General features: G+C 72.9%; 111 protein-coding genes (1 of these 111 running past the window's edge). 32 read left to right on the top strand and 79 right to left on the bottom strand.

The window, feature by feature from the left end:
• From ACFY4B_RS27005 to ACFY4B_RS26990, 4 genes are all read right to left on the bottom strand, one after another.
• Positions 1–187: the 5' portion of a hypothetical protein gene (locus ACFY4B_RS27005; protein WP_387971989.1), read on the bottom strand. The gene continues 662 nt to the left of window position 1, outside the view; 187 of the gene's 849 nt are visible here — the first part of the coding sequence; the start codon lies at positions 185–187; its stop codon lies beyond the left edge, outside the window.
• A 222-nt stretch (positions 188–409) separates the two neighbouring features.
• Positions 410–880, bottom strand: a complete 471-nt coding sequence (locus tag ACFY4B_RS27000; RefSeq protein ID WP_387971986.1) for a hypothetical protein — start codon at positions 878–880, stop codon at positions 410–412.
• 53 nt (positions 881–933) lie between these two features.
• Positions 934–1,197: a hypothetical protein gene (locus ACFY4B_RS26995; protein WP_387971983.1), complete on the bottom strand. Its 264-nt coding sequence runs from the start codon at positions 1,195–1,197 to the stop codon at positions 934–936.
• A gap of 47 nt (positions 1,198–1,244) precedes the next feature.
• Positions 1,245–2,498, bottom strand: coding sequence for a hypothetical protein (locus tag ACFY4B_RS26990; protein WP_387971980.1), 1,254 nt, complete (start codon positions 2,496–2,498; stop codon positions 1,245–1,247).
• Between the two features lie 165 nt (positions 2,499–2,663).
• On the opposite strand from ACFY4B_RS26990, the gene ACFY4B_RS26985 reads away from it, so the two are divergent.
• Positions 2,664–3,806, top strand: coding sequence for a hypothetical protein (locus ACFY4B_RS26985; RefSeq protein WP_387971977.1), 1,143 nt, complete (start codon positions 2,664–2,666; stop codon positions 3,804–3,806).
• Positions 3,807–3,898: 92 nt separating this feature from the next.
• On the opposite strand, the gene ACFY4B_RS26980 is transcribed toward ACFY4B_RS26985, so the two are convergent.
• Positions 3,899–5,221, bottom strand: a complete 1,323-nt coding sequence (locus ACFY4B_RS26980) for a hypothetical protein (protein WP_387971974.1) — start codon at positions 5,219–5,221, stop codon at positions 3,899–3,901.
• Between the two features lie 270 nt (positions 5,222–5,491).
• Here ACFY4B_RS26980 and ACFY4B_RS26975 point away from each other — a divergent pair, with 270 nt between their 5' ends.
• Together ACFY4B_RS26975 and ACFY4B_RS26970 are read left to right on the top strand one after the other, a co-directional pair.
• Positions 5,492–8,011 carry a DEAD/DEAH box helicase gene (locus ACFY4B_RS26975; protein ID WP_387971971.1) on the top strand — a complete coding sequence of 840 codons (2,520 nt, stop codon included), beginning with the start codon at positions 5,492–5,494 and terminating at the stop codon, positions 8,009–8,011.
• A 56-nt stretch (positions 8,012–8,067) separates the two neighbouring features.
• Positions 8,068–8,958, top strand: a complete 891-nt coding sequence (locus ACFY4B_RS26970) for an aminoglycoside phosphotransferase family protein (RefSeq protein WP_387971968.1) — start codon at positions 8,068–8,070, stop codon at positions 8,956–8,958.
• Positions 8,959–9,026: 68 nt separating this feature from the next.
• On the opposite strand, the gene ACFY4B_RS26965 is transcribed toward ACFY4B_RS26970, so the two are convergent.
• The 33 genes from ACFY4B_RS26965 to ACFY4B_RS26805 all read right to left on the bottom strand — a co-directional run bounded on the left by ACFY4B_RS26965 (position 9,027) and on the right by ACFY4B_RS26805 (position 39,629).
• Complete coding sequence (locus ACFY4B_RS26965; protein WP_387971965.1) at positions 9,027–11,540, bottom strand: hypothetical protein; 2,514 nt, start codon at positions 11,538–11,540, stop codon at positions 9,027–9,029.
• Between the two features lie 319 nt (positions 11,541–11,859).
• A complete protein-coding gene (locus ACFY4B_RS26960) occupies positions 11,860–12,204 on the bottom strand; it encodes a hypothetical protein (RefSeq protein WP_387971962.1) in 345 nt (114 codons plus the stop codon).
• Positions 12,191–12,868, bottom strand: a complete 678-nt coding sequence (locus ACFY4B_RS26955) for a DUF6884 domain-containing protein (RefSeq protein WP_387971959.1) — start codon at positions 12,866–12,868, stop codon at positions 12,191–12,193. Before ACFY4B_RS26955 ends, ACFY4B_RS26960 begins: the two co-directional genes overlap by 14 nt.
• Entirely contained in the window at positions 12,865–13,761 is an 897-nt protein-coding gene (locus ACFY4B_RS26950) for a hypothetical protein (protein WP_387971956.1), read from the bottom strand. The genes ACFY4B_RS26955 and ACFY4B_RS26950 overlap by 4 nt, the downstream gene beginning before the upstream one ends.
• A gap of 17 nt (positions 13,762–13,778) precedes the next feature.
• Positions 13,779–14,057 carry a hypothetical protein gene (locus ACFY4B_RS26945; RefSeq protein ID WP_387971953.1) on the bottom strand — a complete coding sequence of 93 codons (279 nt, stop codon included), beginning with the start codon at positions 14,055–14,057 and terminating at the stop codon, positions 13,779–13,781.
• Positions 14,058–14,068: 11 nt separating this feature from the next.
• Entirely contained in the window at positions 14,069–14,869 is an 801-nt protein-coding gene (locus ACFY4B_RS26940) for a hypothetical protein (RefSeq protein WP_387971950.1), read from the bottom strand.
• Positions 14,870–14,964: 95 nt separating this feature from the next.
• Positions 14,965–15,417 carry a hypothetical protein gene (locus ACFY4B_RS26935; protein WP_380436125.1) on the bottom strand — a complete coding sequence of 151 codons (453 nt, stop codon included), beginning with the start codon at positions 15,415–15,417 and terminating at the stop codon, positions 14,965–14,967.
• Positions 15,418–15,628: 211 nt separating this feature from the next.
• The gene (locus ACFY4B_RS26930) at positions 15,629–16,159 is read right to left on the bottom strand and encodes a hypothetical protein (RefSeq protein ID WP_387971947.1); all 531 of its coding nucleotides are present in this window, start codon (positions 16,157–16,159) and stop codon (positions 15,629–15,631) included.
• 149 nt (positions 16,160–16,308) lie between these two features.
• A complete protein-coding gene (locus tag ACFY4B_RS26925; RefSeq protein ID WP_387971944.1) occupies positions 16,309–17,913 on the bottom strand; it encodes a ParB/RepB/Spo0J family partition protein in 1,605 nt (534 codons plus the stop codon).
• 142 nt (positions 17,914–18,055) lie between these two features.
• Positions 18,056–18,697: a hypothetical protein gene (locus ACFY4B_RS26920; RefSeq protein WP_387971941.1), complete on the bottom strand. Its 642-nt coding sequence runs from the start codon at positions 18,695–18,697 to the stop codon at positions 18,056–18,058.
• A 66-nt stretch (positions 18,698–18,763) separates the two neighbouring features.
• Complete coding sequence (locus ACFY4B_RS26915) at positions 18,764–19,012, bottom strand: hypothetical protein (protein WP_387971938.1); 249 nt, start codon at positions 19,010–19,012, stop codon at positions 18,764–18,766.
• Positions 19,013–19,574: 562 nt separating this feature from the next.
• Positions 19,575–20,270, bottom strand: coding sequence for a hypothetical protein (locus tag ACFY4B_RS26910; protein ID WP_387971935.1), 696 nt, complete (start codon positions 20,268–20,270; stop codon positions 19,575–19,577).
• Positions 20,270–22,678, bottom strand: coding sequence for a methyltransferase, FxLD system (fxlM, locus tag ACFY4B_RS26905; protein ID WP_387971932.1), 2,409 nt, complete (start codon positions 22,676–22,678; stop codon positions 20,270–20,272). The genes ACFY4B_RS26910 and fxlM overlap by 1 nt, the downstream gene beginning before the upstream one ends.
• Before the next feature lie 28 nt (positions 22,679–22,706).
• Entirely contained in the window at positions 22,707–23,573 is an 867-nt protein-coding gene (locus tag ACFY4B_RS26900; RefSeq protein WP_387971929.1) for a protein phosphatase 2C domain-containing protein, read from the bottom strand.
• 86 nt (positions 23,574–23,659) lie between these two features.
• Positions 23,660–23,905, bottom strand: a complete 246-nt coding sequence (locus ACFY4B_RS26895) for a hypothetical protein (protein WP_387971926.1) — start codon at positions 23,903–23,905, stop codon at positions 23,660–23,662.
• 82 nt (positions 23,906–23,987) lie between these two features.
• A complete protein-coding gene (locus ACFY4B_RS26890; RefSeq protein WP_387971923.1) occupies positions 23,988–24,497 on the bottom strand; it encodes a GNAT family N-acetyltransferase in 510 nt (169 codons plus the stop codon).
• Between the two features lie 81 nt (positions 24,498–24,578).
• The gene (locus ACFY4B_RS26885; RefSeq protein WP_387971920.1) at positions 24,579–25,727 is read right to left on the bottom strand and encodes a hypothetical protein; all 1,149 of its coding nucleotides are present in this window, start codon (positions 25,725–25,727) and stop codon (positions 24,579–24,581) included.
• 172 nt (positions 25,728–25,899) lie between these two features.
• Complete coding sequence (locus ACFY4B_RS26880; RefSeq protein ID WP_387971918.1) at positions 25,900–27,204, bottom strand: aminotransferase class I/II-fold pyridoxal phosphate-dependent enzyme; 1,305 nt, start codon at positions 27,202–27,204, stop codon at positions 25,900–25,902.
• A gap of 65 nt (positions 27,205–27,269) precedes the next feature.
• Positions 27,270–28,061: an HAD family hydrolase gene (locus tag ACFY4B_RS26875; protein ID WP_387971915.1), complete on the bottom strand. Its 792-nt coding sequence runs from the start codon at positions 28,059–28,061 to the stop codon at positions 27,270–27,272.
• On the bottom strand, positions 28,055–28,888 hold the full coding sequence (locus ACFY4B_RS26870) for a 5'-3' exonuclease H3TH domain-containing protein (protein ID WP_387971912.1): 834 nt from the start codon (positions 28,886–28,888) through the stop codon (positions 28,055–28,057). The genes ACFY4B_RS26875 and ACFY4B_RS26870 overlap by 7 nt, the downstream gene beginning before the upstream one ends.
• Entirely contained in the window at positions 28,885–30,267 is a 1,383-nt protein-coding gene (locus tag ACFY4B_RS26865) for a glycosyltransferase family 4 protein (RefSeq protein ID WP_387971909.1), read from the bottom strand. The genes ACFY4B_RS26870 and ACFY4B_RS26865 overlap by 4 nt, the downstream gene beginning before the upstream one ends.
• A gap of 17 nt (positions 30,268–30,284) precedes the next feature.
• The gene (locus ACFY4B_RS26860; protein ID WP_387971906.1) at positions 30,285–31,088 is read right to left on the bottom strand and encodes a reverse transcriptase domain-containing protein; all 804 of its coding nucleotides are present in this window, start codon (positions 31,086–31,088) and stop codon (positions 30,285–30,287) included.
• Positions 31,085–32,191, bottom strand: a complete 1,107-nt coding sequence (locus ACFY4B_RS26855) for a glycosyltransferase family 4 protein (protein ID WP_387971903.1) — start codon at positions 32,189–32,191, stop codon at positions 31,085–31,087. The genes ACFY4B_RS26860 and ACFY4B_RS26855 overlap by 4 nt, the downstream gene beginning before the upstream one ends.
• Positions 32,188–32,727: a formylglycine-generating enzyme family protein gene (locus ACFY4B_RS26850; protein WP_387971900.1), complete on the bottom strand. Its 540-nt coding sequence runs from the start codon at positions 32,725–32,727 to the stop codon at positions 32,188–32,190. Before ACFY4B_RS26850 ends, ACFY4B_RS26855 begins: the two co-directional genes overlap by 4 nt.
• Positions 32,728–32,876: 149 nt before the next feature.
• On the bottom strand, positions 32,877–33,491 hold the full coding sequence (folE, locus tag ACFY4B_RS26845; RefSeq protein WP_387971898.1) for a GTP cyclohydrolase I: 615 nt from the start codon (positions 33,489–33,491) through the stop codon (positions 32,877–32,879).
• The gene (locus tag ACFY4B_RS26840; protein WP_387971895.1) at positions 33,488–34,210 is read right to left on the bottom strand and encodes a WbqC family protein; all 723 of its coding nucleotides are present in this window, start codon (positions 34,208–34,210) and stop codon (positions 33,488–33,490) included. The genes folE (ACFY4B_RS26845) and ACFY4B_RS26840 overlap by 4 nt, the downstream gene beginning before the upstream one ends.
• Positions 34,207–34,908 (bottom strand): PIG-L deacetylase family protein, encoded by a 702-nt coding sequence (locus tag ACFY4B_RS26835; RefSeq protein ID WP_387971893.1) that lies wholly within the window; start codon positions 34,906–34,908, stop codon positions 34,207–34,209. The genes ACFY4B_RS26840 and ACFY4B_RS26835 overlap by 4 nt, the downstream gene beginning before the upstream one ends.
• Positions 34,909–34,954: 46 nt before the next feature.
• A complete protein-coding gene (locus ACFY4B_RS26830) occupies positions 34,955–35,521 on the bottom strand; it encodes a phosphoribosyltransferase (RefSeq protein WP_387971891.1) in 567 nt (188 codons plus the stop codon).
• Complete coding sequence (locus ACFY4B_RS26825) at positions 35,518–35,961, bottom strand: DUF6884 domain-containing protein (RefSeq protein ID WP_387971888.1); 444 nt, start codon at positions 35,959–35,961, stop codon at positions 35,518–35,520. Before ACFY4B_RS26825 ends, ACFY4B_RS26830 begins: the two co-directional genes overlap by 4 nt.
• 81 nt (positions 35,962–36,042) lie before the next feature.
• Positions 36,043–36,702: a 6-pyruvoyl tetrahydropterin synthase family protein gene (locus tag ACFY4B_RS26820; RefSeq protein ID WP_387971886.1), complete on the bottom strand. Its 660-nt coding sequence runs from the start codon at positions 36,700–36,702 to the stop codon at positions 36,043–36,045.
• The gene (gene queC / locus ACFY4B_RS26815; RefSeq protein WP_387971885.1) at positions 36,699–37,406 is read right to left on the bottom strand and encodes a 7-cyano-7-deazaguanine synthase QueC; all 708 of its coding nucleotides are present in this window, start codon (positions 37,404–37,406) and stop codon (positions 36,699–36,701) included. The genes ACFY4B_RS26820 and queC overlap by 4 nt, the downstream gene beginning before the upstream one ends.
• A 305-nt stretch (positions 37,407–37,711) precedes the next feature.
• The gene (locus ACFY4B_RS26810) at positions 37,712–38,944 is read right to left on the bottom strand and encodes a M20 family metallopeptidase (protein ID WP_387971882.1); all 1,233 of its coding nucleotides are present in this window, start codon (positions 38,942–38,944) and stop codon (positions 37,712–37,714) included.
• Positions 38,937–39,629, bottom strand: coding sequence for an XRE family transcriptional regulator (locus ACFY4B_RS26805; RefSeq protein WP_387971879.1), 693 nt, complete (start codon positions 39,627–39,629; stop codon positions 38,937–38,939). The genes ACFY4B_RS26810 and ACFY4B_RS26805 overlap by 8 nt, the downstream gene beginning before the upstream one ends.
• 417 nt (positions 39,630–40,046) lie before the next feature.
• On the opposite strand from ACFY4B_RS26805, the gene ACFY4B_RS26800 reads away from it, so the two are divergent.
• Positions 40,047–40,394, top strand: a complete 348-nt coding sequence (locus ACFY4B_RS26800; protein WP_387971878.1) for a hypothetical protein — start codon at positions 40,047–40,049, stop codon at positions 40,392–40,394.
• Positions 40,395–40,663: 269 nt separating this feature from the next.
• On the opposite strand, the gene ACFY4B_RS26795 is transcribed toward ACFY4B_RS26800, so the two are convergent.
• The 5 genes from ACFY4B_RS26795 to ACFY4B_RS26775 form a co-directional block, all read right to left on the bottom strand.
• On the bottom strand, positions 40,664–41,416 hold the full coding sequence (locus ACFY4B_RS26795; protein ID WP_387971875.1) for a 7-carboxy-7-deazaguanine synthase QueE: 753 nt from the start codon (positions 41,414–41,416) through the stop codon (positions 40,664–40,666).
• Positions 41,417–41,642: 226 nt separating this feature from the next.
• The gene (locus tag ACFY4B_RS26790; protein ID WP_387971872.1) at positions 41,643–42,278 is read right to left on the bottom strand and encodes a PIG-L deacetylase family protein; all 636 of its coding nucleotides are present in this window, start codon (positions 42,276–42,278) and stop codon (positions 41,643–41,645) included.
• Positions 42,262–42,903 carry an HAD family hydrolase gene (locus tag ACFY4B_RS26785; RefSeq protein ID WP_387971869.1) on the bottom strand — a complete coding sequence of 214 codons (642 nt, stop codon included), beginning with the start codon at positions 42,901–42,903 and terminating at the stop codon, positions 42,262–42,264. The genes ACFY4B_RS26790 and ACFY4B_RS26785 overlap by 17 nt, the downstream gene beginning before the upstream one ends.
• On the bottom strand, positions 42,900–44,489 hold the full coding sequence (locus tag ACFY4B_RS26780) for a PEP/pyruvate-binding domain-containing protein (RefSeq protein WP_387971866.1): 1,590 nt from the start codon (positions 44,487–44,489) through the stop codon (positions 42,900–42,902). The genes ACFY4B_RS26785 and ACFY4B_RS26780 overlap by 4 nt, the downstream gene beginning before the upstream one ends.
• Positions 44,486–45,469: a hypothetical protein gene (locus tag ACFY4B_RS26775; RefSeq protein ID WP_387971863.1), complete on the bottom strand. Its 984-nt coding sequence runs from the start codon at positions 45,467–45,469 to the stop codon at positions 44,486–44,488. Before ACFY4B_RS26775 ends, ACFY4B_RS26780 begins: the two co-directional genes overlap by 4 nt.
• Before the next feature lie 148 nt (positions 45,470–45,617).
• On the opposite strand from ACFY4B_RS26775, the gene ACFY4B_RS26770 reads away from it, so the two are divergent.
• Complete coding sequence (locus ACFY4B_RS26770; RefSeq protein WP_387971860.1) at positions 45,618–46,112, top strand: NUDIX domain-containing protein; 495 nt, start codon at positions 45,618–45,620, stop codon at positions 46,110–46,112.
• 10 nt (positions 46,113–46,122) lie between these two features.
• On the opposite strand, the gene ACFY4B_RS26765 is transcribed toward ACFY4B_RS26770, so the two are convergent.
• From ACFY4B_RS26765 to ACFY4B_RS26730, 8 genes are all read right to left on the bottom strand, one after another.
• Positions 46,123–46,791, bottom strand: coding sequence for a PolC-type DNA polymerase III (locus ACFY4B_RS26765; RefSeq protein ID WP_387971858.1), 669 nt, complete (start codon positions 46,789–46,791; stop codon positions 46,123–46,125).
• On the bottom strand, positions 46,779–47,870 hold the full coding sequence (locus ACFY4B_RS26760) for a DegT/DnrJ/EryC1/StrS family aminotransferase (protein WP_387971855.1): 1,092 nt from the start codon (positions 47,868–47,870) through the stop codon (positions 46,779–46,781). Before ACFY4B_RS26760 ends, ACFY4B_RS26765 begins: the two co-directional genes overlap by 13 nt.
• Positions 47,863–48,915 (bottom strand): radical SAM protein, encoded by a 1,053-nt coding sequence (locus ACFY4B_RS26755; RefSeq protein WP_387971852.1) that lies wholly within the window; start codon positions 48,913–48,915, stop codon positions 47,863–47,865. The genes ACFY4B_RS26760 and ACFY4B_RS26755 overlap by 8 nt, the downstream gene beginning before the upstream one ends.
• On the bottom strand, positions 48,912–49,580 hold the full coding sequence (locus ACFY4B_RS26750; RefSeq protein WP_387971849.1) for a thymidylate kinase: 669 nt from the start codon (positions 49,578–49,580) through the stop codon (positions 48,912–48,914). Before ACFY4B_RS26750 ends, ACFY4B_RS26755 begins: the two co-directional genes overlap by 4 nt.
• Positions 49,577–50,206 carry a GTP cyclohydrolase I gene (gene folE, locus ACFY4B_RS26745; protein ID WP_387971846.1) on the bottom strand — a complete coding sequence of 210 codons (630 nt, stop codon included), beginning with the start codon at positions 50,204–50,206 and terminating at the stop codon, positions 49,577–49,579. The genes ACFY4B_RS26750 and folE (ACFY4B_RS26745) overlap by 4 nt, the downstream gene beginning before the upstream one ends.
• Positions 50,207–50,287: 81 nt before the next feature.
• Positions 50,288–51,400, bottom strand: coding sequence for a glycosyltransferase family 4 protein (locus tag ACFY4B_RS26740; protein ID WP_387971843.1), 1,113 nt, complete (start codon positions 51,398–51,400; stop codon positions 50,288–50,290).
• A complete protein-coding gene (locus tag ACFY4B_RS26735) occupies positions 51,397–51,957 on the bottom strand; it encodes a phosphoribosyltransferase (protein ID WP_387971841.1) in 561 nt (186 codons plus the stop codon). The genes ACFY4B_RS26740 and ACFY4B_RS26735 overlap by 4 nt, the downstream gene beginning before the upstream one ends.
• Positions 51,954–52,643: a 6-carboxytetrahydropterin synthase gene (locus tag ACFY4B_RS26730; RefSeq protein ID WP_387971839.1), complete on the bottom strand. Its 690-nt coding sequence runs from the start codon at positions 52,641–52,643 to the stop codon at positions 51,954–51,956. Before ACFY4B_RS26730 ends, ACFY4B_RS26735 begins: the two co-directional genes overlap by 4 nt.
• Positions 52,644–52,906: 263 nt before the next feature.
• Between ACFY4B_RS26730 and ACFY4B_RS26725 the strand changes: the two genes are divergently transcribed.
• Entirely contained in the window at positions 52,907–54,169 is a 1,263-nt protein-coding gene (locus ACFY4B_RS26725) for a transcriptional regulator (RefSeq protein ID WP_387971836.1), read from the top strand.
• Here ACFY4B_RS26725 and ACFY4B_RS26720 read toward each other — a convergent pair.
• The 23 genes from ACFY4B_RS26720 to ACFY4B_RS26610 form a co-directional block, all read right to left on the bottom strand.
• The gene (locus ACFY4B_RS26720; RefSeq protein WP_387971833.1) at positions 54,155–54,787 is read right to left on the bottom strand and encodes an HAD family hydrolase; all 633 of its coding nucleotides are present in this window, start codon (positions 54,785–54,787) and stop codon (positions 54,155–54,157) included. The genes ACFY4B_RS26725 and ACFY4B_RS26720 overlap by 15 nt on opposite strands.
• Positions 54,788–54,890: 103 nt before the next feature.
• On the bottom strand, positions 54,891–56,093 hold the full coding sequence (locus ACFY4B_RS26715) for a hypothetical protein (RefSeq protein WP_387971830.1): 1,203 nt from the start codon (positions 56,091–56,093) through the stop codon (positions 54,891–54,893).
• Positions 56,090–60,685, bottom strand: coding sequence for an SNF2-related protein (locus tag ACFY4B_RS26710; RefSeq protein ID WP_387971827.1), 4,596 nt, complete (start codon positions 60,683–60,685; stop codon positions 56,090–56,092). Before ACFY4B_RS26710 ends, ACFY4B_RS26715 begins: the two co-directional genes overlap by 4 nt.
• Positions 60,682–61,449 carry a DNA-binding response regulator gene (locus tag ACFY4B_RS26705; protein ID WP_387971824.1) on the bottom strand — a complete coding sequence of 256 codons (768 nt, stop codon included), beginning with the start codon at positions 61,447–61,449 and terminating at the stop codon, positions 60,682–60,684. The genes ACFY4B_RS26710 and ACFY4B_RS26705 overlap by 4 nt, the downstream gene beginning before the upstream one ends.
• Positions 61,446–62,048, bottom strand: coding sequence for a hypothetical protein (locus tag ACFY4B_RS26700; RefSeq protein WP_387971821.1), 603 nt, complete (start codon positions 62,046–62,048; stop codon positions 61,446–61,448). The genes ACFY4B_RS26705 and ACFY4B_RS26700 overlap by 4 nt, the downstream gene beginning before the upstream one ends.
• A complete protein-coding gene (locus ACFY4B_RS26695; RefSeq protein WP_387971819.1) occupies positions 62,045–62,584 on the bottom strand; it encodes a hypothetical protein in 540 nt (179 codons plus the stop codon). The genes ACFY4B_RS26700 and ACFY4B_RS26695 overlap by 4 nt, the downstream gene beginning before the upstream one ends.
• Entirely contained in the window at positions 62,581–62,841 is a 261-nt protein-coding gene (locus ACFY4B_RS26690) for a hypothetical protein (protein WP_387971816.1), read from the bottom strand. Before ACFY4B_RS26690 ends, ACFY4B_RS26695 begins: the two co-directional genes overlap by 4 nt.
• Before the next feature lie 118 nt (positions 62,842–62,959).
• Positions 62,960–63,919: a hypothetical protein gene (locus ACFY4B_RS26685; protein ID WP_387971813.1), complete on the bottom strand. Its 960-nt coding sequence runs from the start codon at positions 63,917–63,919 to the stop codon at positions 62,960–62,962.
• Positions 63,920–64,110: 191 nt separating this feature from the next.
• Positions 64,111–66,021, bottom strand: a complete 1,911-nt coding sequence (locus tag ACFY4B_RS26680) for a glycoside hydrolase family 15 protein (protein ID WP_387971810.1) — start codon at positions 66,019–66,021, stop codon at positions 64,111–64,113.
• 117 nt (positions 66,022–66,138) lie between these two features.
• Complete coding sequence (locus ACFY4B_RS26675) at positions 66,139–68,235, bottom strand: hypothetical protein (RefSeq protein ID WP_387971807.1); 2,097 nt, start codon at positions 68,233–68,235, stop codon at positions 66,139–66,141.
• Positions 68,232–68,762: a hypothetical protein gene (locus ACFY4B_RS26670; RefSeq protein WP_387971804.1), complete on the bottom strand. Its 531-nt coding sequence runs from the start codon at positions 68,760–68,762 to the stop codon at positions 68,232–68,234. The genes ACFY4B_RS26675 and ACFY4B_RS26670 overlap by 4 nt, the downstream gene beginning before the upstream one ends.
• Positions 68,763–68,983: 221 nt before the next feature.
• Entirely contained in the window at positions 68,984–69,679 is a 696-nt protein-coding gene (locus tag ACFY4B_RS26665) for a hypothetical protein (RefSeq protein WP_387971801.1), read from the bottom strand.
• Between the two features lie 23 nt (positions 69,680–69,702).
• On the bottom strand, positions 69,703–70,203 hold the full coding sequence (locus ACFY4B_RS26660; protein ID WP_380436222.1) for a hypothetical protein: 501 nt from the start codon (positions 70,201–70,203) through the stop codon (positions 69,703–69,705).
• On the bottom strand, positions 70,200–70,724 hold the full coding sequence (locus ACFY4B_RS26655) for a hypothetical protein (protein WP_380436224.1): 525 nt from the start codon (positions 70,722–70,724) through the stop codon (positions 70,200–70,202). Before ACFY4B_RS26655 ends, ACFY4B_RS26660 begins: the two co-directional genes overlap by 4 nt.
• Positions 70,721–70,900: a DUF5999 family protein gene (locus ACFY4B_RS26650; RefSeq protein WP_376635955.1), complete on the bottom strand. Its 180-nt coding sequence runs from the start codon at positions 70,898–70,900 to the stop codon at positions 70,721–70,723. The genes ACFY4B_RS26655 and ACFY4B_RS26650 overlap by 4 nt, the downstream gene beginning before the upstream one ends.
• Positions 70,901–70,950: 50 nt before the next feature.
• Positions 70,951–71,412, bottom strand: coding sequence for a hypothetical protein (locus ACFY4B_RS26645; protein WP_387971797.1), 462 nt, complete (start codon positions 71,410–71,412; stop codon positions 70,951–70,953).
• Positions 71,413–71,422: 10 nt separating this feature from the next.
• On the bottom strand, positions 71,423–72,361 hold the full coding sequence (locus ACFY4B_RS26640; RefSeq protein ID WP_387971794.1) for an SAM-dependent methyltransferase: 939 nt from the start codon (positions 72,359–72,361) through the stop codon (positions 71,423–71,425).
• A 48-nt stretch (positions 72,362–72,409) separates the two neighbouring features.
• Positions 72,410–72,793 carry a roadblock/LC7 domain-containing protein gene (locus ACFY4B_RS26635; RefSeq protein ID WP_387971791.1) on the bottom strand — a complete coding sequence of 128 codons (384 nt, stop codon included), beginning with the start codon at positions 72,791–72,793 and terminating at the stop codon, positions 72,410–72,412.
• Positions 72,793–73,809, bottom strand: coding sequence for an ATP-binding protein (locus ACFY4B_RS26630; protein WP_387971788.1), 1,017 nt, complete (start codon positions 73,807–73,809; stop codon positions 72,793–72,795). The genes ACFY4B_RS26635 and ACFY4B_RS26630 overlap by 1 nt, the downstream gene beginning before the upstream one ends.
• 58 nt (positions 73,810–73,867) lie before the next feature.
• Positions 73,868–74,215 (bottom strand): hypothetical protein, encoded by a 348-nt coding sequence (locus ACFY4B_RS26625; RefSeq protein WP_376635964.1) that lies wholly within the window; start codon positions 74,213–74,215, stop codon positions 73,868–73,870.
• Positions 74,216–74,298: 83 nt separating this feature from the next.
• Positions 74,299–74,793, bottom strand: coding sequence for a hypothetical protein (locus tag ACFY4B_RS26620; RefSeq protein WP_387971785.1), 495 nt, complete (start codon positions 74,791–74,793; stop codon positions 74,299–74,301).
• Entirely contained in the window at positions 74,787–75,275 is a 489-nt protein-coding gene (locus ACFY4B_RS26615; RefSeq protein ID WP_387971782.1) for a hypothetical protein, read from the bottom strand. Before ACFY4B_RS26615 ends, ACFY4B_RS26620 begins: the two co-directional genes overlap by 7 nt.
• 317 nt (positions 75,276–75,592) lie before the next feature.
• Complete coding sequence (locus ACFY4B_RS26610; protein ID WP_387971779.1) at positions 75,593–76,111, bottom strand: ATP-binding protein; 519 nt, start codon at positions 76,109–76,111, stop codon at positions 75,593–75,595.
• Positions 76,112–76,476: 365 nt separating this feature from the next.
• Between ACFY4B_RS26610 and ACFY4B_RS26605 the strand changes: the two genes are divergently transcribed.
• The 8 genes from ACFY4B_RS26605 to ACFY4B_RS26570 all read left to right on the top strand — a co-directional run bounded on the left by ACFY4B_RS26605 (position 76,477) and on the right by ACFY4B_RS26570 (position 85,811).
• Entirely contained in the window at positions 76,477–77,865 is a 1,389-nt protein-coding gene (locus tag ACFY4B_RS26605) for a Tat pathway signal protein (protein ID WP_387971776.1), read from the top strand.
• 87 nt (positions 77,866–77,952) lie between these two features.
• Positions 77,953–78,432: a TrmO family methyltransferase gene (locus ACFY4B_RS26600; protein WP_387972319.1), complete on the top strand. Its 480-nt coding sequence runs from the start codon at positions 77,953–77,955 to the stop codon at positions 78,430–78,432.
• 482 nt (positions 78,433–78,914) lie between these two features.
• Entirely contained in the window at positions 78,915–80,210 is a 1,296-nt protein-coding gene (locus ACFY4B_RS26595; RefSeq protein ID WP_387971773.1) for a hypothetical protein, read from the top strand.
• A 33-nt stretch (positions 80,211–80,243) separates the two neighbouring features.
• Entirely contained in the window at positions 80,244–81,149 is a 906-nt protein-coding gene (locus ACFY4B_RS26590) for a phosphotransferase family protein (protein WP_387971770.1), read from the top strand.
• Positions 81,150–81,441: 292 nt separating this feature from the next.
• Complete coding sequence (locus ACFY4B_RS26585; protein WP_387971767.1) at positions 81,442–81,675, top strand: hypothetical protein; 234 nt, start codon at positions 81,442–81,444, stop codon at positions 81,673–81,675.
• A gap of 184 nt (positions 81,676–81,859) precedes the next feature.
• On the top strand, positions 81,860–82,669 hold the full coding sequence (locus tag ACFY4B_RS26580; RefSeq protein ID WP_387971764.1) for a hypothetical protein: 810 nt from the start codon (positions 81,860–81,862) through the stop codon (positions 82,667–82,669).
• 686 nt (positions 82,670–83,355) lie between these two features.
• A complete protein-coding gene (locus tag ACFY4B_RS26575; protein WP_387971762.1) occupies positions 83,356–84,522 on the top strand; it encodes a ParA family protein in 1,167 nt (388 codons plus the stop codon).
• The gene (locus ACFY4B_RS26570; RefSeq protein WP_387971759.1) at positions 84,519–85,811 is read left to right on the top strand and encodes a hypothetical protein; all 1,293 of its coding nucleotides are present in this window, start codon (positions 84,519–84,521) and stop codon (positions 85,809–85,811) included. Before ACFY4B_RS26575 ends, ACFY4B_RS26570 begins: the two co-directional genes overlap by 4 nt.
• A gap of 73 nt (positions 85,812–85,884) precedes the next feature.
• On the opposite strand, the gene ACFY4B_RS26565 is transcribed toward ACFY4B_RS26570, so the two are convergent.
• The 3 genes from ACFY4B_RS26565 to ACFY4B_RS26555 form a co-directional block, all read right to left on the bottom strand.
• Positions 85,885–87,066, bottom strand: coding sequence for an MAB_1171c family putative transporter (locus tag ACFY4B_RS26565; RefSeq protein ID WP_387971756.1), 1,182 nt, complete (start codon positions 87,064–87,066; stop codon positions 85,885–85,887).
• Complete coding sequence (locus ACFY4B_RS26560; RefSeq protein ID WP_387971754.1) at positions 87,063–87,713, bottom strand: hypothetical protein; 651 nt, start codon at positions 87,711–87,713, stop codon at positions 87,063–87,065. Before ACFY4B_RS26560 ends, ACFY4B_RS26565 begins: the two co-directional genes overlap by 4 nt.
• A gap of 213 nt (positions 87,714–87,926) precedes the next feature.
• The gene (locus ACFY4B_RS26555; protein ID WP_380436262.1) at positions 87,927–88,439 is read right to left on the bottom strand and encodes an XRE family transcriptional regulator; all 513 of its coding nucleotides are present in this window, start codon (positions 88,437–88,439) and stop codon (positions 87,927–87,929) included.
• 1,082 nt (positions 88,440–89,521) lie between these two features.
• Here ACFY4B_RS26555 and ACFY4B_RS26550 point away from each other — a divergent pair.
• The 15 genes from ACFY4B_RS26550 to ACFY4B_RS26480 all read left to right on the top strand — a co-directional run bounded on the left by ACFY4B_RS26550 (position 89,522) and on the right by ACFY4B_RS26480 (position 103,599).
• Positions 89,522–90,172 (top strand): hypothetical protein, encoded by a 651-nt coding sequence (locus tag ACFY4B_RS26550; RefSeq protein WP_387971751.1) that lies wholly within the window; start codon positions 89,522–89,524, stop codon positions 90,170–90,172.
• A gap of 10 nt (positions 90,173–90,182) precedes the next feature.
• Positions 90,183–91,199: an NlpC/P60 family protein gene (locus ACFY4B_RS26545; protein ID WP_387971748.1), complete on the top strand. Its 1,017-nt coding sequence runs from the start codon at positions 90,183–90,185 to the stop codon at positions 91,197–91,199.
• Between the two features lie 76 nt (positions 91,200–91,275).
• Entirely contained in the window at positions 91,276–91,599 is a 324-nt protein-coding gene (locus tag ACFY4B_RS26540) for a hypothetical protein (RefSeq protein WP_380436268.1), read from the top strand.
• A gap of 10 nt (positions 91,600–91,609) precedes the next feature.
• Entirely contained in the window at positions 91,610–92,392 is a 783-nt protein-coding gene (locus ACFY4B_RS26535; RefSeq protein WP_380436270.1) for a hypothetical protein, read from the top strand.
• A complete protein-coding gene (locus ACFY4B_RS26530) occupies positions 92,370–94,367 on the top strand; it encodes a hypothetical protein (RefSeq protein ID WP_387971744.1) in 1,998 nt (665 codons plus the stop codon). The genes ACFY4B_RS26535 and ACFY4B_RS26530 overlap by 23 nt, the downstream gene beginning before the upstream one ends.
• Positions 94,367–95,899, top strand: a complete 1,533-nt coding sequence (locus ACFY4B_RS26525; RefSeq protein ID WP_387971742.1) for an SCO6880 family protein — start codon at positions 94,367–94,369, stop codon at positions 95,897–95,899. Before ACFY4B_RS26530 ends, ACFY4B_RS26525 begins: the two co-directional genes overlap by 1 nt.
• Positions 95,896–97,353 carry an ATP/GTP-binding protein gene (locus tag ACFY4B_RS26520; protein WP_380436276.1) on the top strand — a complete coding sequence of 486 codons (1,458 nt, stop codon included), beginning with the start codon at positions 95,896–95,898 and terminating at the stop codon, positions 97,351–97,353. Before ACFY4B_RS26525 ends, ACFY4B_RS26520 begins: the two co-directional genes overlap by 4 nt.
• Positions 97,343–97,651: a hypothetical protein gene (locus tag ACFY4B_RS26515; protein WP_387971737.1), complete on the top strand. Its 309-nt coding sequence runs from the start codon at positions 97,343–97,345 to the stop codon at positions 97,649–97,651. The genes ACFY4B_RS26520 and ACFY4B_RS26515 overlap by 11 nt, the downstream gene beginning before the upstream one ends.
• A gap of 30 nt (positions 97,652–97,681) precedes the next feature.
• Positions 97,682–97,990: a hypothetical protein gene (locus ACFY4B_RS26510; protein ID WP_387971735.1), complete on the top strand. Its 309-nt coding sequence runs from the start codon at positions 97,682–97,684 to the stop codon at positions 97,988–97,990.
• Positions 97,987–99,015, top strand: a complete 1,029-nt coding sequence (locus tag ACFY4B_RS26505) for a hypothetical protein (protein ID WP_387971732.1) — start codon at positions 97,987–97,989, stop codon at positions 99,013–99,015. Before ACFY4B_RS26510 ends, ACFY4B_RS26505 begins: the two co-directional genes overlap by 4 nt.
• On the top strand, positions 99,012–100,508 hold the full coding sequence (locus ACFY4B_RS26500; RefSeq protein ID WP_380436284.1) for a type IV secretory system conjugative DNA transfer family protein: 1,497 nt from the start codon (positions 99,012–99,014) through the stop codon (positions 100,506–100,508). The genes ACFY4B_RS26505 and ACFY4B_RS26500 overlap by 4 nt, the downstream gene beginning before the upstream one ends.
• On the top strand, positions 100,501–101,064 hold the full coding sequence (locus ACFY4B_RS26495; protein ID WP_380436286.1) for a hypothetical protein: 564 nt from the start codon (positions 100,501–100,503) through the stop codon (positions 101,062–101,064). The genes ACFY4B_RS26500 and ACFY4B_RS26495 overlap by 8 nt, the downstream gene beginning before the upstream one ends.
• The gene (locus ACFY4B_RS26490; RefSeq protein ID WP_387971728.1) at positions 101,061–101,930 is read left to right on the top strand and encodes a hypothetical protein; all 870 of its coding nucleotides are present in this window, start codon (positions 101,061–101,063) and stop codon (positions 101,928–101,930) included. Before ACFY4B_RS26495 ends, ACFY4B_RS26490 begins: the two co-directional genes overlap by 4 nt.
• A complete protein-coding gene (locus ACFY4B_RS26485; protein ID WP_387971725.1) occupies positions 101,927–102,364 on the top strand; it encodes a hypothetical protein in 438 nt (145 codons plus the stop codon). The genes ACFY4B_RS26490 and ACFY4B_RS26485 overlap by 4 nt, the downstream gene beginning before the upstream one ends.
• 8 nt (positions 102,365–102,372) lie before the next feature.
• The gene (locus tag ACFY4B_RS26480; RefSeq protein WP_387971723.1) at positions 102,373–103,599 is read left to right on the top strand and encodes a hypothetical protein; all 1,227 of its coding nucleotides are present in this window, start codon (positions 102,373–102,375) and stop codon (positions 103,597–103,599) included.
• Between the two features lie 20 nt (positions 103,600–103,619).
• On the opposite strand, the gene ACFY4B_RS26475 is transcribed toward ACFY4B_RS26480, so the two are convergent.
• Positions 103,620–104,024, bottom strand: a complete 405-nt coding sequence (locus tag ACFY4B_RS26475) for a hypothetical protein (protein WP_387971720.1) — start codon at positions 104,022–104,024, stop codon at positions 103,620–103,622.
• Positions 104,025–104,411: 387 nt separating this feature from the next.
• On the opposite strand from ACFY4B_RS26475, the gene ACFY4B_RS26470 reads away from it, so the two are divergent.
• The 3 genes from ACFY4B_RS26470 to ACFY4B_RS26460 all read left to right on the top strand — a co-directional run bounded on the left by ACFY4B_RS26470 (position 104,412) and on the right by ACFY4B_RS26460 (position 107,402).
• Positions 104,412–105,074 carry a hypothetical protein gene (locus tag ACFY4B_RS26470; RefSeq protein WP_387971717.1) on the top strand — a complete coding sequence of 221 codons (663 nt, stop codon included), beginning with the start codon at positions 104,412–104,414 and terminating at the stop codon, positions 105,072–105,074.
• Positions 105,075–105,153: 79 nt separating this feature from the next.
• On the top strand, positions 105,154–107,019 hold the full coding sequence (locus ACFY4B_RS26465; protein WP_387972316.1) for an RNA-binding domain-containing protein: 1,866 nt from the start codon (positions 105,154–105,156) through the stop codon (positions 107,017–107,019).
• Positions 107,020–107,117: 98 nt separating this feature from the next.
• A complete protein-coding gene (locus ACFY4B_RS26460; protein WP_380436298.1) occupies positions 107,118–107,402 on the top strand; it encodes a hypothetical protein in 285 nt (94 codons plus the stop codon).
• Between the two features lie 36 nt (positions 107,403–107,438).
• On the opposite strand, the gene mobF is transcribed toward ACFY4B_RS26460, so the two are convergent.
• A complete protein-coding gene (mobF, locus tag ACFY4B_RS26455) occupies positions 107,439–112,454 on the bottom strand; it encodes a MobF family relaxase (protein ID WP_387971713.1) in 5,016 nt (1,671 codons plus the stop codon).
• Positions 112,455–112,685: the final 231 nt, after the last annotated feature.

Here is a 112,685-nt window from a genome sequence, read left to right as displayed (position 1 = left end):
CGGTGGTGATCCGGGGCAGCTGCTCGAAGACGTAGTTGGTGACGACCTTGGTAGCCCAGGGGATCAGGATGGGCTTGTTGACGGAGTGGTCCAAGACGTTGGTCACGCTGATCAGCGGCGGCCCCCCGGAGGGGTCTTCGTAGTAGCGGCCGCGTTCGGTGGCGACGGCCTGGCGGGGGTCGGTCATGGGGCGCGGCGTTCGGCGCGGGATGCTGCGGGGAGCGGGGCCGGCTGCGGGGGGACGCCGGGGGCGGGCGCGATCCGTAGGGTCATGCGGGTTCCTCGGTCAGGGGTCGTGGTGGTCTCCCAGGGGCTTGCCCTCCCCTGTTCGACATTCATTATTCTACGCGACTTGGGGAGTGGTGGCAACCGGGAATCGGCCTGCCCGCGCCCGTTCCGGCGGCGCTCGTCAGCCGATCGTGCGCAGGGCCTCCGCCGCCATCGCCAGCACCGCGCTGACGGCCCGGGGGTCTGCGTCGGCGGGCCCGAGGGCCGCACGTACCGCGTTCAGGCCCCGGGAAGCAGCGGCGAGCGCGGCTTGCACGGTGGGGCGGTGGGCTTCGTGGGTGCTCACCTGCTGCTCGGTCGAGGTGATGTCGTCCGCGTCCACGGGTCCGCGTCCCAGCAGCCGCTTGGTGTCGGAGGCCGCCTTCAGCACGGTGAGGGCGTCGGGCCGGCTGGGGGCGAGGCGGGACAGGTCCGGCGTCGCGCCGTGCCGAAGGCCGGGCGGGCAGCGGCGGGCGGCTTCGAGCAGCAGGGCCGCGGCGAGATCCAGGAGGCCGTCCGGGTAGGCGGCGTTTGCCTGGATGACGATCCGCACGGGCTCCGACATGTCGCCGCGGCGGGCGTGGTCGGCGTAGACGGCGGCCAGGCCAGCCATGAGCTGTTGGTAGGCGGGGCTGCCAGGCTCCGGGAGATGGTCGGCGGCGCTGTTCATCGGCCACCGGTCCCGGTGCACGCTGCCGTGCCGGTGCGCGGGTGGGTCGCCAGGTGCCGCCGGCGTTGTTCTGCGAGTGCGGAGCTCGCGGTGGTGGCGGAGCTTTTCCAGGTGCCGCAGCAGCACCGGGCCTCCACGATCCGCCAGCCCGGGCAGCCGTCGGTGAGCGGCTCGCGCGCGGCGGTGTGCGCGTGTTCGGGCGGGCACGGACTCCGGTCGGCGTGCAGGCGCCGCAGCGGCGCGGCGTGACGGTGGATCACGGTGTTCTCCTTCGAGGGGGTTGGGGGAATGGTGGGGAGGTGCGGGCTCAGGCGGCCAGGCCGATCGGGCCGCGCGGTTGGCCAGCTCGCGCCCGAGCCGGTCCCGCCACCTGCGACCAGCCGCGCTCGAACTCTTTGCGCTGTTTGTCCGCCGCCAGGGCGGGGCCGAGCGCGAGGAAGTGCTCGACGGCCGGGTACGGCGCGGTGGGGGTGAGCAGCGGGACTCGGGTGATGCCGTGGCGGTCGATGACCGGGGTGCCGCCGTGGGCGGCGGCCGCGCGGGGCAGCTCGGCGGTCATGCGGGAGAGGCTGCCGGTGGCCACGGCGCGCACCGAACGCCATGCCTGGCCCTTCTTCGCGGGGCCGTGCTGGGAGTGGGGCCAGTAGATCCGGCGGACTTCGTAGATCGCCCAGCGCTGGGCGGCGAGCTGGGCCTGGTGGGCGGCGAGCACGTCGTTCAGGCCCGCGTCGGCGACGACCCGGTAGGCCGCGGTGGAGCCGAAGAGCAGGGCGCGTTCGTTGTGGACCAGCGCGGAGTGCTCGATCAGCAGGGCGCGCAGGGCCAGGTCCGGCTCGGCGGCCCAGCGCTCGACCAGGGCCTCGCGGCCCACCTTCGTCCCCTGGAAGGGACAAAAGCCGCAACAACTGCGCACAAATCGGCGGCCGAAGGTCTCCAGGAGGAAGTCCTCGCAGCGCTGGCGCCCCCAGCCCCAGCGCTGGAGCGGGAAGTCCGGACGCCGGTGCCCCCTGTTCTTCAGCAGGTCGGTCTGCGACCGCTCCGGCTCCTCGGCGCTGTAGCCGATCACGTGGACGAAGGGGGCGCCGCCGACGTTGTCCTTGATCCACGAGTCGAGGGCGAAGTGCTTGATCCACGACGAGCAGGCGCGCCGGTCCCGGCTGACCTGGGGCAGGGTGCCGGCCTGGAGCATCCGCTCGCCCAGGGTCACCGGAGCGGCGGCGGCCTCGTCGGCCGGGCGGGTGCGCAGTCGGGTGGGGGTGCGGGTGTCGTCGAGCACCAGGTAGCCCTCGGCGGTGCTGTGGCCCTTGCGGGCCACGGTCACCGTGCGGATCCGGTGGCGGGCGATCAGGGGAAACAGGCACTCCTCCATCAGGCGGTGGGTGGTGCCGTACTCTTCGCCGACGGCGGCGATCAGGAAGGTCAGCTGGTCGAGGTCGAAGCCGCGGCTGGCGGGGTCGGTGAGCCAGCGGGCCGCGTAGGCCGAGCTGTCGACGCCCATGCCGAGGTTGGCGACGACCGGCATGCCGGCGGGGACGCGGAAGTCTGCGGTGAGCGGGGACACGGTGCTCCTCGGTGGGTGGTCGTGGTGGCCGCCCGAGGGTTTGCCCTCCCTCGTTCGACGTTTACTAATCTACCCATCGTGGGTGTGCCCGGTCAAGAGGTTGGATGGTTGGGCTCCAAAAATTGGTTAGTGACTTTCCAGAGATTGGATAGTTAGATACCACCCATGGACACCATCGCCTTCGAACGGGCCAAAGCCCGCATGACCGCGGCCCAGCACCGCGTCGACGCGCTCACCGACGAGCTCCACGGCGCCGAGGCGCACCGCGACCGGGCGGTCGCGGCGGTCGACGCCTTCGCCGAGGCCGCCCCGGGCGAGAAGAGGCTGCTCAGCCGCCGCGACATCGCCCGGCAGATCGGCGTGACCCACCCCGCCGTCAAGGGCATGGTCGACCGGGCCAGGGAACACGGCCCCGCCACCGGGCCCGAGCCGGCGCTCGTCATGGGGCCCTGGAGCGCCATCCAGTACATCGCGGCCGGCGCCTTCGGGACCGTGGAGCGCGCACTGGTCGCCAACAACGAGGCCGACATCGTGCTGGAGTGCGGCGCCCACCCGGCGGTCTGGGCGGAGGGCACCCTGCTGAACACCCCGAGCCTGGTCCTGGTCAGCACCACCGGCGAACTGCTGGGCGTGACGAACTGCAACGCCGGCTACGGCGGCACCGGCCCCAGCGCCAGCCACGACCTGCTGCTCCAACTCGGCTGGGACGAGAACGCGGCCTCCACCGTCTTCTCCCACGAGTTCGTCGAGCTGTCCCTCGAGAACGGCGTGCTGCGCACCGCGGACGAGAGCCTGCACGGCGGCGTCGGCGGCGGCCTGGAGAGCATCGGCGGCGCGCTGATCGCCCGGCTGCGCACCGCGGTCCCAAGTCCGCTGGAGCGCCGGCCCGTCAACCGCGAGGACCCGATCAACCTCCTCCCGTGGGTGAGGACGGTGCTCGACCAGCCCGAGCGCTACCCGTGGGCCGCCGGTGAGCGCGTGGCCCGCGTCTACCTGGACCGGGAGGCCTCCACCGGTCTGCAGGACCAGTCGCCCTTCACCACCCGCGGCCGATCCGTCGTCTCCATCGTCATCGAGCAGGGCGACCTGCAGCTGTGGTGCCCGGCCCACCACTCCACCAGCTGGACCCGAGCGTTCTCCAGCGAGCAGCTCCAGGTGCTGGCCAACGCCGGCCTCGACCCGGCCGACCTGATGGAGGCCAAGGGCGGCCTGCTCGGTCGGCTGATGCCGCGCCCCCAGCGCCCCGCCTACGTCGAAATCTCCCGCACCGGCGGGACCACGCTCGCCCACGAGCCGGTCGGGCTGTAGCCGGAGCCGGGATTCGGCCCGGGCCGCCGCACCGCCCGCTCCGTGACCGTCGGCACCGGTTGGCAGTTGCCGGCAACGGGCGTGGTTGCCCGTCAGGGGCCAGGCAGGGTGTAGAGGGTGGTCTCTTCCCGCAACGGCAGGTCCGAGCGGATCCGCCTGCGCGTGACGAACCGGGTCTCGTAGGTGAACGTCTGGCCCTCCACGCCGGTCTTGTAGACCGGGCCGACCAACCTCCCCTCCTCCGTACGCACGCCCACCCGCACCCGGTAGCGCCAGTGCGCACGCCGCCACGTGCCGTGGACCAGGCCGTTCCCGGTCCCGCGGGCGGCGGTCCCGCCGCCGGTCGGCCGCTCCGGAGGCGGGGTCAGCCGCAGCACGTGCACGCCTTGGTACGCGCCGGCGGCGGCCTCCGGGGTGCGCACCGCGCGGCGTACCGCCCTCTGGGAGAGCCGCTCCCCGCCTGGCGGCTCGGTCGGGGCGGCGGGCGGCGTCCAGTTCCCGAACGCGAGCTGCGCGGCGTAGGAGTAGAGGACCCGGCCGGCCGGGTGGGCTCCGAACGCCGCCGGCTGCAGGAACCGGTGCCGCCGCCCTGCCTCGTCCACGCTGGTCAGCCACAGCCATCCCAGCCGGGTGTCCAGGCGCAGCTCCGGACCGGGCTGCGCGCGCAGCAGCGCCCCGATCACCGCCGGGCGGCGGCCCGCGTCGATGCGGCCGTGCTCCAGCAGCTCGGACAGGGACTGGTCGTCGGCGGTCGCGGCGTGCAGCGGGACCGCGTCGTGCATCACCAGCGCCCACCCGCCCGGCAGCCGAAGGTCCGCCTTCATCGCGGGTTCCAGCTCGGCGCAGGTGACCACGTCCAGCGCGGCCGGGCCCGGGATGTGGTGGGGCAGGGCCTGGTAGGCCCCCAGAGCGGTCACCGCCCGGTTGAAGCGGGTCAGCGCCCACCCGGCGTCCAGCGCGCGGTAGTCGACGTCCGCCAGCAGGTCCGGCGTCAGCAGGGCGCTGCGCAGCGGCGCGATGTCCTGGCCGTGCAGGCCGGCCAGATCCTCCGGCAGCGCCCGGGCGGTGTGGCGGGCGAACGCGGCCTCGAACTCCCACCGGTGCCGGACCTGGGCCTGGCGGCAGGCCATCGCGACCACGTCCACGACCTGGCCGTCCGCGCCGGCCAGCGCCAGCACTAGCTGCTCCCGCACGGCAGGGGTGTCCCAGGTGACGCCGTGGTCGGCGGCCAGCTCGTCGGCCGCGCCCACCTCGTCGACCAGCGAGATCCACGCGGAGTTGACCAGCTGCTCGTGCTCGCTTCCCGGGCCGAGGAACCGCGCCCAGTCCGAGTCCGGGTCCAGGCCGCCCACCCGCAGACCCCCGCGGTCGGCGGCGGCCCCCTCCGGGAAGGCCCTGCCCAGCAGTTCATCCACGCTCACCCCCGGCCCAACGACCCGCCCCCGCCGGCGGTAGCGGCCCCCGGGGCAGCGGAGCGCGAAGCCATCGGCTTCTGGCGCCAGCCACGCCGTGCCCCAGTACCCCACCAAAGCTCGGCGAACAGGTGTAAAAACGTACGTTTTTGCAGCCAGCTCCGCAGCTCCGCGGCAGGCCATGACGCCCCGTCAAATCGGTTGGCTCACCGGGGGGCCGGGGGAGGATGATGTCGGACGTACCGCTGCTCAGCCCGAGGGGAACTCCACACGATGCCGCTTGACTGGTCCCGCGTCGGCGCCGGGAACAAGGATCCGCTGCTGCGCCCCCGCGAGATCTACGCGGCACTGCCGAACCGGCCCTGGCCCTACCTGCGGCACGAGCAGGGCGAGGTGCTGGAAAGGTGGTTCGAGCGCCGCACCGACCGGGACGTCGTGATCAAGCAGAACACCGGCGGCGGGAAGACCGTCGCCGGCCTGCTCATCGCGCGCAGCACGCTGAACGAGGGCGTGGGCAAGGCCGTCTACCTCGCGCCGGACACCTACCTGGCCAGGCAGGTGCGCGCCGAGGCCGACCGGCTGGGCCTGGCCACCACCGGCGACCCGGACGACCTGGCCTTCCGCTCCGGGCAGGCCATCCTGGTGACCACGTTCCACAAGCTGATCAACGGCAAGTCCGTCTTCGGGGTGACCGGGGACGGCCGGCAGGCGATCGACCTGGGGATCGTCGTCGTCGACGACGCCCACGCGGCCCTGGCCACCGCCGAGGGCCAGTTCCGGCTGACCGTGGCCGCCGGCCACCCCGCCTACGCCAAGCTCCTCGCGCTGTTCGCCACCGACCTGGAGCAGCAGTCCCCGAAGGCGTGGGCGGACGTGCGCGCCCAGGACTTCACCGCGGTGGTGCGCATCCCCTTCTGGTCGTGGCAGGCCCGCCAGAGCGAGGTCATGGCCGCCCTCCACCCGCATGCCGGGGACGACGGCATCAAGTTCGAGTGGCCGCTGATCGCCGACGTCCTGCCGCTGTGCGCGGCCACCGTCACCAGCCGCGGGGTGGAGCTGCGGCCGCCGTGCCTTCCCATCGCGATGATCCCGGCCTTCGACAAGGCCGCCCGCCGGGTGTACCTGACCGCCACGCTCGCCGACGACAGCATCCTGGTCACCGACCTGGACGCCGACCCGAAGCTGGTGCAGCGCCCGGTCACCCCGGGCAGCGCCTCGGACCTGGGCGACCGGATGATCCTGGCGCCCGTCGCACTCAACCGCTCCCTCGACGACGAAGCCGTCCGGGTCCTGGCCCGCCAGCTCGCCGACGGCGACCGCGACGGCGACGGCATCCCGGACGCCCCGCCGGTCAACGTGGTCGTACTCGTCCCCAGCACCCGGGCCTCCGCCGCGTGGGCCCCGTACGCCGACCGCGTCCACCACGTCCGCGACCTCGAGGCCGGCGTCGCCGAGCTGAAGGCCGGCCACGTCGGCCTGGTGGTGATGGTCAACAAGTACGACGGCGTCGACCTGCCGGGCGACGCATGCCGGGTCCTGGTGCTGGACGGCGTCCCACGCCCGATGGACGCCACCGAGCGCCGCGAGGCCGCCGTGCTCTCCGGGAGCCCCACCCTGCTGGCCCGTCAGATCCAGCGCATCGAGCAGGGCATGGGCCGCGGGGTGCGCGACAGCGAGGACCACTGCGTGGTCCTGCTGCTCGGCAGCGATCTCGCGGTGGCCACGCACGACCAGCGCCAGCGGGCGCTGCTCTCCCCGGCCACCCGGGCCCAGGTCGAGCTCAGCCGCGACATCGCCGACCTGATCCAGGGGGAGGGGCTGGACTCCCTGCGGTCCGCGATCGGCGCGTGCCTGGACCGGGACCCCCAGTGGGTGGCGGCCAGCCGCCGCGCCCTGGCCGAGATCCGCTACGCGGACAGCGGCGTCGTGCGGCCGGAGGCCGTCACCTCCCGGCAGGCGTTCGACCTGGCGGCGACCGGCCGCCAGCGCGATGCCGCCGACGCGATGCAGCGCGCCACCACCGAGGTCGAGGACCCCGCCGTCCGCGGGCTGCTGCTGGAGCAGCGGGCCGCCTACCTCAACCATGTCGACCCGGCCGCGGCGCAGCGCATGCTGACCCGGGCGCTGGAGCTGAACCAGTTCGTGCTGCGCCCGGCCGCCGGGGTGGTGCCGGCGCAGCTCCGGGCCGCGGCCGTGCAGGCGAAGGCGGCCGCGGAGTTCCTGGACCAGGAGCACGCCGACGGCGTGTCGCTGGTGCTCGGTGTGAAGGCGCTGCTGGACGAGGTCGTCTGGGGTGACGAGGAGCGCTCCGACGAGGCGGAGGCGGCCTGGATGCGGCTCGGGCTCCACCTCGGCGTGACCAGCACCCGTCCGGAGAAGTTGTACGGGACGGGCCCGGACAACCTGTGGGCGCTCAGCGACGAGCGGCACGCGGTGATCGAGCTGAAGACCGGGTGCACCACCGGGTCGATCGCCAAGAGCGACCTGGACCAGCTGGGCGGCAGCGTCCGCTGGGACGCGACGAACTACAGCGGCGTCAAGTCGCTCGCGGTGATGGTGCACCCCAGCGCGGTGCTCCACGGCCTCGGCACGGCCGTGGAGGGGATGCGGGTCGTCACCCCGCAGAAGTGGGAGGCGTTGAAGAAGGCCGTGACCGCCTTCGCGGTCGCCCTGGCCGACGGGAACGGCCGCTGGCGTGACGAGCAGGCCGTCGCCGAGCAGCTGGCCGTCGGCAAGCTGCTGGCGGGCAGCTTCTTCCAGACCTACGCCGAGGCGCCGAAGCCGGCCGCCTGAGGGCACCTCGCCCGCCGGGTCACCGCTGCACCCACGAGAATCGGAGAGCACCTCACATGATCCAGAACGCCCCCATCCCCTCCGACCTGCGGCGATGGGTCAGTGAGCACCTGGTGGGCGTGGACCAGGTCGCGGACGTCTCCTGGCCCAAGGCGAAGTCGCAGGTCTGGCGGGTGAGCGCCGGCGGCCGGGCCGCGTACGTGAAGCTCAGCCCGAGCGCTCTGGACTACCAGCGCGAGATCACCGGCTACCAGCACGCCGGGCGCGCTCTCGACCCCGGAGGCGCGCCCCGGCTCCTGGCCGCCGACCCGGCTCTGCTGGCCATCATGAGCTCGCCGCAGCCCGGCCTCGTCGTACGCGACCTGCCCCTCGACCCTCGGGACGAGCAGCGGGTGTACGAGCTCGCCGGCCGCGCGCTGCGCCGCTGGCACGACGCCTCCGCCCCGGCGACGGACCGGGAGCGCGAGGCCATCGGGGCGTCCATGGCGCAGCAGGCCGACGAGGCTACCACGTGCCTGGACAGCGCCGGCCACCACCTGGACGCCGCCCAGCGCGCGCTGGTGCGGTGCGTGGCCGAGGAACTGCCGCAGCTGACGCGCCAGGTGCCCGTGGTCTACCGGCACGGCGACTTCGCCACCCGCAACTGGCTGTGGGACTCGGCGTCCGGTGTCCTGGGGCTGATCGACTTCGAGATGGCCGCCCACGGGCTCGCCGCCGAGGAGTACACGTGGCTGTACGGCGCCGTGTGGGTGACGCGCCCCGACCTCAAGAACGCGTTCTTCGACGGGTACGGCCGCCCGCTGACCGCCGAGGAGGACCGGCTGCTGCACCTGCTGACCACCCGGCTCGGCGTCTCCTACCTGCACACCGGCCTCATCAAGAAGGACACCGTCCTCACCGACCGGGGCCGGCTCGTCCTGACCCGCCTGGCCCACCAGGACCAGTAGACGCACCCACGGGCCGGCATGGCACGGACGACGAGTCCGTGCGGCTGGCCGGCCGCCGGGCCCGGGTCTCAGGTCGCGTGCCGCGCCCGCTTCGTGGGCTGCTGCTCCAGGTCCGGCCGCACCTTGTAGCTGGGCACGATCGGCCGCTCCTCGTGGTGCGGGCACTCCTCGCCCCGCTCGCGGTACTCGCGGTGCTTGTGCGTCTGGGTGCAGAACCTCCGGGTGCCCTTGGTGACCACCGTGTACCCGTACGTCAGCGGGCCGCGCGGCGACGGGACCGCCGCGGGCTCCTCCACCGCCGGGGCCGGCCGGGGCCGGCGAGGGGTCGGCACCTCCTCGACCCGCGCGACCGACACCGCGTCGGTGCGCTTGCCGCTCTTGCGCTTCTTGTCCTTGGCCCGGTTGTCCGGCAGCTCCACCACGACCTGCTCAACCGCGGCAACGAGCTGCCCGGGTTCCCGCTGGGGGTCGGTCAGCCGGTCCCAGCAGGCGAACACCACCCGGGCCCACGGCCACCGGCTGGCCGGGGACGGCTCGGCCGGCAGGCACGCGCCGATCGGCACCACCATTTCCCCCGCCCGCACCAGCGGCAGCTCCTTCTGGCCGACCAGGGCCGGCGTCCAGAACGTCAGCCACACGAACTCGACCCCCGGCTGCTCCACCAGCAAGCCCACCGACCGGTCCCGGCCCCGCGCGTCCAACTTGCCGTTGAAGTAACGCTCCTGGTCCCGCTCATTGGGATGCATGTCGGTGTGCCACCACACCGGCCGGCCGAACGGCTCGGCAACGGGCAGCGCGCTGGCGCCCGGGTGCGGGGACCAATCCGCCCGCCACGGCCCCCAGGACACCGCGACGACGGACTGGCGGCCCATCTGGCCGATCGCATGCTCGAACTGCATGAAGCCCATGCCGCGCTTGCCCGGCACCCGGTCCCAGGTGACCGGCAGCTCGCGCGCGTCGAATCGCTGCGCGGTGGCCAGACGGGTCAGCCGCCCGTCGATCAGCCAGACCGCGCCGGTCAGCAGCCGCTCGTCCTCCTGCCCCAGCAAGATCTGCGCTGCCTCGAGCGGGGAGGCCACCGCCGGCACGAGGGTCATGTCGTCCAGGATCTCGGCCGTCACCGACACGGACTCCGGGGTGAGCAGCTGGCGGCGCAGCTTGGCCCGCCAGCGCGAGGTCACCGCGGTGACGGGCTGGTGGAAGTCGAAGTGGTCGGCCGGGTCGGCCTCCAGCGGCTCGGTCCCGTGGTTCGGGTAGGGCGGCAGGACGACGGTGGCCGGGTCCATCGGCTCGCTGAAGCCCGCCACCTCCAGCGTCCCGTCCAGCTCGGCGCGGGCCTGCGCAGCCTCCTGCCCGGCACGGGCGGTGAGCGCGGCGGCTGCGATCGCGGCGGTCTGCATCACTGGGTCGGCCAGCTCCGGGCGCGCCCCGAGCGCGGGGCGCAGCACGGCCGTCGCCGCGTCCCAGCGGCCCCGCAGCCGCGCCTCGGCCAGCGCCGCGTCCAGCAGTTCGACGGCCGCCCGGGCCAGCGCCCACGCGGCGTCGGCCTCGCGGCCCAGCGGCCCCTTCGCCGAGTGGGCGGTCTCCATCCACGTGGCGCGGTCGCTGGTACCCGCGGCGCGGTGCAAGTCCGGACGGCCGCCGGGCAGCCGGAAGTCGGCCGGGGCGAGGTCTTCGATCCGGCCGAGGATCGCGGCCGTCACCTGGTCGTGGATGCCGGACTGCACCGCGTGGTTGGTGATCTCGTGGACCAGCGCGTCGTCGGCGCGCTCGGCCGCGTCTACCAGGACGTCGGCCAGCGCCGGGACCAGGTCCTCGGACTTGCCCGCGCGGTGCGAGCGGATCCGCTCCAGCAGCTCGCCCATGCCGGCCAACTGCTCCACCTCGACGCCGTCCAGCGGGCCGCGCAGGGCCTTGCGGTTCAGCTCGCCGACCACGTCGGCGGCCAACGTCTCCATCTCGCCCATGTCCACCCCGTTCAACCGGGCCATCTGCAGCACCGATTCCACGGAGTCACGGTTCTTGCTGGCCCGGTCCAGCAGGGTGTGGATGCGGCCGGTGCCCATCATGTCGGCCGCCAGGCGCCCGTAGGACGGGACGGCCGCCTCGGCGAGCATGGACAGCAGGGGGAACGCGATCTTCTCGTCCTGTCGGAACGCCGAGGCGAAGCCGTGCGCGACGGCGTCGGTCGCCCTGTCTGCGTCGGTATGCACGAGGCTGGTGTAGAGCCCGACGGCCTTCTGCATCGTTGCCCGGCACCGCTCGGCGTCCGGCCAGTTCTCCTCCGCGCGATGGAACGGCCGCTCGGTGGCGACCGCGTGGCGCAGGAACTCGTCCCGGTCTCGGCAGTGGGTCAGCCGGGCGATGTCGGGGATGCCGGAGGCGGTGCACTCGTCGTCGGTGGCGCCGTGGCAGATCGCGGAGACGAGGAGCGCACCGACACGGCCGACGTACTTGCCGCGAGCTGCCTGGAGGATTACCTGGGCGGCCTCCGGATAGTCGTGGGCGCGGATCGCATCGACGAGCCGGCCGGTGGCGGCGGCCGCCGGGTCGTGGCTGGGGCGCGGCAGGGGTGTGGTCAACAACGTGGTCCATTCGCGTTCGAGTAGGGGCCCGCCATCGCATTGTGTCGGGACTCGATGACAGTCGGTCAGCCCTTGAGCGCAGCCGATGCCCGGCGGCTCGGTGTCCCGGACTCGCGAGCGGGAGAGCCAGACAAGCGCCGATGCCACCTTGGCCTGTGTACAAGCCGGATCTGGGAGCAAAAACGTACGTTTTGGGGCCGACCCGGAGCGTAGCCGGGTGGTCACCCTCGTGGAGCTGGCCGAGGCCGGCTGCCTGGCCGCGCTGCGCCTCTGGGTCGGAGCAGCGGCCGGCACTGTCGGTGCACGCGGGGTCGCTTCACGGCCAGGGCGCGGGCAGCGTTGGGTCGTTGGCGTCCTCGCGCTGCTGGTCGAGGTCGTCGGCCGCGGCTCGACGGGCCTTGTGCCACTGGTCGCTCTCGTGGCCGCTCGGTCGCAGGCAGCGCCGACCGGTGTCCGCGCTGCAGCGCGGACACCGGATCGCGCCCGGGCAGGTGTAGCCGTCGATGAGGGAGTCGCAGGTGGGGCACGGCCCGCTGGGCAGCGGGCGCCCCGAGCGGTCCACCAGGGCGCCGGTGGCGAGCAACTCGCGGTACTCCCGGTGGTACACCGGGGCCGGGAGAGGCTGAACGACCCGGGCCCGGCCCGGGTCAGCGACCGGCACGGGCGGGGTCCTTCGTTCCCCGGTCCGGAACGGTGCCGGTGGCTGCGATCTGGGCCAGCACGCGGCGCATCGCGCCGATGCCGCCCAGGCCGGCCAGCGGCTGCTCGGCCTCCGGCCAGACCTGCGCGACGAGTTCCGCGTAGGCGGACGGGGCCAGCACGGTGACGCTGGCCTGCTCGATTCCCAGGGCAGCGGCCTGCTCGCGCAGCTGGTCGGCCGTCGCCGACCCCGGCGCACCGAGCTGGTGCTCGTACGGGGTGATCCGGGCGTCCAGCTCGAGCAGGCCGTGCAGGCCAGACAGCACCAGGACCCGGCCGTCGGCGCGGGTGAGCGCCTGCGCGGCCCGTCGGCATGCCCAGTGCAGCGAGCCGGTGTAGAGGTCGGAGACCGCGATCGGCTGGTTGCTCTGCTGCTTCCCGGCACTGCATCCGACCACGACAACCCTGGGTGCGGGATCCGCAGGGGCCGTGGCCGGTCCGGCGGCCTTGGCCTCCAGCGCGGCCAGGGCCTGGAAGCCCTTGGGGGTCATCGTCTTGGTGCCGTCCGGGTTGCGGACCACCAGGAGGTCGGCGACCAGCTTGTCGAGGGCCGCTCCGTGGCCGTCGACCCGGCCTTGTTCGTTGCCGCGGAGGATCTTCGCGCCGGTGGGGGACAGGTCGGTCATGCGGCGGTTCCGATCTGGAGGGGATGAGGCTGGGTCTTGCGGGCGAAGCCGCCGTTGTCGCTGGGCCAGGTGAGGGTGAGGCCGTACCGGGCGGCCAGGCCGAACAGGTCGCGGTCCGGCTTCGCGGCCAGCAGCAGGGTCCGGCCGACACCGGGGTCGGCGTAGCGGGCTAGGTCGTCGAGCAAGCCGACCGCCCGGTGCAGGGCGTCCCGGGTTCCGTCGCCCACGACGGCGACCAACTCGTTGGCGGTCAGGTCGTACAGGTCGGAGCAGATGGCGGTGAGGTTGCCGACGGGCGTGACCGTCAGCCGGGCCAGGCCGTGGCCGCGTCGGCGCTGGTATCGGCAGTACTGCGCGAGCAGCCGGACGCCGGCCGGGGCGTGGCGGTCGGCATCCGCGTCCAGCAGCTGCGGGTCCAGGTCCGCCTGCTCTATCCGGGGCTTCTTACCCGGCGCGTCCACCGCGAGCCGTACGCCGGTGGGCGCCCCGTCCAGGGGCACCAGGCGGAACACCATGCCGCGCACGGGCCCGAACTCGCCGGGCAGGTCGGCGTGGACGAAGGGCAGGTCGGCGTCGATGGCGTACCGGCCGAGGTAGCGGGGGTCGCTGCCGCCGAGGTGGTGGAACAGGCGCAGCGTCTGGCCCGTCTCCTGGTGGCGCAGCAGAGCGGCGTTGCCTTGGGCGATGCGGTGGTGCCCTTCGCGGCTGCCCTCCCCGGTGAAGAGGTACCTCGTCCCGGTCCAGCCGTCGCGGGCGGAGGAGGCGTCGGTGCCGCTGATCATCAGCAGGTGCTCGGTCCGAGAGGGGCGGATGCGGCCTTGGAGGCGGCCGCCGTACCGCTTGGGCAGTTCCTTGAGCGGCACGGTGGCGCCGATCGGCAGGTCCCAGTCCATTGATCGTCTCCTTGGGGTCAGCGCTCGGGGTGGCGCGGTGGCGGGCTGGCGGTGTCGGCCGCCCGGCCGGGGAAGGCGTCGGCGAGCCAGGCGCGCAGCGCGGTCTCGTCCTGGCACTCAGCGGAGAGAAAGGCGAGCTGGGCCTGGACGCCGTCGTTGTTGACGGCTGCGGCGCGCTCGTCGAAGACGTCGCGCACGAGGTCGTCGAGGTCGTCCTCGTCGAGCTCGAAGTCAGCCCTCAGGCGGTCGATCTGCGGACCGCTCAGCGATCCGGTGGTGGTGTCGGTGGTGATCATCGGTCTCTCGTTCAGGAAGCGGTGGCCAGGGCCTGCTGGCGGCGGCGCAGCTCGGCCAGAGGCAGGGGGCGACGGACGCCCTCGCGCTGCTCGCGCAGGATCGCGACGTCGCCGAGTTCCCCGCGCAGTTGTTCCTCGGCGGCCTCGGCCCGGGCGAACTCCTCGGGGAAGAGCTGGAGGGTGCGGCGCCACTGGCGGTGCCCGGCCTTGACGCAGAGCCCATGGCAGTTGTTGTGGTCGTAGCCGAGCTCGTAGAGCGCTGGGATCGCGATGCCCAGGCTCCGGGCCTCGTCGAACAGGTGCTCCTTCGTCAGCTCGGGCTCGTCGTGCAGCGGGTAGAACACCTGCCACGGGAGCCAGCCGGCCGTGATCGCTCGGGCACGGGCCTGGTCGCGGGGGGAGTTGTCCAGGCCGATGTAGAGCCGGTCGCGGGCGGGGTCGGCGTTCTCCTCCAGCCAGCGGCGGCACGGCTTGATCTTGAGTTCGAGGCTGCAGTGGGCGAGCCGGGAGTTCCCGAGCCAGCGGTTGTCGGCGAAGACCCGCCAAGGGGTGCGGCCGTCGCACACACGGGTCAGCGGGACCTTGAGCAGACGGGCCGTCTCATGGCTGAAGCGCCACAGGTCGGGGTGCTCGGCCAGGGTGTCGGCGATCAGCAGGACCAGTTCCTCACCGCGGCGGTGGGCCAGGGCAGCCACTCGGGTGGCCACGGCGAAGGAGGCGATCCCGCCGCTGAACTGGACGATGTGCTTGGCGGGCCCGTCGGCGGTCGGTGCGGGGGCGGCTGGACGGCGGTTGGTCGAGGTGGCGGGCATGGTGGTGGTCCTGGAGGGGTTGAGGGCGCGCGGATGCGGCGGCGGTCGTGCGCGGGCCGCGGGGGAGGGGCGCGAGGAGTACGGGGACGTCGACGTCAGTCGAGGGTGCGGGCGGGCAGGCACAGGCCGGCGGGTGCCGCGACGAAGTCCGGGTTCCGTTCGACGATCAGCGGGCCGCGGGCGGCGCCGGGCTGGCGGCGCGTCACCCGGGGCGCCAGGGTGCACACCTCGAGCTCGCCGAGGAGGAACTCGCCCCACTGCCCGAACAGCGTTCCGCAGCGGTGCCACCCGTACGCCTTGCCGGTGGTGGGGTCCAGCTCGGCCACGTACCAGTCGTAGCCGTCGATCGGGGCGCGGTAGTGGATGTGGAGGGTGCGCGCCTCCTGAGGGATCCCGCCGGTGGCGTTCAGCGCGGGGATGAGCGCGAGCTCGTGGAACGGCGGATAGAAGTCGTGATGGCGCAGGTCGCGGTGGATCTCGGGCATCACCTCCCACGGTCCGGTGGGGAGGATGACGCTGCCGTTGACGATTCGGACGGTGGGGTCCATGGGGGGTGGTTCTTCCTGTCGGTGGTGGTCGTGGTGGCCGCTCCAGGGTTTGCCCTCCCTGTTTCGACATTCATTAACCTACTCGAATCGTTCGGCGCGGATCAAGATGGTTGCGCTGGAGACCTCCGGTCGGAGGCCGGCGCGGCGGAGCTGCGCGATGCCACGGGGCGGGGCGCGGCCGCCCGGCCGGTGGGGCGGGCGGCCGGGGTGGTCACGCTGCGGTGGCCAGCGCCGCCGGGGTGACGTCGGCGAGGAGCGCTTCGGCGCGGACCTGCTCCAGGGCGGGCAGTTCCTCGGGCCACAGGGTGTGGCCCAGGCGGTAGGCGAACGTCCAGGCGTCCATCTGGGTCCGGAAGGCGTCCAGGTCGCCGACGGTGAGCGTGAGGGCGCCGAGCTGGAGGCGGATCTGTCCGGCTCCGGTGGGGCTGGCCTCGGCCGGGCGGGCGTCCACGTGGACGCCGGGGACGGGACCGGCGAAGGTCAGGTGCCCGGAGAACTGGATGTCGTCCATGCCGGGCGCGCGCTGGGCGACCAGAGCGGCGTCGAAGGTGGCTGCGGCGAGCCGTTCGGCGTCGAGCCAGGCGCGGTAGGCGGCGAGCAGGGCGTGCGGGTGCTGGAAGCGCAGGCGGGCGGAGGGCATGGTGAGGAAGATCTCGTGGCCCAGTCGTACGGGCTGGATCTCGTGGGTGCCGACCAGGTAGACGGAGAGGGTGGCGCGGTGACCGGTGATGGTGCTGGACATTCTCGGCGCTCCTTGCGACGTGGTTCGTGGTGGCCGACCCAGGGTTGCCCTCCCTGTTTCGACATTGACTAATCTACCCGACGGGGTAAGGGGTGTCAACTGCCATGGTGGGGGTGCCCCTCCCGGGCCACCCCCACCACCGCGATCCATCAGGCTGCCGCAGCCAGCTCCGGCAGCCCCTGCCCCGCGTCCACCGGAGCCGGCTGCTCCTCCGGCTCGGCTCCCTCCGATGCGACCTCGTCCCCCGCCTCCTCGGTCTCCTCGACCTCGTCCTCGTCGTCCTCCTCGTCCTCGTCCTCGTCCTCGTCGTCCTCGTGCAGGGCCGGAGCCTGCTGGGGGTTGTCCCGCCGCTCGCGCTTCTCACGCAGTTCGGCGAGCAGGTCGATCTCGGGCTCGGCCAGCGGGTGGCCGTACGCCTCCACCAGCTCCAGCCAGGCGATCGCCCAGTCGAGGTTGAACCAGTAGGACTGACGCCGGAGGTTGGCCTCCGCCTGGACGGCGAGCTGGGCGAACATGAGCAGGGGGAGCCGGTGCTCCGGGGTCCGGCCGATCCGCCGCTCCATCGCCTCGACCGGGTCCTGGTCCTTCGCCGGGGAGGCACCGATGATGCGGAAAACCTCGACCTCGAACCCGTTCTCCGAGCCCCGATCGAAGGCGTAGCCGAAAATCTGGGCCATGGTCGCCCTGTACAGGCCCTTGGGGGTCTTGTTGGCGCGGGCGAGCTTGGTGATGAACTCCATGCGGATCTTCGCGGCGATCCGCAGCGACTCCTGGCGCTGGGCCTCGGCCTCGGCCTCGGCGGCCTTCGCCGCGCTCTCCTCGGCGCTCAGGTGGGTGTAGTACTTGGTGATCTCGTGCTCGTAGCGCTTGGGCTCCCGGCAGACGTAGACGATGTGGCCGCGCTCGTCCAGGTAGGCCGCGTGCCCGGCGCAGGCGGCGTGGGACGTGGCGTTGTACGTCTCGCCCTCGGGGTCCTTGAGCGATCCGAGCGCGACCGGCACGGCACCGTACTCGGGCTTGGGGATGAGGGCTATGCCGTTCTCCAGCAGGGTCTTGCGCGACTCGGCCTTGCGCTCCCGGTCGACCCGCCGGGTCTGCGCGCTGTCCAGCGCGTAGCGGAGGTTGCCGCCTTCCTTGACCGTCTTGAGCAGCTTCGCGTACTCCTTCGGGTCGTCCTCGAACTCGGCGAGCCGTATGCCCTGCTCGATGGAGAGCTGACCGAGGTCGGCGGCATCCCGGGCGACCTTGGGGAGCTTGTGCAGCCGCAGGGACTCCCGGACCGACTCCTCGTCCTGGGCGACCTCGGCGGCGATCTCCGCCACGTCCAGCCCCTCCAGGGCGAGCTGGTCGTAGACGGCCGCGATCTCGCTGGCCTTCATCCCGGTGCGGTGAATGTTCTCGCTGAGCGCCTGGATGAGCTGGACAGCGGTGCTGCTGATGTTCGTTCGCACCAGGGCGGGGATCTGCTCGTGCTCGGCCTCCAGCGCTGCGGCGTGGCGGTGGTTGCCGAAGACCAGGTCGTACCGGCCGTCGCCGATTTCGCGCACGGTCACCGGCTCCAGCACGCCGTGCTTCTTCACGGAGGCCAGGAAGTCGGGGGCGAGATCGACGGGGCGGATCTTCCGCTGGGAGACGATCGCCTTGGGGTCGATCAGAGCCAGGACCAGGTCGTAGTCCGGCTGGCTCTCGACGCCGACGGGGGCCTCGGTCTGGGGGGTCTCGATGGTCTGGGTGATCTCGACGGCGGTGGTCACGGAATTCTCCTCGGTGGGGTTTCGTGGTGCCCGGCCCGGGGTTTGCCCTCCCCGTTCCGACATGTACTAATCTACTCTCTCGGGGGGGGATTGTCAACCTCCCCGCCCCGCCCGGCGGTCAACCGGGCGGGGCAGTGCGGCGCTACACGCCGACCGGAGTGCGGGGCGCGGCAGGCAGCAGCGCAGCCCAGTTCGCCACCTCGACGTCCAGGCGGCCGGCCTCGGCCTGAGCGTCCAGGATGCGGCGCACCACGTCCTTGCGGCGGGCCTCCAGTTCCGCGATGCGCGCCGGGGCGACGGCGGCGGCCCTGGCGCGGATCAGGGCCGACCGGTCCGGGCGGGCCGCGTGGTGGCGGGCGATCGCGGCGACCACCTGGGCGGCATCCAGGTTGACCTGGTCGGTGACCGTCGTGGCGGCCCAGAAGTCCCGGGAGGCCAGGGGGCGCAGGCGGGCCGGTCGCTCCATCCACACATGCCATCCGAACTTCCAGTTCGGGTGGGCGGCGATGAGGCGCTCCATCTCGGCGAGGCGGACACGGGCCCGTCCGGCGAGGGCGACCCCGCGGACCACGGGGTGGCCGGTCCAGCCGACGATCCCGTCGGGGCTGGCCTGCGGCGAGGACGGTCGGCCGTAGGCGACCTCCAGGCGGTCGCCCTCCCCGGCGTCGGGGGTCAGGGTGAACGCCCCCACTCCGGGCAGGTCGTAGCAGCTCATACCGGTTCCCCAGTCGGTGGTGATCTCTGCGGGCAGGCGCTTGCCAGAAGGGGTGACCAGATGGATCACGGTGTACTCCTAGGTGGACGTCGCGGTGGCCGATTCCGGGGCTTGCCCTCCCCGTTCCGACATGTACTAATCTACCTTGCAAGGGTAGGCTTCGTCAACCTCACCGCTCTCCTGCGTGTAGTAGGTCTCGCCGCGCGCCAACGCCTCGTCCAGTGACGGGTCCTCGCCTTCGGCGGCCAGGAAAAGCATCAGGTCGCCGAAGAGGTCAGAGAGCAGGGTCTGCCAGTCGTCGACCTGGTCCAGCGTGGTGTCGCCGCAGGTCTGCGTGTAGGCGCGGAGCGCCGCGCGAGCCCGCTCGGGTGCCTGGGTGATCATGTTTCTGGGCCTTTCGTTGGTGGGTGGGTGTGTCGGGGAGGGAGCTCAGCCATGTACGGGTTGGTCCCGTGGACTGTTCCCCCGGCCCCCCGGCGAAATGAGATCTTGGGGGCGGAGAGCGGCCGGAGGTCAAGCGCGGGAGGGAGGACCGCAGCCGGTAGAGCGACGAAGGAGCGGGCCGGCGAGGACACGGACCGGAGCGCTTGACCGCAGGCCGCGCGCCCCCAAAATCGAAAAGCCGGGAGGGCGGGGAGAACGCCGGACGGGCCGCAGCGCAGCGAAGGCCCGGCCGGCAGACAGGCGGCGCCCGGCGCAGCCGGGCACCACCCGGCGCGCAGCGCCGGCCTAACCACCGCGAAGCGGGGGCGGCAGGTACGTCGTCCTCCGCAGGTGCAGTCCATCCGGTGTCGCACCCTCCTCAACACGGTCGCGCCGCCGCTGGCCGGTCGCTGCGCGCTGCCGAGCCCGGGGATGCGCTCGACGCCCTCCAGGCAGACGCTGAGCACGGGGAGGTCGGCGTCGACCACACAGCCGATGGGGTTCGTCCGAGGCCCGGTCGGGCCTACGCGTCGTGGCGCAGCAGCACGATGACGGTGGCATCGTCGCGGTAGCCGTCGTTGTTCACGGCGGCGGCGGCGACCAGCGCGTCGGCGAGGGCCTGGGGAGCGTCGGCGTGCTTCGCGCACAGCTCCCGCCAGGTGGCCTGCGCGACGTGGCCAGGGATGCCGTCGGAGCAGAGCATCACGAGGTGGACGTCCTCGGGGATCTCGGCTTCACGGCAGGTCGTCTCGGTGGCCTGGGCAAGTCCGAGTCGCGGCCAGTCGTCGTAGTGATCGGCGATCTCCACCGGCACACCGCCGTGGGTACGCAGGAGCGTTCCCATGGTCTGGATGGTGTTGTAGCAGGTCAGGGCCTCTCCGTTCCATCCGTAGGCGCGGCAGTCGCCGATCCAGTGGAGGCCAACGGGCTTGCCGGGGTCGACCCGGGCGTAGATGGCGGAGAGGTGCGGCGGCTTGGGGTACGCGTGGGCCCCCCTCCCTGCGGTGATGAGGCCGGTCAGGCCACCGAGGGTCGCGCCGATGTGGGTGATGACGGCGGGAGCGATGCCGGCGTACCGCACCGTGTCGGGGTGGTGCCCGGCGCCGTCCACCACTGCGGCGGTGACACGGTCGCCGGTGCGCTGGACGTCGTATCCGTCCGCGCAGGGAAGCGTCGTACCCGGCCGCTGGGCCACGCCGATCGTGACGTGCTGGTTCATCAAGCCTCCAAATCGGTCTGGCTCTGGGTCGCCCAACCAGCCCACTGGAAGACCAGCCGGCAGTGCTCCTTGTCGAGGACGTGGCCCGCGGGCAGCAACTCGTCGGGGGTGTCGGCCGGGTAGACGGTCAGGTCCGGGTTGGCGTGCTTGCTGTTGTCGTCGGCGCGAACCTGCCGGTCCCATTCCCGCACTGTTGTCGTGATCTGGTCGGCCAGCCGCTGGCCATGCTCGCCGAAGGCGTAGACCACCCACTCCCACTCCTTCTCCTCGGGGCGGTCGCCGTCTCGGGTCTGGATGTAGGTCAGGTAGGCGAGGGAGCCGTCGCCGAGGATCGCCGGCACGTCCTGCCCCTTCCTGATCCCGGTGCACCCGTCCTGCGGGTCATCGAGTGCGACCAGCCGGCAGAAGCCGGGCAGCGTGGTGCTGGCATACAGCTGGAGGGAGCCGAAGAACGCGTTCGCTCCCATGGTCGCGCCGGTGGCGACCTCGTGCCGCGGCCCTCGCAGCGCCTCGTCGAGGCCGGTGGTGTCGCCTGGCTCGCCGTCCCAGAAGCGCAGCCGCAGTCCGTTGGCCAGTGCGGCCTCGGGGACGGTCCGGCCGAGGGCGCCGGCGTCGCGGATGAACCCGCAGTACGTCCAGGCCCTCGCCCGAAGGAGCTCGCCTTCGCGGCGAAGCGCGACCGCCCTGGTGTACCCGTGGAACTCGAGTGGGACCACCAGGATCCCGCCGTCGGCGAGCTGCTCGTGCCAGGCCGGGGCGATGGTCCAGGCGTTGTAGGTGACGATGATCGCGTCGAACCCGCCGGGAGGCACCAGGGCGGCGGGCGCGCCGAGCGCGCCGTCGCCCTCAACGGCCACCACGTTGCCGGTACCGGCCTCGGCGGTGAAGCGCCTGGTGCGGTTCACCACGTACGGGTCCAGGTCCGCGGTGACGACCTGTCCGGCAGGGCCGACCACCTCGGAGAGCAACGCGGCGTTGTAGCCGCCGCTCCCGATCTCCAGCACCCGCGCGCCGGGGCGCAGCCGGGCGTTGGTGATCATGTCTGCTTGGAGCCAGACCGCGGAGACGGAGCTGGTTGCCTTCTCGCTGCCGTCCCGGCGGGTGACCACGGCGAGGTCGTCGTGGTACGCCTCTGCCAGGGAGGCTTCCGGAAGGTAGCGGTGCCGCGGAACCGCGTGCAGTGCGGCCTGCACCTCGGCGGTGGGCGCCCAGCCGCCGTCGATGACGGCTTGGACCATCATCTCGCGGCGTCGGGTGGCCTCCGGGGGTTCCCCGGGCGCGGACGGGGCCGGGGCGTCGTGCGGGTAGGAGCTGACCGGTGGCAGGCGACGGACGGTGCCGGGCCAGACCGCGTTCAGGGCTTGGGCGCTGGGGGCGAACACCGGGCCGAGACAGTCCAGGGCGCCGAGGTCGAACCACTCGAACCGGGCGAACTTGCCGGGCTCCATGACGGTGGGCCGACCGGAGAACTCTACGATCCGGGTCACCGCGGTGATGCGGGGAACGCCCTGGGCGGCGTCGGTGAGCACGGTCAGCGTCGTGGTGCCGGTGGCCTCCAGGCTGGTCTCCTCTCGGAGCTCGCGCACCGCGGCCTGCTCGAAGCTCTCGGCGCGCAATTGCCCGTCTGCGGCCTTGAGCATGTCGATCTTGCCGCCCGGGAGCTCCCACATGCCCCTGGCCGAGAATCCGAGGAGCACTTGGCTGCGGCTGTTGGTGACGACGGCCAGCGCGGCCGCGACCGCGTTGTTGCCGGTGGCCGGCACGCTGCGCTCCACCGCGACGGTGTCCTGGCAGGGGTCGCGCAGCACCAGCACGGCCAGGTCGCCGGCGTCGAGCCGCTGCACGTCCTTCCAGCCGGAGGTGAGCGCGGCGATCTCGCTCTCGTCGAGGGCGATGTGCCGCTTGGTGGACGGCGTGGAGTCGGCGACGGGGGTGATCACCAGCAGTGTTCCGCCGGTGCGCAGCCGCGCTCCGAGGGCGTGCAGGGTGTTCGTCCGGTTCGTGAGGAAGGCGACGGACAGGCGAAGCACCACAAGGTCGTACGGTTCGTCGCCGAGCGGGTCGGGGTCGTCGTGCTCGATGTCCAGGCGCAGCCACCGCACGCCGGTGTCGGGGTGGTCGGCGCGGGCGCGCTCCAGTGCGGTCTCGGCAAGGTCGACGGCATCGACTTGGTAGCCGACTGCCGCGAGGTGGGCGGCGAGTTCGCCGGTCCCGCAGCCGACCTCCAGTGCCCGGCCGCCGTCCGCGGGGGTGGGCGCGTGTTCGGCGAGCAGCTTGCGCTCGTCCTCGCCGAGCGGTCGGAAGGCGATGCCGTCGGCGTAGTGCTGCTCCCACTGTTCCTGCGGGATGGGTCCAGCAGGGCTGGTGCTCCTGTGGTCGATCGTTGTCACGCTCTGGTCCGTGGGCACGGGGATGGGCTCCTCGTTGAGGGGGCGGTCAGGGCTGGTGGCGGGAGTCGGGTGCTGGCGCCCGGCCATGGTGCGGCAGGCCGGCCGGGTTCCGTCGCGGAGCCACCAGCAGGTGGACGAGCGTCTTGTCGTCCCCCGGCTTGGCCCTGGGCCAGCGGTGGCCGAACGGGTCGCTCGCATCGGCCTCGTCCACGAGGTCGAGGACAGCTTCGGGGCCCTGGGTGCGGCACAGATCTGCGATCTGGGGCCAGGTGAGGATCTTGTACTTGTCGACGGCCACCGAGGTGCCGTCGGTGGCGATGAGGACGTCGGTGATCTCCTCCAGCGGCCAGCTAGCCACGACGGCCTGGAGTCCGGCTTGCGGGTCGGCACCCGCGATCCAGTACCCGGCGGGGACGTTGACCGCCTCGGACAGCCCGCGCATGATCTCCCGCATCAGCTCCCCGTGGCGCTGGTCCCCGATCTGCCCGACACCGGAGCGCAGCCGCTCCCACTGCTCCAGGCGAGCGGGGCGGTCGCCGACCAGGACGGCCAGACGGTCGTCGGTGACGATCCGAACCGAGCCGTCGACGCCGATCGCCGCGACCGGGCTGTCGCCGATGGCGGCGGCTTCGAACAGGGCGCCGCGCACCCTGCCGACCGTCACGGTCGCCTGCGGTGACCTGCCCGGCACCGTCGGCGGAGCGAGATCCAGGGCCTTGGTGGTGCGGTCGATCGCTTGCGCGAGCGCGGTGCGCAGGTCGATTTCCAGGTCGCTGGCGGAGGCGATGAGTTCGGTGGCGAGGACGTCGGCGTAGGTGCCGCCGAGCGCCTCGGCGCCGTCGGCGACCGTGGTGACGCCGTCGACGACGACGATCAGGCCCGGCGCGGTGAGCACCCGGTCCTCCGACGCCACGCGAGGGCTTCCGGCCCGCGTGGCTGCCGTGATCTTCAACCTGCTGTGCATCGGCTCCTCCAGGAACACTCGATGGTGCGCGGGGGTCAGGGGCGGTCGGGCGGGGGGAAGGGCAGACCGGCGGCGTCCAAACGGACCATGACCGTGCGGACTCGGCCGTCGGGCAGGAACTCGCGCTGGTAGAGGAACGCGGCGTCGCCGCCGTCCGGAACGGCGACGCCCTCCTCCGTGACCGGCTGGCCGCCCGACACGGCCCGCAGCTGCTGGTCGGCAGCGGCCGGGCACTGTGCTGCCGGATCGGGCAGGCGGCTGTGGCGGCCGGCCACGCTCACGCCCCGCCGGAGAAGTGAGGGCTCACGCTGCCTCCGGTCTGCTTCGCTCGATCACCGTGACGGTGCCAGAGGGGACTGACAGTCACCCCGGCCTGCCGTCCGGCGCCACCGACCGGACGGAGCCCGCCGCCGCCAGGGGTTGGCGCAGCGTCAGGTAGTGGGCGGCGGGCTCGAACCCGAGCTTCCCGTACAGCGGGAGCCCCTCCGAGGTGGCGATCAGCTCGACCGAGGAGCAGCCCCGTTCCTGGAGCGCGCCGACCAGGGCCCGCGTGACGGCCTCCGCCAGCCCCTCGCGACGGTGCCGCGGGTCTGTGACCACGGTGTGGACCCGGCCCCACAGCCCACCGGGGTAGGAAGGGCCGTCGTAGCCGCGGTAGACGACGCCGATCGCGCACGCCGTCAGCACGCCGTCCCCGCCGTCGGCCACGAAGGCGAGCAGGTGCGGGTCGGTACCGAGGCGGGCCTGCATGTCCTTCAGGAAGGTGCCACGCCAGGCGTCGTCGGCCGGCCGGCCGGTCAGAACGTCGACGCGAAGGCGCAGTAGCTCTTCGGCGTCCTCGGGCACGGCCGGGCGGACGGGGGTCGGTGGCATCAGGGGCCTCCTCACTCGGTGGGCAGCAGGTCGGTTCGGGCGCGACGGCGGGCAGCAGCCCGCAGCGCGGCTCGGTGGCGGTCACTCCATCGGCAGCTGCCAGCTCAGGCCCGGGCCGCCGATCACTCGCTGCGCGGTGCCGGTGGACTCCAGCCGGTACTCGGCCGGGCGGCCTGCCCCCGTCCAGCGGGCGTGGAACTCCTCTGCCTCCCGCCACAGGTCACGCGGCCCCCACTCGACGGCGCGCGAGCCGTCCCGGGCGACGGCGGCTCGGGAGCCGTCCGGGGCGACCAGCACCACCTCGTCCTCCAAGCCCGGAGCACCCCAGTGCCGCCGCACCCCGTGCAAGACATGGGCGAGAGCGACCCAGAAGCCCCGCTCGGCCGGCTCCGGCGGCGCCAGTACCGAGGAGCGGCTGCGCCCGCTGTCGGCTGGTGCCTGCGGCAGTGGGAGCCAGCCGCTGGCCCGGTCCGGCACGTGTCCCCACCGCTCCGCGGTGAGCCGGCCCGCCAGCGCCCCGTGCTCGTCGCGGTGAACGAGAGCGGTGGCGTGCCAGCCGGGCGCGCCGGTGGTGATGGTGGTGCGCAGCCGCCCGCCCGGGGCGAGGCGCTGCAGCCAGGCAGTGGGGATGCGCCGGACGGCGAAGGAGGCGGCGATCGCGTCCCACTCGCCGTCAGGCAGGCCGCGCAGCCCGTCGCGGGCCACGATCCGCACGTCGGCGCCGATCGCGGCTAGCCGCTGCGCGGCGTCGCGCGCCAGCTCCCGGTCGATCTCTACGCCGGTCGCCTGCCGACCCGTCAGGTCGGCGGCGGCCGCGCTCAGGTAGCCGGTGCACGCCCCGAGCTCCACGAACCGGTCGCCAGGTGCGAGCCACAGGTCCTGGAGGGTGAGGGCCAGCAGGCCGGCGCCCGAGCTCTGCCCGGACGGAACGCCGGTGTACTCGCGGCCGGCCGCCAGCGGGCCGGCCGGGCGGCCGTCGAGCTGCACGACGACCTGGTCCATCCCGTAGCAGGCTTCGAGGTGCTGCTCGGGCTCGTCCGCGAGGTCGAGCAGGCGCCAGCGCCGGGCGGGGCGGTGCTCGCCGAGCGGTGCGAACAGGCGCGGCATCAGCTGGTGCCGGGGCACCCGGGCCAGCGCCGCGACGATCGCCGGGTCGTGCACGCCGGGCTCGTCGGCGAGAGCGGCGGCGAAGGCGGAGCGGGCGCCCGCGGCCGGCCGATCCGGGGTCATGGCCATCTCAGTCTTCGGCTCTGCTCCTCGAGCACCTGACGATCCTGACAGGCCGGGCTTCCGGGGACCAGGTGTCCTCGTCGCGCTGACCGGTAGCTGGACCTCGGGGCGCATCTGATGCTCCTTCATGGCGGGATCGTCGGGTTCGCGTACCGGACCTTCGGGAACGTGGCTACCCGCTCGCGGCCCCGGCCATCTCTGAAGCGGCAGTGCGCCCGAGCGCGGCTTCGAGGTGCTGCAGGCCTGCGGCGGTCCGCTCGGTGGACTCGGACAGGTTGACGCGTAGGTGCTGGCCTGGCAGCAGGGCCTGCCAGGCGGCGGCGGTACCGCCGTGGACCACGGTGGGACTCAGCCGCAGACCGTTCGTCCCGCACTCGCGCACCCAGGCGAGGAAGTCGGTCCGGGGCCGGCCGAGGCTGGGGAAGGCGGAGTATCCGGCGGCCGGGGTCAGGCCGGGCGGACAGACGAGCGGGCCGGCGGGGTCGGCGAGGAGCGCGGCGTTGCGGCGAAGCCGATCGGCCATGGCGTCGAGGTGGGCGTGCACCCGGCGCAGGTCGCGGGAATCTGGCAGGTCGGGCAAGCCGTGGGCGTCGGCGATCTGCTGCGCCACGTGGTGGCGTTCGCCGAGGAGCTCTGCGGGACCGTGGTAGACGTGGAGGACGGCGGCGTACAGGACCATCAGGAGGCTGGCGAGCGGAGCGGCGGTGGGGGCCCGGTCGAAGGCATCAGCGGCGAGGTGGGCGCGCAGTGCCGGGTTGCGGGTGATGATCGCGGCGGCGCGCAGGCCAGGCAGGGACAGGTCCTTGGAGGCGGTCATGATCACGGCGCTGCGGGCCATGTCGAGGTCCCGGATCCGGTCGTGGATCGCGCGCTCGAGTTCGGCCGGATCGCCCATCGCCCCGTGCTGGAAGACGACGTCGAGGAGGGTGAAGTCCGGGCCGATGTCAGGCCGGGTGTAGTAGGTGCCGGTGACGCCGTTGGGCAGCACCTCTACCAGCGCGGTGCGGCGCCCGGATCCGGCGCCGGTGTGGTGGACGGCGCCGTCGTGGCGGTAGTACCGCTCGACGGGGGCTCCCCACCGTACGGCGGACTGGTCGAAGGCGTAGTAGTTCGGCAGCGGCAGGGTGAGGCTGTGGCCGGCGTCGGCGAGGTGGTGGGTGATCAGGCTGATCGCCTCAGTGCCGCCTTGGACGAAGGTGATGTCCTGGGCGGCCAGCGTGACGCCGAAGCGTGTGGTGAGGAGCTCGGCGAAGGCCGCCTTGGCGCCGCCGCGGAACGGGTCGGCGTACAGGGACAGGCTCCCCTGGGCGGCGAGGTCGTGCAGGAGGGTGGCGAGGTGGCGGCCGATCTCGGGTGCGGGCGGGTAGTAGTTGCAGCCCTCGCCGATCTCGAACGCGTCCGGGGCTGTGCCCGCGCGAAGAGCGCCGAAGGCCGCGAGGCACTCGACCGGGGCGGTGGAGGGGGTGGTATTGCGCATGCCTGGCTCCGCGCGCCTGGTCCGGGGCGCTGGGCCGGGTGCCCGCCGTGCGGACAAAACGGAGACTAGCCGATCGGCATGACGCGCCGTGCCGTGTCGGCCACGGCCGGGGCAACTTCCCACGTCCGTGCGACAGATCCTCCTTCACGGGGCGCAGGAGAGGGGTCGAGGATGAGGCGGGCCACGGCCGGCAGGTCGGGGAGGTCGCCGGGGCGGTTGCGGCGCACCCAGATGGCGTCGATGCCGGCGGTGAGGGCTCCGGCGACGTCCGCGTGCGGATTGTCCCCGACCATCCAGAGCGGGCCGGTCCCGCCGGCGGCCTGCCGGGCGAGGCCGAAGGCCTGGGCGTGGGGCTTCTCGTAACCGGTAGTGGCGGAGTTGACGACTGCTGCCAAGCGAGGGGCGAGGGCCAGTTCCTCCAAGAGCGCGGGGAGTTCGGGGACGTGGTTGGAGACGATGACGTGCTGCCAGCCCGCCTCGCGCAGGGCGTCCAGGACCTGCAGGGTCTGCGGGTACAGGCTCCAGGCGCTGGTGTCGGTGTAGGCACTGCGGGTGGCGTGCGCGGCGGCCGCGGCGGTGTCGGGGTCCATCCCGAGACCGGTCAGCGCCCGGTGGACGACGGCAGTGATGTGCTCCCACCAGCGGTCCGGGTCACCGAGGTGGGGGTGAGGCTGGTCGGCGTGGTGCCAGGGGAAGCCGGTGGCGAGCGCGTCGTACAGGTTGGTGAACTGCCAGGTGTGGCCGGGGTGGTGGCGGTCGAGGATCTCCAGCAGGCACTCCGCCCAGGTGCCGTGGCGCCGGTGGCCCAGGGTGCCGTCGAAGTCCCACAGCACCGTCCCGGCTATCAGCGTCACCACAGCCCCAGCACCTCCAGAACCGCCGGGGCCGGCGGCAGCGGGTTGGTGACGGTGGCGGTGAGGAGCTCGTCGGGCAGGTCGACCTTGCGGTCCAGACGGATCATCTCCCGCCACCGCGCCGCCTGGTCCCACTGGCCGGCCCAGGCGGGCCGGATCTCCTCGGCGGGGATTTGGTCGAGGGTGCGGCCGCCGGCGAGCAGGCGCACGGCGGTCTTGGGTCCGATGCCGCGCACGCCCGCGATGTGGTCGGACGGATCCCCAGTCAGGGCCCGGTAGTCCGGCCACTGCGCGGCGCTGACGCCGTAGCGGGCCAGGACATCGGGCCCGTTGCTGTAGCGGCGGTGTTCGGCCAGCATGGTGTTCAGTACCCGCACGTCCGGGTCGTCGAGGAGTTGGAGGAAGTCCTTGTCGGCGCTCAAAACGTCCACCGGGCGCAGCTCCCGGCGGGCGAGGGTGGCCAGGGTGGCGATGACGTCGTCGGCCTCGCAGCCGTCGTGCTCGATCCAGCGGACCTCTGCGTGGTCGAGTGCGGCCTTGATGTCCTTGAGCGACCCGATCAGCCCGGCGTCCGTCTCCACCGCACGATTGGCCTTGTAGTCGCTGTCCTGCGCGACCCTGGTGTCGGCGCCGTTCTCGGCGTCGAAGACCACGAACAGCTCGTGGCCTGGGGCATGGAGGCGCTGAGCCTTGCGCAGCAGCGCGACGAAGCCGAAGACGCCGGTCAGGTCCCGGGTCTTGTCGCGGCTGTTGATGCGGGTGGGGAATCCGTACCAGGACCGGTAGAGCAGGTTGTGGCCGTCGACGACGAGCAGGGGCGGGGGCGTCATCGGCTGGCCTCCAGGAAGTCGTGCTGGCTGGGGGTGGCCTGTGACCGCGGCGGACGGGTACCCGGGACCGGATGAGCGGTGAGTCTACCGGCTGGGCCCCGCCGATCGGTGAAGAAGCGGGCCAGCAGCGCGCCGAGGTGCTGGGCGCTGTCGCGCTCGGCCACCACCTTGGTGTGTGCCGCGTGCCGCATCCGGGCCCGCTCGGTCTCGGTGAGCGCCAGCGCGCGGCACAGCCCGCCGGTGAGGGCGCCGGGCAAGGCGGGATCGTAGAGCAGGCCGTTGTGGCCGTCGGTGATCTGTTCGGTGAAGCCGTCGCGGGCCGGGGCCAGGACGACCGCCCCGCCGTTCTGCGCCCACAGGGCGGTCTCGAAGACGACGTTGGCCAGGGTCTCGCCGCGGCTGGGGCAGGCCATGACCCGGGTGGCGGGCAGGGCCGCGAGCGCGCGGGGCAGTTGCCGGTCGAAGCCGCCGATCAGGGTGGCGCTGAGCCGGGCCTGGTCGCACTGGCGCTGGTAGGTGTCGAACAGGGTGGCGCGTTCGTCGTCGGTGCGCACCGCGATGGCGGCCAGGTGGACGTCGTCTCGCAGTGGGGCGAGGGCGTCGATGAGCAGGTCGAGGCCTTTGGTGGGGTCGGTGCGGGCGATGGCGGCGACGACGGGCCGGTCGGTGGGGATGCCGTGGCGGTGGGCGAGGGCGAGCGCGTCGCCGGCGGGCATGGGGGCGAGGTCGGGGTGGGTGAGGTGCAGGCCCGAGGGCCAGGGCGTCAGCGTGGCCGGGTCGAGGCCGTAGTCGCGGGTGAGGTGGCCAGTGAGGAAGGTGCCGATGTCGGCGACGTGGGCGCGTGGGTGGCGGTTGACCGCGGCGATCGCCGACCGTTCCCAGTTCAGGTGTCGCGGGTCGGCCGCGGGCCGTTCGGTGATCATGGCGGTGCTGAACAGGGCGAGGACGGTGTCGATACGCTGATGGTCGGTCAGGGCGGGTACCGCGGCGAAGGGGGTGTCGACGGCGATCGTCAGGACCCGGCTGTGGTGGTGGGCGAGGTCGGCGGCGGCCTGGGCGGCGCCCGCGCTGAGCTGCTGCCACGTCGCGGGATGCCAGAACGGTCGGTCGGTGTCGTAGGGCAGGGCGATGACGTGTCCGCCGAGGTGTTCGACGACGCGGCTGGCGTAGGCGAGGTGTTCGGGGTCGTGGTTCCAGGTGGCGGGGCCGGGCTGGGGCGCGGCCAGGTAGGGGGTGAACGGGCCGACGGCGGCGGCCAGGCGGGTGTGGTGGCGCTCCAGGGTGGCCAGCAGGGTCTTGGTCTGCCGGCCGATGCCGTTGGTGCAGTTGTCGATGCCGTTGACGGCGCAGTACAGCAGCGCCGGGGGCAGTTGGCTCACGGGGGCTCCAAGGTGGGTCAGCCGGCGGCGTAGAGGTCTTCGGGGTTGGGGCACCAGATCTTCGACTTGGCGGGCGCCGGGCGCATGCCGTGCTCGGCCAAGGCCTGGACGGTGCGCTGCCATGCGTGCTCGGCGTCGGCGCGGGTGGGGCTGAAGACGGTGTAGTTGTCGGTCAGGCGCACCACCGGCAGGTCGGCCAGGGCCTCGTCGACCGGGGTCATCCGAAGGTTGGTCAGCATCGGCGCGAGTCCGCTGCCCGGGGCCAGCGGGTCGGGCAGGGCGGTCAGGGCGCGGCGAAGCAGCGCCAGGTAGGTGCCGTCGTGGATGAAGCGGGCGATGGAGTGGAGGGCCTGTTCGAGGGGTACGCCGCTGCTGGCGGCGGCCACGTCCAGGTCGGCGACCCAGGTGCGGCCGGCCTGCAGGTGGGCGGCCGCGGCGGCGACGGCCTGGGGCCGCCCTCGGCGCGGGCGCCAGCCGAACATCCACGGCGGGTAGGCGTCGCGCTCCAGGACCGGTTCGGCGGCCGCGCGCAGGGCGCGGTGGACGATCCGGTCGGTGACGGTGGGTACCGCGAGGCGCATCTGCTTGCCCCAGCCGTCGAAGACGACCTCGCGGACCGGGTGCGGTTGCCAGGTGCCGTCGGCGAGCCGACCGGACAGCTCGGCCAGGCGGCGGGGCATGTCCTGGCGGAAGGCGTGCCAGGACATGCCGTCGGCTCCGGGCGCGCCGGTGCGGCCCATGCACTGGCGGGCGGCCCGCTTCAGGAGGCGCGGGTCGGTGACCTGGCGCATCAGGCTGTGTGCGGCTGGGCCGCCGCTCATGGCCGGGTGTTCGTGGTGAGGGCGAGGAACGTCTCGGCGACGACGCGCGGCGAGTGGGCGGCGACCTGCAGGGGCGCGGCCTGGGAGGCGGCGTGGTAGGCCTCGCGGTCCTCCAGCAGGGCGATCAGGGCTGCCCACAGCTTGTCGGGGCCGGCGTCGAGGTCGACCATGCGCCCGGCCGGGCCGGTGAGGGCGGGCAGGTGCCCGAGGCCGTAGCCGACGACGGGGGTGGCGACGGAGAGGGCCTCGGCGGCGACGTTGCCGAACGTCTCGGGGCTGGTGGAGCCGACCAGCACGGCGGCGGCGCCGGCCAGGAACGGCGGCACGTCCTGCCACTCCAGTGCGGGCAGGATCTCGACGCCGGGCAGGTCCTCGGCCAGCCGCCGGCACTCGGTGATCACCTGCTCCTGCATGCCGGGCCAGTACTCGAAGCCGGCGGCGGCCAGCACGATCTGCAGGGGCCGACCCAGGTCCGGCGGCAGGGCGCGCAGCAGTTCGGCGGTGCCCTTGTGCGGCTCCGCGCGCGAGACGATCCGCACCGGCCCCTGGCGGCGCAGCCTCTCCCGCTCGGCCGGGCCGGGAGTGGTTGCCGTGTGGTGCACGGCGTTGGGCAAGGCGCGCCAGGACCGCGAGTCCAGGCCCTGACGGGCGCCTTCGTCGTTCAGGAAGTCGCTGTTCGTCAGGACCGCGTCGGGGCGGTGGGCGAGGCTGGCGAGCATCGGCTCGTCGGTGCGCATGACCCTCACCATCAGGGCGGTGCGGACCCCGGGCGGTGCGGGGGCGAGGTAGCCCAGGCCCCAGACGGCGTCCACCCAGCAGACCAGGTCCACGTCGTGGTCGGTGAGCAGCTGGCGCACCTCCGCCTCGACCGGGGCCGGGTCGGCGAGCAGGGCCATCAGGTCGTCCTCCACGGCCGGGCGCGGCAGGGTCAGCGTGGCCAGGCGCAGCAGGTCCTCGCCGTCCGCGGCGGTGGCGGGGCCGGCGGCGATGATCAGGGCGCTGTGCCCGGCCTGGCGCAGGCCGATCGCCAGGGTGTCGATGCTGCGCTCGATGCCGGCGGGTTCGTTCGGGTTGTGGGTGAGCAGGACGAAGGCGATCTTCACCGGGGCGCTCCGATCTGGGTGACGGTGTCGGGAGGGGTGTCGCGCACCGGGCGGATGCCAATGCCCGGGGAGGACAGGTCGGGCGGGACGTCGTTGGCGTGGGTGCACGAGGCGTACTGGGCCAGGGAGTTGTAGGAGCCGCCGCGCAGCAGGGCCGCTCGGTCGCGGCGCCAGGGGGCGCTGGTCCACTCCCAGACGTTGCCGGCCACGTCCCACAGGCCCTCGGGGGTTCGGCCGGCCGGGTGGGTGCGCACCGCGGTGGTGGTGGCCGGTCCGTGGCCGCGCAGGTTGGCGTGTTCGGCGGTCGGCTCCTGCTCGCCCCAGGGGTAGCGGCGCTTGCCTGCGCCGGCCATCCACTCCCACTCGGGCGAGGTCGGCAGCCGGCCGCCGAGCCCGGCCGCCAGCACATGGGCCTGGTGCAGGGTCAGGTCGGTGATCGGCAGGCCGGCCCGGCTGAGCGGGGTGTCCGCCCACCACAGGTCCAAGACGTCCTGGGCGCGGTGCCACTCGCGGTCGGGAAGCCGGCCACCGGTCACGCGAATCCAGCACACCGGGTCCGGCGGCGGCGCTACGCTGGTGGTGTCCCGGGCAGCAGGTACGCTCCCCGGCGGCTGATGTCGCCCGCTGACCGACACGCGCGGGCTCGCCGCCGGGCAACGACGGCCCTGCTCGGGCGTTTTGCTGCTCACCGCGCGGCTCCGGCGATTGCCAGCAGGCGCCTGCCGAACGCGTTCTGCCCGGCGAAGCGGCCCAGCAGCAGCTCGCTGGTCGTACGGGCCTGGCGCTCGCGGACGCCGCGCATGCTCATGCACAGGTGCTCGCCGTCGGCGACGACCCCCACGTCCGCGGCGCCCGTCGCCTTGGCCACGTCGGCCGCCACCCCGGAGACGATCCGTTCCTGGAGCTGCAGGCGGTGGGCGTGGTACTGGGCGATCCTGGCGAACTTCGACAGGCCGAGGACCTGCCCGCACGGCAGGTAGCCGATCGTCAGGTCCAGGTGCATCGGCAGCAGGTGGTGCTCGCACAGGCTCCACGCGCTGATGCCCCGCACCACGACCAGTTGCTCGCCGTCGGCGCTCAGTTCCTGCTCGAAGACGGTGTCGGTGCGGCCCGGGTCGTGGTCGAGGAACTCCGCCCACCAGCGGGCGACCCGCTCGGGTGTGCCCAGCAGCCCCTCACGGTCGGGGTCCTCGCCCAGGGCGGTGAGGACCTCGCGGTACAGCGCGGCGACCCGCGCGACATCGACGCGCCGGCCCTCCCGGGCGGAGGGGAGAAGGTCCAGTTGGTCGGGGTTCGTCATATCAGCGCCTTCGTCTCGGTCCGCGCCCCTGCGCGCAGGATGTCGGCGGCACCCGGGCCTTCGTGGAGCAGCAGGTCCAGGGCGCTGAGGCCCGGGAGCAGACCGCGCCGGTCGGCGCCGTACGGGGGGTGGGTGTAGGTGGCGACCTCGAGCCCGATGCCGTGGCGGGCCAGCTGCTGCTGGTCGAGGTAGCCCAGTGCCCCGGTCCCGGTACGCAGGACCGTGGCGCCCCGCTGGCGGCACAGGTTGATGAGCATGTCGGTGCGCGCTCCGGCCGGCGCCAGGGTGCTGGAGGGAACCAGGCGCACGTCCAGGCCGAAGCCGTCCAGGAGGAAGCGGGTCAACTCCTCTGTCAGCGGAGCCAGATGGGTCCAGGGTGTGGCGTAGATCCGGGCGAGCCGCTCCTCGTGCTCCGGCCAGTAGGGCGCGCGGGCGTAGCGCTGGGTCAAGGTGCGCCAGTGCCGGGCGGCCCAGGGTTCGGCCGCCAGTTCGACCTCGCGGATCGGCTGTCCGAAGACGCGGCGGACCGGGACGGTGAGCCGCACCGGGCCGCGTCCCGGGCCGCCGCGGACCAGGTTGCGGTGCTGGCGGCCGCGCTCGGAGAACTGCACGTGGTCGAGCACGACGAGTTCGCCGACGTCCAGGAGCCGGGAGAGGTAGCCCGGCCAGGGCAGGTAGGCGGGCTGGTGCGCCACCAGGACGTCCGCGGTGGCGGTCACCAGGCCATCCGGTATGGGGTGAAGACCTCCGCGCGGTCGGCGCCGATGCCCGCGCCGGTGGCGGTGTCGATCGCCCGGATCCGCTCCAGGCTGCGCGGGTGCGCCGGGTCGCGCAGCTGGCTGCTGTAGCAGTTGAGGGCCTTGTCCTTGGCCGGGGCGCTGGTGGTGATGTCCACCAGGACGGTGCGCGGGCCCGCCTGCGCGCTCCAGGCCCTGTCCTCGGGCCCGTCGAAACCCAGGACCATCCGCGGGCAGTGCCGGGCCGCGCCGCCGGGGCGGGCGGCCGCGTAGGCAGCGCGGTGGACCAGCTGGTGCTCCTGGTGGACGGCGCCGTCGGCGGGGATGAGCAGCGCGGCCGGCCGCAGGGCGTTCAGGGACAGCTCGGGCCCGTCCTCGATGAGCCGGATGAGTTCGGGAAGGTGGTCGTGGACGTTGCGGGCCTGCTCGGTGTCGAGCCAGGCGATGGCGCGCCCGCTCACCCCCAGGACGTCGCAGGCCGCCTCGAACTCCTCGGCGCGCTGGCCGGTGGTGCTGGCAGTGCCCCAGCGCGGGCGGTGGCAGCAGGTGACGGCCAGCACGTGGACGTGGACGCCTTCGCCGGTCAGGCGGGCGATGGTGCCGCCGGCACCGAGCGTCTCGTCGTCGGGGTGGGTGGGGATGGCCAGGACGTGCTCTCCGGGCCGAAGGCCGAGAGTCATTCGGTCCTCCTCGAATCCGTGGAAGGTGCCGGGTGAAGTGGTGGGTTCAGGCCGCGGCGGCAGCGCGGTGGGACAGGCTGGCGAGAGGGGGGAGCGGCTCGGTGGGGCCGTCGACGGGGCCTTCCCACGGGAACCGGACCCAGTCCGCGACGCTCCACCCCCAGGTGTCGGGGGTGAAGTCGGCACCGCGGTTGCGGCACAGGACCGCGGTGCGCAGATTGGCGGGGCGAAGGAGCCCGGTCAGCCAGGGGCCGATGGCGCGCAGGGTGGAGCCGGACCCGCAGATGTCGTCGACGACCAGCAGCCGGCAGCCCGCGGCGAGGCCGGCGAGGGCGTCGCCGTCGCTGTGCACCTGGACGTGGCCGCTGGCCTGGAGCCGGGGGGCGTCGCTGGTGTTGTGCCGGGCCTGGACCATGACGGCCGGGACATGGAGCTGTTCGGCGAGGAGCTCGGCCAGGCGCGTGCCGCCGCGAGCGATCCCGATGACGGCCTCGGGCCGGTGGCCGGCCTCGTGGGACGCGATCAGGCAGGCGGCGTGGAGGAACTCCTGCTGGGTGAGCTGCCAGATGCGGCGGCTCTCGAAGACGCGCTGGGCGACGGTGCTCATGCTCATGGCCAGCTCCAGGAGTCGAGGATGCGGTGGACGTCGGCGATCCGAGCCAGGGGGTCAGTGAAGGAGTGGACGACCGGCACCGGCAGGTCGCCCAGGACTTCCAGGTAGGCGGCCTCCAGCAGCAGGAGCGCCTCACTGGCGGGGTGGGCGTTCAGGTGGGCGGTGAGCGCCCGGCGCACCGGTGCGCGCAGTGCCCTGGTGCGCTCGGGTGTCATCGGCTGCTCGTAGGTGGCCAACGGCTGATCGGCGCCGACCAGGCCGTGTTGGGCGGAGAGCACGAGGGTTCGCGCCCGCTGCGCCGCACCGGGCGGCAGGCGGCGGCGCAGCTCGGGGACGCACCAACCCTGGTAGAGGTCGAGGGCGGGGACCGGTTGCGAGGTGACGGTCTTGCGGCGCGAGCAGCCGACGATCACCAGCCCACTGGGGCTCTCACTGTCCACGCTCGTCGCCCCGCCTCAGCGTCTGCAGGCGGGCGCCGATTCGGTGGCCCCTGGCCGCCAGGTCATTCATCCTGGCGGCGCTCACCGGATACCGGTCCCGAACTCGGCCCAGCTGGACTCCGTCTCCGACACCCTCAGCCCCATCAGGTCCCGACCCGTCTCGGTGGCCAGGTGCCGGGCGATGAGCTCGGACGTCGGCTCGAAGTCCAAGACGTCGTTCAGTAGCCGGCCGTCGAGCCGCTCGCGCACGTATTCGCCCACCTGTGCGGGAAGCGGGCCGGCGCCGGGCAGCGGGCTGACCAGATAGGAGTGACCGTGCAGCCGGCCGCACTGGTGTCCTTCGGGGAGTCCGCCGAGCTGGTGCGAGGCCGAGAACTGCACTGTCGATGGGCTGCCCGCTGGGCGTCGACCCGTGCGGACCTCGACCGCCTCCAGGCGGGTCGCGATTGCGGGAGGAAGGTACGTCTGGCACCAGGCGAGCAGGTGCTCGCCGATCCGTTCGCAGGTCGCCTCGCCGCCCACGGTGTCGTCCAGCAGCCGGTGGTCGAGGTTGGCGTTGATGTACTGCTTGACTGGCTGCAGCTCGCCGAAGTCGACGACGAAGCCGGGCCCGGTCAGGTGCTGGGCCGTCAGCGTCACCTCCGCGGTGAAGGAGTGGCCGTCCAGCTCGGCTCCGAGGGTCCTCGTGGCCTCGAACGGGAAGGCCTTGCCAATCCGGAAGAGCTCCTGGCGACGCGTCACCGGGCGTTCGCCTTGGCGGTGGCGTACACGGTGGGGTCGGCGACCTCGGCGAGGGCGAACGCCTCGCGTCGCTCGGTGCAGGTTCCGCAGAGGCCGCAGTGCACGGTTCCGCCCTTGTAGCAGGACCAGGTGCGCTCGTAGGGAACGCCCAGCCCGGCGCCCAGGCGCACGATGTCCGCCTTGGTCATGGCGAGGAACGGCGCCAGGACTTGGAAGTTCTCCGGCAGGAAGCCCTCGTTCGCGCTGATGACCATGTGCCGGTAGGCGTCGAGGAACTCGGGCCGGCAGTCGGGGTAGATCGGGTGGTCGCCGGCGTGGGCGCCGAACGCGACCGCGTCGGCGCCCTGGCCGATGGCGATGGCGACGGCCAGGTCCAGCATCAGGGCGTTTCGGTGCGGCACAACCGTGGAGTGCATCGTCGCGTCGGTGTAGTGACCGTCGGGGACTTCGAGGGCTTGGTCGGTGAGCGCGTTGCCGCTCAGCAGCGCGCCCAGGGAGCCCAGGTCGAGCACGTGGTGCACGGCGTTCAGCAGGTCCGCGATGCCGGCGGCGTGGCGCAGCTCGACGCGGTGCTGCTGTCCGTAGTCGAGCGAGAGGAGAGTGAGGCGGGTGCCGTTGGCGGCCAGGTGGTAGGCCACGGTGGTGGAGTCGAGACCGCCGCTGAAGACCAGGACGGCGTGACTGGGCAGGGACGTTTGCGTCATCGTGCACCTCTCTGGGCAGTCGAAGCCCCCGTGCGCCGACGACGTGGCAGTCGGCGCGCAGGTGGGGAGGCCGTGCAGGAACTGGATGTGCACGGCTCGGTGCGGAGCGCGGACCCGTAGGCGGTGGACGGCGCGGCGAGGCGCTCCCTCAGCGTCGGCGCGCCGGATCCGTACGGGCCGGCTACCACTTGCGATGAACTCGTTGCACTGCGTGGTTCGCGGTGACCAGAAGACACCCGCAGGGGCTCTCGGGGCCAGCCAATCTCCTGTCAATCAGGAGCTACCGACGAATTGTCAATTCGCTGTCAATGCTGGGTCTCTGCGACGCCGAGGAGGTGGAGGACGGCGAGGTGGTAGGCGGCCTGAACCTGGGGCAGCTCGGCCACGCGGATGCGCTCGTCGGTGCCGTGGAGCCCTTCGTAGTGCGGCCCGAAACCGGCGGTCGCGCGGATCCCGGACTTGGCGAGGAGGTTCCCGATGTTCGACGGGCCCGCAACCTTGCTCCTGACCGGCAGGCCCACCTGGAGGGCGGCATCCCGCAGAGCCTGGGCCGGCTGCTCGCCCTCACCGAGACGGAAGGGCGGCCAGGACACCACGGGTTCGATCCGCGTCGCCTCGGGGCCGGGCATGTCCCGATCGAGCCGGGTGCACACCTCCTTGAGGAGCAGTTCGGCGTCGTCGCTGGCCAGAGTGTCCGTCAGGCGGATGTCGACCGCGACACAGGCCGTGTCCGGCACGGTGGTGAAGCCGCCCCCGGCCGAGATCTCCGTCACCGTGAGCTTCGGGGGAAGCGGGAAGCCACCCGCCGACGGCTGCGGCAGCCCCAGCTCGGACAGTCGGCCGACCAGCCACGCCGCCCGAACGGCCGCGTTCGCCGCAGCGGGCTTGCTCGATCCCGAGTGGGCCGCCGTCCCCGAGACCCGCAGCCGGGCCCGGTAGACGCCGCGGCCTCCGACCACCAGCTCGTCCAGCCCCGGGTAGCCGATCATCACCCCGCCTACCGTCTGATCGCCCAACTGCGAGAGATAGGCCAGGGCTCCGCCGAAGGTGCCCGTGTGCTCGTCGCAGTCCAGCAGCACGGCCAGCCGGCCCGGGAAGGAGGCTCCCCGGGCCTGGAGCCGCGCGGCGATGTGGCAGAAAGCGGCAGCGGCGGCCTTGGAGTCGGCACTTCCTCGGCCCCGCAGCCAGCCTGACTCGATGTCGCCGGCGAACGGGGGGAACGACCAGAGCGACTCGTCGCCGAGGGGTGCGGTGTCCACGCAGGCGTCCAGTACCCAGGTGGGGCCCGGCAGTCCGCCATCCACCTCGGCGACCAGCCCCACCAAGGCACCGGACCCGTCGTGCAGGCGGCGGGCGCTCATCCCGCGCCCCGTGAACCACCCCTCCAGGACAGCCAGGACCGGCTCATAGGAATCGACGCCGCCCCGAGAGGGCACCCGAATCAGCTTCGCGGCGAGCTCCAGGACCGAGTCCCGGTCCGCGCGCGCCTGGCTCAGCAACTCGGCTGCCAGCACCCGGTCCACTGCCGCGTCAGTCATCAAGCCCCGCCAATCGTCGAACCGTCGCCGCCGTCTCAACCCGCCGAGAGCCCGCGTATGCCTCCCTGGCGTGCTGCACGAGTCGGCCGGCGTCATCCTCTCCCAGCACGATCCCCGTATCGAAGGGGTCCACACCGGATAACGAGGGCACCACTATCACCGCCTCACGCTCCGAGGCGACGAAGAACCGCTCCGGCTGGTCGCCTTCCACCACGCCGATGTGCAGCGTCTTGACTCCGCCTGTGCGCTCAGAGGGGTCCCGCAGGCGGGTCAGCGCCAGCAGGTGGTCCGTCAGTACACGGTTACGCGGCGGCCCGTAGAGGACTCGGTGATGGACGAGTGTGGGTCTGTCGGCCAGGGCCCTGACGATGCTGTCCAGGTAGGCGGACTCACGGCTTCGGGAGCCGGTGATGACCAGAGCCTGCCGGGCGCCTTGGACTACTTCGATCATGGCCGCGAAAAGGGCCGGGTACGGGTGGACCAGGCGCAGCCCCGCGCCCGGCGGAAACCCCGGCAAGTCGCCCCCGTCCTGGTCGGCGAAGAGGACCTCGGCAGGCAGTTTGTAGACTTTGCAGCAGAGCTTCCGGTAGCGGGCGGACGTGCGGATCTTGAGCCGCTCCCAGGCTGACAGAAGGCTGGGCGTCAGTCCGGTGGGCTCCTCGCTGACCTCGTCGATGGCAGCCACCGCCTGCTCGAGTGTCCAGTTCCTCGACTGCCGTGCTCGACGTAACGAACTCACCGACCCCGACTTCATCTCTCCGCCTTCCCGTTCGGCTCTGTGGGCGCCACGCCAATCCGGTGGCGATGGCGGGCCGTGCACCCATGGGCGTCGCCAACTCCGTCTCGACCACGCCGGACGGCGCTGGCGTCAGAAATCGCCCGCCCGCGGGCGCACGGTGGGACCTGCGAACCGGCTCCGTCCCGGCTCGTCGAGTACTGAACGCCTCACCCCGCGGGCCGGTGGGGCTCCCGGGCATCCGGGACCCGTCGGCACCGCGCAGCAAGCTTTCGCGAGCGCTGGCCGACCGGCTGGCAGCCGCGTTCACCGGCCGAGGTCGACCGCCACCAGGACTGCGCTCCCTGTGTCCCGTAGACGGTTCAGATGCTCAACAAGGCCGTCCCCTCGCACCGGACAGGGAAGGAAACCGAGGACGAGATACACATGCTGGCGGGCAAGGGCGAGGGCACGCCAGAGGCCGTCGACGGAGTCGAGCCGCCGTTCCTCGAGACCGTGGACGAGCCGAACGTCACCGCGGGCCGGGACGTGCGCGTAGAGCGTCTCGTCATCGGCCACCTGGGTGGCGCCAGGTTGAGTCGGCAAGCCATGTCGAGCAGCGAACCGTCCCATCCACGTGGCCGCGTCGGCTCCGTCCGTCATCAGCAGGATGCCCGGGACGGGGTCGTTGTCGCGAGGGTCCCCGAAGACGATGTCGACGGTACGAAGGCGTGATGCGGTCAGGGTGAGGTCGGGTGCGTCGGGTCCCGGTGCGGCAGGATTCACGGTCGCCACCCTAATTTCTCCTGCCGCTCCGGCTTGGGCAGTTTCGGTTTCTCGGCCCTTGCAACGAGGCTTCGCTGCGCCTTCCTCGCGGCCACAACGGGCGTGAGGCACAGGGAACCTGCTGGTCTACGCGCCCGGCCGCGAACTCGGCGGACATGCGAATCCGCGGCGGAGCAGCGTACGAGGATCCCGACCGTGCCGAGGACGCCGTCGCCGTGCTACCGGTCCGGGTCGTCGTTCCACAGGAAGACGTGGGTCCGGAAGGAGAGCCCGAAGCCGCGCCCGAGAGCGGCGTCGACCATCTTCTGGGCGGTGATGATGTTGGTCCGGCCGTCCGACCCTTCCGGCATGACCATCACCCGCTGAGGCGGCAGCGCAACAGCTTCGACGATCCGGTCGACCTCCGCCAAGTCCGTCTCCCAGTCCTCGGTCACGACGAACTTGAACCAGGCCCGACCGGTGTCCCGCAGTGCGGTGAGCGCCTCCGGCTTGAAGCGCTTGGACAGCCGGTTGCCGCTGCTGGCCATCTTCGGGGAGATGTTGTACTGCGTGACGAGCTCGTCGAACTCCGCGAGGGGGGTGATGGTGCCGGCCGTCTCGACGTGGACCTCGTGGCCCCAGCCGCGCAACTGCTCCAGCAGCGGCACCAGCTCCCGCTGCTGCATCATCGGCTCGCCGCCGGAGATCACGATGATCGTCGGCCGGTGCTCGATGTCCCACAGCGCCCTCAGCTGGTCGAGGACCGCAGCGGCGTCCATGTGCTTGAGGCCGTACTTGGGCTCGTCCCGCTCGTAGCGCTTCCCGCTGCGGGTCTTGGCCGCCTTCTCGTCTGTCACGGCCCACGTGTACGCGGTGTCGCAGAAGTTGCACTCCAGGTTGCACTCGAAGGTTCGCACGAAGAGGCAGTGCCGTCCGGCAGCGCTCCCCTCACCTTGAACCGTCGGCCCGAAGACCTGGCTGATCTTCAACATTCGGTGATTCCTCCGTTGCTCTGGTTGATCGTTCGTTGCTTCGAGGACGTCCGTAGAAGAGCGCCCCACCCCCGCCGAGGCGTACGTCCGCACAGAGAGCGCCAGACAGGCTCCGACCGCGACGCGCTCAACTTAGGCACTCTTCAAGGGCGTTGTGCCGGAGTTGCCTGATCTGCTGATTCTGCCGGAGTTCCAGGGCCGGGCGGCGCGGCCCAGGCAGCCAGCATCACAAGTGGGTGGCTCCGGGCAGGCGGCCGAGGATGGGCAGGGCGGTGAACGCCTCGGCGTGCACGGCTCCGCTGCGCCTGCCCCACAGGCGTGCGAGGTCTTCGGCCATGGGGCCGAAGTGGTCTTCGACGGGCTGGGACTCGTGGCAGCGCAGGGCCCTCATCTTGGTGTCGAAGGTGCTGGTGACGTCGACGAGCACGGTGGGGGTGACTGGGCCGACGAGGGTGAGGGAGTTGTAGGTGTCGCAGGTGTAGAGGCGGCGCGGGCGGCCGGTTTCGATCTTCGCCTCGGGCAGGGCTTCGAGGACCTTCTCGGCGGTGTGCCGGTGCTCGGTGTGGGTGTCGAGGACGGGGTGGGTGATGACGACGTGCGGCTTCAGCTCGACGAGGAGGGCCTGGAGCGCGGACGGGGTGAGCTCGGCGAGCTGGTGGAGGGTGGCGCCGAGGACGGCTGCTCCGGCCTTGGCCTCGGCGTCGCGGACCGGGTCGCGGAGGGGAACGGCGATGTGGACGGGCGCGTGCTGGGCGTGGAGGGCGAGGGTGCCTCCGGCCCACAGCTCGGCGTCGTCGGGGTGGGCGAAGACGGCGAGTACGGACTGAGGCCCGGTCAGCTGGTCGTCAGGGTTGCGCGGCACGGGGAGCTCCAGAGGTGCTGGGTGTGTGGGCCGGGACGAGGAGGCCGTCGCGGATAGTGAGGGTGCGCATGCCGGCCGCCAGGGCGGCGGCGATGCCGTCGTCGGCGTCGTCGACGGCCAGGCACCGGGTGGGGTCGGCGCCGAGGCGCCGGGCGGCTTCCAGGTACGCGTCCGGCGCCGGCTTGCCCCGGGGCACGTCGTCGTGGGTGACGGCGACCGGCAGCAGTGCCTGCAGCCCGAGCTGGTGGATGCCGAGGTGGACGAGGACGGCGGCGGCGCTGGAGGCGACGGCCAGCGGAAGGCCGAGACCGTGGGCGGTGTGGAGGAGGGCGAGGGTGCAGGGGACCGGGTCGGGCGCGGGTCCGGCGAGCAGCGCCGCCCGGCTGCGCGCCACCACCTCCTCGACCGGCGGGACGGGAAGAGCGGCGTCGGTGGCGAGCTGGGCGATCACCTCACGTACGGGCAGGCCGGCCAGCGCCCGGTAGCGGTCGGCGGGGACGGCGATGCCGTGCGGTGCCAGTGCGGCCTGAAGGGCGGTGTGGCGGGCGGCGGTGTTGTCCGCGACGGTGCCGTCCCAGTCCACGATCAGCGCCGTTGCGTCGCCGAGGAGTTCGACGGGGGTCACCGGGCCACCGTCCTGCGGTGGAGGATCTGTCCGTCGGGGCCGAGGACAGCGATCTCCGCGGGCGGGGGCGGGGCGTCCTGGGGCCACAGCAGCGTGCCCAGTCCCGGCAGGCGGATCGGGCTGCACCCGGGCGGGACGGTGACCGGCGCGGAGAAGTCGCCGGGCACCAGCAGGCCGACGGGGTGCGGGCTGTGGCTGCCGTACCCGGCGAGCTCGCGGGCGGGGGTGTTCTCGTCGTGCCAGAGGAGGGTGGCGGCGCGGCCGTCGCCGGGCGCCGGGTGGTCCAGGGCGCGGACGAGCACCGCGGTGGCGGTGAGCGGCTGGGTCTGGGGGTCGCTGCGCTGGGCGGGGACGGCCGGGGCGAGGCGGACGGTGCCAGCGCCTCCGTCGACTTCGACGACGGTGCCGGTGGTGATGGCTGTGCGGGCGTCGGGGACGTTGGTGACGCAGGGGATGCCGAGTTCGCGGGTGATGATCGCGGTGTGGGAGAGCTCGCCGCCGGTGGTGGCCACGACGGCGGCGGGTCCCGTGAGCAGGGCCGGGACGGCTTCGGGGCCGAGCGCGTCGCAGACCAGCACCTGGCCGGTGATGCCGGCATCGCTGAAGGTGTGGACGGCGGGGCCGGTGCCGGTGCCGGGGGCGGCCGCGATCCCGTGCAGCGCCCGGTCGTCGACTCCTGTTGTCCGGGCGGCGGTGTGGTCGGTGAGCGGGGCGGTGAGGGGGCGGGCCTGCACGAGGTGGAGCCTGTCGTCGGCGTCGATCACCCACTCGATGTCGATGCGCTCAAGGCCGAGGGCCGCGGCGGCTCGGGCGGCGGCGGCGAGGAGCTGGTCGCGTGCTGCAGTGGTGAGCACGGGCCGGCCCGCGAGGACAGCCGGGGTGTGCAGGTGCAGTACGCCCGCGCCGGAGGTCTGGATCTTGGCCCGAGTGCCGGTGCCGAGGTCCGCCCATTCGCCCGGCGGCATCGCCGACTCGGCGGTTGTGGCGGGAAGTTGGATGATCTCCTGGGGGCCGGGCCGGACGATGGCGTCGTGGCCGGGGCTGCCGGTGTGGATCTCGCCGGTTTGCTGGCCGGAGACGAGGGGCTCGGCCAGGCCGTGGACGGCCTCGATCCGCCAGCGGGTGCACCGGGGGCCGGTGATGTCGGCGGCCAGGACGCCGGAGCAGGCCGGGCGCAAAGCCGCCTGGACGAGAACGGCGATGCGCGGTGGGCCGGTGACGCCCATGGCCTGGCCGTACGCGGTGACGGTCGGGTGGTGGGCGGAGGCGCGGACGGCGCGGACGGCGTCCAGCAGCGCGGCGGGCTCGGCCGGGGCGATGCGGGAGGTGAACAGGCCGGCGAAGGACGCGGTCCGGCCGTCTTCGTCAGTGGCGGAGGAGCGGGCGATCAGCCCGTACGGAGCCGGGCAGCGGACGAGGATCTCGCGGACGGCGGCCGCGAGCTGCTCCTCGGGGTGGCCCGCGGGGATGACGACCCCCGCAGGGACGGGCAGTCCGGCGGCGGCCAGGCGGGCGAGGGCGGTGGCCTTCGCCCCGGCGGTTTCGGTGTCCAGGGTCTCGTCGAGACTGGGCAGGGCGGTGGTCATCGGTCGGCTCCCGGGGCCAGCAGGTCGGCGGTGGTGACGGTGGAGGGGTCGGCGCCGTTGCTCTCGCACCAGCGGCGGGCCGCGGCGAGGTAGCGGTGCCGCTGGACCTTGCGGGTCTCCTCGCTGCCGGCCGCCCATCGGCAGACGGTGGTCATCGCCTTCACCCGCGCGGTGGCGGTCGGGTCGCCCGCGGCGGCGAGCAGCGCGGCGAGCACCCACGCGTCGCGCAGCTGGACCGCGCGGCGGCGTGAGGCGTCGATGGCGTGGCGCTGGCCGGTGGTGTCGGTGGCGGCGGTGGCGGTGAGGAGCCCGGCGGCGCGGGCATGGTCTTCGAGCGGCATCGCGGCGGCGGCCGGGGAGCCGTCCCCGTACAGGGTTCCGGCCCGCGCGGCGAGGGTGCCGGCTGCGCGGGCGAGGTCGGCACCCTGGGCGAGCGCGGCGGCGCCGTCCAGGAGCACCAGGTGGGCGTCCAGAAGGTGGCCGGTGACGTCGGGGGTGTTCAGGGCCAGGCGGCAGGCCCGCCCCTCGGCGTCACCGCCGAGCAGGCCGGCGAGCAGCATCTGCCAGTCGTCGTCGGGCAGCAGCCAGTTGACGATGTGGGCGCTCATCACGCCGAGGAACGCCTCGGTCGCCGCCGCGAGCTGCTGCTCGGCCGGTGCGCCGGCCTCGAGCTGCTCCTCCAGGGCGAGCAGGGTGGTGTCGGCGAGGCGGTGGCGCTGCTCGGCGGCGGTGACCATCGCGCCGGCGTAGGCGGGATCGGCGAGCAACTGGTGCCAGCGGCCGGTGAGGGCGAGGTGGTCGCCTTCGGGGATGTCGACGATCCCCGGCCGCCGCAGTCGCCCGTACGGGCGGGAGTCGTCCATGAACACGCCGGGCCAGTGGGTGAGGGAGGTGGTGTACAGGTCGAGCTCCAGCAGGGTGCTGCCGGGCCTGGTGTGCTCGTAGTCGCAGGTGAGCAGGCCGTTCCAGACGGGCTCCACGGAATCTCCCTTGCCGGGGCCGGGCGGCGCGGTGGCCGGATCGGTGACGTTTGGTCATGCGGGTGGTGCGGGGTGTGAAAGGCTCGGCGCCTGCCGCCCGGTGGGCCGGTGCGGCACCGTAGGTGGCCGAGTGCCGAGGAGCAGCGAAGTGATCAAGGAATCGACAGCGAGTGCGTTCGTCTTCCGCGTCGGCGGGGACGGGGAGTGCAGGACGGCTCTGGTGTGGCACCCGCGGCTGGAGTTGTGGCTCCCGGCCGGCGGGCACGTCGAGGTGGACGAGGGGGCGGCCGAGGCCGCGCTGCGCGAGATCGAGGAGGAGACGGGGCTGCGGGCCGAGCTGCTGCCCGGTCCGTCGCTTCCGCTGCCCTCCGGCTTCCCGCACAGCGCGCCGGTCGCGCCGTGGTGGGTGGTGGAGATGGACGCCTGCGCCGACAACCACACCCGCGAACCGCACCGGCACATCGACCACGTGTTCGTCGCCCGGGTGGGCGACGAAGCGGCGTCCGGCAGTGCGGTGCACGAGGTGCGCTGGTTCACCGAGCAGGAGGCGGCCGAGGTCGAGGGCCTGTCCGAGGACTCGCGCCTTCAGGTGAAGCAGCTCTTCGCGATGATCGACGACGGGTCGCTGCGCCTGGCGGCGTGAGATCGGGCGGTCAGAACAGGGCGCTCTGCTCCGCGTCCGGGACGGCCGGGGTCAGGCGCTTGGGCTGCAGGCCCGCGGCCATGTCCAGTTCCAGCAGGGTGCGCCACCGGCCGGCGGCGCACCCTTCGGCCAGCAGCAGTTCCAGGATCTTGGCGGTGACCTGGACGTCCGGCATCGCCCGGTGCCGGTCCGCGGGTCTGGGGATGCCGTAGTGGCCGAGCAGGTTGTCCAGCCGGTAGGAGCCGAGATGCGGCAGGACGGCCTTGGCCAGGCCGATCGTGTCGAGCAGCGGGGTTGCGGCCAGGACCGGGCAGTGCTCGGCCTGGTGGGCGATCAGGCCCGCTTCGGTGTGCGCGTGGTGGGCCACCAGGCGGTACGGCGGTGCGCTCAGGTGGGCGTCCAGGCGGGCCATCACCTTGGCGGCCGGGGGCGCGGTGGCGAGCCGGGCAGCGGTGAGGCCGGTCTGGGAGGTGTCCATCGTGGTGACGGGGACGTCGGCGGGCGGGCGGATCAGGGATTCGAACCGGCCTGCCTCCACCAGCCGGCCGCCGTCGGCGCGCAGCGCGAGGGCGGCGACCTCGATCGGCTCGGCGGGCCGTCCGGCGGGGGTGAGCCCCTCGAAGTCGATCACCACCAGGGTGGTGCCGGCGAAGCGGGGATCGCGCATCAGCTCTTCCACGCGGCGGCCTCCTGCCGGATCGTCAACGCCCACTGCTCGATGGCCTGTTCAGTGTCGTGCTCGGTGAACGGGACGGCCAGCAGGGTGTCCACCGTAGCGTGCGCGCGGGGAAGATCGCCGGTGGCGTAGCCGGAGCAGGCCGGGTGAAGGTGGGCGGCGGTGAGGCGGTGGGTGCCGACGCTGTTGGGCACGCCAAGGCCGGCGAGGTGGGTGGCGAAGGCGCGCGGGGCGGGCAGGGTGAGGCGCCACAGGGCGCTGTAGCCGTTGGGGATGTCGCCGTCGGCCGGGGTGATCGGTTCCAGGCCCGCGGTGCCGTCGACCGCGTGGTGGAGGGCGGCCGCCTGCCGGCGGCGCAGGGCCAGCGCGTCGGGGAAGCGCTGGAGGTTGTGGCGGGCGAGGGCTGCGAGCGGCTCGGCGAGGCGGTAGTTGACGCCGAGGCGGCTGCCGGCCGGGGCGTCAGGGGCAGGGCTCTGCCAGTGGGTGCGGTAGGCGGCGGCCCGGTCGGCGAGGGCGTCGTCGCCGGTGAGGAGGTAGCCGCCCTCCCCGCACGCGATGATCTTGCCGTCCTTGAGGGAGAAGCAGCCGATGTCGCCGACGGTGCCGGCCGGGCGGCCCCGGGTGGTGGTGCCCTGGGCCTGGCAGGCGTCCTCGATCAGCCGCAGGCCCGTGGCGCGGGTGTACGCGGCCACCTCGTGGATGCCGTCGGTGCGCCCGGCCAGGTGCACGGCGATGACGGCCTTGGTGTCCGGGCCGGTCTTCGCCGTGAGGTCGGCCAGGTCCAGGCCCCGGCCGTCGGCGCCGGCTTCGACGAACACCGGGCGGGCCCCGGCGGCGACGACGGCGGCGACCGTCATGACGACGGTGACGGCCGGCAGCAGGACCTCGTCGCCGGCTCCGATGCCGCAGGCGGCCAGCGCGGTGGTGATCGCGGCGGTGCCGGAGGAGACGGCGACGGCCCGGCGGGTGCCGAACGCGGTCGCCAGTTCTTCCTCCAACGCCATCACCTCTTGGTAGCCGGACGGGTTGGGCATGCGGGCGACGGCGGCGGCCATCACCTGATGAGCGGGGTTCTCAGGCACGGTGAGCCTCCGGTGCGGTCGGGGAGAGCACGGGGAAGCTGGTGAGCGGCCACATGTTGACGCAGTCGACGGAGAACAGGGCGCAGTCGTGGCCGCAGCCGGTCGGCGAGGGGAACAGGTCCCGGGCCGCGGTGTCCTTGATGGTGCGGTGGCGCTGCGGCGCCGTGGCGGCGATCTTCAGCCCGGAGGGGCAGTCCCACACCGTGCCGTCCGGCTGGACGAAGTAGAGGGTGTCGCCGCCGAAGCAGCCGGGGACCAGGTCGGTGGGCTTGGTGACGGCGGAGGCTACCTGGCCGGCGTAGGCGCGCTCGGGCAGCACCAGCGGCAGCTCGGCGGCGTACAGCTCGTCGAAGTGCTGCCGCAGCTGGGGCACGTCCTCGGGGGTGAGGGACAGTGCCTTGGCGAGCTTGTGGCCGGGGTCGAGGGCGATCGGCTGCGGGACGGCGTAGTCGCAGCCCAGCGCCACCGCGAGTTCGGGTACGGCGACGATGTCGGCCAGGTTGCGGCGGGTGATGACGCTGTAGATGCCGACCTTGGGACGGGGCGCGGGCCCGCGGGCGTCCAGCAGCGCGCTGATCCCGGAGACGACGGCCTCCCAGCCGTCGCCCTCGCGGCGCGGCGGCCGCCACTGGTCGTTGTGGACCGGGTCGGCGGAGTCCAGCGACACCGACACCGCGTCGACTCCCAGCTCGATCAGCGGATCGCGCAGGTCCGCCCGGTTCAGGGCGACACCGCTGGTGCACACCACCACCTCCAGGCCGCCCGCCTTGAGGATCTCGATCAGCTTGATGACCGGCCTCCACAGCAGCGGCTCCCCGCCGGCCAGGAACACCCGGCCGACCGGCGAGTCGGCCAGCGTGGCGGCGAAGCCGAGGACCTGGTCGGTGGTCAGGTCGTTCGGCGACAGGTGGGAGAGCACCCCGAGCTGGGTGGGCATCTGCACGCTGTGGTCGTCGATGGTCCCGAAGTAGCAGTAGAGGCAGCCGTGGGAGGCGCAGAACGAGCGCAGGCCCCACAGCAGGCTGATCGTCTTCCCCGCCTTCACCCGGCCACCCCGTCCGAGGTCGTGGTGGCTGCGCCGCGGCACAGCCCGGTGATGAGGTCCACGGCGGCGGCTTCGCCGATCAGCTGCCGGTCCAGCACCACGTAGCCGTGCGACACGGCGGCCAGCTGGTGGTAGAGCCGTCCGGCCCGGGACATCAGGGCCCGCTCGTCCGCACTCGCCGCCTGGCCGGTGCGCCGCTCGAACCGGGCCCGGCACGCGTCGGGGTCGTCGGTGATCAGCACGGTGGTCGTGGGGGCGGGCCGCCACAGCCGGATCATTTGCTCGATGGCCAGGGCCCGCTCCAGTGCCCAGGCGTCGGTGGCGCCGGCCGCCTCGGCGAGGACGGCGGCCTGGTAGACGGCCACCGACGCCGGACCGCGGTCCTCCAGCACGACCTGGCCGGGGCCGATGGGGGCGAGCGCCTCGTGGCGGTGGACCTGGAGAGCGGCGAGCAGCAGCGTCTCGGTACCCGGGTGGCCGGTGCGCAGGAAACGGTCGCCCTCGCTGTGCAGCGCGGCGATGACCTGGCCGGGCAGTCCGGTCGGCGCGGAGTCGGGCAGTTCGACCAGCGGCACGCACACCGGGCCCAGGACGGCGGCGGCCAGGCGGCCGAGGTGGCTCTTGCCGGCCCCGTTGACGCCTTCGAGCGTGACCACGGCGCTCATCGCGCACCGCCCGCCAGTACGGCGACGCGGCGCAGCCGCTCCACCGCCGCCGTGTCGGCGGCCAGCGGCTTGAGCAGGTACTCGGTGGCGGTGCGACTCCCGTGGGCGCGTACCCCGCGCGCGACCATGCACGAGTGGTTGCCGACCATCCACACCGCCACCTGCTTGCTGCCGGTCAGGCGGGCGACGTCCTCGGCGATCTCGGCGCCGAGCCGCTCCTGCAGCTGGAGCTTGTGGGAGTGCCGGTTGGCGATCCGCACCAGCTTCGACAGGCCCAGCACCCGGTCGGCGGGGGCGTAGGCGATGACCGCCTCGACGGTGAACGGCAGTAGGTGGTGCTCGCACAGGGATGCGGTGCGGATGCCGCCGACGGCGACGCATCCCTCGCCTTCGGCCTGGTACTCGAAGGTGGTGTCGGTGGTGCCGGCCTCGTGTCCGAGGAACTCGGTGTAGAACCGGGCGACGCGGGCCGGCGTTTCGGCGAGGCCGGGCCGGGTGGGGTCCTCGCCGAGCGCGATGAGCAGGTCGCGCAGCAGGCTCTCGACGGCCGGGGTGTCGATCGGGGCACGGGTGCCGGAGACCGGCCCCTGGTGCGGCAAAACGGGCGGGGTCAGGGTGGTGTTCACGAAGGTGTCCTCCACTTGTCCGTGGGAAGGGTGACGGGGCCGCACAGCTCGCTCGTGCGACGAAGCGTTGTGCGGTGGGGCTCAGAGGCCGAGGGCGTCCAGGAGGGCGCGGGCGGACTTCTCGGGGGTGAAGCGGGTGATGCGGCCGGGGGCGGTCGCACTGGCCCGCCCGTATTCGTCGGGGTCGGCCAGCAGCTCGGCCACGGCCCGCCACAGCGCCCCGGGGCCCGCTTCCAGCGGCGCGTAGCGCCCGGCCTCGCCGGCCAGCAGCGGCACGTTGCCCAGGTCGACACCGACCACCGGGGTGCCGGCGGAAAGGGCTTCGGCGGCGGTGAAGCAGAACGTCTCCGGCACCTGGGTGGAGATGACGGTGGCGGCGGCGCCGGCGAAGAAGTCCGGTACGTCGGCCCAGCCGAGCGCCGGCAGGATGCTCACCAGGCCCGGGCGTCGGGCTGCGACCTCCTGGCAGGCGGCCAGGGTCCGGGCCTGCCCTCCGGTCTGGAGCTCGAACCCGGCCTCGGCCAGGACCAGCTCCACGGGCCGGTTCCAGTCCGAGGGCAGGGCCCAGAGCAGTTCGGCCAGGCCCTTGGCCGGGTCCGCGCGCGAGACGATCCGCACCGGCCCCGTCTCCCGCAGCTTCGCCCGCTGGTCGGCGGTGGGTGGTGTGATGAGGGTGTGCAGGGCGTTGAGGACCGGCCGCCAGCGGCTGGTGTCCAGCCCGGCCGCGGACCCGCCGTCGGCGAGGTAGTCGCTGGCCGGGCAGACGACGTCGGCGGCCGCCAGCGCGTTCTGCCAGCGCTGCTCCTCGCTGGGGCGGATCTTGTGGACCATCAGCGCGGTGGTGACCTCGGCCGGGGCGGGGCTCAGGTAGCCCAGGCCCCACAGGGTGTCTCCCCAGCAGACCGCCTCCGCGCCGTGCTCGGCCAGGACGGAGCGGACCTCCGCCACCACCGGTGCGGGGTCGGCGAGGGCGGCCAGCACGTCCGCGTTCGTCGCCGGGTGCGGCAGGGTGACGCTGGACAGCCGGACTAGGCCGGGCTCCAGGTGGTCCAGCGGACCGGCCGGGCCCGCCGTCAGCACCAGTGGCGTATGCCCGAGTTCGCGAAGCCCCTTGGCCAAGGCGCCGATCGACCGGTCGATCCCCGACGGCTGGTCGGGCCGGTAGGACAACAGCACCAACGCGACCGTGCTCATGACGCTCCCTCCGCTCCCGCCGACGCGGGCGCCTCCCAGGGGAAGACGACCCAGCCGCGGACCGTCTCCCCAATGGATGTCACCGTCTCGACCGGCGGCTTGCCGCCGGTCCAGTTCGCCTCGTTGACCACCAGCACGGCGCTGCGCACCCGGGCGGCTCCGGCCTGCTCCACGACCCGAACGGCGCTGGCCAATGCCTGCCCCGTGCCGGCCACGTCGTCCACCACGAGCACGTCCAGGCCGTCGAGCGCGCCCAGCGAGGCGGGGTTTCGGACCGTGGGTTCGGTGGTCTTGGCCGCGTTGGCGCTGTCGTCAACGGTGTGGGTCACCTCCAGCACCCGCACGTCGCGCACGCCGAGCTGATGGGCGAGCAGCACCGTCGGCACCATGCCGCCACGCACGACGGCCACCACGGTCTGCGGCACCCCTCCGGTCCGGATCGCCGCGGCGATCCCGGCGGCCTGTGCCTGGACGTCGTCCCAGCGCAGCTGCCTGATGCTGCTTCCCGGTGCGGCGGCCCCGCTGGGGGCGGTGCCCGCCATGGCCGGGGTGCTCATGCTGCCTCCAGCGTGAACTGCGACCAGGTGCTCGCCGTCTCGGAGACGCGGACCGTGAAGGGGCGCCCGCCCTCGGCCGTCATCCCCTGCTCGGCGAGCCAGACGGTCAGCACCGCCGCCAGGTGCTCGCTGGTCGGGTTGAAGCCGAGGACCTCGTTGAGGATCTGTCCGTGGAAGCGCGAGAGCACGACCTCGCGCAGCTTCTCGGGCACCGGCAGCAAGTTGTCCGTCTGGTCCGGGTCCGGCAGGGTCACCAGGTAGGCGTGGCCGTGGTGACGCCCGCACTTGTGGCCGTCGGGCAGATCGCACAGCCAGTGCCGGGCCCGGAAGTGGACGGCCCTGTCATCGGCGGGGGCGGGCAGGCGGCCGGTGAAGATCCGGACCTCGTCGAGCAGTCGGCGCACACCGTCGGGCAGGTTCTCCTGCGCCCACGCCTGGACGTGGGCGACGATCCCGGCGTCGGTGGAGTCGGCCAGGACCTTGTCCAGGTCCTGGTGGTCCAGGACCTGGTCGACGTGCTGCTGGAGCTCGGCGAGGTCGCCGAAGTCGCAGACGAAGCCGGGCTTGGTCAGCTCACGGGCCGTCAGGACGAGCTCCACGGTGACCAGGTCGCTGCCGTCCGCTCCGCCGACCGTGCGGGCGATGTCGCAGGTGGCCCGCTTGCCGATGGTGTAGATACCGCCCACCGGGAGATTCGGGAGCCGTCCATGGGGCGGAGGGCCGGCCGCCGGGGCGGTTTCGAAGGGGGGGTTCATCGTGCACCTCTCGGGTTCTGGGGCAGGGAAGGGCGCCGGAGTGGTGCAGGGCGCCGCTCCGACCAGGTGGAAGTGGCGATCTGTGCTGAACCGAGCACACACTGCCAGGACGGCGGGAACAATGGAGCGGCCCGATCCAACACCGATCCCAAATCCCGAGGAGCGCCGTCGTGTCCGACCGGCTGCGGAACGATATGAGGGCAGCACGCCGAGCCTCCGGGATACCGTGGGCGGCCTTCGCCCGCGCAGCGGGCTTCGGCGAGGCGTACCTGCGCAACATCGAGAACGGCAACCGACCGGTGACGGCCTCTGTCGCTGCCGCCTACGACCTGGTACTCAGGACAGGAGGGGCGTTCAGCAGTGCGCTCGCTGACGCCCGGGCGGCCACCGCCAACCACGTCCCGTGGGAGGGTCCTGAAACAACCCTGGCGGTTCTCACCGAGCTGGTGGACGGGAGAAGAGTGGATCGCAGGAGCTTCATCGCAGCGGGCGTCGCCCTGACGGCTTCCGCGAGCAGCTGGTCAAGGGCCGTCGCACAGATCCCGACCGGCCAGACCGTGGTGCACGCCGACGACCCCCGGCTGCTGGTGCACCTGGAGGACCGGCTCGACTACCTCCGCCGCGTCGACGACGAGCTCGGCAGCGGCGAGGTCTACAAGCAGGCCGGCAGTGAACTGTCCCTGGCGGTCAGGCTGATCAAGGCCGGACGACACAGCGACGAAGACCTGCGGCGCCTGTATGCGATCGCGGCCGAAGCAGCGCGGCAGCGGGCGTGGACCGCCTTCGACCAGGGGCACTTCGGGATCGCTCAACGCTACTTCGACGCTGCACTGCGGGCGTCCGCCGAGGCCCAGGACGTGATCACCGGCGCCTACGCGCTCTCCTTCGCCGCCATCCAGTGCTACTCCACCGGCCAGGCCCAGCGGGCGGTCTCCCTCCTCGACACCGCCCGAACGCAGGTCAAGGGCAGGACCACCCCGCGGATGGACGCCATGCTCGCCGCCCGCACCGCCCGGGCCCTGTCCAAGACCGGGGCCAAGGAGCAGACAGCCCACCAGCTCCACCTGGCCCGAGCCGCGCTGGACAAGGGCCGCAGCGACGACGACCCGAAGACCCTGTACTGGGTGGACTACGGCGAGGTCGAGATGATCGCCGGGTCGGCGGCCCTGGACCTCGGCGACCCAGCCGAGGCCCTGCGACGCTTCGCCGCCGGCATGGACGCGTATCCGGGCGACGAGGAGTATCCGCGCACCCACGCGATCTACCTGTCCCGGGCCGCCGAGGCGCACCTTGTACTCAACGACCTGGACGCAGCCGTGGCAGCCGCCCGTCACGCGGCGGCTTGCCTCAGCTCGGTGGACTCCGCGCGCTCTGCGTCCCAGATGAAGGACCTGCGAGGCAAGCTCGCCCCGCACGCTGACTATTCGGCGGTGCGCGACTTCCTAGAAGCCGGGTAGGCGCAGGAGCTCGCGGACCCGGGCCGCCGTCACCTTCTCGTCGAGCCCGTGGACCGGGGTGATGCCCAGTCCAGCCGCGACGGCCAGGTTCTGCTCGCTGTCGTCGACGAATACCGTCTCCTCAGGCGGTACGCCGAGCATGCCGAGCGCAAGGCGGAAGATCGCCGGGTCGGGCTTGCGCAGACCCACCTCCGCCGACAGCACCACCGCGTCGAAGGCGCTGTGGAGGTCGAAGCCGGCGTACGGGTCGTACGGCTCGCGCCCGAGAGAGTTGGACAACACCGCCGTTCTGATCCCGGCCGCCCGCGCCTGCCGGGCGACCTCGATCACGGGGTAGGCCGGGAAGGCATCATGCAGGTACCGCGCCATCAAGCCAGCAGGCTCGACCCCGATCAGGCAGCCGAAGCTCGAGTTCCACTCCTCCTGTGTGATCTGGCCGAGCTCCAGTCGGCGGAACAGGTCCTGTCCTTCAGAGGACGCCCACCCGCGGAGGAACGTCCCTCGGACGATCTTCTCCCGGTCCTCGAACGCTTGGATCACCTCGACCATGTTGAAGGTCAAGACACCGAAGAAGTCGAATACCACCGCGCGGAACCCAGCCGTCGGAGATGTCGTCATCCCGGCAGCCTAGGCCGCCGGGTAGGTTTCGGGAACAAGCTCCCGTCAAACTCGGCAGCAACCGCCTGCTCCACGGCCAGTTGTTTCTGACGCGAATCGGGTGCTATAGGTGTGGCGGGAAAGTCCTTGTGCGGGTACGTCGTGCGGATAGGGCGCTGCGGTACGCGCCCGCGGCGTCCTGAGCCGCGGGCCCGGCGAGCCTCCAGCCGCTGTCGTCCGCCGTGAACGGGTGCCAGTTCCCGTCGGCGTCGACGCGGACTTGGACGCCGACGAGCGCGTCGGTGACCTGGTTGTCCCCGGCCGACAGGGGTGCCCGGCTGGCGGGCCGGAGCGGGGCGATGGCCTGCTGTGCTCGCTCCAGCTGGGTCGGGTCGGCGGGGAAGTCCGTCCGGGCGGCCCGCACTCCGGCCGCGCCGCCCACCTCGTGGGCGTTCAGCAGTAGGCGCAGTTCGTCGGGTTCCAGACCGAGGCGGTGCGCGAGGTCGGGCACCTTCCCGGCACCGGGCAGGGCTGCGGCGATGCGGACGGCGTCGCTGACCGGGTCGTTGTCCAGCGTGCCGCGGCCCGCCAGGAGGTGCCGGGCCTCGTCGGCCGCGAGGGCGGCGAGGTGGCGCAGCTGGGCGAGCGCGGGGGCGGGTTCGGGCGGTGCGGGCAGCGGAGCGTCGGCGAACGTGACGGCGTCCGGATCCGGGAGAAAGCCGGATGCAGCGGGGGCGCTGGGCAGCACGGCCTGTCTGGCCTGGAATGCCTGGTGGGCGGGGACGAACGCGGCGTACTGGTGTTGGCGCTTGGGGCGGGCGCCGGGGGCGTGGTCGTGGAGGAGCTGGGTGAGGCGGTGCCCGCGCAGCCCCCGGAGAAGAAGGAGGAGGGTGGGGTCTGCGTTGAGGCGGTCGGTGACGGCGTGGGCGAGGGCGGCGGTGTGCCGGCATGGTGCCTGGCCGCAGGAGCAGTCCCAGGTGAAGTGCGCGGGGTCGGGGGTGATGGCGACGTCACCGGTGTGGTCGGAGTCGGTGAGCGCTGCCGGGAGGTGCCCGGCGAGCAGCAGTTCCCGGTGCGGGCCGGCCGCGAGGGCGGCGCCGAGCGTGGCCAGTTCGTCGGCGGTGAACGGCACGAGGTTCAGCTGGGCGCGGGCTGGCTCGTCCTGGTGGGCGGTGACGAGCCCGGTGGCTCTCCCGGCGGCCAGGGTCAGGTCGCCGACTCCGCCGGCGAGGTGGATCGCGCTTGCCTGAAGGAAGGTGTGCTGGTGGGCGGCGGCCTGCTGGGCGGCGAGCTGCCAGGCCAGGGCCCACGGGCCGTTGGGGGTCATGGGCGTGCTCCGAGGGTGATGAGGTCGGCGAGTTCGCCATTGGAGAGCTCTCCGAGCGCGGTCTCTGCGGCATGGGGTACGGCGGCGTCGGCCAGGGTCCGCTTGTGGTGGAGCAGGGCGTCGACGCGGTCTTCGACTGTCAGCTCGGTCGCCAGCCGGTGGACGCGGACCGTGCGGTCCTGGCCGAGGCGGTGGGCGCGGTCGGTCGCCTGGTCCTCGACGGCCGGGTTCCAGGGGCGGTCGTAGAGGATGACGTCCGCGGCGCGGGTGAGCGTCAGCCCGTTGCCGCCGGCCTTCATCGTGCTGATCAGGACCGGGCTGTGCCCGTCCTGGAAGGCGTCGACGAGGTGCTGCCGCTTGGGGCCGGGCGGGATGCCGCCGTGCAGGAACAAGGGTGCGATGCCCTGAGCCTTGAGATGGGCGACCAGCAGGCGCCCCATCACGGCGTAGTTGGTGAACACCAGCGCGCCCCCGCCGCTCTCCTCCTGGAGGACCTGCTCGACGAGCTCGTCGAGAGCCGCGAGCTTGCCCGAGCGGCGCCGCGCCGCCGGCGCGTCGTAGGCGGCCGGCTCCTGGGGGTCCTCGCGCAGGTAGTGGGCCGGGGAGTTGCAGATCTTCCGCAGCTCGGACAGGAGCGTCAGGACCAGGGCGTGCCGGTGCGGCGACTCGGCGGTGCGGATGCGCGCCATCGCTTCCTGGGCAACCTGCTCGTAGAGATCGGCCTGTTCGGGCGTCAGCGGGATGTACCGGTGGGAGATGATCTTCGGGGGCAGTTCCTGGAGGATGTGGGCGTCGCTCTTGCGGCGGCGCAGCAGGAACGGGCTCATGAGCCGGGACAGGCGGCGGGTCGCCTCGCCGCCGGGGTCCGCCTCGATCGGCCGGGCGAAGCGCTCGCCGAAGGCGCGCACCGTTCCGAACAGTCCGGGGTTGGCGAGGTCGGCGACCGACCACAGGTCCAGGAGGCGGTTCTCCATCGGGGTGCCGGTGAGCACGATGCGGCGCGTGCTGCGGATGCGGCGCAGGGCGCGGGCGGTGAGGCTCAAGTGGTTCTTGGCGAGCTGCCCCTCGTCGACGATGAGGAGGTCGACCGGAAGGTCGGCCAGGGCGTCGATGTCGCGCAGCAGGGTGCCGTAGGTGGTGATGACGACCGTGTCCGCAGTGACGCCCTCCAGGGTGCGCTCGGGGCCGTGGTAGGTGTGGGTGGGCGTGCTGGGGGCGAAGCGGGCGATCTCGCGCTGCCAGACGGTGATCATGCTCGCCGGTGCGACGATCAGGTCCGGGTGGGGCCTGGCGGCCTGTTCCCGGCGGTGGAGCCGTAGCGCGAGGGTCTGGACGGTCTTGCCCAGGCCCATGTCGTCGGCCAGGACGGCGCCGAAGCCGAGGTTGAGGGTGTGGGCCAGCCAGCTCATGCCGCGTTCCTGGTAGTCGCGCAGCGCGGTGGTCAGCGCGGCGGGCGCGGGCACGGGTTCGCGGGCGCCGGGGCGCAGCGCTTCGACCAGTCCGGCGAGCGGTCCGGCCGGATCGCAGGGGTGGTCGACTCCGTCGACGGCGGCGGCGCCGGTCAGCGCGGCGTCCAGGGCCCGGGGGACGTCGAGGGTGCCGATGTCGCGGTGGCCGGCGCGGTGGGCGGTGGGCCTGTCGAGGAGGACCCAGCGCCGCCGCACCTGTTGCAGCGGCCGGGCCGAGGCGGCGAGGGCGTCCATCTCCGCCTCGGTGAGGTGGTCGCCGTCGAGGGCGAGCTGCCAGCGGAGGTCCAGCAGGTTGGCGAGGCCGAAGCGGTGCGGGGCGTCGGTGGCTTCCGGGACGGGGCGGGAGCCGACGACGGTGCGCAGCTGCAGCCCCATCGCCCAGTTCCCGGGCCAGGCGACCTCGACGCCGGCCCGGGTGAGGCGCTGGCCCATCTCGCCCAGGAGGAGGGCCGCTTCGGCAGGCCGGACGGTGAACCGGCCGGGCCGCTCCTGCTCAAGCAGCCGGCCCAGCGGCGGCCAGGCGGGCTCGGCCGCCCGCAGCGCGCTTCGGACCCGCTCCAGCCGGGCCTGGTCGCAGCCCGCGACGGGCAGGTACTCCGCGGCGGGGACGACGTGGAGGCGCCCGCCGCGCGTGGTGGCGGTGCGCACGCCCAGCTGGGCCCACAGGAGGTCGGTGTCCAGGGGGCTGCCCTCGGACGGCTGCCGGATGGTCAGGACCAGCGTCGGCAGCCGCTGTCCGATGGCGCGCTCCACCTGGTCGCACCAGGCCCGAAGTCGCGGTTGCTGCGGGCGCGGGACCGGGCCGCTCCACGGCCCGGCCCCCAGGACGGCGGCGGTGCCGGGCCTGCGGACCACCGCCTCGGCCACGGAGTCCAGGTACTGGCGCAGCACGGTGCGCGGCGCCCACAGGCGGTACGGCGCGCGGGCGGCCGGCGCGCAGTGGGCGTGGGCCGGCATGGCGTCGGCCAGCCCCGCGGCTTCGGCGGTGAGCGCTTCGGGGAGCGGGCCCAGGCGCCACACGTCGCGGTCACCGGCGTCCAGGGTCGGGTGGAGCAGTCCGGCCGCGATCGCGGTCAGCGCGAGCCGGGTCGCTCTCGCCCACAGCCGTGCCGACGGGTGCAGGCCCTGGTCCGGTAGCCGGGCCAGGACGCCGGTCAGCAGCCGCAGCGGCACCCGCCAGACGGGAACGGTGACTGCCCGAACGCCCGCACCCATGTGCGGGAGGACCAGCTCGAGGTCGGTCTCCAGCAGCGGCGCGGGGCAGCCGCCCGGCAGCGGGGCGCCGTCCGCCCGGAACAGGGCCATCGCCACGCCGCCGTCCACCGGTTCGGCGACCAGCGCCGCAGCGTCCAGCAGCACTTCGCGTACCGCCCGCTCGGCCGCCACCGCCTCGGTCGCGCTCGCCGCCGGAGCGCGGCGCTGTGCCGGGACCGGCGCGGGTTCGGGGGCCGGTGGCATGGCCGGCGCGGTGCTGGTGGTGGGGAGGGGGACGGTGCTGAGCCGCCGCAGCAGGGCTCGCGCGGCCTCGCGCCGGGCAGGCTGCTTGCCGACGGCGCGGGCGGTGGCCGAGTAGGTGGAGCCTTGGACGCGGCAGGAGAAGGTGCAGGGGAACCGCGGGCTGTGGGCCGGGCCGGTCGGAGCGCCGACGTCCTCCTTCAGGTCGGTGATCGTCCGCCGGTCGCGCAGCACTTTCAGCACCCGCAGCGGGTCCCGGCCGTCGGTGAGCTCCGGCGGGGCCACCATCCTCACCGGCGGCCGTGGTGGCTTCCTGGGGTGGGGGTCGAGCGTGGGGAGGTCGAGAACGCGCCGCAGCATCGCGTCGGCCGCCTTGACCCGGGCGCTTGCGGTGCTCGCCCCGCTTCCGCAGGACTCGAGGTCCTGGCCTCCGGCGCTGCACGAGATCCGGCAGCTGAACATCAGGGAGGTGCCGGTCAGCTCGTCGTCGTCCTCGATCCGCAGACCGGTCAGGAGCATGGCCTGCTCCATCTCGCGCAGCGTGGCGATGCTGCTCTTGCCTCCCTGGGGGCCGGCGGCGGCCGGCCCGGCGAGGTCGGGCATGGGAAGGCCGGTGAGGTCGGCGAGCAGGCGGAGCGCGGCGACGGAGAGGGCCGTCGTGGGCGAGCGGTAGAGGCCGCTGGTCGCCTCGTGCACGTGCTCGCCGACCTGGTAGACGGCTCGGACGGCATGGCGATTCCCCCAGTCGGCCGGGTCCGCGGCCGGCTCCTGGCGGTAGACCGGCCTGTCGGCTCCCTCGTGCTTCGCGTGGGCTTTCAGCACGGCCTGGGCCTTGCCGGGGGCCGCCGCGGCCTCCAGCGCGGTCCGGCGTACCGGTTCCCACTGCGGCCCGGTGGCCCGGAAGAGGACCAGGTGGAGGTCGCGTGCCGTCAGGGCGTCCGCGCGGGCCCGGGCGGAGATCTCGGCCAGGACCGCCGGCGCCACCGTCTCCAGCGTGCACAGCCGCAGCAGCTCGGTGTGGAACGCGCCCGGCCCAGCGGCCGGAGGTTCCGGCGCCGGCTTGGCACCGTGCGGCGACCAGCCGTCCCCGTCCGGCTCGGTCTGGGCGACCGGGTGGGCTCCGCTGAGGTGTCCGAGCAGGCTCAGGACGGCCAGGTCCTGAGCTGCCTCCAGGGTGTGGGAGAAGGCCGCGGCACCGTGGGCGAACCCGGCGTCCGAGCGGCGGGCGGCCTGGACGGCAACTCCGTCCCCGGGCACCGGGACCTGGCGGACCACCAGCCGGGCGGAGTCGTCGGTGGCCTGGTGGTGGGCGGTCAGCACGGCGACCGCCTTGTGCGGTGCCGCTGCCATCGCCTCCCACGCCGCGACAGCCAGCGGCATGACGCCGGGTACCTTGTCGCCGAGCAGCAGGGCGCGCAGGTACGGTGCGCGGACCCGGCCGGCGCTCACCCGCAGCACCAGCTCGTCCCTGAACGGCTCCGGCACGACGCCGTCGATGCAGACCGCTCGCAGCAGCCGCCCGAACACGCGGTCCTGGAGGGCGCTGAAGTCCGTGGTGGGGTCCGCCAGGAGCTGCATCTCCTCCTTCAGGCGCGCCATCTCCTCCTTCCGCTTCTTGAGCTGGAGGTACTCCGCAAGCTCGGCCGGGCCGGCCGTCCCTCCGGTCATGCTGGGCGTTCTCCTTGCAGGGGTGGAGCGGCGGGACGATCGGCGAGCAGGCTGTACCGGGCGGCGACGGCGGCCGCGCTCAGGCGGGTCGGGGCGTCGAGCTTGGCGAGGAGCCGCTGGATGTGGGTGCGGGCGGTGCTGACCGTGATCCCCAGCCGGGTACTGATCTCGCCGGTGCCGAGGCCGTCGCAGATCAGCCCCAGGACCTCGAGCTCGCGGGCGGTGAGCGCGTCGAGCAGCAGCTGCCGCTGCCGGTCGTGGGGCGAGGTGGCGTGATCGGGGGAGGCGAGGGCGTCGTGCAGGAGGGCGGCCGAGATGACGGCGCGTCCGGTCCGCGCGAGCCGGCAGGCGTGTTCGACCTCCTCCAGGCCGGTGGTGGTGGGCAGGAAACCGGCGGCGCCCGCGCTCAGGAGCTCCAGCACCCCGGCGGGGTCGGGCCACCCGATGACGATCACCGGCACGGTGGGTAAGGCCGTGCTCAGCTGGCGGACCTGCCCGGCCGCGGTGTCGTCGGCCTGGTCCAGGCTGAAGAGCACCGTGGTGAGCGGCCGTCCCGGAGCCGGGACGATCAGACCGGGCCCGGGGTAGGTGGCGGCCTGATGCCCGCGGCGGGTGAGCGCGGAGGCGAGCGCCGTGATGTGCAGGGCCGGGGAGCCGAGGACTGCCAGCCGAAGGGGGTTGGCCCCGTTAACGGTCGCCGCCGCTGCCGCCGGACCCCAGGCGGTGGCCGCGGAGCGCTCGGGGGCGAGGTCGGTGGACCTCACCTCCGCACTCCCCAGGTCCCGGTCCGGTCGGCGGCCGTGGCGGTGGCGTCGCTGCTCCCGCAGCGCCCCGGGCCGGGCTCCGGCCCGGTCGTGCCGGTCCCGCGCCCGGGGAGGACCGTGCGCGGCCGGCCGTGGATGAGCTCCGCGGTGACCGCGCGGGTGCGGGCGTCGAGGGCGGCGAGGATGCGCGATGCCGATCCCGGTGCGGCGATGACGAGTTCCTCCGGGGTGACCAGGAGCGGCCCGCCGTGCAGGCCGCGGTCCGCGGTGAGGGCGGCGGCCTGCCCGGCGGTCAGCGGCGGGTGGTCGTAGACGCAGACCTGCTCGGCGTCCACCGGGGAGGTGACCGGCCGGGCCGGATCGGGGGACCAGCACAGGGCCAGGAGCCGGCCGGCCTCCAGGCGTACCAGGCCGGTGACCGCGGTGCCGTGGACGGCGGCGGTGGTGGCCGGGTCCTGGCCGGGCTGGACCCGGCCACCGGGAAGGCCGACGTTCGTACCGGCGCCGACGAGCAGCACACGGCCGTGCGGATCGCTCAGCAGGAGTTCCGCCCGCACCGGCCACAGCGGGCCGACGGGCACGGTCGGATCGCCGCTCACGCGCTCTCCTTCGGTGCCGCCTGGCCCGCACCGGCGAGGTAGTCGGCGAGGGTGCGTGCCGGGAAGGTGCAACGGATGCTGTCCAGGCGCAGCAGGCCGGTCGCGATGGCGGCGTAGCCGGCCTGCCCGTGGCTGCGGGTGCCGAGTTCCCGGGCCCGCCAGTACGCGGTGACGGTGTGCTCGGTGACGTCCATGGCCGCCGCGGTCTGTTCGGCGGTGTGGCCGCCGAGGGCGAGCCGGAGCGCTTCGGTGCGTCGCACCGAGGGGAGCCGGGGCGGGATCGGGCCGAGTCCGATCTGGTCGGCGGTCAGCAGCTGGTGGGCGGCGGTCAGCGCGCCGGCCTGCACCAGGGTCGCCGCGCCGACCAGGCAGCACGCCCGGTCATCCGCGTCCGTGACCTCTCCGGCGCTCAGTCCGGTGGCGGCCAGGCGGGCCAGGCGGCCGCCGGGTAGCAGCGCGTACCGCAGCAGCGCCAGCTCGGCGTCATCGAGCAGCGGCGCGGGCGGCATCGCGGCAGCGACGCTTGCGCCCGTCATTCGCGGGTCCAACCGGCGGCACCGCAGAGGGGAACGCCGAGCAGGATCCGCGCGATGGTGCCCGGCGGGAGAAGGTCGGGGCCCGCCGCCGCGGCGTTGACGCACAGCAGTGTCACCGGGTCCAACGGGCTCCCGCCGGGGACGCCGGTCCAGGTGAGGGTGGCGACGAGGTCGACCGCTGCCTGAAGCAGCCCGCGCCGGGCGGACGGTCCCCGGCCCGGGGCGGGAGGCTCGGCAGTCGTCTGGGAGGAGATCAATGAGGGGTTCCTTGCCGCTCACGAAGTGACAGGTGCTGATGATGGGCGGGCACCGCCACCACGGGGGCGGCGGTGCCCGGCCAGGGCGGCCCGAAGGGGGCCGCCCTGTGGGCGCGTCCTAGGCCGTAGTGAGGGACGCCGGTTGTTCGCCCGGCGCCCACAGCGGGGTGCTGTAGTCGAAGGCGGAATGGGCGTTCAGGCCCTCCGTGAGGCCGTCCGCGTCGACGTGGGCGACGACCAGGGCATGGTCGGTGCCCTCCAGGGGAATGACGTCGACCCGTTCCAGGGCGGGCAGCAGGGCACGCGACATGCGCAAGAGGTCGATGCGCTGGGGCGGCCCCTGACGCTCGCTCACGTGCGGGTACATGCTGGCGGTGGGGGCGACGGCGTCCGACTGGCCAAGGTGGGTGGCCGCGTACAGGGCGGCGTCCTCGAGACCGGCGCGGGTAAGGATCTCGTGCGGGGTCGCGTCGGAGGTGCGGCCGTCCAGGGTGCGGTGCTCGCGGTGGGTCGTGTCGCGGACGGTGGACCAGTCGGGCAGCGGGTTGTGCTCGACGGGGCTGGTGAGGTGGGAGTTGCTGTCCGCGCCGAAGATCACGGCCTGGTTGCGGGTCTGCCAGGCGGCGGCCTTTCGGGCCTCACCGGCGCGCAGGACCGGGTCGGGATAGCCGCCGTGGGCGGAGGCGAGCTGCAGCGTGGAACTCGCGCCGGGCAAGCGGACACTGATCGCGGTCGGCGGGGTCCACCACCCGCGGGTCTGCGGCCACTCGCCGACCATCTCGAACACCCCGGGCCGGACGAAAAGTCCGGTGGGGTTGACCCTCTCGCCGTCGGCGTGCGCGGGCATCGGCGAGATCCAGCTGCGCATGCCGAGCCGGTTCTCCGCCGCGTAGCGCAAGCGCGCGCCGCTGCGCCAGCGGTCGGTCATCTCCTGCACGAACAGGACCGTCAGGTCCAGCTCGGCAAGCCGGTCGTGGATGGACCAGAACGCGGTCGTGTCCACGTTGCCGCGGGCGTCGGTGCGCTGGCCGTAGTGCTCGATGTTGACGGTGGCGAACTTCAACGTCGTCGGGGCCACAGGGGTCTCCTTGTCGTGGTTCGAGGTGGCGCGCTGCCGGGCAGCTGCGGCCGGAAGCACCGCGTCCGCCGCCCGTTCCGGTGCGGAGGGACGCCGGCGGCGTCCGAAGCGGCACGGGCCCGGTCAGCGCACGGGTCAGGCGGCGGTCGGCCGGGTCGCCGCCGAGGGCGGTGTCCCGGCCGCCGCGGCGGTCACACGGTCACCGCCGTGGCGGCGTCGAGGGCGGTGGCCGGCGTCTGCTGGCTGGGCAGCACGGGCCGGTCGCCCGCGCCGGGGGTGCGGGCAAGGCGCAGGGCCGCCGAGATCAGCGCCCAGAGCGGGAACCCCTGCGGCAGGTTGCCGACCATCCGGCTCTTCGCCGCGTCCCACATCTCGGCGACCACGCCGTGCGGGGTGCGCAGCGCCAGGAGCCGGCCGAACAGGGCGTGGGCCTCGTCGGTGCGGCCGATGTAGGCGAGAGCCTCGACGAGGTGGAAGCTGCACGCGAGGAAGCTGCCCTCGTCGTCGGTGAGCCCGTCGACGCGGCCGGTCGGGTCGGGGATGTAGCGGCGCACGAACCCGCCGGCGTCGGTGAGCTCGCGCTGGATGGCGTCGATCGTGGTGATCAGCCGCTTGTCGTCCGGCGGCAGGAATTCGCTGGTGGCCATGAGCAGCACCGCGGCGTCCAGGTCGCTGCCCCCGTAGTACTGGGGGAACGCCCGCACCTGGGGGTTGTAGGCGTGCTGGAGGATGTCCTCCTTGATCGTGTCCCGCTCGGCCGCCCACCGGGCGACAGTCGCCGGGTCGGCCGGCCCGGTCCCGGTGGCCGTGCGGGCCTGGGCCCAGTCGACCAGCAGGTGCAGGCCCTGCCAGCACAGCAGCGCGGAGTGGACGAAGCGCCGCTTCGGACCGCGGACCTCCCAGATCCCCTCGTCGGGCCGCTCCCAGACCCGCACGATCTCCTCGCCGAGCGCGACCATGAGGGCGTCCACGCGGGCGTCGGCGGGCAGGCCAGCGCGCTCGGCCGCCACCAGCGCCTCGATGACCTCCCCGTAGACGTCGTTCTGCACCTGGCCGGCAGCCGCGTTGCCGGCCCGCACCGGGCGGGAGCCCTCGTAGCCGGGCAGCCAGTGCAGCTCCCGCTCCGTCAGGTTCCTGGAGCCGTCGAGCCGGTACATGACTGCCATGTTCGGCACGTCCCCGGCGATGGCGCGCAGCAGCCAGTTCCGCCACCGCGCCGCCTCCTTCAGCGCGCCCAGCCGGACCAGGGCGAGGATCGTCAGCGCCGCGTCCCTGAGCCAGCAGGCCTCGTAGTCCCAGTTCCTCTCGCCGCCGAGCGCCTCGGGCACGCCGCGCGTCAGCGCCGCCGAGACCGCGCCGGTCAGGCGGATCGTCAGGGACCGCAGCAGGATGGCGCTGCGCCGCACCGGCTCCTCGTAGGGGCCGCTGTAGGTGAGTTCGGCGGTCCATTCCTCCCAGTCGCGGCGGGTGGCGCGCAGGTCGGTGTCGGCGTGCGGACGGCTGTCGGTGTCGCCGACGGTCAACGTCAGCACGGTCCGGGTGCCCTCGCCGGCGGCGAACCGGAGCGTCCACCGGCCGAAGGCGTCGCGGGCGTGGACGGGGCCGTCGAGGAGGAGGGTGGTGGGGCCGGCGGTCAGCCGCAGGGTGTGCCGGCCGTCGCTGCGTTCCAGGATCTCGGAGTGGCCGGGCAGCCGCCCGTCCTCGAAGGCCGGCTGGAACACCGAGTGCATCTCGACGGCGCCGCTGACGCCTTCGACGATCTGGTGGAGTCGGCTGGGAGCGCCGCCGTGCGGCTGCGGTGGCATGAAGGAGAGGATGCGGACCGTCCCGTGCCCGGTGTCCCACTCCTGGGTGAGGATCAGGTTGTCGCCGTCCCAGCCGCTGCGGTCGGCCCGGCCAGCGCCGGCCGGAGCGAGGCTCCACTGCCCGTGCCGGTGGTCGCCGAGCAGCCGGGCGAAGTGCAAGGTGCCGCCGATCTCGTCGGCGCCGTACTCGACGACCCCGCTCGTGCTCAGCAGGACTGCGGCCCGGTTGTCGCCGAGTGGGACGAGTTCCTCCAGCGGAGTGCTCGGCGCGGCGGGCGGGGTGATGTTGGTCTGCACGGTGGTGGCTGTTCCGTTTCGGTGTGGGTGGGTGTGGGTCGGCGCGAGGCCGGGATGGCATCGGTGGCCGGGGCCGCCGGAGGGGTGAGCAGCCGGGGCGGGGCGGCTGCCGACAGGTCACGGGACAGGCGGTTCGTCGGCTTCGGCCTGCGCCAGGCGCGCCTGGAGGCGTCGGGCGTCGCGGGGGTTTCCGCCGTAGAGGGCCAGCGCCGCGCGCAGCAGCTCGCCGACCTTGTCCGGGTGGCCGGCGGCTGCGTCCGCGTCCGCACGCCACTCCAGGGCCAGCGCCTCCCAGGCCCGCGAGCCCTCGGCGGCGAACTCCGACTGCGCGTGGTGCAAGGTCCTGGCCCCCTCGGCGGTCTCGCCGTTCAGGAGCTGGATCCGGCCGCGCCAGGCGAGCGCCCGGGCGGCGTCGTGGAGATCGTCCACGACCAGCAGGGCGTCACGGGCCCGGTCCAGAACAGCCAGCGCCTCGACGTGCTCGCCGAGGGCGGCGTGCACTTGGCCGAGCAGGACGTCGGTGACCGCTGCTCCGCGCCCGTAGCCGATCTGCTCGCGCAGCAGCCGAGCCTGGGTGAGGTGCGGCAGTGCGGCGGCGGCCTGCTCGACACTGGGGAGGTCCCCGGGGTTGTCCCGGCCGATCTCGATGAGGGTGGCGCCGATCTCGTGCCGGTGCTGGCCCTCGCCGCGCGGGTCCGCGTCCAGGCGGGCCAGGTCCAGGGCCTCCTCGAACAGGGGAAGAGCGTCGGCGGGGCGATGCAGGCCGCGCAGCGCCACCCCGTGCTGGTTGAGCATCTCGCGGAGCACCAACCCGTCGCCGGTGCGGCGGGCGGCATCGACGGCGACCTGGCAGGCCCACAGCCACAGCTCGTAGGGACGGAGCCGGTGCCACAACGGCCACAGCGCGTGGACGATCTGCCAGGTCAGGTCGTCCCAGCCGGCCGCCACGGCGGCGGCGAGGGCCGGGCGGATCTGCTCCTCCTGCTCAGCCAGCCAGGCCCATGCCTGCTCGCGGGAGTCGAAGTGCGGGTCGACGGTGACCGGGTGGAGGTAGGTGCGGCCCAGATCGCGGTGGTGGGGGGCCAGGTGCCGCTCAGCTCGAGTGAGGGCGGCCAGCCACCACTCCAGCGCCCGGCGGCACTGCTCGGCCAGCTGCTCCGGGCTGTCGGTGAGTTGGGCCAGGTTGGCTGCGGCACGCTGGCCGTCGCCGGCCGGGACCAGGGTGAAGGCGTCGCCGGTGGCTACCAAGAGGCCGGCCCGCTCCAGCGCGGCGAGGCTGCGCCGGGCCGTCGCCCGGTCGGTGGCGAGGACCGCGGCGAGCATCTGGTCGGTGATGTTGCTGAACGGCATGGCCCCGGCAGCCCGGTACGCGGCGGCGGCGTCTTCGGGCAGCGTCCGGTAGGACTCGTTCAGATGCACGGTGATCACGTCCGTGGTGTCGTCGGGGTCGGGCACCGCCGCGGCGCTGGAGCGGGTCTGCAGGCGCGCTGCGGCCAGGGCGATCAGCAGTGGACGGTTCAAGCACGCCTCAACCGTGGCCAAGGCGGCCTGCGGGTCGGGGAGGTGCCGCGTACCGGCCAGGAGCGTCAGCAGCTCCACCGCCTCGGCCGCCGGGAGCGGCCCCAGCTCGTGGTGCTCGGCGCCGACGGCGACGAGGCCGGGCAGCACGCTGCGACTGGTGACCAGCACGGTGGACCCGGCGGCCGGGAGTACCGCGCGCACCTGCTCGGCGCTGGCCGCGTCGTCGAGCAGCAGGGCGACCGGGCGCTCGGCGGTCGCGCTGCGGAACCAGGCGCCAGCCTCGGCCGGGTCCTGCCACGGACCGTCCCAGCCCAGCGAGCGCAGCAGCCGGGCCAGGATCTCGAGTTCGTAGGCCGGCCCGCTGACGGCCGCACCGCGCAGATCCGCGTACAGCTGGCCGCCGGGCGGGCACGGCAGCCTGGTGATCAGCTCGATGGCGAGGGCGCTCTTGCCGGTTCCGGCGGGGGAGTGCACGACGTGGATGCGGTCCGGGGTGCGGGCCAGTTCCTCGGTCAGGTGCGCGGTGATGTCCCGGCGGTCCAGGAAGTGCACGGGGCGGCGGGGCAGTTGGCGCTGCACGGGAGGTCGATGCGCCGGGGCGGCGGGGTTGATCGTCAGGCTCTCGATCGAGCGGGCCTGCACGGTCGCGCCGAAGGTTCCGCCCTTGATTTCGTTGTGGCTGTCAGGGCTCACGCGGCACCGGCTTCGGTGGTGTGGTCGGTGCTTTCGTGCGCGGCGAGGTGGGGGTGGGCGTCGGGCAGCAGGTGCAGGCGGTGGCCGAGGGCGACGGCGTGGGCGGTGTCGCGGGCCAGCAGGACGTCCCGGACCGCGGCCAGGACCTTGTGGACCCGGCCGATGGAGATGCCGAGATCTTCGGCGCTGGTGTCCACGCTCGACCCGGCGGCGGCGTTCGCCAGGGCGCCGAGCTCGGTGGCCTTCAGGTCGCGGCTGGGCCGCACGGGGCGGATCGGGGCGATCATGCCCGGGTCGAGCAGCCGCCAGCGGATGGCCACGTCGACCAGCTGCGGGATCCGCTGGGCCCCGAGGGTGGTACGCAGCCTCTTGATGCCGTCGCTGGTCTGCTTCTTCTTCAGGCCGAGCCGGCGGGCGGCAGCCGTCGCGGTCAGGCCGCGGGCCAGGGCAAGGAGCAGTGCCGCGTCGGCCGCGGACACCGCGATGGTGTAGCCGCACGAGCACGGCTCACCGACCACCGCTGTCAAGGCGGCGGGCTCCGGGGCACCGGGCCCGGCAGTGGCGACGCCACCGACCGGCAGCGCACGCGGTGCGGCAGCTGCTGCACCGCTCGGCGGGACGGCCCGCGCGGGCGGGGCGCCGATGCCTATGGGTGCTGTCGGCCGGGTGGCGGTGGGAACGGGCGGCACAGCGAGATCTCCAGAGGGAAGACAGGTGGCGGGCGGTGGAACAGTGGTCGCGTCCACGGCTACGGCGGACGGACCTGGTGGGGTAGCCGGGCCCCGGCCTCCGTGCTGCGACCGAGCGGCCGGACGGCGGGAGTGCCGGGCCGCGGCAGCAGGGTCAGGCCGCAGACCCCGAGCTGGACCGCGCGGTGGGCGGCGGCGTCTGCGAGGAGCAGCCGCTCGGTGCCCGGGGTGCCGGGCGGCGGTGCTTCGACGAGGAGCTGGACGGGCAGCCCGGCGTTGACCGCGGACAGGATTCCGTTCAGCGACTCCGCCCAGCGCGCCTGGTGCGGCAGGGCCAGCCGGTCGTGCTCGCCCTCGGTGGGCGCGCGCAGTTGCACCCGCACGGCGTGGACGGCACCGGCCAGTTCCTCGGCCAGCTGCGGCAGGCCGGGCCGGTTGGTGGTCACGGTCACCACCAGGCCCGCGCAGTTCAGCAGCCGGGCCGAGCGGACCAGGGTCTCGTCCAGGCCGGCCGCCAGCAGGTTCACTGCGACGATGCCGGCCTGCTGCAGAGCGGGCAGCGCGGCGGCCGCGTCGGTGAACATCCGGCTGGGGGCGCTGACGGCGAGGACCGGTGGGCGCCGCTCCTCCGGCCAGCCGGTGACCTGCTGCTCGTCCATGCCCACCCGGCCGCAGGGGAGCGGCTGAGGGCCCCGGTGGGCGGCGCCGGTCAGCGGGTCGAAGACCAGTGGCCGGCTGCCGGTGCTGTCCTCCACAACGGCCAAGGTCCGGGTCTGCCTCACGCGGCGGCCCCCCGGCTTCGGCCGGCGGTCGGCGCAGCGGGATGCACGAAGACCAGGTTCGGTGCGGTGCCCGCGCCCGCGCGGTCGGGCACCACCGCCAGCACCAGCGACCGCTCGACGACGTTCGCGTAGCAGCGCCACGTCCCGTCGGCGCGCACCGTGGACTCCTGGAGCTTGCCCTGGAGGAAGACGCTGAGGAAGCCCGCGTCCTCGCCGTCGGGCACGGTGGCGGCGAGCAGTGCCCGGACGAAGCGCTCCTGGCCGCGCTCGGATCGGACTGCGGAGTCCGAGAGGGGATGAACCTCGGTGCGGCTGCCGTCCCCGTACCGGCAGACGGTGAACGCCGGGCCTGCGACGTCCGTGGCCTCGGTGGCCGTCCAGGGCGCGTCGGCGGACGCCAGGAGCGCCACCGGCAGCCCCGCCGTGTCCGCGACGGCCCGGGCCCGCGCCGCGCCGGGGAGGTTCTCGATGTCGTGGTGGAACGCGGCGGCGGTCATCGCGCACCGCCAGCGGGCACCGGGGCGTCCTTGAGCATCGCCTTGACCAGGTCGGCGGGCCGGGTGAGCCGGGGGTCCGGCGGGATGGACAGCCAGTACCGGCCCCGGGCGGTGCGGCCGGGGCGCGGGCACCGCACGGAGTGCGCCGAGTGGACGACGCCGTACAGGGCGAGGCCGGAGGCGGCACCCGGCTCGCACAGCAGCTCCAGGCAGTTCCGCGGGGTGGTGGCCAGCACCGGGCCGACCGGGGCGCCGGCTGCCAGTAGCCGGGCGATGGCGGCGAGGGCGACCGGGGTGAGCAGGCGCACCACCTCGAAGCGGCCCTCGCCGTCGATCTCCACGCACAGCGTGGGGTTCGCCCACGGGTCGGCCGGTGCTTCGGGGCCGGTGAGCCAGGCGGCGAGCCGGTCGTGGTCGGCCGGGGCGCCCTTGAGCACGGCCAGCTGTTCCACGGTGGGCTTGGGCGCGGTTGCCGGGACGCGGGCGAAGCAGCCCGGGGCGGCGGGTGCGACGGCTCTCACCAGGTCACCCGCTCGTACACGGGGGGCACGACCGTGCCGTCGGGGCTCAGTTGGCCGCCGTCGTCGAAGACCAGCGCGCCGCTGGCCAGCCGCCCCCAGCCCTGCGCGGGGACGAAGGAGACGAGCTTGTCCTCGTCGGTGTCGGACGTCTTGCTGGACGGTGCTTCGGAGGGCATCGCGGGCTCCTTCAGATGCTCGAGGTGGACGGAAGCGGGGCGGGGCGCGGTCACGTGAGCTGCCGCCACGTGCGTACCGGGTACTCGGCGAGGGGCGGGCGGGCGCGTTCGGAACGCGCGGGGGCGGGCGGGCCCAGCGCTGCGGCGACATCCGCGAGCCGGGTGAACCCGGCGCCCGGCGGGACCCGCCAGTGCAGGCCCTCCGAGGGCTTGGCGGTCAGCGGCGGGACGTCGACTTGGGTGCCCTGCGGCATCATCCGCACCCCCGGTGCGCGCGGCACCGCCTCGCGGAAGTGCTCGCCCGGGGGGAGGAGGAAGTCGGAATAGCCGAGCGCCGAGGTGATCACCGGGCCGCAGGTGGGGCCGATCGCGGCCAGCACCGTCTCCGCCTCCGGTTCGTTGCACCGCAGCGCGTCGAACATCCGCCCGCAGTAGAAGCGGACGGTGTGGGCCGGCAGCCACACCGGCCGGGACGGGAACGACGCCTGGGCCGGGACTTGGGTGGTGTGCATAGCGGCTCCCTTACGGCTTCCGGGCGATCACGGCGTAGCCGCTGGCCCGGCGCCGCGCTCGCGGGTCGGTCGGGCTCAGGGACGGGGACCACTCCCGCACGGGCGCGGCTCCGGGGCCGAGCAGTTCCCAGCCCTCGACCAGAGCTGTGATCTCCTCCCGGGTGCGCGCGGTGTAGGGCAGACCCGCTGCCCGGTAGCAGTCGGCCTCGGCGCAGCCGTCCGGGCTGTCCGCGCTGCGGTGGCTGATCACCAGCCAGCTGCCGGGACGCACCGCCGTCTTGTAGGCGTCGAGCACCGCGCGGGCGTTCGGGATCTCGTGGAGGACGTCGAAGAACAGCAGCGCCACCGGCCGGTCCCAGGCGACCGGCACACCGGGCCGGCCGAGGACGCCGTCCGGGTCGGCGAAGTCGGCCTCGTGGTGCCGCACGCGCACCGTGCCGTCCGGCGGGGCGGCGAGCAGGGCCCGGGCGTGCGTCATCACCAGCGGGTCCTTGTCGACGTGCACCATCGTGGACCCCGGGGCGGCCAGGCGGTGGAGCTCGGCGAACCCCGGCCCGGACGCCTGGAGCAGCCGCGGAGGGAGGGGGAGGCCGCACCCGAAGTCGATGAGCTGGTCGGCACCGGGGAGGTGGGCGAGGTGGGCGGCGGCGAGCGTGCGGAAGCGCTTGCGGTCCACGGCGCGCTGCTCCGCCGCCTCGTCGCCGTCCAGGACCTGCCGGGCTGCCGCCTGGTCTGCGGGGAAGTGCGTTTTCCCCCCGAGCAGTACGTCCTCCACGCGCGCGGACTGCGCGATGCTCATGTCCAGCCGTCGGCAGGGGTGCTCGCCCGGGTCCGGTGCGAGTCCGTCCCAGGGCACCTGGAATCCGGTGTCGGCCACCTGCCGCGGCAGGGTGTGGAGCCTGGTCGCAGGGCGGGCCGGGCCGGGGGGTCGGCGGACGGTGAGGGGCATCGGGTTCTCCAGCGGTCGCGGACGGCGTGCGGGATTCGGGGCCGGGGGTCAGGCCGACAGCGCGGCGGCAGGGGCCAGGCGGTCGGCCAGCATCGCGAGCTGCTTGCCGATGTCTCCCATCTCGGCCTCGCCGGTGCCGAGGGCGGCGAGCAGCGAGCCGTCGCCGGCGGTCACGATCAGCAGCTGGGCGTCGTGGTAGTCGATGGAGATGTGCTGGGTCGACGCCCCTTCCAGCACCCTGGCGACGCCGGCGGCGAGGTGGCCCAGGCCGGTGACCGCGGCGGAGAGGGTGTCGGCGAGGTCTCGCGGCATGCCGTCGGTGGACGCCATGAGGAGACCGTCCCCGCTGACCTGGAGCGCGTGGCGGATGCCGGGGACCGTCCCGGCCATGGCGGTCAGGGTCTCGGAGAGGTCGGTGCGGGGCTGGTTCATCAGACCGTTTCTTCCAGGGATTCGGACGTGGGGGAGAAGGCCGCCGGGGCCGGTGGAGCGTCATCGGGCAGGACGAGCAGGTGGCCCGGCAGCAGGACGGTGGCGCGTGTGCCGCCGCCCGGGGCGGAGCGCAGGTAGACGTGGAGACCGAGCGCGGTCGCCGCCAGGGCCACGGTGCGCAGCCCGATCCGGGGAAAGGGCTGGCGCGGTGCCGGCCGGACGGTTCCGGGCCCAGGGATCGCGTCCGACGCCGGATGGAGCCGTCCCTCGACCAGCGCGGTGGCCTGCGCCAGGGCGAGGTCGTCCATGCCGACTCCGGCGTCGGTGACGCTGACGAGAGCACCGCCGTCGGCGCTGTTCCCGACGTGGAGGTGGACGGGTTCCTCGCCTTCGGCGCAGGCACGGACACCGTTGTCGAGCAGCTCGGCCAGGGCCGTCATCAACGGCTCGACGACCCAGCCGTGGACCTGGAGGGCGGAGTCACCGGCCACCTCGACACGCTGGAAGTCGGCGATCGCGCACTGGGCGCCTCGCGCGACTTCGACCAGGGTGACGGGCCTGCGGCGGCGCGCGGGCCAGGCGCCGCCGGCCAGCACGAGCGCGCGCAGCACGCCGTGGTGGGCCATCGCGTTGGCGTGGTCGAGGCCCATCGCCGAGTCGAGCTTTTCGGGGTCGGTGAGCGACAGCTGCTGCTGGGCGATCATGCGGCGCTGGGCGTCCAGGATGCCCAGGAGGGGCTCGAGGCTGGCCAGCAGGTCCTGGCGTGCGGCGTGCTGGAGCTGGCCGACGCAGTTCGAGATCTGCCAGGCCGCCTCGTGCAGCTCCGGTGCGGCGCTCGGGTGCAGCGACAGGCCGCCGGGGCGGACCGTCCGGAGAACCCGGGGCAGGCTGCCGCGGACGAACGCCTGGACCGCCGCCCCGCCAGCTGCGGCGAGTTGGCGGCGGAGACTGTCCTGCTCGGTTTCCGGTTGGGGCGTGGCCCGCCGGTGTCTGCGGCCGATCGACCTGGTACTCACGTTCACCTCCAAGGTGGTTGCCCGTCGTCGAATGGGGGTCCGGGCGGATGAGGGGTGCTCAGTTCGGCTGGGGCGCTCCGAGAGCGGCCAGCAGGGCGCTGGGGGCGGTGGCCACCAGCCGGCCGGGTGGAATGGCCCAGTGCACGTCTCGGCCGGATCGCACCGCCGCGGGCGGCACGCTCAGGCGGGCGTCGGCGCGTCGCAGCCGGGCACCGCAGGCCCGCCAGCCCGGGGTGAGGAATCCGGGCTCGACCAGGAAGTCCATGCTGTCGGCCAGGCGGCTGGCCAGGACCATCCCGCACTCCTCGCGCAGCGCCGCGATCACCCGCCGACCGACCGCCTGGGGCATCCGGACGACGTCGAACCGGTCGCCCAGGACGACGGATTCGACCTGGTCGCGGGGCACCCACGGCGGGATGAGGCCGTAGCCGCTTCGCGCGACCTGGTACCCGGCCCCCGGCGCCTGCCGGCCCCGAGGGGCCGCGCCGGTCACCGGGTCCGCCCGGCGGCGAAGGGCGCGAGGTCGGCCGTGCACGGGCCGGACGGCGTGGCCAGTGAGAAGGCCTTGAGCGCGGACCGCATCGTGTCGAAGGCCGTGGTGCCGTCGCCGGCGACCACGAGCAGGCAGCTGTCGTCGAGAGCCGTGACGATGGCCTGGGTGTCGTGGGTGCGGCGCGCCCAGTACCAGGGCCTCCCGAGGTGGCCGCCGTCCCGGGCCCAACGCCAGCCGCCGACCGCGACCCTCGCCAGGTCCGCCGTGCTTGCCGGGTCGAGTCCGAGCGTGTGGGCGAGGATCTCTCCCGCGGTGGTCGTGCGCACCGCGCCGACTCCGCCGCTGATGCCGGTGACCAGGCCGGCCAGCCCGGCGGGAGAGCACGGCGCCGAGGTGCCGGCGTACGGACGGGGGAAGCGCGTGGTCGGTCCGATGACCAGCTCGGGCTGGCCGACCTGGAGCCCGGGCTCCGAGCGTGAGGAATTCAGCACGCGGCGGCCCCCACGTACTGGGACAGGCCGGACTGCTCCCGGTCCAGGGTGCGCCGGGGCGGTGACACCGCAGCGCCGAAGGCGATGCGACCGTAGGTGTCGAGGAAGGCGAAGTAGCCGGACGGAACCCTGCCGTGGTCGACAGCCCTGCCCAGCGCGTCTCGCAGCTGCGCCTGATCCGCCAGATCGGCCTCGGTGGCGATCAGCAGCGCCGCAGTGCTGGCCTCCTCGCCGATCAGCCGGTACGAAGGCCAGCCGTGGTCGGCCACGATCGCGGTGAGGAGATCGACCGCGTGTCGGGCGGCCTCCAGCCGTGCCTCCGCCCACGTGTAGTCGCCGGTGCCGGTCTGCCGCCGGATCGCGAGGCGGACGGCGTCGGCGTGGCGGACGAGCTGGTCGGCCACCAGGTGATCGAGCGTGAAGTCCCCCAACTCCCGCCGGCTGATGGCCTGCTCGGGCGTCGCCAGGCGATGCTCGGACAACGCGGGCAACTCGAAGCCGCCGCTGTGCAGCGCGGCTACCTCCGGCAGGTGCTGGCAGGCCTCTGCCTGCGCCGAAGCAGTGGCGGCCAGGTCGGAGCACCCGGCCGACGACGAGCGCCGGTCGTGGCCGACGGCCCGGGGGCCGACCGTACGCGGCCGGATGGAGCTGTCGGCGCAGCTGGGCCGTATCAGCGTGCCGAGCCGGTTGAGGAGCCGGCGTCCGGGCGCAGGCGGCTTGCGCCGACGTGTGCCTCCAGCACGGATAATGGTCATTTCCCCCCCAGGGACAGGTGATTGGGTGTGGTGACGGGCGCGTCTCAGGTGGCGAGTGCCGGCTCAGTGGCGCTCTGGAGGCACTTGGCGGTGCCGTCGCTGCGCCAGTAGGCCGTGATCCGCTTCCCGCCGCCGGCCTCGGTCCGCCCGAGGGTCACGTGGTCGCTCAACTTGCCGACCAGTTCGAGCCCGCGGCCGCCGGTGGCGTCCGCACCGGCCACCCGGGAGACCGGGAAGGTGAGGTTCTGGTCCTCGACGCAGAGGGCGACCATCCTGCGATAGCGGGCAATGGTCACGGTCACGAAGCCCTTGTCGGCGCCGGGCCCTCGCCCGTGCACGACCGCGTTCGTGATCAGCTCACTGGCCACCAGGACCACGTCGTCGGCCAAGTCGGCCAGGCCCCAGCCGAGGAGCTCGGTGCGAACCAGACGGCGGCCGGCCGAGGCAGCGGCTCTGTCCGCCCGCAGCTCCACTGAGCGCAGTTCCTCGACCTCGCTGCGGTCCGGGAGCGCCCCCGGCTCCGGCTCGGGGAGCAGCCAGGGCTGGTCCGGGCTGGTCGTCATGCCTTCAGCTCCCTCGCGTCAGCGCCGCTGCGGGGCACCGCGCCCAGCGTGCTGCGTACCTGTGCTGTCGAAGCGGCCGCCGCCGGGCACCCATGGCGGAGTGCGACCGCGCGGCCTGCCGGGCCGGAATCCGTCGCCGCTGTGACCACGCTCGCTCCCCCCTTCGTGAGGCCGGTGTCGGCCGCCTGCGGGTAGCGCGACTGCGGGACCCGGGCGTTGACCTTGACGAAACGGCCTCGGCGCGGTGCCGCTGCGGAATATCGTCGACAGTGAGCGAACCGCCGATCACGGCCCGTGGGTACCCAGTCGCGGCGGCGGATGCCGTTAAAGCCGTTAAAGATCGTTTCGAGGAGGAGCGGCGCACCGTGGCGCACGAACGCAACCTGCTGCTCGCCGCCGTCATCAAGGAGCTGGGCTGGTCGCAGGAACAACTGGCCGGCCACTTCCGCCGCATCGCCGCCGAGCAGGGCGCCGACGAACTGCTGTCGGTCAACCGCAATCACATCGCCCAGTGGCTCCGAGGCGTGAAACCCAGCGGCCACGCCCCGGATATCTTGTGCGCGACGCTCTCCAGGGGACTGGGGCGCGTGATCACGCCCTCGGCCATCGGGCTCGCCCCGGCCGACGAGGCACCCGCGGCGCCCGGCTGGGACGCCGACAGCGTTTCCGCACTCGCAGACCTCGGGAGCAGCAGCGACATGTTGAGCCGGCGACAGGTGATCGGAGGCTCGGTCTACTCCGCGATCGGAGCCGTGCTCCCGCCGGAGCCCTGGTGGCAGAACAGGCTGGCCGCCGCCCAGCGGCGCGTTCCGCTCTCGCGCCTGACCGTCAGCCCCGTGGAGGTCGAGGCCGTTCGCGAGGCCGCCGCGTTCTTCTCCTCGCGCGACCAGCGCCTGGGCGGCCGCGCCGGCCGAGCAGCGCTCACCACGTACCTCCGCACAGACGTCGCCGACTACATGGCCGGGCGCTTCCCCAGCGAGCAGGTCCGCCGCGACCTCGCCGCGGCTGCCGGTGAGCTCGTCTACGTCGCCGGCTGGATGGACTTCGACGCGGGCCGGCAGGGCTCGGCGCAGCGGGGCTTCGAGGTGGCGCTGGCCCTGGCCGCCGAGGCGGACGACGCCCCGCTGGCCGGCCACATCCTGCGCGCCGCCGCGCACCAGGCCGTGGACCTCGGACACCCCGGCCGAGCACTTCAGCTCGCCGAAGCCTCCATGGACCGCCGCCGCTACGGCCAGGCGAGCTCCAGAGAGAAGTCGCTGCTGGGCGTCGTCCATGCACGCGCCCTCGCCGCCTCCGGCCGCCGCCAGGACGCGCTGACGGCACTGCTGCGGGCCGAGAACGACCTCAGCAACGCGGCCCCGGCTGGCAGCGGGGAGGACCCGGCGCGGGTCGGGTTCTTCGGCGAGGCCAGCCTCGCGCACGAGACGGCATGCACCCTGCGCGACCTCGGCGACCTCCAGGGAGCGGAGACCCAGTTCCAGCACAGCGTGCGCACCCGCCTGCTGCCGTTCGCCCGCACCCGGGCCGTCACCCTCGGATACCTCGGGGACGTCCAGGTCCGCCAAGGCCACATCGAGGCCGGCTGCGCCACCTGGGACCAGGCCTTGGACGCCATGGTCGGACTCCAGTCCGCCCGGGCCCGGAGCACGGTGGTCCAGATGCGCCGCAGCCTGTCCCCGGTCCGCGGGCGCGGCGGGAGCGTTGCGGCCCGGCTCGACCGTCGTGCCCAGGAGTTCCTGCGCACCGTAGGCTGACCGCGCCACACCCCCGAACCCCCGGCCCGGCCCCCGCCCCTGGGCAGCCCGACAGGCCGAACGAGATGGGAGCCAGCCGTGTCCGACATGCTCCAGTTCAAGCCGATCGCCACCGTGGTCGGCGGGCACATCGAGCCCGCCGACGACTTCCAGGGCGGCGTGGAGTCGATCATCAGACTGAATGATGAGTACCCGCTCGACACCCTTCAGGGCCTCGAGGAGTTCTCCCACCTCGCCGTTATCTGGTTCTTCCACCGGGCGTCGCCCGACGATGTCCAGCTGCACGCCCGCAGCCCCCGCGGGGACAGCCGGTGGCCGGCCACCGGCACCTTCGTCCACCGCAACCACCGCCGCCCCGCTCAGATCGCAACGTCCTACCCTCGCCTGCTGCGCGTCGACGGACGGGACCTGCACGTCACGGACCTGGACGCCGTGGACGGCACGCCCGTGCTGGACCTGGCGCCCTGGTTCGTCGCCATGGGCCCGCGCGGACCCATCACCGAGCCGGCCTGGCCGGGCGAGATGCTCGCCCGCTACTGGGCGGACGCCGCCGACCGCAGCCACTGAAGCAGCCCCCGCCACGTCCGCTACGCCCCTCGCGGCGAGCGCCCGGCCTGATCGTGCCGCTGCGGCGGCAACCCGCTCCCGGCCCGGGCGGGGGCCGTATCCCGCAACGCCGAGGCAACGGCTCGGCAGGACGACACCCGACCTGGCTGGGCTGGTGGACCTCACGCCGCTCCTCCTGGAGATGCCGACTGCCGTGAACGCTGGAGCCGAAGGCCGAGTGACCCTCGGGGCTCTGCGGGCTCGGCAAGACTCGTCGGGGTCGACGGAGGTGACAACCAAGCAAAAACAGGCCGAACGGAGAAAACCGAGCCGAACGTTGGGCCGCCGCCGACGCGCGGCTCGGTTTCAGCAGCGAAACCGAGCCGTTGTCGGAGCGAAGTCGCCACAGCGTGTATGGCGGAGGCCAATGGGCCCGCACAATGACCGGTATGACGAATCGTCACGGCCGGCCGTGCGTACTGCGACTGCAGCGTGATCGCGCAGTGTCCGACGGAGGACTGCCGGCCCTCGTGGCCGCCCTGCAGCAGTGCTGCGGAGTCAGCGCCCTGAACGCCAACCGGCGGGCGCGGGGGTGGAGCCGCCCCCAGGTCATCACCAAGTTGACGGAACTCGCGGGGCAGACCGCCCCAGGACCCTTCCGGGGCACCAAGGAGCTGCTGCGCGGCTGGGAGGACCTCGGCGTCCGGCCCCGCGAGTACACCGTCCGGCTTCTCTGCCAGCTCTACGAAGCGACCCCCAGCGCCCTGGGACTGGAGAGCCCTGTGCCGGTGGCGCTCACCTCCGCGCCGCCGGCAGGCATGGCGCAGCCTGACCCCGCGCACGATCTCGCAGAGCGCACCCGCCGTGCGATCAACCGCTCCCTCGCCGACACCACGGTCAGCCCCGGGGAGTTGGACCTGCTCGACGACCGGCTCCAGACCGCCCGCTGCCTCTACGTCACCGCTCCACCGGAGCAGATGATCCAGATCCTGCTCAGGGACTTGCAGGACATCCAGGTTCTGTCCGCCGAACGGCAGCCCGCCGCGACGCAATGCCGCTTGTCCGAGCTGACCGCTGTCGCCTCCACCCTGGTGGCCGACGCGATGATGAAGCTCGGTCGCCTGCACGACGCCCAGCGCTGGTACGAAACCGCCCGGCTCGCCGCCGACGACGCCGGCAACCCCGAGCTCCGCGCGCGGGTCCGCGTCCAAGCAGCCATGCTGCCGTACTACTACGGCCCACTGGCGGCAGCCGCACAGCTCGCCCGGGAGGCGCGCCTCCTGAGCCGAGGCCGCCCGAGCCCGACAGCAGTGTTCGCCGTAGCCGCCGAAGCACGCGCGCTCGCCCGCCTCGGAGACCACGACGGAGCCAAGGCCACGATCCGCCTCGCCCAAGACCTCTTCGAACACTGCCACGGCGGAGCGGACAACGACGCCTGGGCCTTCCCCGAGCGGCGCCTGTGGCTGTACCTGTCCGGGGCGTTCACCGCTCTCGGCCAGACCATGCAGGCCCGGCACGCCCAGCAGCAGGCGCTGGCGCTCTACCCGAAGGATCACAGCGGCATCGACCCGGCGTTGCTCCGGCTCGAGGAAGCCATGTGCCTGGTGATCGAACACCACCCCGTCGACGCGCTGCAGCTGGCCGTGCACACCTATAGCGAGGTACCGGCCCCGCACCGCACCGCGATCCTCGGCGCCCGGGCCCAAGAGGTTATCGACATACTCCCCAACCAACTCCAGGCAGGCCGCCCGGCCAGGCAGTTCGCGCAGGCGCTCGCTCTGCCCGCCGGACGGGCGTGACACAAGACCGTGCCGTACGAAACCCTGACCAACATGTCCACCACCGCAGTCACTGCCGGCGGGTACACGCCCGCGCGCCTGGCCACCGTTCTCGACCAGACGTGCCGCACCGTCGGCCTCGACCCGGCGGGCGCCGTCCTGCTGCGCGGCCATACCAACGCGGTCTACCACCTGCCTGCGGCGCGGGTCGTGCTCAAGATCGCCCGGCTCGGCACACCGCCTGAATCTGTACGCCGCACGACTGCCCTGGTCGTCTGGCTCACCGGACTGGACTTCCCGACCGTCGGCCTGCACCCCGTGCAACAGCCGATCGAGGCAGACGGCCACCTCGCGACGGTCTGGACCTACCTGCCCCAGCCACAGCACCCGGTCTCCGCCGAACAGCTCGCCGGCCCGCTGCGGACTCTCCACCAGCTGACCGACCCGCCCGTCCGACTGCCCGTCCTGGACACGGTCGCCGCCATCCGCCGGTCCCTGGCCACCGCCGCTGTACTCACCCCCGACGAGCACGACCTCCTGAGTCGACGGGTGGACGAACTCGAAGACCGACTCGGCAGCGTCGCCTACCTCTTGGAGCCCTCGGTCGTCCAGGGCGACCCCCAGCACCGCAACGCGCTCCACGACGGCGCCGGCGCAGCAGTCCTGTGCGACTGGGACACCGCCTCGTTCGGCCAGCCCGAATGGGATCTGACCACCATCGAGATCCACTGCCGTCGCTTCGGATACGGCCAAGCTCACTACAACGCCTTCGCCGCCCGCTACGGCCTCGACATCACCGAGTGGTCCGGCTACCCCGTCCTGGCCGCCCTGCGCGAACTCCGGATGATCACCACCAATGCGAGGCGCGCCGTACCGGGCAGCGTCACCCATCAAGAGGTTCAGCGCCGCATCAGTCAGGTTGCCAGCGGCGACACCGAACGGCGGTGGAGCATTCTCTGAGTCGTACGGCCCCGTCACGGCCCGTGCCACCCGGCTGGGTGGAAGGAGTTGCGGCCCGGCCGCGCGCCCTCGCCGAGCGCCCGACGGCTGGCCCGAGCTTTTCGTCAGGATCGCCGAGCGCCTCCAGGCGGCCATCTCGCTTCCAGCAGGCGACCGCCAATCGTCTCTCTCCCTTCAGCGAGACCTCGCTGAGGCCTGGCCAGCCAGCCTCGCTGCAAGCGATGCCATCACCCCAGTTCATGGCGACGCCTGACCCGGCAACATCCTCAGGACGCCTGTCGGCCCGCTGCTCATGGATTTCGAACGCTTCTCGATCGGCCCCCGCGAATGGGACCTCACCTCCACCGCGGTAAGGGCCCGAACAACCGGAGCCGTCACCGCCAACGACTACACCAAGTTCTGCGAGCTCTACGGATACGACGTCACTACCTGGAGTGGGTACGGGGTCCTGGCCGGCGCCCGCGAGCTACGCATGGTCAGCTATGCGGCCCGGCACGCGGTGCACCACCCCCGAGTGGCGCCGTGAAGCGCAGCACCGCACTGACTGTCTGCGCGGTAGGCACGGAAGTCGCTCCTGGAAGTGGACCGGCATCATGTAGCGCCCTGCACCCCTCTGACCTGGGGTTTTCATCACCCTGCTGCTCCGGAGATTTCAGGCGCGCCCGTCGGCAAGGTTGATTCACAGACTGTGAATCGCCACGATCGGACTCATGACGTCCCGCCGCGCACGCAAGCAAGCCGCCATCGCACCGCTGGTGAAGCCACCCGTGCGACTCGACCTCCGCAGGCCAGAAGTCCTGGTCCAGGAGCTGCGGGAGATTCACGAGCGCTTCAGTTCTGCGGACTCGATGCCTGACAACGGTGAGCTGTACAGCGCGCTGTTGTGGGCAGAGCGCCACTCGACCGACCTCGGCAGCACCCCAGCGCCGACTCGCCGGAAAGCCGCTGTTATCCGCGTGCGTCTGTGGCAGCACCTGCGCGAGAACCTCGACCGCCACCAACTGGCAGCAGTAGACGATGCACGCGCCGCCGGCGCTGAGTGGGCTGAGCTTGCCGAGCCCCTTGCAGTGAGGGCCTCCAGCGCTGCCTACAACCGTGCCGCGCGGATGCGGTCCGCCAACATGACGACCCCTGACGGCCTGGCTATCCGGCGAACCCCCGAGGCCCTCGCCAAGGCGCAAGCCGAGGTCGAGCGGGAACTCCGTGAGTCCCGCCGGCGGGAGGCAGCCGCAGCAGGGCTGCACGCTCACGTCTACGCAGTCGCCTCTCGCCTTATCGCGTGTCGCCAGCAACTCCCTGACGACGAGGATCTGCAGGACTGGCTTGACGAGGTCGAGATCACCATGGCTGACTGCGCCACCCCTGCGCAGCAGGCACGGCTCCATCGTTATGTCACTGCTTCGACGCGCGCCTTTCGCCGATTCAGTCGAGAGCGCCCCGGCTCCTTGACGATGACCACCGAGGCGGTGGCAGCCGTTGCTGCGGCCGAGGCGTTGCCCGATCCGGATGAGCTCCGGTAGGTCCAGAACGTGCCCCCGCTTGAGCCCCAAAATGGATGCCTCACGAATTCTGGGCACCGCCTTCTCGCGCCGTTTCCGCGCCTTCACGCGGGGCTCACCGCCGAGACCGAGTCAAACTTCGGCAGTGACCATCAGCCGACGCGGCCTCGCAAGTGCGATCAGCCCAGACACTGTCGCCAGTCAGGTGCAGCACGACCATGTGAAGAGTCCATGACATCGCACCATGAGGGAACTTGCCGCGAACCTGTCATTAGTAAAGAAAGAGCAAAATGCGGCCTGACCTGCATGTTTCACAAAGTCACATACTTCACTCACTTACTCACTCCGACACTCACCCCCCCAACTGCACCAGCAGGCAGCTTCGTCCGATCCAGCCAGTGGGGCTGACGCCAGATCCTCCATCGGTTCTTCATTCACTAGGTCTCACGCAAATGGAGAGATCGAACTTCTCTACCCGCCGACAAGGTCACCAAAAAGGTTGGAGTTCGAATCCGAAAGCGAAAGCGATTCGATGCCCGGTCGCCCACGCCGCGCCGATATCTGATGCAGCGTGACATGAGCCGACCCCTACGTGTATGGTCACCGCCGAGAACGAAGGGACACGCAGTCCGGTCAGCTATCGGCGCTTCCCCTCCAGGTGGGGTGGCGTTTGGCCTTCGCGGCCGTCTCGCTACAGCGGAGAAGTCTTGGAACTCTACGAATTCACCGGCCTAGCCAGTCGACTTGAGGCTATTGCGAGCTTCGACGACATGTCCGGTGACGACATGCTCCAGGAGCTTGTGGAACAGCTCCGCCCCTACCTGCAGAAGGTGATCGGGGTGACCATCGGCAAGGGCGGGGAGACCAAGACCACCCTTGCCACCAACCTCGCGTACATGCTCGCCGAGGAGCAGTCGCTCCGGTCCAAGCGAGGCAAGTCGGCGCTCCCCGTTCTGTACTTGGAGCTCGACCACAACGGCGACAGCAAGACCGACTTCGGTCTCCTCCGCAGGATCCAGGAGCATGTCCTCGCCAGCCACGCCGGAACCGAGGAGGAGGCCCAGGCTGAGGTCAGGCGCCTCCTAAAGGAGATCGACGACGACGGCAAGGCCCTGCGGGATGCGATCACCAACGACGGGAACCTGAAGGTCGTCAAGGAGATCCGGCCGTTCCTGGACTTCGCGATCTCCGGCAAGTGGTGTGCAGACATCCCGACGCGGCTCGGCAAGTTGCAGGACACCCACGGCCTTGCGGCTTTCCTACTGCTGGCACTGCTGCTCGCGCAGATCTCCCACCTGTACAGCTGGATCGTGATCGACTTCGCTCCTGGCGACAAGGCTGTCCAGCGAAGTGGCGTGGCCGCGGCTACCCACCTGGTAGCACCCATCCACAACACCGATGACGCTGCGCTCCGCGGCGTGGCGACCGTTGCCCGCCTGGTCCGGAGTAACCGCCGCCTCAACCCGGAGGTGGACCTCGTAGCAGTTGTCTTCGTAGGGTTCCGGAAGGTGGACGGCGAAGCCACCTCCGAGTTGACGAATCCTCGCGACAAGCTTGCAGCGATGCTGTCGGCAGCCGGGATGGATCCGAACATCATCCTCGACGAGTACATCCGCGACGCACGGAAGCTCGCCTCCCTTTGTCGCAACCAGGGCCGCCCGGCACGCGAGTTCGCACTCGCCGCCGCTGGCCAACTGCTCGATGCGGGTGGCGCTGCTGTCCCGCGACCGCGGGACGAAAACGGCCGCTACGCGGACGCAGAGGCCTCGGCCAAGCTCGCTGACGACTACTCCCAGTTGGCGCGAGTGCTCTTGGGCCGCGTCCGCCAGCACACCACCAACCTTCGTGACCAGCAGATGCAGGGGGCCTCGTGAGCAAGTCGACCACCAACAGCACGACCACGAAGGCTGCACGCGGCGGGGGCGGAGCCTCCCAGCAGCCCACGAGCAGGTCCACCATCAAGCCTCATCAGGTGATCCCCGAAGCAGACTTCGGGGGCGATGATGATGAGGAAGACGACTATCAGCCGCCCACGCGCGGCTTCACCCCTAAGCCGGCAGTCCCCCAGGCCCCTGCGGCGGTAGTCCCTGCCCAGGTGAGCGAGCCCACCGAGGAGGTGAAGGCGGTCGCTCCCGAGATGATCACCGCGCAGCCTTCGGCTTCTCCGGCCCTGCAGCCCGCAGCCGCCGGCCTCGGGGTGCCCGCTGGCGTCAAGGCAGACGTCGCCGACACAGCTACGGAGGGCCAGGCTGTTCCCCCGAGCACGCCAGCTACGGCTACCTCGCCGGTTCTGGAGGCCACCGCGGAGCGAAGCACTGACCTGTCGGACGAGTCCGCGAATGGGTCTGCCGTATCGGGAGCACTAGCTGGCACCGCCGACCAGACCACCAGCCTCAAGATCGAGTCGAACGCCTCGGTAGACGTCACCCCGCAGGCCCCCGACAGCCCTACGTGGACACCCCGGTACGCCCCCGCCGTGAGAACTTCCGCTTCGGTGTCCGTTGCCGCACCTGCTCGCCGCCCCGGACGTCGCCGGCCGATCGAGTCGTTCGATGCGGAGCGGCCACGGCCGCGCAACGAGGAGGCCGGGCAAGAGCTCGCTATGCGGGCCCCCCGGTACGCTGCGCTGCTCGGGGTGTACAGCGGAGGTCAGCTGGCGACCCTGCAGTTCGAGAGCCGCAACGTCAACCTGTACGGTCTTCTCGCCGATCAGGTCGGTGCTCAGGTCGTAGCGGACAAGGCGCTGCTGAAGAAGCTCACCAGCCAGCGCCCCCGGTTGACTCCCGCACACTACGTCGATGCAGCCCTGGAGCCGGTTCTCCGCCCGCTCGACCCGGAGGGCACCGACCTGGACAACCTCGAGGCGGAGCGGGAGTACGTCTGGGAACTCGCCCAGCGGGGCAATGCTTACCGGAAGTACATCAAGAGCGACCAAGACAGCGACAGCCTGCCTCACTACCGAGCGAAGATTCCCCTGCGCGCTGATGTCAACGCTCGGTTCAGCCGGCTGATCGACGTCATGGACTCGATGCAGGGCGTCCCGGCAAAGCCTTACGAGATCGTCAGTGCTGTGCTGGCGGAGTACCTGCTCGGCCTGGCTGGAGAGGTGCCAGCTTTGACCGAGGTGTTCGGTAAGTTCACCGAGGTGACCACCATCCAGTAGTGCACAAGCGAACTCTCTGAGCATGAAGCTCAGTTGGACCCGGCACTGCGCCAGACGGGGTCCTTGCCTTGCCTCACTCAGTCGTGTTGGCGGGGCAAGGGCCCTGTGCCGTCACAGCGTAGGCCCTAGCGAAGGCGGCTGCTGCGGGGGAGTGGTAGGCCTCGTTGAGATGGTGCAGGCGCACGATCTCGGCGTCGAAGTCGATTCCCTCGGGCGGGGTTCCGTCGGCCTGGTCGCTGATGGCGGCGGGGGGCTTGCCGGCGCTTTTGGCGGCGTGGGCGGCTCGGAGGGTCAGGGCCTCGACCATCGCGTCGAGGGCGTCGCCATGGAGGCCTTGGTCTTGGGCGGCCTGGCGGGCCTGGGCGCGGACGTGGTCGTCGGCGTAGGGGGTGAGCGCGAGGCTGGCGTCCCGGATCTCGATGACGAGCCGGTGAAGGCGGAGGCGCTGGCTCTGCCGCTTGGTGGGAGCCAGGACGATCTCGGGGACCTGGCCAGTGAGAGCTGACCACAGCGGGCTGATCTGGCGCAGGTGGCGGCGGTTGCGGATCGCGCGGGCGGCGACACCGCCAGCAGGGATGCTGTTGCCGATCAGGATGAGTGCCATCGCCACCCACTCGACGTTGTTGATCAGGTTCGCGTCGATCAGGTCGACGTCGACGAGCTGGGCGAACATCTGGATCATGCGCAAGGCCGTGTAGAGGACGCCGACCGCGGTTCCGACGGCGAGGACGCGCAGCCCGGTGCGCAGGAAGGCGGCGCCGGCGTTGCGGCTGGCGCTCCAGAAGAGCCAGGTGGCCACGGTCATGACGACGCCGAGGTAGCCGATGAAGACGGCGGCGTAGGTGGTGGCCGACCAGGAGCCGGCGTATGCCTCGTAGAAGTCGTCGACTTCGGTGGGCATCTGGATGCGGACGAAGAGCACGCTGAGGGAGACGGCCGCGGCGACGGCAAGGATGATGTGGGGCTTGCGGATCCTGGTCACCAGGTCGGGGCGAGCCATGGTGATCACGAACTCCAGGGCCGCGCCGCAGTCGATGATCCCGATGAGGTGCTTGAGCAGGATCGCCAGGTTCGTGATGCCGGCCGCGTGGTCGATGGCGTGCGAGACGGCGGGGATGCCGATGGTGGAGACGACGGCCAGGGCGGCGAAGCCGACCCACAGGGCCCGCTGTTTGGGGACGCGGATCGCGGAGGGCAGGCGCCAGAAGGTGACCGTCCAGAGCATGGCCAGGACGGCGATCTTGCCAGGGTTCATTTGCGTACCGGGTGCCCGAAGGCGTCGTTGAGGCGGTCGAGGATGGCGGCCGAGCCGGCCCGATGGGACTTCGGGTTCGCTTCGTTGCGCGATGCGCGCTCGAGGATGAGGGTGGCCAGCTGCTCGGCATCGCGTTCCTGGGTGGAGTCGTACTTGGTGCGGCCCAGGAGCTGGAGGATGCGTTCGGGCGAGAAGCCGATGGCCTCGTCGGCCGGGCGCGGGGCTGCGATGCTGGCCCGGATGCGGGCGGCCTCGGCGCGGATGACGGAGGCGATCGGCAGGTCGGGGGAGTCGACGCCGGCGATCGCGCGCGAGGTGCGGGCCAGGGTGCGCTCGAAGTACTGCTCGGCGTCGGCGATGCCGGCCAGGGCGGGATCGGCGGGGTCCAGCTCGGGGGCGACGTGGCCCAGGAGCATGTGGCTGATCTCGTGCAGGATGATGTGGATCTTGAGGATGTCGGGGGCGCCGCCCTCGTAGAAGACGAGGTCCGCGACGTCGAGGCCGAGCCAGATTCCGCACGGCAGTTCGGGGTCGCGCGGGCCGTCCAGCGGCAGCAGGACCAGGGGGCGGCCTCGTTGGTCTTCGATGGCATCGCAGAAGGTGCCGAGTTCGAAGGGCTGCGGGATGGCGAGGTCGCGGGCGATCAAGGCGCAGGCGTCAGGTCGGTCCCGTCTCCACCACCAGCTCATGGCTCCCTCGCTGCTCGGCGCGCGGCGCGGTGGCCTGCGCAACGACATGCGGAAACAGCTGCTCCGCATGAGATCAGAAGCAGCTTAAGGGGGTTTTGTGGAGATCGAAAACCGTAATTTATGTGACTCGATGTCAAAATAGCTCGACCGAATTCACATGTGATTTCCGACTCAGTCCTTGCGGCGCTTTCGGGCGTTGGCCTCGGGGACCGCGGGGAGCCCCTCCCCCGCTCGGACTCCGTCGACGACGCTGGTGATGGCCTTCAGCGCCTTCTTCGACAGGCCGCCCAGGCGCAGCGTGAGCGCGCGCACCTGCTGGTCCTCGAGCACGGTGGCGAGCTCGTCGCCGGCCGCGGCCTTGTCGGCTCCGTCCCTGATCTCTTCGATCCGGGCGACCACCACTTCGGCCACTTCGTCATCGGTGAAATATCCGGTCGGCACGCCGAAGAATGAGGCGAGGGCCCGGAGCGAGTCGACTCCGGGGTTGGTGACCTTGCCGGAGCGGATGCTCTGGATGGTTCCGTGGGAGACGGTGGGGCCGTCGTCCGCGGCGGCGTTCTTCTTGATCAGGTCGGCGAGCTCTATGTAGCCGTACGGGCCGCGACCTTCGGGGTGGAGGGTGCGGATCAGGTAGTCGAGCCGCTGCGCGAGCGTGCCCGTCCCGACGAGGGCGTCTTCACCCATCCCGCGATCACCACTCCTTAGGCCTGGCTGGCCTCGATGTTGATTCCTTGACGATCCCCATTATCCAGACGTCTAGACGCCTAACGCTACACCTGGCGCGAAGTTCATCTAGCCAACTGTTGTGGATCTTCGCTATCTGCCGCTGCCGCCCGAGGCCCGCCTGACTCCGGTGATCACCGGAGGGTGATGGTCGGGCGACATCCAATCGGAGCCGAGCAGACTGCGAAATCCTTGCTCCCGCCAGCCTAGAGCGCCCCCCGGCCCCTCGATACCGCCGACGGCCCCCCTTGCCGTAGAGCTGCAAATATCACTGTGTGTGATGGGACTTGACAGCGACAGTGGGGGGCAACGTATGTTTCGAGCACGCCGCATCTAGCCGACTAGATGGCCTAAAACTGGTGGGTATGCAGTTCCATCCAGTTGCCTTGTGCCATCAGGCGGGGTGCGGCAGGGGGGCGAATCTGCCGCGACAGCGCGGACCGCAGCCCACAGCAAGGCCGGTGCCTAGGGGGTAGCACCCCCCCAGGCACCGGGACGCGGCTCCTGCTCGGAGCTGCGGACCACTGGGTCCTCGACCGTCCAGCCCTAGGAAGCGATTCGGTCAAGATCCCTTGGACAAGGGCAGTGTTTCATGCGACCCACCCTGCGCAAAGACGTGGCCGTGGCCGGGCAGCCGGCGCACACCGTCCGGTGCGGCACGAGGCCGACTCCGCCGACCGCACCGATGACCTCCTGTGCCCTCGCCTCGGGCCCCCGCACGGCAGGGCCGGCCTCGGTGCCGTCGCCCGCCTCCGGCCGCGGGGAGCCGATGCCCGCCGCCGCGCGCCGCTTCGTCGGCCTTCTCCGGGTACCGACCCGCCTCTGCTGCCGGAGCGCTCTGCGCTGACCGGCCGGCCCACGGCCTTCGGGCCGTGCCCGCACCGCGATGACCCCCGGCCTCGGGCCCGGCGCTGACCACGCCGTCCGGCCGGGGCGAGCACCTGGGGGCGCCGTGCTGACCACCCGGCGCCCCCAGAACGGCGGAGGCTCCCGCGCCTTCCCCTTCTTCTCCTGCCCTCTTCGCGTCCCGAGACGGACCACCCATGCCTTCAGACACCCTTTTCCTCCGTATATGTCCGCGCGCTGCGGCCTCCGGTGCGCTGATCGCCGCGCTCGGCATGACGCTGGCGGCCTGCGGCTCGGCCAGCAGCAGCCACCAGACGGCTGCTCCGGCCGCGGCCCCCTCATCGGCCGGTGCCTCCAGCGCCGCCGCGAGCGGCCCGGCCGTTCCCGGCACCGGGACGATCCCGCTGCCGGCGGGCTCGGCCGCCGCGAGCGACGGCTCCGGGCTGCCGGCCGACGCCGCCCAGGCCGCCTCCCAGTTCGTCACGGCCTGGGCTTCGCACGATGCCCGGCCCGGTCATGACACCGCGTTCACCGACGCCGGCAAGCGCGCGGCCGAGTTCGCCTCCGCCGACCTCGGCGCCTCCCTGTCGATGGCCCGGCCCTCCTCCGCCGCCCAGTGGCAGCGCTGGAGCCAGGACCAGGCCGTGGTCGTCGCCACGGTCTCCAAGGTGTCCGTGCCCGACGGAGCCCCGGCACCGAGCGCCACCAGCGCCCTGGCCCGGGTCCTCTACCGGGTCACCGTCACCCCGGCCCAGGGCAAGGCGGCCACGGAGGACGAGCAGGTCGCCGTCCAGTTGGAACGCGGCACGGACGGGCGGTGGCGCGTGATCGCGCTGCCGTACGCGTGAGGCGGGCGGCGTGAAGAAGATCGCCATCTCCGCCGCCGTCGTCGTCGCCCTGTTCTGCGGGGGGATCTTCGCCCTGCTGATGATGCTGGCCGGCGCGGGCGGTGCCAGCGCCGCCACTTTGAACGGGCCCGGCGGTGGCATCACCAGCAGCGCACCCGTCCCGGACTGGCTGCGCACCCTGATCACCAACGCCACCGCGAAGGGCTGCCCGCAGGTCACGCCCAGCCTCTTGGCCGCGCAGCTCTACCAGGAGTCCAGCTTCAGCCCGCTGGCCACCAGCAAGGTCGGCGCACAGGGCATCGCCCAGTTCATGCCCGGCACCTGGGCGACCTACGGCGTCGACGGCAACGGCGACGGCAAGAAGGACATCTGGGATCCGGCCGACGCGGTGCCGGCCGCGGTCGCCTACGACTGCGCGCTGGCGAACGACGTCAAGCAGGTCCCGGGCGACAGCACCGACAACATGCTGGCCGCGTACAACGCGGGCCCGGGCGCGGTGATCCAGTACGGCGGAATCCCCCCGTACACCGAGACCCGCGACTACGTGAAGCAGATCCGGGACCTGGCCACCAAGTGGGCGTCCACCGGCGGCCTGGTGCCGCTGCCGCCCGGCTCCGGCGGAGCTGCGACCGCGATCGCCGCTGCCGAGACCGCGCTGAACACCTGGTACCAGTGGGGCGGCACCTGCCAGGCACCGTTCACCGGTGCCAAGGGCTGCGACTGCTCCTCGCTGATGCAGATGGCGTGGGCCGCGGCCGGCGTGAATCTGCCGCGCACCACCTACGACCAGGTCAACGTCGGCTCCCCGGTCGCCTCCGTGTCCCAACTCGCCCCCGGTGACCTGCTGTTCACCCCGGGGTCGGACGGTTCGGCCTCCCAGCCCGGTCACGTCGGGATGTACATCGGCGGCGGCCAGGTGATCGATGCACCGCACACGGGGGCCGTCGTACGGATCACCCCGCTCACCCAGTGGACCGGTTCGGCCGGCCCGATCAACACCATCGTCGCGATGCGCCACATCGGGTAGCTCGCGGCCCACCCCCTCGACTCTCCCGTCCGGCGCACCGCCGGCGCGGAGTCCTCCTCCCCGAAGGGATCTCACCATGCCTGCTCTGGGCGCGAAGATGCAGTACCTGGCCGACGGCGTCGGCGACGTGGTCGGCGGCGTCAAGCCGTCCTGGGGCCCGTTCGGGTCCGTCGGCAACACCTCCAAGACCCTGCTCGCGGTGATCGCCGCCCTGGTCCTGGCGATCTCGGTCGGCACCTTCCTGTTCGGCATCGCCAAGTCGAAGGGCTGGGTCGGCTCCGGCAACAGCACCATGCACACCGACACCGGCAAGGGCCAGATCGTCGGCGGCCTCGTCGGGATCTTCCTGGTCGCCTCGTGCGCCACCATCGTCAGCATCGTCTACGGCATGGGCATCTGAGGCGGCCTCGATGACCAGCGACGTTTCTACCAATGAGCGGTCGTGGACGGCCGCGCCCGCCCCCCGCCCGCGCCGCCGGGCACTGAAGATCAGCACCGGCTTGGTGGCCGTCCTGGTCACGGCCGGGCTGGTGACCGCGGGCCTTCGCGGCTCGCACACCAGCCCGGCACCCGCCGGCCCCGCCGCAGCACCGGCTGCGGCGGCCGGCACCGGGACCGGCACCGGTTCCTCCAGCGGCCTGCACCTCAAGGACGGGGTACCCGTCGGGTACGCCCGCACCGAGGACGGCGCGAAGTCGGCCGCCACGAACTACCAGATCGCCCAGTCCACGGCCGGCTTCCTCGCGAACCCGGACGTGCGGCACAAGGTGAGCGCGGTCGTGATGGCCCCCGACGCCCTGGCGCAGCGTCTGGCCACCATCGACAGCCAGAGCCAGAACGCGATGACGAACCTCGGCATCAACGCCAACGGGCAGACGCAGGACGGCGCCCCGCTGATCAACCGCCAGGCGGTGCTCTCCGCGACCGTCTCCTCCTTCAGTACGGACGTCGCCACCGTGCAGCTGTGGACCGTGGCGGTCACCGGGGTGGCGGCCACCGGCTCGCAGATGCCTCCCACCAGCGAGTTCTCCACCTGGAACTACACGCTGACCTGGACGGGCGGCGACTGGAAGGCGGTGTCGATCACCCGCTCCGCGGCGCTGGTCCCGCAGGCCACCACCGGTCAGCCCTCCTCGCCCAACTCCTTCCGAGACCTGGGGGGTGACGCGGGTGCTCCGCCGTTCGCAGGCTGACGCCACGCCGCGCCGACGGCTGCGGCGCCTCCTGGCGGCCACCGGCATCACCGGGGTCCTCGCCTCGCTGATGCTCCTGTTCACCGCCCCCACGGCTCAGGCCGACCCCGCGGTGTGCGACATCCCCGGCGTCTCGACCGTGTGCGACGTGGTCAGCGGCGCCACCGGTGTCGCCTCCTTCGTCTCCGACCCGTTCGGGTTCATCGCGGGGAAGATGGGTGAGGGCGCCAAGTGGTTCCTCGCCAAGGTGATGGACCTGATGCAGTCGACGTCCAAGGTCGACTTCACCAACCCGGGCTTCCTCAAGCAGTACGCCCTGATCTTCGCCGCCAGCGCGATCCTGACCGTGGTGCTGTGGCTGATCGCGGTGGCCAAGCGCGCGGTGCGCGGTGTCTCGATCGCCACCGCCATGTCCGAGGCGATCGGCCTGCTCGCTCTGCAGGTCCTCGTCTCCGCGTTCACCCCCGCCGTCCTGATGCTGCTCAACCAGATCGTCGACGACCTGACCAAGGTGTTCGCGGGCAACGCGGTGGACGAGGGCAAGAAGTTCATCGACACGCTGACCAAGGCCATCTCGGCGACGGGCTCCAACGCACCCAGCGCGATGATCCTGATCTTCCTCGGGATCATGGTCGCCGCGCTGCTCGTCTGGATCGAGCTGCTGGTGCGCGCAGGCGCACTGTACATCGGCGCAGCGCTCGGTCCGCTGGTCAACAGCGGCCTGGTCGACCGCGACCTGTGGGGCCGGTCGAAGAAGTGGGTCGGCATGCTGTTCGCGCTGCTGCTGAGCAAGCCCATCTTGTTCGCGCTGTTCGGGCTGGCCGCCAGCATCGAGAACTCGGATACCAAGACGGACAGCGACACCGCCAGCACCGTGCTGGTCGGCGCCTTGATGATGTTCCTCGCCGTGTTCTCCTCCGCCACCCTCTACAAGTGGGTGCCCAGCTTTGGCGACGACATGGCGCACCTGATGCACACCCGCAAGGCCGCCGCCCAGGCCGGCCCGGTCGCGGCCATCCCCGGCCCGGTCCAGGCGAGCCAGCAGGCCATGAACGCGCGGATGATGCAGAGCTCGATCGTCGGCGGCTCCGGAGCGGGCGCCGGTGCAGGTGCCGGTGGTGCCGCCGGTGCGGCCGGCGGGCCGGTCGCCGCAGCGGCCATGGCCGCCAAGGCCGGCATGGACATCGCGAAGAACAAGGTGAACGACGCCGCGACGATCCCCGACCACGGTGCCGGGCAAGGCACCGGTGGCGAAGGCGGGCAGGACGGCTCGATGCCCAGCACGGTGCGCGGCTCTGCCGGAGCCGGCGACTCGATCGTGCCGACCGGCACCGGCACCGGCGCCGAGGCGCCCGCGCCGACGGACACCGGCGCTCCTGGCACTGCCACCGGGGGGACTCCCACCGGAAGCTCGATTGTGGCGACCGGCACCAACGCCGCCGCCACCGCGCTGGGCTCGACCCCGGCCGGCGACGGAGCCGCGGACACCACCGGGCCGTCGACGGGTTCCTCGACGCTCAGCGGCACAGCGACCTCCGCTCCGAGCACCCCGTCCGTGGTGCCCTCCCAGCCGGGAACGGCAGCCGGGTCGCCGAGCACGGCCAGCCCGTCCAGCCCCACCCCCGGGTCCGACTCCGGCTCCGGGTCCAGCTCCAGCTCGTCGGGCCAGCCGAGCGCAGCGCCCACCAACCCGGCCGGGCCGTCCACGGTCACCACCGGCACCGCCGCCCCGTCCCCGTCGCCGACCGCGGCCCAGGCTCCGGCACCCGCCGCAGCTCCCGTTCCGGCCGGTGCTCCGGCCCCCGCCGCGGCGGCCGTGGCAACGCCCCCGGCACCGGTGCCGGGACCCGCCGCGCCGACCGCGGCCCGGACCGGCACCGGTGCTGCCCCCGTCCAGAACACCGCGCCCGCCCCGGCGCCCGCGCAGAGCGCGCCCGCAGCGGGCCCCGCGATTCCCCAAGGAAGTGATCACTGATGGCCGCCGAGAGCAGTTACGTCTTCGGCAAGGACAGGCCGACCGGCCTGGTCGGCAAGCGGGACCTGGGGGAGCAGGTGCTGCTGGTCGGCGCCGGAGCGATCGCGGTGGTGGGCGGCTGGATCTTCTCCGGCACCCCGGTGCTGGCGATCCCCGCGATCGCTGTCCCGGTCGTACTGGCCGTGCTGACCGTCCTGGTGCCCTACAAGCCCAAGGGCGCAGCAGCACGGCGCACCTACTACAAGTGGTGGCGGATCCAGCGCGACTACAAGCGCACGATGCGCACGACCGGCGGGGTGTGGACTTCTCCGGCGATCGAGGCCGGGGTGCAGCGCGACGGCACCGCGCCGGCCGCCGCGCTGGAGCCCGCTCCGGGCATCACCTCGATGCGGCCGTTGACGGGCTCGGTGCGCGGGCAGGACATCGCGGTGGTGCTCCAGCCCGAGCTGGGCTGCGTCACCATCGCGCTGGAGGTCTCCTCGCGCGGCCACGCCGGCAAGGACCGGGCCGAGCAGGCCCTGGCCCTGGAGCGGTGGGGCGAGCTCCTCGACAGCTTCGGCAACTCCGCCGACAACCCGATCGACCGGATCTCGGTGCTGGCCCGCCAGCTCAAGTCCGACCCCGAGGCACACCAGCAGTACGTCGCCACCCGCGCCGCCTCCCCGGCCACCGCCAAGGTGCCCGCCTGGCTCGACAAGTCCTACGACGCGCTGGCCAACGCCGTGAGCACCTCGGCGGAGGAGCACCGCTACTACGTGGTGGCCTACGCGAGTTGGAGCAAGGACTTCGCGGCCGAGGCGCACGAGCGCGGTGACGGCGACGAGGGCATCCTCGCCGTCATGTCGGCCGCCGCCGAGGAGCTGTGGGCGCGGTGCGAGGACGCGGAGCTGCGCGTGGTCGCGCCCGTGGACCTGGGCACGATGACCGCGATCATCCGCAACACCTACGACCCGGACCACGCGATCTGGGACGACACCCTCCCTCTCCAGCACGCCTTCCCCCGCCAGGTGGACGTGCGCGACGAGCGCTACTTCCGGGCCCGGGCCGCGGACTCGCCCACCGGCTGGTACCACGCCACCGCCGCCGTGGTGTCCTGGCCGACCACCCCGGTGGGCCCGGACTTCCTGGCGCCGCTGCTGATCGGCCTGCCGGACATCATCCGCACCGTCGCGGTCACCAGCCACCTGGAGCCCAACGACCGAGCCGTGAAGCGGATGCTCGCCGAGGACACCAACAACCAGGCCGAGATCCAGCGTGACCTGCGCAAGGGCAAGAACATCGACCCCCGCGACGTGATCGCCCGGGACCGGGCCAGCCAGCGCGGCATGGAGCTGGCCGCCTCCGGCGCGGCCGGCTCGGCGATCGTCGGCTACATCACCGTCTCGGCGCGCACCGAGAAGGAGCTCGCCAAGGCCAAGCGGGACACCACCGCCAAGTCCCGCAGCTCCCACCTCGGGATCGAGTGGCTCGACCTCGAGCACCACCGCGCGATCTTCAACACGCTGCCGTTCGGCGGAGGTATCCGGATATGAGCCTGCTCCTGGCGACCTCGCCGACCACCGTCCGGCGGCCCCTGCACACCACCACCCGCGCCTCCCAGTCGCTCTACCTGCCGATCGCCCCGCCCACCCTGGGCAGCGCCGGCGTGGTCATCGGCCGCGAGCTGTTCAGCGGGAAGGCCTTCGTCTACTGCCCGTTCAGCATCTTCGGCGACGGCCTGCCCGGCGGAAACATGCTGGTCATGGGCGACACCGGCCGCGGCAAGTCGTCCCTGAACAAGACGTACGCGCTGCGCCAGGCCCGGATGGGCCGTCAGATCGCCGTCCTCGACACCAAGGAGCAGAAGGAGTCCGGCGAGGGCGAGTGGGCGGCCGTGTGCCGCGCGCTCACCGGCAAGGACCCGATCAAGTTCGTCCCCGGCGGCGGCCCCGGATCGGCCTGCATCAACCCGCTGGACCCGGCGATCTCCGGCCGGCGCCAGGTGGAGCTGGTGCGCACCATCGTGGAGCTCGGCCTGGGCCGCGCCCTGGACGAGTTCGCCGGCTCGGCGCTGCGCATCGCGGTGCGCCGGGCCAACGAACGCGGCGAGGCCGAGGGCCGGGTCGCCACCCTGCCCGACGTCGCGTACGCCCTGCGGCACCCCTCCGAGCAGGACGCCGCAGCGAAGAAGCGCACCGTGGACGAGCTGCTGGCCGACGGCCTGGAGACCTCCTACGTCCTGGACCGGCTGTGCGGCGGCACCAAGGACGACGTCAACGGCGGCGGCGACCTGGTCGGCATGCTGGACGGGCCCACGTCGCTGAACGTCGACCTCGACGCCCTGATGATCGTCTTCGACCTCGCGCGGGTGCCCTCCGGCGGCGTGGCGATGACCATCCTCATGGCCGTCATCTCGGTGTTCCTGGAGGAGGTGTGGCTGCGCGGCGAGTGCGAGTGCGGCACCGCGCCGGACACCCACCAGCGGGTCACCACCGACGAGGCCTCCGGCGCCTGGCGCCGCGGCGGCAACCCCGCCACCGGCTGCGCCCAGTACAACCAGCGCAAGCGGCTGCTGATCTTCGAGGAGGCCTGGCACATCCTCGGCACTCCGCAGCTGGCGAAGCTGCTGGAGAAGTTCCTCAAGTTCGCCCGCGGCTACGGCCTGAGCTGCATCTTCATCGTCCACCACCTCAGTGACGTGGACGACAGCGCCGAGACGGCGGCCGCGCTGAAGATGGCCGACACGATCGTCATCTACTCGATGAAGGCGGACGAGGCCAAGGCGGTGGTCGCCCGGCTCGGCTTGCCGGCCTGGACGGCCGGACACATCCCGCGCCTTCGCCGCGGCGTCGCGCTGTGGATGGTCGGCGAGACCGTCTACCCCGGAGTCCAGCACCTGCTGACCGACACCGAGCAGCTGCTGTGCTTCTCCTCCAACGCGATGACCGAGCAGCTGGCGCCCGACGACGCCGACGCGTTCGACAGGGAGCTGGCCGATGCTGCCTGACGAGCCGCCGCGCCCGGTCCACGTGCCGGCCGCCGTCCTGCTGGGCCGCCTGGTGCTCGAGAGCGCCAGGCCCCGCCTGCCCGGTGGGCGCGGCAAGGCCGTGCCCACCGGCTGGTGGGTGTCCTACGTCTGCACCGACTGCCTGGAGCCGCAGCACGACGCGCTGCCGGACCTGCCGGTCCGCGCCGACCGGGACGCTCTGACCGCCGGTGCCACCGCCTTCTTCGGGGAGCCGTGCGTCCTGCGCTCCTGCCCGGACGGCTTCGCCGTCTACCCGGCCGACCGGGTGCGCTGGTAAGCCGCCCCGCACGGAGAGGAAACGTTTCCCTTGACCGCGTCCGCCCTCGCCCCGATGTCCGGCCACGCCCCGGTGGCCGCGCTGCTCGGCCAGCTGGTCCTCGAACGCGGCCCGTGGTCCGGGACTACTGCCGGCCACCAGGCCGCCGTGCCGGGCTGGTGGGTGTACTACACCTGCCGCTGCTGCCTCCAGGAGCAGTTCGAGCCGCTGCCCGACCTGCCCGCCGAGGCCGACGAGCAGCGGCTGACCAGCCGGGTGTCCGCGCTGTTCTGGCAGCCGTGCGCCCTGCGGCCGATCGAGGACGGCTACGCGGTGCACCCCGCCGGGGTGTGCCCGTGAGGATCCACCCCGGCCGGGCCGGGGCCACCGACCTCGCGGAGGAGACCCGCGACGACGAGCGGCTGAGCGTCACCGCGCTCGGGCTGCTGGACGTGCTGCTGGCAGCAGCACGGCACGGCCGGTCGCTGACGATGGAGGTCCTCGCGCGCCACCGCGGCCCCAGCCGCGAGCAACTGGTCGACGCGACCCGCGACCTCATCGCGACGGGCTATGTGGCCAGGGTCAAGCACCACACCCGCGGCCGGTGGGGCACCGACCTGTACGCCTTCGCGACCCCGGCCACCCGTGAGGAGCTGGCCGCGTTGCGCGAGCACTACCCGGACGCCGTGTCCGTGACCGTCGAGCCCGACGCCCCGTCAGAACCTGCGGCCGGCACCACCCCGTTCACTACCCGGGCGCGCGCGGCCACCGGTGCGGGCGGCCGTTCGGCCGCGTCCACCACCACACCGGACGGGGAGCCTGCCGACACCCGCACGGTGCGCGCCGTCCTGGCGCAGCTGCCCGGCCCGCTGGCCGGGCTGCTGCCGCAGCACCTTCCCGCGTCGGTGCTGGAAGCGGCACGCCGGGAGCTGGCGGCCGGGCGGACTCCCGAGCAGTTGGTCGAGCGGATCCAGCGACGGTGGGAGCTGCACGGCTACGCGGGCAAGGCCGCGGCCGGCGCGCTGACCAGCCCACTGGGTGTCGCCGTGGCGCTGGTGCGCCACGGCGAGTGCCCGGACCCCATGTGCGAGGACGGGGTCCGCGTCGACAGCGGCGAAACCTGTCCTCGCTGCGCGGAGCGCCGCGAGGAGCACCGCGCGCGCCGCGCCGCGGCTGCACCGGCCGACCGGCCCGGCCCCGGAGCACCCTCCGCGGCCCCGGCGGCGCGCCCCACGCCGACTCCGCCACCGTTCGCCTCGCTGCAGCTGGGCACCTCGCAGCCGGACCCGGCGACGACCAGGGCCGGGCTGGGCCGGGTGCGCGCCGCGCTGGCCGCCTCCAAGAGCAAGATCACCAGCCCGCACGGCTCCAGGAGCGCACGATGACCGACCTTCCCTCGATGTTCGGCGGCGCCGGAGCTGCGCAGTACGCCCCTTGGGCGCTGTTGGGGATCACCGCCCCGGTGGCCGCGCTGGTTCTCAAGCCGTGGGACCGCAAGGGCAACGGCGCGACCTGGGGCGGCCGGGCAGTGGAGAAGCAGCTGCGTGCACCGCAGGAGCTCGCCGAGCGCCAGGACCGGCTGATCGCCGGACGCGGCACGGTGTCCAAGAAGCTGGTGGCCGCTCAGCCGTGCCTGTCCGGGATCGCGTTCGGCGTACCGGGCAGCGGCAAGACCATGGGCCTGCTGCTGCCCAACGCCCTGGAGTGGGCGGGCCCGCTGGTCATCACCACGACCAAGGCCAGCGACCTCGACCTGATCTACGCCCGCCGGGCCGCCGACGGCAAGCCCGTCCATGTCGTGGCCCCCGGCGGCATCCCCGGGCGCGACACCGCGCACTGGTCACCGGTGGACTACTGCAAGACGGAGGAAGACGCGGACCGGATGGCGAAGTGGCTCGCCGAAGCCGCCGCCTCCGCCAACAACCCCGACTCGCAGACCTGGCTGGAGCAGGCGCAGCCGATCGTCAAGGGCCTGCTGCTGGCCGCCCGCGTCTCGGGCCAGGGCATCGAGGGGTTCCGGCGCTGGCTGCGCCTGGGCAAGGACGCGGCGGACACCGTCGAGGGGATCCTCACCGACGGCGGCTTCCCGGACGTCGCCGACGAGTACGCCTCCCCGTGGCGGCGCCTGCACGACGACGGTGTCGGCTCGGTGCAGCTGACCTTGAACGTGATCGCCCGGGTCTACACGGACAAGGCCGTCCGCGAGACCAGCAGCCGCTCCGACTTCGACGTCGCCGAGATGCTGGAGCAGGGCGGCACCCTGGCGATCGTCGCCTCCACCTCGGACAGCAAGCGGTTCGCGCCGCTGATCACCGCGCTGATCGCCTCCGTGATCCACGCCGCCGAGGCCAAGTACGCCCGCACCGGCAAGGCCCTCTCGCCGGCCCTGGGATTGCTGATCGACGAGGCCGGAAATCTGCTGCGCTACCCCGAGCTGCCGAACATCCTGACCACCGGGCGCGGCATGGGGATCGTACTGTTGACGATCTGGCACGACCTGTCCCAGCTGCGCACCAGCCTGGGCGATGACAAGGCCAACACGGTCTTCTCCGCCTCCCCGATGCGGATGCTGCTGCCGGGCGTCGCCGACGAGGCGACCTTGAGCTACTTCAACACGATGCTGGGCCGGGCCGAGGTGAAGAAGGCGACGGTGACCCGCGGCAGCGACGGCACCCAGTCGAGCACCACCTCCACCTCCGAGCACGACCTCGCGCCGATCCACGCCCTGCAGCAGCTCGACGACTTCACCGCGGTCGTGCAGTACCACAACAAGCGGCCGATCCGGGTGAGCCTGCGCAACGCCGAGGGCGACAAGGACCTGGTGGCCCTGACCGCCCTGGCCCAGGGGCGATCCACGAAGGAGCTGACGTATGCCTGACGACCTGGACCCCGCCGACGACGCCCCCGGCGAGGAGGAAGAGGAGGTGATCGAGGGCGAGCTCGTCGACGAGAGGACCGGCGAGATCCTCGACGAGGACGACTTCGAGGCGGAGATCGACGAGGCGGACCTCGCGGGCTGGGTGTTCGACGCGATGGAGCCGGCCGTCCGCCGCGAGCGGATGAACGAGCTGCGGATCTGGGTCACCTGGCTGGTGCGCACCCAGCGCAAGCACGCCGAGATCACCCCCTGCTGGTACCGGCACGAGGACGTGCGTGATCGCCTCGCCGCGCTGTTCGTCGCCTGGGTGCGCGTCTACAGCCCCGGCGACAAGCGCGACACCGCGGAGGCGGACTGGTTTCTGATCATGGACCGCATCGTCGCCGGCCTCCAGCTCAAGGAGTGCACGGCGGCACGCCACCACGAGCCGGAGGAGCGGCAGTTCGCCGAGCGCGAGGACGAGTACCTGCTCTACACCAAGACCAGCGACGCGATGACCCGCCCGGCCAGCCACCCGGCGGTCCACGAGATGCTGCGCCAGGGGGTCGAGGCATGACCCGTACGACCCTGCCGGCCCCGACCGTCGTGGCGGCCGGGCGAGTGTGGCCGCACTGGGCGGCGATCGCCGACTTCACCGCCCCGGGCGGGCAGTTGCTGCGCGGCCAGCTCGGGTTCCATCTGGAGCTGCCGCCGTACGCCACCTCGGTGGCGCTGCTGCTGGGCCGCGACAACGCGGGCAGCCGCTTCACGAAGGTGCTCTCCTGGCCGTTCGCCCGACACCTGCTGCACCAGCCGATGGCCTGGTGGCCGGTGGCGGACTCCGAACGGGCACAGCCCGGCTGGCCCGCACCGGACGGCCTGCTGTGCGTCACCGACCTCACCGCGGTGTGGCCGGCGTTCGCGCACCTGGCCGGTCACCCCTGCACGCAGGCGTTCGGCGGCGACGCCCAGGTCTGGCAGCAGGCCCGGCGCTCGGCGCTGTCCAGCGAGATCGCCCGCCAGGACGGCCCGGGCGGCAGCTGGACGATCCGGGTCGCCGAGCGGGTGGCGCCGTGGCTGACCGCGCACTGGTCGGTGCCGTACCCGGCCCGCAACGCACCGGTCTCGCGCACCCTGGCCGCCGTCACGCTGACCCGCACCGGCAGCGCGCTGCGCGGGCGCCGCGACGCCGTCCTGGAACTGGACGAGCTGCCGGCGGCGGCCGCCGCGCTCGCCCAGGTCATGGTCGGCGCCGCCCGCACCCCCTCACCCGACGCCGCCGCCGGGGCCGCGTCCCTTCGTGATCTGCTGTGGCGGTACGCCGAAGGCCAGGTCGTCGCCGAGGGCGACCTGACCAGCGCCCACCGGCCGGCCTCCTGCTGGCTGGCCGCGGTGACTGCGCCGACCGGTTCTCTGTCCCCTATATACAAGGAGTCGCGATGAGCACCCCCCGCCCGCGCGAGAGCGGCCAGCGGATGGCCGACGCACACGCCGCCCGGATCGAGCGGGCCGTCGCCGCGGGAACGCTGCCCGCCGACATCGGCGAGGCGCTGAAGGATCCCGGGCTGAGCCGGTGGCGAGCGGCTGCGGGCTTCTGCGTCGTCGACGACTTCGCCCAGCTGCACGGCCCGGCCTTCGGCACCGTCGAGGTGCCGACGGATCTCGTCGCGGGTGAGCTGCCGACCCGGTTCGACGTCGCCGACGCCCGGCTGCTGCGGGAGCTGTACCGGGTCGTGCTCGCCGACGGGACCGCCGAGCAGCAGGCCGCGCTGCTGAGTCCGCAGCTCCTGTCGGCGCTGTGGGCACCGGGCCTGGCCGAGGAACCGATCATGCGGGTGTGGGAGCACCGCTTCCCGCAGCTGACGTCCGGACGGTGAGCTGATCCGTGGACGAGCAGCAGAAGTGGGAGGTCGCCCGGGTCGCGCTGGACGCCGTGGGGGAGAAGTACGACTACGCCCTGGCCGGGAGCATGGCCTTGCGGGCCCACGGCCTGGCCGAGCGGCCTATCGACGACATCGACCTGTTCAACGCGGTGGACACCGACGGCGCCGCGGCCCGGGCCGAGGTCGTCCAGGCGCTGACCGAAGCCGGCTACGAGGTCGCCGTCGAGAAGGTCTGGGCGCTCAACCAGGCGGCGAACCTGAGCGTCGCCGACCCGCGCCGGCCCGACACCGAGCCGGTGCAGGTCCAGATGGTCCCGATGAAGACCAACTTCTACCCGGCCGAGATGGACGGCCTTCGGGTCCTGGCCGTGGAGGACTGCGTCCAGCTGAAGGCCGAGGCGATCGAGTGGCGCACCGAGGCCAAGGACTTCATCGACCTGAACCAGATGAACGCGGTCCTGGGCCCGGAGACCGTCGACGCCCACCTGGCCGCCAACAACCGCTCGCCGGTGGACCCGGTGGTCTTCCGCTCGCAGCTGGGCCAGGTCGCGGAGATCCCGGACGAGTCGTTCGCTCGCTACGAGGTGGACGCCTTCGAGGCCGCCGAGATCCGGATGAACATTCTGTCTTGGACCACCGAGCTGGCGGCGGACCGGCCCAACCCGCTGCAGGTGCAGGCCAACGGGCCCGCGGCCGGGGTGCAGGCCCTGTACCTGGACCAGGCCGAGGCGGCGGCGGAGCGGATCTCAGGCAACCAGCCGCACTCGATGCTCACCGACCACGACCTGACGATGGAGGCGGCGAAGAGCCACCGGCTGGCCGAGGTCGCCGAGGCCGAGGCCCAGAAGGCGAGTGAGGAGGCCGGGTGGATGCGCGCGAACTTCGAGGCCTCCGGCGGCGGCTCGTTCGCAGCGATGCTGCGCGACCAGGGCGCGGACCCGGAGCTCGTGCAGCGGGCGATCAACAGTGAGCAGGAGGACGTCGAACGCAAGGAGACGCTCTCGGGCGAACTCCAGCACCAGGCGGAGGGCCTGCGCGAGAAGGCCGACGACCTGGACGGGGAACTGGAGCGGCGCGCCGAGCTCGGACCGGAGGAGCGCGCGGCCGAGACCACGGTCCGCCGGGAGCTGCGGGGACAGATCACCGCCCGGCAGGAACCGAGCTGGAACAATGCCCTGGCCAGGGCCACCGCGCCGACGCCGCACCAGAAGCAGGCCGCCCGCGCCTAGCGGGCACCTCGGCGGAGCAGCTACTGCGGAGTCGCCGCCGGTTGACCGACATGGTCACCCCGGCCGCGCTCCTGCCCCGAAAACGTGGGCCGGACCGGGGCGGGCGTCAGCACCGCAGCCTTCTGGACGCGGTCGACCGCGCGCCTCAGGTGGTAGTTGACCAGGGCCAGCGCGGTGCCGTCCAGGCGCTCGGCGGCCTTCAGGTGCTCCAGTGCCGGCCCCAGCAGACGGCCGGATTCCTGCTGCTGCTCGCCGGCCTGCGCACACCAGGCCAGGGTGTGCTCCACCTTCTCGAGAACCTCGTCGAGGAACGGCACTTCGCCGAGTGCCGGCACCTCCCAGGCGCACATCTGCAGATCGAGGGCGAGCAGCCGCTCGTCGCGCCGCCGCGCCCACCACCGGTCCGGATTCTCGGGAGTCGCCACGTCCTGATCATCGTGCACCAGCAGCCGGAACGTGACCGAAATCGGTCAACAGGACGCAGTACCGGGTCCGCCGCCGACTCGGCGGCGCCCCGCCGAGGGGCCGATCGAGAGGTCGCGCCGACCACCTGTGCTACCCGGCGTACGCTGCCGTGCGGGGCCTCCCGGAGCGACGACCGCGAGGCCCCAACCCCAACTGCGCCCGTGTCGCTGTAGGCCGCGCGATCCGCCCGTGGCCGGCCGAACCACCCCCCGTGCGTGCGGCTCAGAGCGGCTCTCGACCGAAGTGAGGGGCGGGTGACGCCGCTGCGCGACCGCATCGGAACCTGCCCTGCTCACGGGCCGACGTCCTTGTTATGGTCTCCCGACGTACACCAACCAGGGGGAACCATGCACCACCGGACAACCACGATCGCCCTGGCCGGCGCGCTGCTCGCGCTCACCGTCACCGCGTGCTCCAGCAGCAGCGGCCACACCGGCCCGGGCGCCGCGGCAGCCGAGCCTGCACCGTTGACCGCCCAGCAGCTGCAGCAGCGGCTGCTGACCACCACCGAGCTGGGCTCCGACTACGTGCAATCGACCAGCAGCACGGTCAGAACCGGCGACGTCGGCATGCAGGGCTGCCCGGCGCTGGAGAAGCTGGCTGGCGCGTCTGGCGGCAAGCCGCTCGCGTTCACCGCCAAGGCCACCGCCGGGTTCGCCTACACCGGTCCGGACGGCGTCTCCGTGCTCAGCGAGGAGCTGCACAGCGACACCGCGGCGAAGCTCTCCTCGGGTGTGAAGGCGCTCTTCGACGCGTACGCCTCGTGCCCGTCGTTCCAGATGACCGCGGGCTCCTCCCCGGTCCAGATCACCATCGCCAAGATGACTCCGGCCCCGCTCGGAGACGAGCAGTACCGGCAGACGATGACGATCGCGACCTCCACCTCGACCACCGTCATCGAGCAGGCGGCGGTCCGCGTCGGCACGGTGGAGGTCATGCTGACCGGCGCGCCGGGTTTGGTCGAGAAGCAGCTCCCGCAGGCCGTCCAGAAGGCCCGGACCGCGGCCTGACCCTGGGTGTGGCCCGGCCAGTCTTCCGACCCGCGTACTGGCTGCACCGGTGCACCCCGATACTGGGCCGGTGGCGAACATGGACCTCGCGGGCGCAGTGGCTGCCCTTCTCGACGGACGATTCGACGACCTGCTCGGCCTGGAGGAGAGCGTCTGGCTGGACGCGAAGGGCGGCATCTACGAGCTGGACAACCCGGCCAAGGCCGAGGAGCTCGTGAAGGATGTCGCCGCGTTCGCGAACACCGCGACCGGCGGGCTGCTGGTGGTCGGGATCGGCACCCAGGTCGAGCACGGGCAGGAGATCCTCGCCCATCTCAAGCCGGTGCCGCGTGGCCGGGTCGACCTGGACCGCCACCGGAAGCTGATCCGGGAGCGGATCACGCCGCCGCCGCGCGGGGTCGAGGTGGACTGGATCCCGGTCGACGACGAGAGCGGTGTGCTGCTCATCCATGTGCCCGCGCAGCTGCCGGGCCGGCTGCCGCACCTCGTGGCCGCACCGACCCGCGGGGCGCAGGGGCACCCCGACTCGGTGGCGGTCCCGGTCCGTGAGGGGGACGGGACGGTCTGGCTGCCGAGGACGGAGGTCCAGCGTCTGCTGGCGGCCGGCTGGACGGCGACAGGCGGTCCCAGTCATGAGGTTCTCGCCGAGATCGCGGCGCAGGCCGCGTCCGCGGCGGTGCAGCAGAAGGCGTCCGCCGTCGTGCCGATCGCGCCCGGTGAGGGCATGCCTTCGGCTCAGCGGCGGTGGGCCGCGGCGTACGAGGCTCTCGGCGGCGAGAAGGTTCTCGGTACTGCGGACGGCCGGATCTACGCCGAGGGCCCGGGACTGGTCCAGCACTTCGCCGGGACCGGCACGGGCCGCGGCTGGGTGTTGTGCGAGCTGTCGGGGCGTCCGGTGGTCGCGGTGCCGGAGGGCGTGTGGGAGGCCATGCGGTTGGAGGGGAGCGGTGCCCTTGGCGGCGACTCCTTCGCCGCGCTCGGGTTCCCGGACCCCGGCGCGGTGGAAGCGGGAGCTGCGCCGGCTCTGGTGGACGGCGCCGCCGGCGAGGTTCGATTGATCAACGGTTCGTGGGGGCCGGGCCGGCTGGTGCGGCGCGGCGACGGGGCGGCGTGGCAGTGGGAGCCGCAGCTGCAGTTCAGCTCGGAGTCGACCCGCGCGGGCCGGAACTGGACCTCCCAGGTGGCGGCCCCGCAGCTGCGCCTGCGCGTGATCGCCACCCTGCCGTGGGCCGACGCCCGCACCTTCGAGGTGGAGCAGGTGGAGCGCAGGAAGCTGCTGGGTGGGCTTGGGGCGAGCCAGCTGTCGCAGTACTTGGGCGTGCTCGCGATGCACCACGGCTCCGATTTCTGGATGCCGAAGTGGGACGCCGGGCAGCTGCCGGGCAGCCGGAACTCGTTCAGCTACGCCGCCGTTCTCACCGGAGCGGACGGTCGGACGGCGCTGTCCGGCGAGGTCTTCCTGGCCCTGCCGAACTCCGCCGACTCCTCGGTGGTGACCTGTGCCGAGGTGAAGGTGGGGGAGCGGGACGCCTGGGATCAACTCGTCCGCGCAGACGGGCAGCCGGGGTCGGAGCCGAAGGAGCGACTGACTCTGGAGGACCTGTACGAGTTCACCGTGGCCGCGTTGGAGATGGCCACCGAGGAGCTGCCGGGGTCGTTGAGCACAGGGGCGTCTCAGCGGCGGTGGAGCAGCGTTCCGACGGCGGAGATCCGGCTGACGGCGGAGTACCCGCACGATCATTCCGGGCCCCGGCGGCCGGTCGCGGACTTCATCGACTTCTCCGCCTTCGGTGCCCCCGCCGGCAGGGAGTTCACCGAGATGGCGGTGACCGTCGTGGCACCGCCGGTCCTGCAAGGGGAGACCCGCCGGGCCGTCGCCCGGCAGGCGCTGGTGCGGATGGGCCGGGACTTCGGCTTCCTGGACGCCGACGAGTCCGCGTTCTGATCCTTGTTGCACGGCCTGCAACAGGCCTCGTCCGGCGCCCCACGGCGGGGTTTTCCGCTGCGGGTGCGCGGCGGCAGATGCGGGCGCACCGTGAAGCCATGGCCTTGATTGTGCTGCTGGAGCTGATGGAACCTGCCGACGCCAGGGTCGTCCTGGCGAGCGGGGAGCCGGTGGAGTCGTCGGCGGTCCGGCAGGTCCACGCAGCGCCTTCGGACCCGGACGTACCGGGTGATCCGGGATCGACCACGGCCTGCGGCCGGGAGACCAGCGGGCTGATCGTGGAGCACTGGACGCCGTCCGGCCCGGGCGGGCGCTGGTGGCCTCCACGCTGGGCGGGACGGATCTGCCCGGACTGCGCGAAGGCGGTGCGGGCGGCGGGCTGACCACCGGGCAGCCCTGGTCTGGCGGGTACCCGGGTGTCAGCGGCGGCGGCCGTTGTTGCGGTTGCGGTCCTGCTCGAGCTGCTGGCGGGTCGCGTCCTGCGCCGCGTTCTGGGCACGTTGCTGCTGGGCCTGGGCGGCGGCGCGGGTGCGGTCGGCGTCCTCCGCCTGGCGCTGTTGGGGGTCCATCGCGGCGCGGGTGCGGGCCTCGCTGCGCAGTCCGCCGGCCCGCTCGCGCTGGTCGGCGGCGCGGCGTCGGAGTTGCTCGGCGGTGAGCCGTGCACGGGTGGCGTCTCCGGCGGTGACCTCGCGCTCGGTCGCGGTGATGGCCTCGATGCTGCCGCCCAGCTGCTGCCACTGGGCCAGGGCGCGCTCGTGCCCGGCCGGGTCGCCGGCCAGCGGGGTGATTCGCTGGATCTCGGTCCGGATCTCGGCGGCGCGCTGCTCGGCGGCGGCCGCGGCGGCCTGGGCACGGGCGGCCTGCTCCTGGACGGCGTCGCGCTCGGGACCGCGCAGGACCGGCCGGCCGAAGCGGCCGGTCGCCGCCAGTCGGGTGGCCGCTTCGGCGGCGTCTGCGACGGCGGAACGCTGCTGCTCGCCGAGCTGACCGAGGTCGGTCTGCGCCTGGCGCAGCGTCGTGATCGCCTCGACGTGCTCGGCGAGGGTGGCGGTCTCGGTGTCGATCCGGCCGCCCGGGGCGAGGTCCGCGTCCAGCGCGGCGGCGCGCCGCTCGGCCTCGTCCGCCTCCAGGTCGGCCAGTCGGGCGGTGGCCAGCGCGTTGGCCTGGGCCTCCTTGAGCGCGGTGTCGGTCAGGCGGCCGAAGGGTCGCTGGCGCCAGGCCGGGGACTGGGCAGTGGGCTCGGGTCCGAGCGCGGCGAGGGCGACTTCGGCGTCGGAGCCGGAGCGCTCGGCTGCCCGGTCCTCGATCGCCTGCGGGGCGAGCTCGGTGACCTCGACCTCCACATTCCGGGCGTGCTGCTCGGCCTGCCGGGCGGCCTCGGCGGCGTGCTCGGCTGCCTCGGCGAGTTCCTCGGCGCGCGCCAGCGCGGTGGGGATGTCGGTGCTGCGGCCCGGCTGCTGGGCGGCCTTGAGCATCGTCTCGGCGCGGTTGGCCGCGTCGGCGGCGGCCTGCTCGGCGGCGGTAGCAGCCAGGCGGGCGGTGTGTGCTTCGTCGGCCGCCTGGGCGGCGCGGGCCGCGCGGGCACCGGCTTCCTCGCCGCGGCGGGCCTGCTCGACCAGTCGCTGGCGGTCGGCTTCGGCGACCGGCTGGTGGGCGGGCTGCAGCTGGTGCCACGTGGTGATCGTGGCGCGGGCGGCGTCGTGGTCCAGGGCCTGGATCGGCTCGGTCGGGCGCGGGCCGACGGCCACGTCCTCGCGGCCGTAGTCCCAGCGCTGGCGGTAGCTGTCGACGGCACGGGCGGCGTCCATCCAGGCCGTCCGGCGCGGGTCCTCGACCTCGGGCAGGGGGCCCAGCGCGTCCAGCCAGCGGGCACCGGCCTCGACGGCGGCCAGCACGCGGGCGGTGGCGACGGCTTCCTCGACGGGCGGTTGACCGTCGCGCCACAGGCGGCGCAGGTGGTCGGGTCCGGGTTCCGGGGCGGGGCCGAGCGGGGTGGCGTCGGTCCACTGGGCGAGGTCGCGGTAGGCCGCCGCAGAGGCCAGGTTGGCCCGCCAGGCGGCGGCCTCCTGCGGGTCGGCGGGCGAGGGGCCGAACGCGGCTGCCCAGCCGGTGGCGAGGGTGGCCTCCTCGGCGGCGGTGGCGGCCAGCGCCTCGGCGCGCGCCGCGATGTCGCGGGCCAGGGCGTGGGCGAAGGCGTTCTTCTCGCTGTCGTCGGCGGTGGGGAGGACGAGGTGGAGCTGGTCCAGGACGCGCTGCCCGGTGGCCTGGGCGAGCGGGCGCTGCTCGGCGGCGTCGAGCGCGGCGAGGACCTGCTCGTCCTGGTGGAGGCGCCAGTGGAGGACGGCGGCCACGTCCTCGGCGTCGCCGAAGCCGCGCGTCGGGATGGCTCGCTGGAGGGCCTCGATGGAGTCGCTGCCGCCGGCGTCGATGCGGGTCATGACGTCGCGCAGCGCCGGCCACGCTTCGGCGGTGACGATCCGCTCGGCCAGCGGGACCCGCTCGCGCAGCTCCAGCAGGCGATCCCCGGCGAGGTCGTCCAGGGTGAAACGCAGCTGCGGCACCAGGGTGTGCAGCGCCTCGGAGGCGTCCAGGGATTCGCGCTGGGCGACGGTGGCAGAGCGGGTGGTGCCGTCCGTCTCGACGATCTGCGCCCACGCCTGCCGGGCAGTCCTCACCGGGTCGGGCTCGCCGACGATCGGCACCCGGTCAGGGGTGATGACCAGGTAGATGAAGTTCGCGAAGCGGCCGCGGGTTGCCGACGGATAGGCGCCGTTGCGGGTCATGCCCTGGGCGAACAGCGCGTGGGCGGTATCGGTGGTCAGGCCCTGCGCGCGGTCCTTGGTGACGGCGTAGCCGAGCTCGACCGAGTGCTCGACGTAGGGCGCGGGCAGCACCGCGTTCGCCTTGGAGTCGGTGGAGCGCACGACGAGGCTGCCGTCGCGCCGGACCCGGGTGACGGTCCACATGTCGCCGTTGCGGACGTAGCCGCGCCCGCCGTGGACCTTGATCTTCCGGTCGATCTTGCGGGTGACGATGGTGTCGCCGGCGCCCGCGCGGTTGCCGTCGCTCAGGCGCGTCGTACGCCGGTCCTGGACGATGCCGTCGCGGATCAGGTCTTCCTGGGCGCGGGCGGACAGGGCCGCGGCGGTGGCGTTGTCGGAGGCGATCAGGATGGAGCGCAGGCCGTCGCGGGTGTCGGCCCGCCAGGCGTCGTACGCCTTCTCGGCCATCGCGTCGGCGCTGCCGGCCGCGATCCGGCCCCGGGAGTGGTAGGCGTCGAAGGAGCCCTTGGCGTCGCCCAGGGCCAGCGCCTTGGCCGCCTCGATCTCCCAGGTCCGCAGTGCCCCGTCGTGGTCGCGGAAGCGGCGGACCTCGTGCAGGTAGATGGCTCCGGCGTCCGCCTCGATCTGCGCGAGCAGTCCGCCGGGGCCGGGCGCACCGAGCTGCAGCGGGTCGCCGACGGGCACCAGCCGGCCGCCCTTCGCGGCGGCCTGGCGGAGCATGGAGGCCATGTCGGTCGAGGCGGCCTGGCCTGCCTCGTCGATGATGACGATCGCCTCAGCGGGCAGCTGCCACTCCGGGTCCTGGGTGGCGAAGAACTCGCTCATCGTGAGCCAGCGGCGCAGGTTCTCGGTGCGGATCCTGGCCTCGTCGCCGAGGATGTCCGCCTGGACCTGCCCGTTGGAGAAGCCGATCACCGGGAAGCCGTAGACGTCGCCGACCTCGCGCAGCAGGGCCATGATCGTGGTCTTGCCGGCGCCCGCGCGGCCGATGATGGCCTGCACCTGGCGGTCGCCGGTGAAGACTCCGCGCACGGCGGCGAGCTGCTCCTCGCTGGGGTCGAAGCCGCGCTCGGCGCGGCCGGCTTCGAGGGCGGCGTCGATCTGCTCGACGGTCAGGGTCCGCACCGCCGAGGGGGCGAGCGCGGCTTCGACCACGGCGCGCTCGGCGGCCTTGATGTTGTGGCTGGTGTAGCGGGTGCACCCCGCGTCCAAGAACAGCGAGGTCCCGTCCTCGCGGATGTAGGCGGACGGCACGGGCAGCAGCGCCGGCATGTCTACGAGCTCGCACCAGGTCGGCGACAGCGCCGCCGAGGTGAGCTGCTGAACCACCGAGTCGTACTGGTCGCCGAGCTTGATGTGCCAGCCCGTCGTTGTCAGCTGACGGATCACCTCGGCCTCGGCGTTGGGCCTGCTCCAGGTCTCGCGCTGCTGCTCCAGCACGGTCACGACCGAGCGCGGGATGTCCTCCAGCCGGGTGTCGCGGCGTGCCGCGAGGGCCATCTCCTCGGGGGTGCGCGGCGCCTTCTTGGCGGCCTTGGCGGCCTTGGCCGATGCCCTCTGGCTGATCTCCAGGATGTTCTCGGGTTGCGCCAGCCCGGCCGCCCGGGCCCGGCTGCGCCAGTCCTCGCGGGAGTCGGCCTCGCTGCGCAGCTCCTTCTCGGGGCGGGCGGTGAGGGCGGCGACCTGGCCGAGCTGGTACAGCTCGGCCCGGTTCGGCTCGCGCTCCTCGCGGGCGCGGAAGGTGCTGAGCAGGGTGCGCAGGTGCTTCTCGGTCTGCTGGCGGCGGGAGGAGAAGTCGAGCAGCACCGGCTTCTCGACGCCCCGGAATTCGCGGACCGGGCGCTTGTCGAACGACAGGCTGTCCTCGCGTTCGGTGGCGGTGATGCCCAGGTCAGCGGCCATGCCGCGCTCGACCTCGGCGGTGTAGAGCTCGCCGAACGTCACGCGCATGCGGTGCAGCGGGCGGGCGTCGAGCGCGAGCCACTTGCCGTCCACCAGGACCTTCGAGCTGATGGCGATGTGGCGGTGGAAGGCCGGGTCCCCGGCCCGGCTCGACTGGTGCGTGAAGACCGCGCCGGTCAGCCCCTCGGTACGGACCTGGGCCACGCCGTTGGCTCCGATTCGGGCGTACGCGGCGTCCGCCTCGATGCGATCCCACATCTTCCGGAAGGCTCGCTCCTCGATGGCGAGCAGCTTCTCGCGGCCCTCGTCGTCGGCCACGGCGAGCATCGCCTGCCAGCTCTTGACGGGGGAGACGACCATCTCCCAGCCCGCCCGGGCGGCGCGCTCGCCGGCCTGCTCGACCTGGGCCCGGAGCAGGTCCTTGCGCGCTTGGGAGGCGTTGGGCTCCAGCAGCAGCCGGGCTGCGTACCGCTGCTCGACGGTCTTGTACTGACGCCACCGGCGACCCAGCGTCTCGCCGGAGGACGGGTCCTCGCCGTACTTGAACAGCGCGTCGGCGTGCTGCTGGGTGACCTCGCCGTTCAGGCCCAGGACCTCCGCCCCGAGGCCGATCCAGACACCCGGGGTGTCGACTCCCTCGGCCCAGTGAGCGTTGTTCTCCTTGACGCCCAGGGTGCGGTCGTCGGAGGCGACGGTGCTCAGCAGGTAGTCGATGCCGGTGCCAGCTGACACCGGGTGGATGGTCAGCATTCGCACCCTCGGGCGCCGCCACAGAACCCCTGGTCAGAGGCTATGGCGGCGTCCATCTGGGTGATCACGGAGCTGATCGTATCCGATCGGTACGACGATCTGAAAAGTAATGCACATGGTGTGGTGAAGAGGAGTAGGAGCGGGAGCGAGGGCGGAGCGGGAGCGAGGGCGGAGCGGGAGCGAGGGCGGAGCGGGAGCGAGGGCGGAGCGGGAGCGAGGGCGGAGCGGGAG

The sequence above is a fragment of the Kitasatospora sp. NPDC001261 genome (assembly GCF_042896795.1).
In the GTDB taxonomy this organism is placed as follows: Bacteria; Actinomycetota; Actinomycetes; order Streptomycetales; family Streptomycetaceae; genus Kitasatospora.
This window is presented reverse-complemented; position numbering and strand designations above follow the sequence as displayed.

Coding starts and splice junctions, on each gene's coding strand:
- ACFY4B_RS27000 (WP_387971986.1), bottom strand. CDS start 880: ATGGCTGGCCTGGCCGCCGTCTACGCCGACCACGCCCGCCGCGGCGAC.
- ACFY4B_RS26985 (WP_387971977.1), top strand. CDS start 2,664: ATGGACACCATCGCCTTCGAACGGGCCAAAGCCCGCATGACCGCGGCC.
- ACFY4B_RS26975 (WP_387971971.1), top strand. CDS start 5,492: ATGCCGCTTGACTGGTCCCGCGTCGGCGCCGGGAACAAGGATCCGCTG.
- ACFY4B_RS26970 (WP_387971968.1), top strand. CDS start 8,068: ATGATCCAGAACGCCCCCATCCCCTCCGACCTGCGGCGATGGGTCAGT.
- ACFY4B_RS26955 (WP_387971959.1), bottom strand. CDS start 12,868: ATGACCGACCTGTCCCCCACCGGCGCGAAGATCCTCCGCGGCAACGAA.
- ACFY4B_RS26950 (WP_387971956.1), bottom strand. CDS start 13,761: ATGGACTGGGACCTGCCGATCGGCGCCACCGTGCCGCTCAAGGAACTG.
- ACFY4B_RS26945 (WP_387971953.1), bottom strand. CDS start 14,057: ATGATCACCACCGACACCACCACCGGATCGCTGAGCGGTCCGCAGATC.
- ACFY4B_RS26940 (WP_387971950.1), bottom strand. CDS start 14,869: ATGCCCGCCACCTCGACCAACCGCCGTCCAGCCGCCCCCGCACCGACC.
- ACFY4B_RS26935 (WP_380436125.1), bottom strand. CDS start 15,417: ATGGACCCCACCGTCCGAATCGTCAACGGCAGCGTCATCCTCCCCACC.
- ACFY4B_RS26930 (WP_387971947.1), bottom strand. CDS start 16,159: ATGTCCAGCACCATCACCGGTCACCGCGCCACCCTCTCCGTCTACCTG.
- ACFY4B_RS26915 (WP_387971938.1), bottom strand. CDS start 19,012: ATGATCACCCAGGCACCCGAGCGGGCTCGCGCGGCGCTCCGCGCCTAC.
- ACFY4B_RS26910 (WP_387971935.1), bottom strand. CDS start 20,270: ATGAACCAGCACGTCACGATCGGCGTGGCCCAGCGGCCGGGTACGACG.
- ACFY4B_RS26890 (WP_387971923.1), bottom strand. CDS start 24,497: ATGCCACCGACCCCCGTCCGCCCGGCCGTGCCCGAGGACGCCGAAGAG.
- ACFY4B_RS26885 (WP_387971920.1), bottom strand. CDS start 25,727: ATGACCCCGGATCGGCCGGCCGCGGGCGCCCGCTCCGCCTTCGCCGCC.
- ACFY4B_RS26880 (WP_387971918.1), bottom strand. CDS start 27,204: ATGCGCAATACCACCCCCTCCACCGCCCCGGTCGAGTGCCTCGCGGCC.
- ACFY4B_RS26870 (WP_387971912.1), bottom strand. CDS start 28,888: ATGACGCCCCCGCCCCTGCTCGTCGTCGACGGCCACAACCTGCTCTAC.
- ACFY4B_RS26860 (WP_387971906.1), bottom strand. CDS start 31,088: ATGAGCGGCGGCCCAGCCGCACACAGCCTGATGCGCCAGGTCACCGAC.
- folE (WP_387971898.1), bottom strand. CDS start 33,491: ATGACGAACCCCGACCAACTGGACCTTCTCCCCTCCGCCCGGGAGGGC.
- ACFY4B_RS26835 (WP_387971893.1), bottom strand. CDS start 34,908: ATGACTCTCGGCCTTCGGCCCGGAGAGCACGTCCTGGCCATCCCCACC.
- ACFY4B_RS26830 (WP_387971891.1), bottom strand. CDS start 35,521: ATGAGCATGAGCACCGTCGCCCAGCGCGTCTTCGAGAGCCGCCGCATC.
- queC (WP_387971885.1), bottom strand. CDS start 37,406: ATGACGCAAACGTCCCTGCCCAGTCACGCCGTCCTGGTCTTCAGCGGC.
- ACFY4B_RS26810 (WP_387971882.1), bottom strand. CDS start 38,944: ATGACTGACGCGGCAGTGGACCGGGTGCTGGCAGCCGAGTTGCTGAGC.
- ACFY4B_RS26800 (WP_387971878.1), top strand. CDS start 40,047: ATGCTCAACAAGGCCGTCCCCTCGCACCGGACAGGGAAGGAAACCGAG.
- ACFY4B_RS26795 (WP_387971875.1), bottom strand. CDS start 41,416: ATGTTGAAGATCAGCCAGGTCTTCGGGCCGACGGTTCAAGGTGAGGGG.
- ACFY4B_RS26780 (WP_387971866.1), bottom strand. CDS start 44,489: ATGACCACCGCCCTGCCCAGTCTCGACGAGACCCTGGACACCGAAACC.
- ACFY4B_RS26750 (WP_387971849.1), bottom strand. CDS start 49,580: ATGAGCGCCGTGGTCACGCTCGAAGGCGTCAACGGGGCCGGCAAGAGC.
- ACFY4B_RS26740 (WP_387971843.1), bottom strand. CDS start 51,400: ATGAGCACGGTCGCGTTGGTGCTGTTGTCCTACCGGCCCGACCAGCCG.
- ACFY4B_RS26735 (WP_387971841.1), bottom strand. CDS start 51,957: ATGAGCACCCCGGCCATGGCGGGCACCGCCCCCAGCGGGGCCGCCGCA.
- ACFY4B_RS26725 (WP_387971836.1), top strand. CDS start 52,907: ATGAGGGCAGCACGCCGAGCCTCCGGGATACCGTGGGCGGCCTTCGCC.
- ACFY4B_RS26720 (WP_387971833.1), bottom strand. CDS start 54,787: ATGACGACATCTCCGACGGCTGGGTTCCGCGCGGTGGTATTCGACTTC.
- ACFY4B_RS26715 (WP_387971830.1), bottom strand. CDS start 56,093: ATGACCCCCAACGGCCCGTGGGCCCTGGCCTGGCAGCTCGCCGCCCAG.
- ACFY4B_RS26710 (WP_387971827.1), bottom strand. CDS start 60,685: ATGACCGGAGGGACGGCCGGCCCGGCCGAGCTTGCGGAGTACCTCCAG.
- ACFY4B_RS26695 (WP_387971819.1), bottom strand. CDS start 62,584: ATGACGGGCGCAAGCGTCGCTGCCGCGATGCCGCCCGCGCCGCTGCTC.
- ACFY4B_RS26660 (WP_380436222.1), bottom strand. CDS start 70,203: ATGACCGCCGCCGCGTTCCACCACGACATCGAGAACCTCCCCGGCGCG.
- ACFY4B_RS26650 (WP_376635955.1), bottom strand. CDS start 70,900: ATGCCCTCCGAAGCACCGTCCAGCAAGACGTCCGACACCGACGAGGAC.
- ACFY4B_RS26645 (WP_387971797.1), bottom strand. CDS start 71,412: ATGCACACCACCCAAGTCCCGGCCCAGGCGTCGTTCCCGTCCCGGCCG.
- ACFY4B_RS26640 (WP_387971794.1), bottom strand. CDS start 72,361: ATGCCCCTCACCGTCCGCCGACCCCCCGGCCCGGCCCGCCCTGCGACC.
- ACFY4B_RS26635 (WP_387971791.1), bottom strand. CDS start 72,793: ATGAACCAGCCCCGCACCGACCTCTCCGAGACCCTGACCGCCATGGCC.
- ACFY4B_RS26610 (WP_387971779.1), bottom strand. CDS start 76,111: ATGACGACCAGCCCGGACCAGCCCTGGCTGCTCCCCGAGCCGGAGCCG.
- ACFY4B_RS26600 (WP_387972319.1), top strand. CDS start 77,953: ATGCTCCAGTTCAAGCCGATCGCCACCGTGGTCGGCGGGCACATCGAG.
- ACFY4B_RS26590 (WP_387971770.1), top strand. CDS start 80,244: ATGTCCACCACCGCAGTCACTGCCGGCGGGTACACGCCCGCGCGCCTG.
- ACFY4B_RS26585 (WP_387971767.1), top strand. CDS start 81,442: ATGGATTTCGAACGCTTCTCGATCGGCCCCCGCGAATGGGACCTCACC.
- ACFY4B_RS26580 (WP_387971764.1), top strand. CDS start 81,860: ATGACGTCCCGCCGCGCACGCAAGCAAGCCGCCATCGCACCGCTGGTG.
- ACFY4B_RS26565 (WP_387971756.1), bottom strand. CDS start 87,066: ATGAACCCTGGCAAGATCGCCGTCCTGGCCATGCTCTGGACGGTCACC.
- ACFY4B_RS26555 (WP_380436262.1), bottom strand. CDS start 88,439: ATGGGTGAAGACGCCCTCGTCGGGACGGGCACGCTCGCGCAGCGGCTC.
- ACFY4B_RS26550 (WP_387971751.1), top strand. CDS start 89,522: ATGCCTTCAGACACCCTTTTCCTCCGTATATGTCCGCGCGCTGCGGCC.
- ACFY4B_RS26540 (WP_380436268.1), top strand. CDS start 91,276: ATGCCTGCTCTGGGCGCGAAGATGCAGTACCTGGCCGACGGCGTCGGC.
- ACFY4B_RS26535 (WP_380436270.1), top strand. CDS start 91,610: ATGACCAGCGACGTTTCTACCAATGAGCGGTCGTGGACGGCCGCGCCC.
- ACFY4B_RS26525 (WP_387971742.1), top strand. CDS start 94,367: ATGGCCGCCGAGAGCAGTTACGTCTTCGGCAAGGACAGGCCGACCGGC.
- ACFY4B_RS26520 (WP_380436276.1), top strand. CDS start 95,896: ATGAGCCTGCTCCTGGCGACCTCGCCGACCACCGTCCGGCGGCCCCTG.
- ACFY4B_RS26515 (WP_387971737.1), top strand. CDS start 97,343: ATGCTGCCTGACGAGCCGCCGCGCCCGGTCCACGTGCCGGCCGCCGTC.
- ACFY4B_RS26500 (WP_380436284.1), top strand. CDS start 99,012: ATGACCGACCTTCCCTCGATGTTCGGCGGCGCCGGAGCTGCGCAGTAC.
- ACFY4B_RS26495 (WP_380436286.1), top strand. CDS start 100,501: ATGCCTGACGACCTGGACCCCGCCGACGACGCCCCCGGCGAGGAGGAA.
- ACFY4B_RS26490 (WP_387971728.1), top strand. CDS start 101,061: ATGACCCGTACGACCCTGCCGGCCCCGACCGTCGTGGCGGCCGGGCGA.
- ACFY4B_RS26485 (WP_387971725.1), top strand. CDS start 101,927: ATGAGCACCCCCCGCCCGCGCGAGAGCGGCCAGCGGATGGCCGACGCA.
- ACFY4B_RS26470 (WP_387971717.1), top strand. CDS start 104,412: ATGCACCACCGGACAACCACGATCGCCCTGGCCGGCGCGCTGCTCGCG.
- ACFY4B_RS26465 (WP_387972316.1), top strand. CDS start 105,154: ATGGACCTCGCGGGCGCAGTGGCTGCCCTTCTCGACGGACGATTCGAC.
- ACFY4B_RS26460 (WP_380436298.1), top strand. CDS start 107,118: ATGGCCTTGATTGTGCTGCTGGAGCTGATGGAACCTGCCGACGCCAGG.
- mobF (WP_387971713.1), bottom strand. CDS start 112,454: ATGCTGACCATCCACCCGGTGTCAGCTGGCACCGGCATCGACTACCTG.